Source organism: Dietzia sp. JS16-p6b, assembly GCF_003052165.1.
Taxonomy (GTDB): domain Bacteria; phylum Actinomycetota; class Actinomycetes; order Mycobacteriales; family Mycobacteriaceae; genus Dietzia.
In genome coordinates this window covers 574,811-688,583 of sequence record NZ_CP024869.1, presented here as the reverse complement: position 1 = coordinate 688,583, position 113,773 = coordinate 574,811, and the positions used below count along the sequence as shown (strand labels likewise).

Annotated in this window: 101 protein-coding genes, 1 tRNA gene and 5 pseudogenes (2 of these 107 cut by a window edge); 43 read left to right on the top strand and 64 right to left on the bottom strand. The window is 71.6% G+C overall.

The window, feature by feature from the left end; translation table 11 throughout:
* On the top strand, positions 1 to 1,368 hold the 3' portion of the coding sequence (gene treS / locus CT688_RS03100) for a maltose alpha-D-glucosyltransferase (RefSeq protein ID WP_228549585.1). It extends 474 nt beyond the left edge of the window; 1,368 of the gene's 1,842 nt are visible here — the last part of the coding sequence; its start codon lies off the left edge, out of view; it ends in the stop codon at positions 1,366 to 1,368.
* Between the two features lie 10 nt (positions 1,369 to 1,378).
* A complete protein-coding gene (locus CT688_RS03095; RefSeq protein ID WP_107755721.1) occupies positions 1,379 to 2,794 on the top strand; it encodes a hypothetical protein in 1,416 nt (471 codons plus the stop codon).
* Between the two features lie 9 nt (positions 2,795 to 2,803).
* On the opposite strand, the gene CT688_RS03090 is transcribed toward CT688_RS03095, so the two are convergent.
* A complete protein-coding gene (locus CT688_RS03090; RefSeq protein ID WP_107755720.1) occupies positions 2,804 to 4,453 on the bottom strand; it encodes an AMP-binding protein in 1,650 nt (549 codons plus the stop codon).
* Positions 4,454 to 4,640: 187 nt separating this feature from the next.
* Here CT688_RS03090 and CT688_RS03085 point away from each other — a divergent pair, with 187 nt between their 5' ends.
* Positions 4,641 to 5,720 (top strand): alpha/beta hydrolase, encoded by a 1,080-nt coding sequence (locus CT688_RS03085; protein ID WP_107755719.1) that lies wholly within the window; start codon positions 4,641 to 4,643, stop codon positions 5,718 to 5,720.
* 57 nt (positions 5,721 to 5,777) lie between these two features.
* On the opposite strand, the gene CT688_RS03080 is transcribed toward CT688_RS03085, so the two are convergent.
* From CT688_RS03080 to CT688_RS03060, 6 genes and pseudogenes are all read right to left on the bottom strand, one after another.
* Positions 5,778 to 6,965: a lipid-transfer protein gene (locus CT688_RS03080; RefSeq protein ID WP_107755718.1), complete on the bottom strand. Its 1,188-nt coding sequence runs from the start codon at positions 6,963 to 6,965 to the stop codon at positions 5,778 to 5,780.
* Positions 6,962 to 7,396: a MaoC family dehydratase gene (locus CT688_RS03075; RefSeq protein WP_107755717.1), complete on the bottom strand. Its 435-nt coding sequence runs from the start codon at positions 7,394 to 7,396 to the stop codon at positions 6,962 to 6,964. Before CT688_RS03075 ends, CT688_RS03080 begins: the two co-directional genes overlap by 4 nt.
* Positions 7,393 to 8,487, bottom strand: a complete 1,095-nt coding sequence (locus CT688_RS03070; RefSeq protein WP_107755716.1) for a bifunctional MaoC family dehydratase N-terminal/OB-fold nucleic acid binding domain-containing protein — start codon at positions 8,485 to 8,487, stop codon at positions 7,393 to 7,395. The genes CT688_RS03075 and CT688_RS03070 overlap by 4 nt, the downstream gene beginning before the upstream one ends.
* A 47-nt stretch (positions 8,488 to 8,534) precedes the next feature.
* Complete coding sequence (locus CT688_RS18045) at positions 8,535 to 9,752, bottom strand: acyl-CoA dehydrogenase family protein (protein ID WP_370446348.1); 1,218 nt, start codon at positions 9,750 to 9,752, stop codon at positions 8,535 to 8,537.
* A 39-nt stretch (positions 9,753 to 9,791) separates the two neighbouring features.
* Positions 9,792 to 10,844 (bottom strand): annotated as a pseudogene (locus CT688_RS18040) (acyl-CoA dehydrogenase family protein); the annotation flags it as partial.
* Positions 10,845 to 10,932: 88 nt separating this feature from the next.
* Entirely contained in the window at positions 10,933 to 13,134 is a 2,202-nt protein-coding gene (locus tag CT688_RS03060) for an acyl-CoA dehydrogenase (RefSeq protein ID WP_107755714.1), read from the bottom strand.
* 166 nt (positions 13,135 to 13,300) lie between these two features.
* On the opposite strand from CT688_RS03060, the gene kstR reads away from it, so the two are divergent.
* The gene (kstR, locus tag CT688_RS03055; RefSeq protein WP_107755713.1) at positions 13,301 to 14,083 is read left to right on the top strand and encodes a cholesterol catabolism transcriptional regulator KstR; all 783 of its coding nucleotides are present in this window, start codon (positions 13,301 to 13,303) and stop codon (positions 14,081 to 14,083) included.
* Between the two features lie 98 nt (positions 14,084 to 14,181).
* On the opposite strand, the gene CT688_RS03050 is transcribed toward kstR, so the two are convergent.
* Positions 14,182 to 15,417 (bottom strand): Glu/Leu/Phe/Val dehydrogenase, encoded by a 1,236-nt coding sequence (locus CT688_RS03050; RefSeq protein ID WP_194860619.1) that lies wholly within the window; start codon positions 15,415 to 15,417, stop codon positions 14,182 to 14,184.
* Positions 15,418 to 15,567: 150 nt separating this feature from the next.
* Between CT688_RS03050 and CT688_RS03045 the strand changes: the two genes are divergently transcribed.
* A complete protein-coding gene (locus CT688_RS03045; RefSeq protein WP_107755712.1) occupies positions 15,568 to 16,479 on the top strand; it encodes a LysR family transcriptional regulator in 912 nt (303 codons plus the stop codon).
* Between the two features lie 91 nt (positions 16,480 to 16,570).
* On the opposite strand, the gene CT688_RS03040 is transcribed toward CT688_RS03045, so the two are convergent.
* Both CT688_RS03040 and CT688_RS18035 read right to left on the bottom strand, forming a co-directional pair.
* Complete coding sequence (locus tag CT688_RS03040; protein WP_107755711.1) at positions 16,571 to 17,431, bottom strand: phytanoyl-CoA dioxygenase family protein; 861 nt, start codon at positions 17,429 to 17,431, stop codon at positions 16,571 to 16,573.
* An 83-nt stretch (positions 17,432 to 17,514) separates the two neighbouring features.
* Positions 17,515 to 18,503 (bottom strand): annotated as a pseudogene (locus tag CT688_RS18035) (D-2-hydroxyacid dehydrogenase).
* A gap of 85 nt (positions 18,504 to 18,588) precedes the next feature.
* Between CT688_RS18035 and CT688_RS03030 the strand changes: the two are divergent.
* From CT688_RS03030 to CT688_RS03020, 3 genes are read left to right on the top strand one after another with little or no spacing between them, the layout of a single operon-like run.
* Positions 18,589 to 19,878 carry an aspartate aminotransferase family protein gene (locus CT688_RS03030; protein ID WP_107755710.1) on the top strand — a complete coding sequence of 430 codons (1,290 nt, stop codon included), beginning with the start codon at positions 18,589 to 18,591 and terminating at the stop codon, positions 19,876 to 19,878.
* On the top strand, positions 19,860 to 22,910 hold the full coding sequence (locus CT688_RS03025) for an FAD-binding and (Fe-S)-binding domain-containing protein (RefSeq protein WP_107755709.1): 3,051 nt from the start codon (positions 19,860 to 19,862) through the stop codon (positions 22,908 to 22,910). Before CT688_RS03030 ends, CT688_RS03025 begins: the two co-directional genes overlap by 19 nt.
* The gene (locus tag CT688_RS03020; protein ID WP_107755708.1) at positions 22,907 to 24,370 is read left to right on the top strand and encodes an NAD-dependent succinate-semialdehyde dehydrogenase; all 1,464 of its coding nucleotides are present in this window, start codon (positions 22,907 to 22,909) and stop codon (positions 24,368 to 24,370) included. The genes CT688_RS03025 and CT688_RS03020 overlap by 4 nt, the downstream gene beginning before the upstream one ends.
* A gap of 54 nt (positions 24,371 to 24,424) precedes the next feature.
* Here the strand turns inward: CT688_RS03020 and CT688_RS03015 are convergent, their stop codons facing one another.
* A complete protein-coding gene (locus CT688_RS03015) occupies positions 24,425 to 24,697 on the bottom strand; it encodes a WhiB family transcriptional regulator (RefSeq protein WP_107755707.1) in 273 nt (90 codons plus the stop codon).
* A 96-nt stretch (positions 24,698 to 24,793) separates the two neighbouring features.
* Here CT688_RS03015 and CT688_RS03010 point away from each other — a divergent pair, with 96 nt between their 5' ends.
* On the top strand, positions 24,794 to 25,411 hold the full coding sequence (locus CT688_RS03010; protein ID WP_107755706.1) for a response regulator transcription factor: 618 nt from the start codon (positions 24,794 to 24,796) through the stop codon (positions 25,409 to 25,411).
* Positions 25,412 to 25,420: 9 nt separating this feature from the next.
* On the opposite strand, the gene CT688_RS03005 is transcribed toward CT688_RS03010, so the two are convergent.
* Positions 25,421 to 26,146 (bottom strand): GntR family transcriptional regulator, encoded by a 726-nt coding sequence (locus tag CT688_RS03005; protein ID WP_107755705.1) that lies wholly within the window; start codon positions 26,144 to 26,146, stop codon positions 25,421 to 25,423.
* Positions 26,143 to 27,624, bottom strand: coding sequence for an amidase (locus CT688_RS03000; RefSeq protein ID WP_107755704.1), 1,482 nt, complete (start codon positions 27,622 to 27,624; stop codon positions 26,143 to 26,145). Before CT688_RS03000 ends, CT688_RS03005 begins: the two co-directional genes overlap by 4 nt.
* Before the next feature lie 119 nt (positions 27,625 to 27,743).
* Here CT688_RS03000 and otsB point away from each other — a divergent pair, with 119 nt between their 5' ends.
* The 5 genes from otsB (at position 27,744) to CT688_RS02975 (ending at position 32,482) form a co-directional block, all read left to right on the top strand.
* A complete protein-coding gene (gene otsB, locus CT688_RS02995; RefSeq protein ID WP_107755703.1) occupies positions 27,744 to 28,514 on the top strand; it encodes a trehalose-phosphatase in 771 nt (256 codons plus the stop codon).
* Positions 28,515 to 28,598: 84 nt separating this feature from the next.
* Positions 28,599 to 29,702: a metal ABC transporter solute-binding protein, Zn/Mn family gene (locus CT688_RS02990; RefSeq protein ID WP_107755702.1), complete on the top strand. Its 1,104-nt coding sequence runs from the start codon at positions 28,599 to 28,601 to the stop codon at positions 29,700 to 29,702.
* A 20-nt stretch (positions 29,703 to 29,722) separates the two neighbouring features.
* The gene (locus tag CT688_RS02985; RefSeq protein ID WP_370446325.1) at positions 29,723 to 30,592 is read left to right on the top strand and encodes a metal ABC transporter ATP-binding protein; all 870 of its coding nucleotides are present in this window, start codon (positions 29,723 to 29,725) and stop codon (positions 30,590 to 30,592) included.
* A gap of 2 nt (positions 30,593 to 30,594) precedes the next feature.
* Complete coding sequence (locus CT688_RS02980; RefSeq protein WP_107755701.1) at positions 30,595 to 31,443, top strand: metal ABC transporter permease; 849 nt, start codon at positions 30,595 to 30,597, stop codon at positions 31,441 to 31,443.
* Between the two features lie 34 nt (positions 31,444 to 31,477).
* A complete protein-coding gene (locus CT688_RS02975; protein ID WP_107755700.1) occupies positions 31,478 to 32,482 on the top strand; it encodes an aminoglycoside phosphotransferase family protein in 1,005 nt (334 codons plus the stop codon).
* A 19-nt stretch (positions 32,483 to 32,501) separates the two neighbouring features.
* On the opposite strand, the gene rlmB is transcribed toward CT688_RS02975, so the two are convergent.
* The 5 genes and pseudogenes from rlmB to CT688_RS02955 all read right to left on the bottom strand — a co-directional run bounded on the left by rlmB (position 32,502) and on the right by CT688_RS02955 (position 36,715).
* The gene (gene rlmB, locus CT688_RS02970) at positions 32,502 to 33,470 is read right to left on the bottom strand and encodes a 23S rRNA (guanosine(2251)-2'-O)-methyltransferase RlmB (RefSeq protein WP_107755699.1); all 969 of its coding nucleotides are present in this window, start codon (positions 33,468 to 33,470) and stop codon (positions 32,502 to 32,504) included.
* A gap of 1 nt (position 33,471) precedes the next feature.
* A complete protein-coding gene (gene cysS / locus CT688_RS02965) occupies positions 33,472 to 34,887 on the bottom strand; it encodes a cysteine--tRNA ligase (RefSeq protein WP_107755698.1) in 1,416 nt (471 codons plus the stop codon).
* A gap of 42 nt (positions 34,888 to 34,929) precedes the next feature.
* The gene (gene ispF / locus CT688_RS17620) at positions 34,930 to 35,412 is read right to left on the bottom strand and encodes a 2-C-methyl-D-erythritol 2,4-cyclodiphosphate synthase (protein WP_231750576.1); all 483 of its coding nucleotides are present in this window, start codon (positions 35,410 to 35,412) and stop codon (positions 34,930 to 34,932) included.
* 45 nt (positions 35,413 to 35,457) lie between these two features.
* A pseudogene (ispD, locus tag CT688_RS17615) lies at positions 35,458 to 36,207 on the bottom strand (2-C-methyl-D-erythritol 4-phosphate cytidylyltransferase); the annotation flags it as partial.
* Positions 36,208 to 36,220: 13 nt separating this feature from the next.
* A complete protein-coding gene (locus CT688_RS02955; RefSeq protein ID WP_017835982.1) occupies positions 36,221 to 36,715 on the bottom strand; it encodes a CarD family transcriptional regulator in 495 nt (164 codons plus the stop codon).
* 197 nt (positions 36,716 to 36,912) lie between these two features.
* Between CT688_RS02955 and CT688_RS02950 the strand changes: the two genes are divergently transcribed.
* Positions 36,913 to 37,476 (top strand): hypothetical protein, encoded by a 564-nt coding sequence (locus CT688_RS02950; RefSeq protein WP_107755696.1) that lies wholly within the window; start codon positions 36,913 to 36,915, stop codon positions 37,474 to 37,476.
* A gap of 10 nt (positions 37,477 to 37,486) precedes the next feature.
* Positions 37,487 to 38,581, top strand: a complete 1,095-nt coding sequence (disA, locus tag CT688_RS02945; protein ID WP_107757969.1) for a DNA integrity scanning diadenylate cyclase DisA — start codon at positions 37,487 to 37,489, stop codon at positions 38,579 to 38,581.
* Between the two features lie 42 nt (positions 38,582 to 38,623).
* Here the strand turns inward: disA and CT688_RS02940 are convergent, their stop codons facing one another.
* A complete protein-coding gene (locus tag CT688_RS02940) occupies positions 38,624 to 39,271 on the bottom strand; it encodes a hypothetical protein (protein WP_107755695.1) in 648 nt (215 codons plus the stop codon).
* A gap of 56 nt (positions 39,272 to 39,327) precedes the next feature.
* Positions 39,328 to 39,981: a carbonic anhydrase gene (locus CT688_RS02935; protein WP_107755694.1), complete on the bottom strand. Its 654-nt coding sequence runs from the start codon at positions 39,979 to 39,981 to the stop codon at positions 39,328 to 39,330.
* Between the two features lie 38 nt (positions 39,982 to 40,019).
* On the opposite strand from CT688_RS02935, the gene CT688_RS02930 reads away from it, so the two are divergent.
* Genes CT688_RS02930 through CT688_RS02920 form a run of 3 tightly spaced genes read left to right on the top strand, consistent with a single transcriptional unit; the run spans position 40,020 to position 41,667 of the window.
* Positions 40,020 to 40,889 carry an A/G-specific adenine glycosylase gene (locus CT688_RS02930; protein WP_107755693.1) on the top strand — a complete coding sequence of 290 codons (870 nt, stop codon included), beginning with the start codon at positions 40,020 to 40,022 and terminating at the stop codon, positions 40,887 to 40,889.
* A gap of 39 nt (positions 40,890 to 40,928) precedes the next feature.
* Entirely contained in the window at positions 40,929 to 41,237 is a 309-nt protein-coding gene (locus tag CT688_RS02925; RefSeq protein WP_017835976.1) for an antibiotic biosynthesis monooxygenase, read from the top strand.
* Between the two features lie 37 nt (positions 41,238 to 41,274).
* Positions 41,275 to 41,667: a DedA family protein gene (locus tag CT688_RS02920; protein ID WP_107755692.1), complete on the top strand. Its 393-nt coding sequence runs from the start codon at positions 41,275 to 41,277 to the stop codon at positions 41,665 to 41,667.
* A gap of 51 nt (positions 41,668 to 41,718) precedes the next feature.
* Here CT688_RS02920 and CT688_RS02915 read toward each other — a convergent pair whose 3' ends face one another.
* Genes CT688_RS02915 through CT688_RS02900 form a run of 4 tightly spaced genes read right to left on the bottom strand, consistent with a single transcriptional unit; the run spans position 41,719 to position 45,574 of the window.
* Positions 41,719 to 42,777, bottom strand: coding sequence for an ABC transporter substrate-binding protein (locus CT688_RS02915; RefSeq protein ID WP_107755691.1), 1,059 nt, complete (start codon positions 42,775 to 42,777; stop codon positions 41,719 to 41,721).
* Positions 42,774 to 43,541, bottom strand: coding sequence for an ABC transporter ATP-binding protein (locus tag CT688_RS02910; protein WP_370446324.1), 768 nt, complete (start codon positions 43,539 to 43,541; stop codon positions 42,774 to 42,776). The genes CT688_RS02915 and CT688_RS02910 overlap by 4 nt, the downstream gene beginning before the upstream one ends.
* 16 nt (positions 43,542 to 43,557) lie before the next feature.
* Positions 43,558 to 44,421, bottom strand: coding sequence for an ABC transporter permease (locus CT688_RS02905; protein WP_107757968.1), 864 nt, complete (start codon positions 44,419 to 44,421; stop codon positions 43,558 to 43,560).
* 22 nt (positions 44,422 to 44,443) lie between these two features.
* Positions 44,444 to 45,574 (bottom strand): LLM class flavin-dependent oxidoreductase, encoded by a 1,131-nt coding sequence (locus tag CT688_RS02900; protein WP_231750574.1) that lies wholly within the window; start codon positions 45,572 to 45,574, stop codon positions 44,444 to 44,446.
* A 235-nt stretch (positions 45,575 to 45,809) separates the two neighbouring features.
* Here CT688_RS02900 and CT688_RS02895 point away from each other — a divergent pair, with 235 nt between their 5' ends.
* Complete coding sequence (locus CT688_RS02895) at positions 45,810 to 46,985, top strand: ROK family transcriptional regulator (protein ID WP_182613631.1); 1,176 nt, start codon at positions 45,810 to 45,812, stop codon at positions 46,983 to 46,985.
* Positions 46,986 to 47,068: 83 nt separating this feature from the next.
* Positions 47,069 to 47,590 carry a flavin reductase family protein gene (locus CT688_RS02890; RefSeq protein ID WP_107755687.1) on the top strand — a complete coding sequence of 174 codons (522 nt, stop codon included), beginning with the start codon at positions 47,069 to 47,071 and terminating at the stop codon, positions 47,588 to 47,590.
* Positions 47,591 to 47,688: 98 nt separating this feature from the next.
* On the opposite strand, the gene CT688_RS02885 is transcribed toward CT688_RS02890, so the two are convergent.
* Positions 47,689 to 50,340 (bottom strand): ATP-dependent Clp protease ATP-binding subunit, encoded by a 2,652-nt coding sequence (locus CT688_RS02885; RefSeq protein ID WP_107755686.1) that lies wholly within the window; start codon positions 50,338 to 50,340, stop codon positions 47,689 to 47,691.
* A gap of 218 nt (positions 50,341 to 50,558) precedes the next feature.
* On the opposite strand from CT688_RS02885, the gene hrpB reads away from it, so the two are divergent.
* The 3 genes from hrpB (at position 50,559) to CT688_RS02870 (ending at position 54,480) form a co-directional block, all read left to right on the top strand.
* Positions 50,559 to 53,144, top strand: coding sequence for an ATP-dependent helicase HrpB (gene hrpB, locus CT688_RS02880; protein WP_107755685.1), 2,586 nt, complete (start codon positions 50,559 to 50,561; stop codon positions 53,142 to 53,144).
* Positions 53,145 to 53,290: 146 nt separating this feature from the next.
* Entirely contained in the window at positions 53,291 to 53,800 is a 510-nt protein-coding gene (locus tag CT688_RS02875; RefSeq protein WP_234414839.1) for a hypothetical protein, read from the top strand.
* A 101-nt stretch (positions 53,801 to 53,901) separates the two neighbouring features.
* Positions 53,902 to 54,480, top strand: a complete 579-nt coding sequence (locus CT688_RS02870; RefSeq protein ID WP_107755683.1) for a hypothetical protein — start codon at positions 53,902 to 53,904, stop codon at positions 54,478 to 54,480.
* Positions 54,481 to 54,497: 17 nt separating this feature from the next.
* Here CT688_RS02870 and CT688_RS02865 read toward each other — a convergent pair whose 3' ends face one another.
* Positions 54,498 to 55,109 (bottom strand): L,D-transpeptidase, encoded by a 612-nt coding sequence (locus CT688_RS02865; protein ID WP_107755682.1) that lies wholly within the window; start codon positions 55,107 to 55,109, stop codon positions 54,498 to 54,500.
* 101 nt (positions 55,110 to 55,210) lie between these two features.
* Between CT688_RS02865 and CT688_RS02860 the strand changes: the two genes are divergently transcribed.
* Positions 55,211 to 55,840 (top strand): DUF1801 domain-containing protein, encoded by a 630-nt coding sequence (locus CT688_RS02860; RefSeq protein WP_107755681.1) that lies wholly within the window; start codon positions 55,211 to 55,213, stop codon positions 55,838 to 55,840.
* A gap of 28 nt (positions 55,841 to 55,868) precedes the next feature.
* Here CT688_RS02860 and lysS read toward each other — a convergent pair whose 3' ends face one another.
* From lysS to CT688_RS02845, 3 genes are read right to left on the bottom strand one after another with little or no spacing between them, the layout of a single operon-like run.
* Positions 55,869 to 57,506 (bottom strand): lysine--tRNA ligase, encoded by a 1,638-nt coding sequence (gene lysS / locus CT688_RS02855; protein ID WP_107755680.1) that lies wholly within the window; start codon positions 57,504 to 57,506, stop codon positions 55,869 to 55,871.
* A 21-nt stretch (positions 57,507 to 57,527) separates the two neighbouring features.
* Positions 57,528 to 58,490, bottom strand: coding sequence for a glutaminase A (gene glsA / locus CT688_RS02850; protein WP_107755679.1), 963 nt, complete (start codon positions 58,488 to 58,490; stop codon positions 57,528 to 57,530).
* Between the two features lie 46 nt (positions 58,491 to 58,536).
* Positions 58,537 to 58,953 carry a rhodanese-like domain-containing protein gene (locus CT688_RS02845; RefSeq protein WP_182612845.1) on the bottom strand — a complete coding sequence of 139 codons (417 nt, stop codon included), beginning with the start codon at positions 58,951 to 58,953 and terminating at the stop codon, positions 58,537 to 58,539.
* Positions 58,954 to 59,203: 250 nt separating this feature from the next.
* Between CT688_RS02845 and ygiD the strand changes: the two genes are divergently transcribed.
* The gene (gene ygiD, locus CT688_RS02840) at positions 59,204 to 59,995 is read left to right on the top strand and encodes a 4,5-DOPA dioxygenase extradiol (protein WP_107755677.1); all 792 of its coding nucleotides are present in this window, start codon (positions 59,204 to 59,206) and stop codon (positions 59,993 to 59,995) included.
* Between the two features lie 66 nt (positions 59,996 to 60,061).
* Here ygiD and CT688_RS02835 read toward each other — a convergent pair whose 3' ends face one another.
* The 12 genes from CT688_RS02835 to ftsH form a co-directional block, all read right to left on the bottom strand.
* Complete coding sequence (locus CT688_RS02835) at positions 60,062 to 60,724, bottom strand: TMEM175 family protein (protein ID WP_228549125.1); 663 nt, start codon at positions 60,722 to 60,724, stop codon at positions 60,062 to 60,064.
* A 33-nt stretch (positions 60,725 to 60,757) separates the two neighbouring features.
* Entirely contained in the window at positions 60,758 to 61,528 is a 771-nt protein-coding gene (locus tag CT688_RS02830; RefSeq protein WP_107755675.1) for a type III pantothenate kinase, read from the bottom strand.
* Between the two features lie 16 nt (positions 61,529 to 61,544).
* Positions 61,545 to 61,970 carry an aspartate 1-decarboxylase gene (gene panD / locus CT688_RS02825; protein ID WP_095717939.1) on the bottom strand — a complete coding sequence of 142 codons (426 nt, stop codon included), beginning with the start codon at positions 61,968 to 61,970 and terminating at the stop codon, positions 61,545 to 61,547.
* A complete protein-coding gene (gene panC / locus CT688_RS02820; protein ID WP_107755674.1) occupies positions 61,971 to 62,957 on the bottom strand; it encodes a pantoate--beta-alanine ligase in 987 nt (328 codons plus the stop codon).
* The gene (locus CT688_RS02815) at positions 62,954 to 63,907 is read right to left on the bottom strand and encodes a Rossmann-like and DUF2520 domain-containing protein (RefSeq protein WP_107757967.1); all 954 of its coding nucleotides are present in this window, start codon (positions 63,905 to 63,907) and stop codon (positions 62,954 to 62,956) included. The genes panC and CT688_RS02815 overlap by 4 nt, the downstream gene beginning before the upstream one ends.
* A 152-nt stretch (positions 63,908 to 64,059) precedes the next feature.
* Positions 64,060 to 64,992: a DUF6779 domain-containing protein gene (locus CT688_RS02810; protein ID WP_107755673.1), complete on the bottom strand. Its 933-nt coding sequence runs from the start codon at positions 64,990 to 64,992 to the stop codon at positions 64,060 to 64,062.
* Positions 64,993 to 65,119: 127 nt separating this feature from the next.
* The gene (locus CT688_RS02805) at positions 65,120 to 65,596 is read right to left on the bottom strand and encodes a DUF3180 domain-containing protein (RefSeq protein ID WP_107755672.1); all 477 of its coding nucleotides are present in this window, start codon (positions 65,594 to 65,596) and stop codon (positions 65,120 to 65,122) included.
* Between the two features lies 1 nt (position 65,597).
* The gene (gene folK / locus CT688_RS02800) at positions 65,598 to 66,122 is read right to left on the bottom strand and encodes a 2-amino-4-hydroxy-6-hydroxymethyldihydropteridine diphosphokinase (RefSeq protein ID WP_095717943.1); all 525 of its coding nucleotides are present in this window, start codon (positions 66,120 to 66,122) and stop codon (positions 65,598 to 65,600) included.
* The gene (folB, locus tag CT688_RS02795) at positions 66,119 to 66,511 is read right to left on the bottom strand and encodes a dihydroneopterin aldolase (RefSeq protein ID WP_107757965.1); all 393 of its coding nucleotides are present in this window, start codon (positions 66,509 to 66,511) and stop codon (positions 66,119 to 66,121) included. Before folB ends, folK begins: the two co-directional genes overlap by 4 nt.
* Positions 66,511 to 67,332 carry a dihydropteroate synthase gene (gene folP / locus CT688_RS02790; RefSeq protein ID WP_107757966.1) on the bottom strand — a complete coding sequence of 274 codons (822 nt, stop codon included), beginning with the start codon at positions 67,330 to 67,332 and terminating at the stop codon, positions 66,511 to 66,513. Before folP ends, folB begins: the two co-directional genes overlap by 1 nt.
* A gap of 59 nt (positions 67,333 to 67,391) precedes the next feature.
* The gene (gene folE, locus CT688_RS02785; RefSeq protein WP_107755671.1) at positions 67,392 to 68,015 is read right to left on the bottom strand and encodes a GTP cyclohydrolase I FolE; all 624 of its coding nucleotides are present in this window, start codon (positions 68,013 to 68,015) and stop codon (positions 67,392 to 67,394) included.
* Between the two features lie 32 nt (positions 68,016 to 68,047).
* Entirely contained in the window at positions 68,048 to 70,570 is a 2,523-nt protein-coding gene (gene ftsH / locus CT688_RS02780; protein ID WP_107755670.1) for an ATP-dependent zinc metalloprotease FtsH, read from the bottom strand.
* Between the two features lie 242 nt (positions 70,571 to 70,812).
* On the opposite strand from ftsH, the gene CT688_RS02775 reads away from it, so the two are divergent.
* Positions 70,813 to 72,156 (top strand): amidase, encoded by a 1,344-nt coding sequence (locus tag CT688_RS02775; protein ID WP_231750473.1) that lies wholly within the window; start codon positions 70,813 to 70,815, stop codon positions 72,154 to 72,156.
* Between the two features lie 23 nt (positions 72,157 to 72,179).
* Here the strand turns inward: CT688_RS02775 and CT688_RS02770 are convergent, their stop codons facing one another.
* From CT688_RS02770 to CT688_RS02760, 3 genes are all read right to left on the bottom strand, one after another.
* Positions 72,180 to 72,416, bottom strand: coding sequence for a DUF1059 domain-containing protein (locus CT688_RS02770; RefSeq protein WP_107755669.1), 237 nt, complete (start codon positions 72,414 to 72,416; stop codon positions 72,180 to 72,182).
* 140 nt (positions 72,417 to 72,556) lie between these two features.
* Positions 72,557 to 73,417 (bottom strand): sigma-70 family RNA polymerase sigma factor, encoded by an 861-nt coding sequence (locus CT688_RS02765; RefSeq protein ID WP_107755668.1) that lies wholly within the window; start codon positions 73,415 to 73,417, stop codon positions 72,557 to 72,559.
* A 7-nt stretch (positions 73,418 to 73,424) separates the two neighbouring features.
* Complete coding sequence (locus tag CT688_RS02760) at positions 73,425 to 74,975, bottom strand: acyl-CoA synthetase (protein ID WP_107757963.1); 1,551 nt, start codon at positions 74,973 to 74,975, stop codon at positions 73,425 to 73,427.
* Positions 74,976 to 75,269: 294 nt separating this feature from the next.
* Between CT688_RS02760 and CT688_RS02755 the strand changes: the two genes are divergently transcribed.
* The 4 genes from CT688_RS02755 (at position 75,270) to CT688_RS02740 (ending at position 78,885) form a co-directional block, all read left to right on the top strand.
* The gene (locus CT688_RS02755; RefSeq protein ID WP_107755667.1) at positions 75,270 to 75,596 is read left to right on the top strand and encodes a YrhK family protein; all 327 of its coding nucleotides are present in this window, start codon (positions 75,270 to 75,272) and stop codon (positions 75,594 to 75,596) included.
* A gap of 469 nt (positions 75,597 to 76,065) precedes the next feature.
* Positions 76,066 to 76,947 carry a manganese catalase family protein gene (locus tag CT688_RS02750; RefSeq protein WP_107755666.1) on the top strand — a complete coding sequence of 294 codons (882 nt, stop codon included), beginning with the start codon at positions 76,066 to 76,068 and terminating at the stop codon, positions 76,945 to 76,947.
* Positions 76,948 to 77,137: 190 nt separating this feature from the next.
* Positions 77,138 to 77,851 (top strand): hemerythrin domain-containing protein, encoded by a 714-nt coding sequence (locus tag CT688_RS02745; RefSeq protein WP_107755665.1) that lies wholly within the window; start codon positions 77,138 to 77,140, stop codon positions 77,849 to 77,851.
* Positions 77,848 to 78,885, top strand: a complete 1,038-nt coding sequence (locus CT688_RS02740) for an NAD(P)/FAD-dependent oxidoreductase (protein WP_107755664.1) — start codon at positions 77,848 to 77,850, stop codon at positions 78,883 to 78,885. The genes CT688_RS02745 and CT688_RS02740 overlap by 4 nt, the downstream gene beginning before the upstream one ends.
* Before the next feature lie 75 nt (positions 78,886 to 78,960).
* Here CT688_RS02740 and hpt read toward each other — a convergent pair whose 3' ends face one another.
* The 3 genes from hpt to dacB all read right to left on the bottom strand — a co-directional run bounded on the left by hpt (position 78,961) and on the right by dacB (position 82,027).
* A complete protein-coding gene (hpt, locus tag CT688_RS02735; protein WP_017835929.1) occupies positions 78,961 to 79,518 on the bottom strand; it encodes a hypoxanthine phosphoribosyltransferase in 558 nt (185 codons plus the stop codon).
* Positions 79,519 to 80,514 (bottom strand): tRNA lysidine(34) synthetase TilS, encoded by a 996-nt coding sequence (gene tilS, locus CT688_RS02730; protein WP_231750573.1) that lies wholly within the window; start codon positions 80,512 to 80,514, stop codon positions 79,519 to 79,521.
* A 118-nt stretch (positions 80,515 to 80,632) separates the two neighbouring features.
* Positions 80,633 to 82,027, bottom strand: a complete 1,395-nt coding sequence (gene dacB / locus CT688_RS02725) for a D-alanyl-D-alanine carboxypeptidase/D-alanyl-D-alanine-endopeptidase (RefSeq protein ID WP_231750471.1) — start codon at positions 82,025 to 82,027, stop codon at positions 80,633 to 80,635.
* Between the two features lie 182 nt (positions 82,028 to 82,209).
* Between dacB and CT688_RS02720 the strand changes: the two genes are divergently transcribed.
* Positions 82,210 to 82,722, top strand: a complete 513-nt coding sequence (locus tag CT688_RS02720) for an inorganic diphosphatase (RefSeq protein ID WP_107755662.1) — start codon at positions 82,210 to 82,212, stop codon at positions 82,720 to 82,722.
* A 209-nt stretch (positions 82,723 to 82,931) separates the two neighbouring features.
* Here CT688_RS02720 and CT688_RS02715 read toward each other — a convergent pair whose 3' ends face one another.
* From CT688_RS02715 to CT688_RS02705, 3 genes are all read right to left on the bottom strand, one after another.
* Positions 82,932 to 83,795, bottom strand: a complete 864-nt coding sequence (locus CT688_RS02715) for a crotonase/enoyl-CoA hydratase family protein (protein WP_107755661.1) — start codon at positions 83,793 to 83,795, stop codon at positions 82,932 to 82,934.
* Between the two features lie 23 nt (positions 83,796 to 83,818).
* Positions 83,819 to 84,025, bottom strand: a complete 207-nt coding sequence (locus CT688_RS02710; protein ID WP_107755660.1) for a PspC domain-containing protein — start codon at positions 84,023 to 84,025, stop codon at positions 83,819 to 83,821.
* 189 nt (positions 84,026 to 84,214) lie between these two features.
* Positions 84,215 to 85,078: an SDR family oxidoreductase gene (locus CT688_RS02705; protein ID WP_107755659.1), complete on the bottom strand. Its 864-nt coding sequence runs from the start codon at positions 85,076 to 85,078 to the stop codon at positions 84,215 to 84,217.
* A gap of 67 nt (positions 85,079 to 85,145) precedes the next feature.
* Between CT688_RS02705 and CT688_RS02700 the strand changes: the two genes are divergently transcribed.
* Positions 85,146 to 88,997: a Pls/PosA family non-ribosomal peptide synthetase gene (locus tag CT688_RS02700; RefSeq protein ID WP_107755658.1), complete on the top strand. Its 3,852-nt coding sequence runs from the start codon at positions 85,146 to 85,148 to the stop codon at positions 88,995 to 88,997.
* A gap of 169 nt (positions 88,998 to 89,166) precedes the next feature.
* On the opposite strand, the gene CT688_RS17460 is transcribed toward CT688_RS02700, so the two are convergent.
* Both CT688_RS17460 and CT688_RS02690 read right to left on the bottom strand, forming a co-directional pair.
* The gene (locus CT688_RS17460; RefSeq protein WP_197431465.1) at positions 89,167 to 89,583 is read right to left on the bottom strand and encodes a transcriptional regulator; all 417 of its coding nucleotides are present in this window, start codon (positions 89,581 to 89,583) and stop codon (positions 89,167 to 89,169) included.
* The gene (locus CT688_RS02690) at positions 89,580 to 90,029 is read right to left on the bottom strand and encodes a hypothetical protein (RefSeq protein WP_107755657.1); all 450 of its coding nucleotides are present in this window, start codon (positions 90,027 to 90,029) and stop codon (positions 89,580 to 89,582) included. The genes CT688_RS17460 and CT688_RS02690 overlap by 4 nt, the downstream gene beginning before the upstream one ends.
* A 192-nt stretch (positions 90,030 to 90,221) precedes the next feature.
* Between CT688_RS02690 and CT688_RS02685 the strand changes: the two genes are divergently transcribed.
* Genes CT688_RS02685 through CT688_RS02675 form a run of 3 tightly spaced genes read left to right on the top strand, consistent with a single transcriptional unit; the run spans position 90,222 to position 94,895 of the window.
* A complete protein-coding gene (locus CT688_RS02685) occupies positions 90,222 to 91,610 on the top strand; it encodes a M1 family metallopeptidase (RefSeq protein WP_197431497.1) in 1,389 nt (462 codons plus the stop codon).
* Positions 91,588 to 92,892 carry a polysaccharide biosynthesis protein gene (locus CT688_RS02680; RefSeq protein ID WP_107755655.1) on the top strand — a complete coding sequence of 435 codons (1,305 nt, stop codon included), beginning with the start codon at positions 91,588 to 91,590 and terminating at the stop codon, positions 92,890 to 92,892. The genes CT688_RS02685 and CT688_RS02680 overlap by 23 nt, the downstream gene beginning before the upstream one ends.
* Complete coding sequence (locus CT688_RS02675; RefSeq protein WP_107755654.1) at positions 92,889 to 94,895, top strand: arabinofuranosyltransferase; 2,007 nt, start codon at positions 92,889 to 92,891, stop codon at positions 94,893 to 94,895. Before CT688_RS02680 ends, CT688_RS02675 begins: the two co-directional genes overlap by 4 nt.
* A 102-nt stretch (positions 94,896 to 94,997) precedes the next feature.
* Here CT688_RS02675 and CT688_RS02670 read toward each other — a convergent pair whose 3' ends face one another.
* Both CT688_RS02670 and CT688_RS02665 read right to left on the bottom strand, forming a co-directional pair.
* Positions 94,998 to 95,366 (bottom strand): hypothetical protein, encoded by a 369-nt coding sequence (locus tag CT688_RS02670; RefSeq protein WP_231750470.1) that lies wholly within the window; start codon positions 95,364 to 95,366, stop codon positions 94,998 to 95,000.
* Between the two features lie 113 nt (positions 95,367 to 95,479).
* Complete coding sequence (locus CT688_RS02665) at positions 95,480 to 96,376, bottom strand: glycosyltransferase (RefSeq protein ID WP_107757959.1); 897 nt, start codon at positions 96,374 to 96,376, stop codon at positions 95,480 to 95,482.
* A 62-nt stretch (positions 96,377 to 96,438) separates the two neighbouring features.
* Between CT688_RS02665 and CT688_RS02660 the strand changes: the two genes are divergently transcribed.
* The 5 genes from CT688_RS02660 (at position 96,439) to CT688_RS02640 (ending at position 100,213) form a co-directional block, all read left to right on the top strand.
* Entirely contained in the window at positions 96,439 to 97,203 is a 765-nt protein-coding gene (locus CT688_RS02660; protein WP_231750469.1) for a glycosyltransferase family 2 protein, read from the top strand.
* Positions 97,200 to 97,589, top strand: a complete 390-nt coding sequence (locus CT688_RS02655) for a DUF2304 domain-containing protein (RefSeq protein ID WP_107755653.1) — start codon at positions 97,200 to 97,202, stop codon at positions 97,587 to 97,589. Before CT688_RS02660 ends, CT688_RS02655 begins: the two co-directional genes overlap by 4 nt.
* The gene (locus CT688_RS02650; protein ID WP_107755652.1) at positions 97,586 to 97,894 is read left to right on the top strand and encodes a hypothetical protein; all 309 of its coding nucleotides are present in this window, start codon (positions 97,586 to 97,588) and stop codon (positions 97,892 to 97,894) included. Before CT688_RS02655 ends, CT688_RS02650 begins: the two co-directional genes overlap by 4 nt.
* Positions 97,891 to 99,516, top strand: coding sequence for an alpha/beta hydrolase (locus tag CT688_RS17990; protein WP_107755651.1), 1,626 nt, complete (start codon positions 97,891 to 97,893; stop codon positions 99,514 to 99,516). Before CT688_RS02650 ends, CT688_RS17990 begins: the two co-directional genes overlap by 4 nt.
* Before the next feature lie 61 nt (positions 99,517 to 99,577).
* Entirely contained in the window at positions 99,578 to 100,213 is a 636-nt protein-coding gene (locus CT688_RS02640; protein ID WP_159077980.1) for a hypothetical protein, read from the top strand.
* Here the strand turns inward: CT688_RS02640 and CT688_RS02635 are convergent.
* From CT688_RS02635 to CT688_RS02625, 3 genes and pseudogenes are all read right to left on the bottom strand, one after another.
* Positions 100,203 to 101,140, bottom strand: a pseudogene (locus tag CT688_RS02635) (NAD-dependent epimerase/dehydratase family protein). The gene CT688_RS02640 and the pseudogene CT688_RS02635 sit on opposite strands and share 11 nt — an antisense overlap.
* Before the next feature lie 90 nt (positions 101,141 to 101,230).
* Positions 101,231 to 103,354, bottom strand: coding sequence for a DUF6541 family protein (locus CT688_RS17455; RefSeq protein ID WP_197431464.1), 2,124 nt, complete (start codon positions 103,352 to 103,354; stop codon positions 101,231 to 101,233).
* Positions 103,355 to 103,432: 78 nt separating this feature from the next.
* The gene (locus tag CT688_RS02625) at positions 103,433 to 105,241 is read right to left on the bottom strand and encodes a hypothetical protein (RefSeq protein ID WP_107755649.1); all 1,809 of its coding nucleotides are present in this window, start codon (positions 105,239 to 105,241) and stop codon (positions 103,433 to 103,435) included.
* Positions 105,242 to 105,361: 120 nt separating this feature from the next.
* Here CT688_RS02625 and CT688_RS02620 point away from each other — a divergent pair, with 120 nt between their 5' ends.
* A complete protein-coding gene (locus CT688_RS02620) occupies positions 105,362 to 106,207 on the top strand; it encodes an HNH endonuclease family protein (protein ID WP_231750468.1) in 846 nt (281 codons plus the stop codon).
* 37 nt (positions 106,208 to 106,244) lie between these two features.
* On the opposite strand, the gene CT688_RS02615 is transcribed toward CT688_RS02620, so the two are convergent.
* The 6 genes and pseudogenes from CT688_RS02615 to CT688_RS02590 all read right to left on the bottom strand — a co-directional run bounded on the left by CT688_RS02615 (position 106,245) and on the right by CT688_RS02590 (position 111,891).
* Positions 106,245 to 107,120, bottom strand: coding sequence for a hypothetical protein (locus CT688_RS02615; RefSeq protein ID WP_107755648.1), 876 nt, complete (start codon positions 107,118 to 107,120; stop codon positions 106,245 to 106,247).
* A gap of 19 nt (positions 107,121 to 107,139) precedes the next feature.
* Complete coding sequence (locus tag CT688_RS02610) at positions 107,140 to 108,276, bottom strand: acyl-CoA dehydrogenase family protein (RefSeq protein ID WP_370446347.1); 1,137 nt, start codon at positions 108,274 to 108,276, stop codon at positions 107,140 to 107,142.
* A 107-nt stretch (positions 108,277 to 108,383) separates the two neighbouring features.
* Positions 108,384 to 109,567: pseudogene (locus tag CT688_RS02605) on the bottom strand (acyl-CoA dehydrogenase family protein).
* A 50-nt stretch (positions 109,568 to 109,617) separates the two neighbouring features.
* Positions 109,618 to 110,421 (bottom strand): crotonase/enoyl-CoA hydratase family protein, encoded by an 804-nt coding sequence (locus CT688_RS02600; protein ID WP_107755646.1) that lies wholly within the window; start codon positions 110,419 to 110,421, stop codon positions 109,618 to 109,620.
* Between the two features lie 72 nt (positions 110,422 to 110,493).
* A tRNA-Thr gene (locus CT688_RS02595) sits at positions 110,494 to 110,569 on the bottom strand.
* Between the two features lie 110 nt (positions 110,570 to 110,679).
* The gene (locus CT688_RS02590; RefSeq protein ID WP_107755645.1) at positions 110,680 to 111,891 is read right to left on the bottom strand and encodes a DNA polymerase III subunit delta'; all 1,212 of its coding nucleotides are present in this window, start codon (positions 111,889 to 111,891) and stop codon (positions 110,680 to 110,682) included.
* A gap of 71 nt (positions 111,892 to 111,962) precedes the next feature.
* Here CT688_RS02590 and CT688_RS02585 point away from each other — a divergent pair, with 71 nt between their 5' ends.
* Positions 111,963 to 113,546, top strand: a complete 1,584-nt coding sequence (locus tag CT688_RS02585; protein WP_107755644.1) for an adenylate/guanylate cyclase domain-containing protein — start codon at positions 111,963 to 111,965, stop codon at positions 113,544 to 113,546.
* A gap of 51 nt (positions 113,547 to 113,597) precedes the next feature.
* On the opposite strand, the gene topA is transcribed toward CT688_RS02585, so the two are convergent.
* Positions 113,598 to 113,773 carry the 3' end of a type I DNA topoisomerase gene (topA, locus tag CT688_RS02580; protein ID WP_107755643.1) on the bottom strand. Its footprint extends 2,836 nt past the window's final position, so only the last 176 of its 3,012 coding nucleotides appear in the window; its start codon lies beyond the right edge, outside the window; it ends in the stop codon at positions 113,598 to 113,600.

Below are 113,773 nucleotides of genomic sequence, written 5' to 3'. Positions count from 1 at the left end.
CACACCTCCGACACCCACGCCTGGTTCACCGAGTCGCGCTCCGACCCCACCGGGCCGTACGGGGACTTCTACGTGTGGTCCGACGACGACACCCGGTACCCGGACGCCCGCATCATCTTCGTCGACACCGAGACGTCCAACTGGACCTACGACCCGGTGCGGGGGCAGTTCTACTGGCACCGCTTCTTCTCCCACCAGCCCGACCTCAACTACGACAATCCCGAGGTCCAGGACGCGATGATCGACGTCCTGCGCTTCTGGCTGGACCTGGGGATCGACGGGTTCCGACTGGACGCCGTGCCGTACCTCTTCGAGCGCGACGGCACCAACTGCGAGAACCTGCCGGAGACCCACGAGTTCCTCCGCAGGTGCCGGGCGGTGGTGGACGAGGAGTACCCCGGGCGGGTCCTGCTGGCCGAGGCCAACCAGTGGCCCGAGGACGTGGTCGAGTACTTCGGCGAGCCCGAGGTGGGCGACGAGTGCCACATGGCCTTCCACTTCCCGCTGATGCCGCGGATCTTCATGGCGGTGCGGCGCCAGTCCCGGTTCCCGGTCACCGAGATCCTCGCGCACACCCCCGACATCCCCTCCTCGGCGCAGTGGGGCATCTTCCTGCGCAACCACGACGAGCTGACGCTCGAGATGGTCACGGACGAGGAACGCGACTACATGTACGCCGAGTACGCCAAGGACCCACGGATGAAGGCCAACATCGGCATCCGGCGGCGCCTGGCCCCGCTCCTCGATGGCGACCACAACCAGTTGGAACTGTTCTCGGCGCTGCTGCTCAGCCTGCCCGGGTCGCCGGTGCTCTACTACGGCGACGAGATCGGGATGGGCGACAACATCTGGCTCGGCGACCGTGACGCCGTCCGCACACCCATGCAGTGGAGCCCCGACCGCAACGCCGGCTTCTCCCGCTGCGACCCGGGCCGGCTGTACCTTCCGGTGATCATGGACCCGCAGTACGGGTACCAGGGGGTCAACGTGGAGGCGCAGCTCAACTCCACCGCCAGCCTGCTGCACTGGACGCGTCGCATGATCCACGTGCGCAAGAGCCACCCCGCGTTCGGACGCGGTGAGTTCGTCGACCTGGGTGGGTCCAACCCGAGCATCCTGGCCTACCTCCGGACGATGGGGTCCCCCGAGGAGGACCCGCAGGCGGACGTGATCCTGTGCGTCAACAACCTCTCGCGGTTCCCGCAGGCCGTGCGTCTGGACCTGTCCGAGTTCGCCGGCCGCCGACCCACCGAGCTCACCGGCGGCGTCCCGTTCCCCGAGATCGACGCCGACCCGTATCAGCTCACCCTCCCCGGGTACGGCTTCTACTGGCTGGAACTGCGCAGTCCCACCGAGACACCGGCATGAGAGGCACGCCATGAGCATCCCCCCGGTCGACGACGACACCATGGTCACCCTGCTGACCGACTGGCTTCCCGCGCAGCGGTGGTTCGCGGGCAAGGGCAGGCGCCTGTCCGCGGTGCGGATCGCCCGGCGCGCGGTCCTGCTGGACCACGAGGACGTCCTGGTGGAGCACCTGCTGGTGGACGTGGAGGTGGACGGCCGACCGCAGCGCTACCAGGTCCCGCTGGCCACCGCGGAGTCCCTGCCCGACGACCGCCGGACGCTCCCCCTGACCCCGGAGGGCGCCTCACCGGTCGTCTACGACGGACTGCGCGACCCGCGCGGGACCGAGTCACTCGTGACCCACCTGGCCGCGCAGGACCTCGTGGGGGGTCTGCGATTCCGCCTGGTGGAGGGCGCCCCGGCCCCTGAGCCCGTCCGCGGGAGGCTGCTCGAGGGCGAACAGTCCAACTCGTCCCTGGTGTTCGGCGACGATCTCATGGTCAAGGTGTTCCGACTGGTCCAACCCGGCCTGAACCCCGACGTGGAGCTCCACGCCGCGCTGGCTGACCGGCAGTGCCCGGCCGTCGCGTCGCTGCGGGGCTGGGTGGAACTCGACGACGACGAGGCCGACGGGGGCGGGGCCGACGGGGGCGGGGCCGCCGGGGGCGGGGCCGCCGCCGGTCCCACCACCCTGGCCATGGCCCAGGAGTTCCTCGCGGGCGCCGCCGACGGCTGGGCGATGGCCACGGCGAGCGTGCGCGACCTGTTCGCAGAGGCCGACCTGCTGGCGGACGAGGTGGGGACCGACTTCGCCGACGAGTCCCGGCGGATGGGGGCGGCTGTGGCACAGGTCCACGACGACCTCGCGGCCGCGACCGGCACCAGCAGCCGGGACGGCGCCGAGATCGTGGCGGGCATGCGGGCGCGGCTCGACGGGGCGGTGGCCGAGGTGCCCGAACTCGCCGGGTTCGCCGACGCCGCGCGAGCCGTCTTCGAGGAGCTCGCGGGGTCCGGGCCGGTGCCGGTCCACCGCGTCCACGGTGACCTGCACCTGGGCCAGACCCTCCGGGCCCCGGACCGCTGGATCATCATCGACTTCGAGGGGGAACCGTCCGCCCCGCTGGCCGAGCGCCGGGTGCCGGACTCCCCCGCCCGCGACGTGGCCGGGATCCTGCGCAGCCTCGACTACGCCGCCCAGCACACGCTGGTGGGGGTCGACGACCGGCAGTTGCGGTTCCGGGCACGCGAGTGGCGGGATCGCAACGTCGACGCGTTCTGCGCCGGGTACGCCGAGGTCAGCGACTCCGACCCGCGCGAGACCGGCGCGCTCCTCCGGGCGTACACCTTGGACAAGGCCGTCTACGAGGTGGTGTACGAGTCGCGCAACCGGCCCAGCTGGATGGGGGTCCCGCTGGGCGCGGTCGAGCGGATCCTCGCGACGGACTAGCGCTTCTCGTCAGCTCACGGGCAGCTGGTCCTTGGCCCACTTGTAGTCGGCCTTGCCCGCGGGCGACCGGCGGATCTCGGGCACGTCGACGATCACCTTGGGGACCTTGTAGTTCGCCAGGGACTGCCGCAGGAACTCCGACAGCTCGTCCTGCCCGACCGACTGCCCCTCGCGGAACGAGACCACGGCGGCGACCTTCTGCCCGTAGCGCGGGTCCGGCGCCCCGGCGACCAGCGCGTCGTGTACGGCCGGGTGGGCCTTGATCGCCTGCTCGACCTCCTCCGGGAAGACCTTCTCCCCGCCGGTGTTGATGCATCCCGACCCGCGGCCGAGGAACACGATCGTGCCGTCCTCGCGGATCTGGCCCATGTCCCCCAGTATCGAGACGCGTCGACCGTCGACCACGGGGAAGGTCTTGGCGGTCTTCTCCGGGTCGTTCCAGTAGCCGACGGGCAGGTGACCGCGGCGGACGATGTAGCCGACCTCGTCCGAGCCCGGCGCGATGGGCCGGAAGTCCTCGTCGACCACGCCGAGCTTCGGGCTGGCCGGGATGGTCATCTCACCGGATTCGTTCATCCCCAGCTCGCCGTCGTTACCGGCCTCGGAGGCACCGAAGTTGTCGCGGATGATGATGTTGGGCAGCACCTCGAGCACCCGCTCGCGACTGGACTTGGACCAGATGCCGCCGCCGGAGGCCATCATGAACAGCGTGCTGAAGTCCATGGTCTCGGTGGCCTTGACCAGCTCGTCCGTCAGCGGCACCGCCATGCCGTCGCCCACGAACATGAGGATGTGGGCCTTGTGCTCCGCCGTGGCCCGGACGATCTCCGCGGCGTCGAACTCCCGGAACATGATGAGGTGGCCGCCCAGATTGACGAAGGTCAGCAGTGTGAACAGGCCCGCCCCGTGCATGAGTGGCGCGGAGATGACCACCTTCAACCCCCCGTCGGGCGAGATGTTCTCGGCCACCTCGGCGGGGCTGTGCCGCTTGTCGCCGTAAGGGTTCCCGCCCGACAGGCACGCGTAGAAGTAGTCCGACATGTGCCACTGCACGCCCTTGGGGAAGCCGGTGGTGCCACCGGTGTAGACGATCCAGTGGTCGTCGCCACGGACGGGCTCGAAGTCCCGCTCCGCCGACTGCGCCGGCCATTCGGTGTCCCCGTCGACAACGGTGAGGCCCTTGGCGGCGCACGCCGAGGCCAGGACCTCCGGGACACCGCCGAACACGATGACCGTGCGGACGGTCTCGAGGTCCGGGATCGCGGCGGCCATGGTCTCGGCGAACTCGGCGTCGACCAGCACGGCGATCGACTTGGAGTCGTTGAACAGGTAGACCAGCTCCGGCGGGGTGTACCTGAAGTTGACGTTGATCCCGGCCACCCGGATCTTCATGCACCCGAGGATGGCCGCCATGTGTGCGGTGCTGTTCTTCATGTAGAGGGCGACGTGGCTGCGTGGCTCCGCACCGTGAGCACGCAGCAGGTGGCCCATCCGGTTGGCGAGTTCGTCGATCTGGCGATAGGAGTACTCGACACCGTCCATGGTCAGCAACGGGTTGTCCGGGATCGTGTCGACGACGGCCTCGAACACCGCGGCCTGGTTCATCTCCGGATTGGTGCCGGCGAGCGGATCGGTCGAGTGGTCAGCAGCTTCGGTCATGGCGGAATCCTTCGCGAGGTCAGTCAAAATGTGGCTGTCCTCACATTGTGACCTGAACTTGTTCTCATGTCCAGACGGCACCCTGATCAGGCCAGACCCTCAATTAGTAGAACGGGTTCTAGCTATACTTCGCTCCGCGAACGCGGTTTCTCGTGACCCCGCGCCCGTGAGCGCCTACATTTTGGACATGAGTTCACGGCGGTCCCCGCACAGCGGCGCGCCCTACGACGGGGGCCTGATGCTGCCCCGCGCCACGCGGACGGGGACGGTCCCGGTGGACGGTCGCCGATCCGCCGCCCCGGAGGCGGACCGACCGTCGGGCCGCACGCCGACGCTGACGGGCCCCGGCGAGCAGGGGACCCTCCGCTCCCGCGGACTCGCCGGCGGCCTGAGGATGTTCGTCCGCCCCGCCCTGGACAAGATGCCGGCTACCGACGCGTCCCTCGGTCGACTTCGCGCGCTGACCTCCGGAGCCGGCCGGGCGGCCGCTCTCGAGACCACCAACGACTGGTCCTCGGACGGTCCCGTGCCCGGGTTGTGGGTGGGTCGCAAGCGGTTCTTCCACTCGGACAAGGTGATCTTCCATATCCACGGCGGTGGCTTCACCTTCGGATCCCCTTGGTCGCACAAGGCCCTCGCCTCGCGGATGGCCAGCGAGACCGGCGTGCCGGTCTTCCTGCCCGACTACCGGCTCGCGCCCGAGCACCCGCACCCCGCGGCCACCGAGGACACCCTCGCGGGCTGGGAGTGGCTGCTGAGCATGGGCTTCCGGGCGCAGGACATCGTGGTGGCCGGGGATTCCGCCGGCGGCAACCTCGCCCTGCAACTCGTGGCCGCCCTCGGCGCGGAGAAGGCCGCGATGCCGGCGGGGGTCGTCCTGCTCTCACCGTGGGTGGATCTGGACTTCACGGACATGACCGCCCGCGACCGCACCCGCAAGGACCCGTTCCTCGCCCTCGGCCTGGCCGAGCTGTGCCGACGCCAGTACGCCCCGGGGGTGGACCCGGACGATCCCGCCATCTCGCCGATCAATCACGTCCCGTCCCCGGACTGGCCGCCGTTCCTCATCCAGTGCGGGGGCGAGGAGATCTTCTGCGGGGGGATCGAGAAGCTCGCCGAGCGGTTCGCCGAACACGGGGTCCGGCACGAGTTCCAGCTCTGGCCCCACCAGTTCCACGTGTTCCAGGTGTTCCACCCCCTCGTCCCCGAGGCCAAGCTCGCGGTGCGCGACATCGGGTCGTTCATCCGCGGGTGCCTGCGCGGCTGAGCCCCGAGGTCGGGCCGTCGGTCGGCCCCGCGGTCAGCCGCACCGCCATACCGTCGGTCAGACCGTGAGCACCAGGCCCGACGTCGGCACCCCGGTGCCCGCGGTGACGACCAGCTTCTCCGCACCCGGCACCTGGTTCACCGAGTCGCCCCGCAGCTGACGCACGCCCTCCGCGATGCCGTTCATGCCGTGGATGTAGGCCTCGCCGAGCTGCCCGCCGTGGGTGTTGAGCGGCAGCCGCCCGCCCACCTCGAGCGCGCCCGGTTCACGGACGAAGTCCTTGGCCTCTCCTCGGCCGCAGAAGCCGAGCTCCTCGAGCTGCATGAGGACGTACGGCGTGAAGTGGTCGTACAGCACCGCCATGTCCATGTCCTGCGGACGGAGTCCGGACTGGGACCACAGCTGATCGCCGACGATCCCCATCTCCGGCAGCCCGGCGAGCTCCGGGCGGTAGTACGAGGTCATGATGTATTGATCGGGCCCCGAACCCGAGGCGGCCGCCGCGATCGACACCGGCCGGTGCGGCAGGTCCCGGGCGCGTTCGGGGGTGGTCACGACGATCGCCTGGCCGCCGTCGGACTCCTGGCAGCAGTCCAACAGGTGCAGTGGCTCGGCGATGTAGCGCGAGCTCTGGTGATCCGCGAGCGTGATCGGCTTGTCGTAGAAGAACGCGTTCGGGTTGACGGCCGCGTGCGTGCGGTCCACCACCGCGATCCGGCCGAAGTCCTCGCTCGTGGCCCCGTAGTCGTGCATGTACCGCCGGGCGACCATCGCCACGAACCCGGCCGGGGTCGACAGCCCGTGCGGGTAGGAGAACGCGTTGTCCGTCCCGGACGAGTTGACCTGCTGCACCAGGGCCGAGTTGACCTGGCCGAACCGCATCCCCGACCGTTCGTTGAACGCGCGGTAGCAGACCACCACCTCGGCCACCCCGGTCGCCACGGCCATCGCGGCCTGCTGCACCGTGGCGCACGCCGCGCCGCCGCCGTAGTGGATCCGGGAGAAGAAGTTCAGGCTGCCGATGCCGGCGGCCCGCGCCACCGCGATCTCCGTGTTGGTGTCCATCGTGAAGGACACCAGGCCGTCCACGTCCGACGGCTGCAGTCCCGCGTCCGCCACGGCCGCGCGCACGGCCTCGGCGGCCAGACGCAGCTCGGAGCGGCCCGAGTCCTTGGAGAAGTCGGTGGCACCGATGCCGACGATCGCGGCCCGGTTGGCGAGTGACTCGGCCGCGAGGGTGCTCACTGTGGATCTCCGTTCATGTAGAGGGTCGCCGTCGAGGTGACGTGCGCGCCCAACGAGTCCGTGCCGACGATCTTCAGAGTGACCAGCCCGTCGGCGTCGACCCCGGTGACCTCACCGGCCAGGGTGAGCGTGTCGTACGCGTACCAGGGCACTCCGAGGCGCAGCCTGATCGACGTGATCCGGGCGCGCTGACCCGCCCAGTCGGTGACGAACCGCTGCACCAGACCCGTGTCCGTGAGGATGTTGACGAAGATGTCCTCGGAGCCCTTGGCGTGAGCGAGGTCGCGGTCGTGGTGCACGTCCTGGAAATCCCGGGTCGCCAGAGCGGAGGCCACGATGAACGTCGGGGTGCCCTCGACGGTCAACTCGGGCAGTCGGTCCCCCACCGCCACCGCGGGCGGCTCGGCCGGGCAGATCACTCGATCACTCACTTCGACTCCTCCCGCTCGGTGCTCGCGTGCTCGGTGGCCTGGCGGTCGGCGACCGGCCGCCAGGCGTACAGGGTCCACGGCTCGGTCCCGAAGGCGGCGTCCTCGCCGGGGTCGCCCGGCATGTCGAGGAACTCGACCTCGACCGGCATCCCGATCGTCACCTCGGCCGGGTCCACCTCGCGCAACTCACCGAGCATCCGCACCCCCTCCTCCAGCTCCACGAGGGCGATGACGAACGGGAACCGGGTGCGTCCCGGGACGCGTGGGGCGTGGTGGGTGACGAAGCTGTACACGGTGCCGCGACCGGAGGCCACGACGTAGTCGGTCTGCTCGGACCTGTCCTTCCACAGCGCCGGGACGGGCGGGTGCTGCAGCGAGCCGTCCTCGAGTGTCTGGATGCGCAGTTCGTGGGCGCGGACGCCGTCCCAGAAGAAGCGCGTGTCCTGCGAGACGGACGGGCGCATGACCTTTCCCACCACCAGGTCGTCCGTAGGGGCCCCGGAGCTCGAGACGATGCCGGCGGACTCGGCGGCGGGCTTGGCGGCGGGCTTGGTAGCCGGCTCAGCCTGACGGGCGGCGGGGCGGAACTTGAGGATCCGGAAGTCCATCTCCGCCACGAGCTCGTCGCCGACCCGCCAGTAGTTGCGGGTGGTGAAGAACCAGCCCTCCCCCAGGCCCGTGGTCTTGGGTCCCACGACGTCGGTGAGCACCGAGGAGATGGTGACCTCCTCGCCGGGGCGGATGTACCGGTGGTAGGTCGAGTCGCAGTTGGTGGCCACCACCGAGGTGAAGCCCTCGGCGTCGAGGATGTCGGTCATCCGCCCCAGCGGGTCGTCGGCCTCCCGAGCCTTCCCCAGACCACGCATGGTCCACACCTGCGCCATCGCCGGCGGGGCCACGAGGCCACCGTGGCCGGCCGCCCCCGCCGCGGCCTCGTCGGTGTAGATCGGGTTGACGTCACCGATCGCCTCGGTCCAGTTGCGGATCATCGGCAGATTGACGGGATCGCGGCCCGTCCTGGGGGCGCTGCCCCCGGACCGGCGCACCTCGTCGGCGGCGGCGAGGATGCGGTCCGCCTGCTCGTCACTCATGGATGTCCTTCTCGTTAGGTCGTGGACGTGGCCGGATCGGGCCGCCGTCAGCGGGCGGTGCGGGGCATGCCGAGGCCGCCCATGCAGGTCAGTTCGCGCATGACCTCGTTGACGCCTCCCCCGAAGGTGATCACGACGTTGCGCTTGTTCATCATGTCGAACCACCGCTGGAGCTTCGCGGTGTCGGGATCGGTGGGGTCGCCGAAGCGGCCGAGTAGTTCTTCGATGATCCGACCGGCGTGTTGGATCCTCTCGGTGGAGAACACCTTGGACGCGGCCGAGTCGCCCATCGACGGGTTCTCCCCGGCGGACGAGACCTGCCAGTTGAGCAGTTCATTGAGCCGGACGAACGCGAAGATCTCGGCGAGCCCGCGACGGACCTCCGGCCGGTCCAGGTGCCGGACCCCGTCGGCCCCGGTGCCGCGGGCCCAGCCGACCAGTTCGTCGTAGTACCCGCCCGGTCGGCCGGACGGCGCCAGCATCACGCGCTCGTGGTTGAGCTGGGTGGTGAGCATCTTCCATCCACCGTCGACCTCGCCGACGACCATGTCCGCCGGGACGCGCACGTCCGAGTAGTAGGTGGCGTTGACGTGGTGGGCGCCGTCGCAGGTGATGATCGGGGTGTACGAGAACCCTGGGTCGGTGGTGTCGACGATGAAGATGGTCAGACCGCGGTGCCGGGAGTCCGGGGCCCCGGTGCGGGCGGCCAGCCAGATGTAGTCGGCGTGATGGCCGCCGGTGGTCCACATCTTCTGCCCGTTGATGATCCAGTCGCCGGTCGCCTCGTCGCGCCTGGCGGTGGTCCGCAGCGCGGCGAGGTCGGTACCGGCGTCGGGCTCGGAGTAGCCGATGGCGAAGTGGATCGAGCCGTCGAGGATGCCGGGGAGGAACTTCTCCTTCTGCGCCTCGGTACCGTATTTCTGCAGGGTCGGGCCCACGGTCTGCAGCGTGACCGACGGCAACGGCACGTCGGCGCGGGTGGCCTCGTTGGTGAAGATCAACTGCTCGATGTGGCCGAAACCCTTACCGCCGAACTCGGTGGGCCACCCCACGCCCAGCCACCCGTCCCGGCCCATCCGCTCGATGATCTTCGCGTAGGTGTCGCCGTGGCGGGTGGTGGCGATGTCCGCCGCCTCCTCGGGCGAGATGAGCGTGGAGAAGTACTCACGGAGCTCGGCCTGGAGGGCTCGCTGGTCTGAGGTGAGGTCGATGAATGTGCCGTCCGGCGCCGCTCCGGCGTCGGCGTCGGTCGAGGCGGGTGTCACGTGCTCGACGGGGTCGGACGCCACCGCCGACGCGAGGTCGTCCAAGTGGTACTGCGCGCCGCCGACGAAGCGGGCCAGGTCCTTGACCGCCGACGAGTACCGGAACATGGGGTAGGTGATGTCCACCCCGACCCCGCCGTGCAGGTGGTGCAGCATCTGCACCGCTCGCGGCCCCTCGGTGGCCAGCCAGTAGGCACCGATCGCGGGATCGGTGGCGTAGCGGTCCGCCGGGCCGGTGAGCCCCTCCGAGACCCGCCAGGTCACCGACTGTGAGATCACGTGCAGCGTGCGCGAGATGATGTAGACGTCGGCCAGCTCCTGCTGGACCGCCTGGAACGAGCCGAGCGGCTTGCCGAACTGCACACGCTGCTTGAGGTAGTCGGCGGTCATGTCCAACGCGCCGGAGACCAGGCCGTCACCGTGGGCGATGCACGCCGCCAGGACGAGCCGTCGGAACTCGTCGAGGACCGATCCGTCCCCCGGGCCGCGGAGCACGTCGTCGTCGTCGACCGGTGTCGCCTCGAACCGCATCGCGTACTCCGGCACGCCGAGCGACCCGAGGGTCGGGGTCAGGGTGACCCCGGGGGCGTCGGGGGCGACGACGACGAGGGCGGCGGTTCCCTCAGCCGTGGACACCGGCACCAGGACGGATCGGGCCTGGGCGGCGTAGCGGACCGCGGTGACGGTGCCGGTGATCGTCCCGCCGTCGAGGCGCACGGTGGGTTCGAGCGGGAGCGGGCTCCCGGGCTCGGCGAGGGCGGCGGTGAGGATGCGGCCGTCCTCGACACCCTCGAGCAGCGCCTTCTGCTGGTCCGCGGTGCCGAGGGCGACGATCGGCATGACGCCGAAGCCGAGGGTCTCGAGCGCGGGGATCACCACGCCGGACCGTCCGACCTCCTCGAGGACCACGGCGATGTCGGCCACCGAGAGGTCGTCACCGCCGAGCGCGGCGGGCAGGCCCAGCGAGAGCAACCCCGACCCCGCGAACGCGGACCACAGCCGCTCGTCGTAGCCGGCGTCGGAGACTCCACGGCTGGGCAGCGCGGTGAGCAGCTCGTCTGCCGGGGCGGCCGTGGTCAGTGCGCCGGCCACGGCCTCGGCGACGGCGGCCTGGGTCTCGGTACGGGTGAAATCCACGTCAGATCAGTCCTTAGTCGAGAGGGGTTCAGGCACGGGTCGGTCAGTCCCTGGGCAGGCCGAGGATGCGTTCCCCGACCACGTTGAGCAGCACCTGCTCCGTGCCGCCGGCGATCGACAGGCAGCGGACCATGAGGAACTTGCGCCCCTGCTCGGTGAACTCGACCCCGCCGGTACCGGTGAGCTCGAGCCCGAACTCGGCGATGTCCTGGCGGTGGCGCACGCCCACGATCTTGCGGACGGAGGACTCGGCGCCCGGGCCGGAACCGGAGAGGCTCCGCAGCGCGGTGCGCAGGTCGAGCAGGCTCCCCACCACCCCGTCGGCGACGTGCCTGCCGAGCTCGTCCAGGACCAGGGCGTCGTCCTGGGCCCCCGCCGCGCGGATGAGTCCGATGATCTCCTCGGCGGCCTCGCCGAGCGAGGAGCCGCCGCCCATCGCCACACGCTCGTTGGCCAGGGTCGTCCGCGCGATCTTCCAGCCGTCGTTCACCTGTCCGACCTGGAACTCGTCGGGGACGAACAGGTCCTCGAGGTAGACCTCGTTGAACAGCGCCTCACCGGTGATCTCACGCAGTGGCCTGGTCCGGATGCCCTCGGATCTCATGTCCACGAGGAAGTAGGTGATGCCCTTGTGCTTGGGGGCGTCGGGATCCGTGCGGGCCAGGCACATGGCCCAGTCGGCCTCGCGCGCCAGGGAGGTCCACACCTTCTGGCCGTTGATCCGCCACCCGCCGTCGACCTTCTCGGCGGTCGCGCGCAGCGCCGCGAGATCGGAGCCGGCGCCGGGCTCGGAGAACAGCTGACACCACCTGATCTCGCCGGCCATGGTGCCGCGGACCAGCCGGTCGGCGTGCTCGGGTGCGGCCTGCAGGATGGTCGGCACGGCCCAGCCGCCGATGGTGATGTTGTGGCGGCTCACGCCCGCGGCCTCGAGCTCCTCGTCGATCAGGAGCTGTTCGGCGGGCGAGGCCCCCAGGCCCCACGGCTCGGGCAGGTGCGGCATGAACAGTCCGGTGTCCGCCAGGGCCCGCTTGCGCTCGTCACCGGAGACCGCCGCGACCGTCGCCACCAGGGCCCTGATCTCCTCGCGACGGGATTCCAGACCCTCGACCTCCGACAGGTCGATCTCGAGGTGTCGCCGAGCGCCGGCCAGGGTGAGCTCGGCCAGCGAGCGCCGCCAGCGGGCCGCGCCGCCGATCGCCTGGCGCAGCGCGCCCGCCCGTCGCATGTAGAAGTGTGCGTCGTGCTCGAAGGTGAAGCCGATTCCGCCGAGGATCTGGATGCAGTCCTGCGAGTTGCGTACGGCGTTGTCGAAGGCCAGGGCCCCGGCCACCGCGGCCGCGACGGGCAGCTCCGAGTCCGGGGCGAGCAGGTCCTCGGCGGCCGCGGCGGCGTCCCATGCCGCGGCACGGATCTGCTCGGTGCGGCAGAGCATGTCGGCCGCCAGGTGCTTGATCGACTGGAACGAGCCGATGGTGCGGCCGAACTGCTCGCGGATCTTGGCGTACTCGACCGCGGTGGTGAGCGTGTAGTCGGCGACCCCGGCGACTTCTGCGGCGGCGAGGGTCACGAACAGCTGGTGGACATGGTCCGTGGTGATTCCGTCGAGGATGCGGTCGTCCGGTATCCGCACGTCCTGCAGGGACACGTGACCGATGGAAGCCGACAGGTCGTAAGGGGTCGCGGCGCTCACGGTGAGCCCCTCGGTGTCCCCGTCGAGAAGCGCCCACCGGGTCTGTCCGTCGACCTCAACCGCCAGGAGGATGCCGCCGCCCGTGGTCCCGCCGTAGGCGACACCCGGATCACCCGTCACCGTGGTCGAGCCCGCGGTGGTGGTGTCCCCAGTGGTCGAGCCCGCAAGGGTCGCCGCGCCGTGGCCCAGGCAGACGCCCACCGGCAGCCCGCCGTCGGCGATGGTCTCACCGAGGGCGGAGGCGACCGCGCCCCCGGCGCGCGAGACCAGCACGCCCGCGACGGCGGTCGACAGGATCGGGCCGGGGGCCATCCGGGCCGTGGCCTCCTCGAGCATGCAGGCCAGGTCGATGATCTCGGCCCCGGCCCCGCCGTACTCCTCGGCGACGGCGACGCCGAAGATCCCCAGTTCGGCCAACTGGGCCCAAAGTGCCTTCCACGCGTCCGGGTCGGTCTCCTGTGCGCGTACTGTGTCCACGGGATCGACGGACTTGGCCCAGGACCTGATCGAGTTCTGGATCTCGATCTGATCCGGGGTGGTGGCGATGCTCACGGTGGCTCCTCGTCGCGACGGGGTTCGAACCGGCGCGGGTCCGAGGACCGGCGCTCTCCCCCATAATAGAACGTGTTCTAACAACCGTGTCCTAGAATGCACCAGCAGGACGTGATGACCGCACCCGGCCCCCGATCGGCCGTCGCCAGCCCAGGAGGCTCGCCTCATGACCAAGAGCTCGACCGAGACCGGTTCCGGTCCAGCCGCGTCCGATCCCGCGTCCCGTGGTGACGAGCCCAGCACCTCGTCGCAGCGGGAGCGGCGTCGCCGCATCCTCGACGCCACCTTGGCCCTGGCGGCCAAGGGTGGGTACGAGGCGGTGCAGATGCGGGCCGTGGCCGAGAAGGCCGAGGTCGCCGTGGGCACGCTCTACCGCTACTTCCCCTCCAAGGTGCACCTCCTGGTCTCGGCTCTGGCCCGTGAGTTCCGCAGGCTGGACCAGCGCACGGAACGTTCGGCACCGCCCGGGGACACCGCCCAGGAGCGCATGAAGGTCGTGGTGGACATGATCACCAAGTCCATGCAGCGCGATCCCAACCTCACCGAGGCCATGACCCGGGCGTTCATGTTCGCCGATGCCTCGGTGGCCAACGAGGTCGAGGAGGTGGGCTTCTACATGGACCGGATCATCGCCCGGGCCATGGCCCAGGGTGAGCCGGACGAGGTCCAGCTCTCGATCGCCCGCGTGGTCTCCGACGTGTGGATGTCCAACCTCGTCTCGTGGCTCACCAGGAGGTCCTCGGCCGCAGACGTCAACAGCAGGCTGGGGTTGACCATCGACCTCCTGCTGGGCACCGACGACTCGCCCCGCCGCGCGCGACTGCACACCGCGATCGGAAAGGGGAACGGGGCGGCCGAGGAGAACGGGGCCGAGGAGAACGGGGCTGAGGAGAACTCGCCTGCCGAGGAGCGACTGGCGGTCGACGCCGACTCCGCGGCCGGGGCCTGACCGGGCGCGCCCACCCGACTTTCCGCACACGCGCGCAACAACTGCAGCCGCACACGAGATCTCGTGTGCGGCTGCAGCTGTTGCGCGCGGATTCCCGGTCAGGGCACGACGACCGGCGGGACCTCGCGTACCAGGTGCGAGACGTCGGCCGTCCAGCGCACCGGGCCGTCCGCGGGAGTCCACCGGGTGAGCAGGTCCGACACCTTGGCCGTCATCTCCCGGCTGAGCCGCAGGAACGAGGTCCCGGGCTGATCGTCGACCTCTCCGAGGATCAGCCACCAGGCCCAGGCGACCGCGCCGGCGTTGGCCACGAAGTCCGGTAGCACCGCGATCCCGCGCGCCGTGAGGTCGAGCTCGGCGTCGATGGTGGTGGCGGCGTTGGCGGCCTCCACCACGATCGGCGCGGTGACGGACGCGCAGTTGTCCGCGGTGATCGCGTAGGAGACCGCGGCGGGGACCAGGACGTCGACGTCCATCCCGATGATCTGATCCCGCTCCAGACGCTGGACCCGGGCGGGAACCGCCGCCCGGTCGATCTCACCGAAGCGGTCGCGGGTGGCGAGCAGCGCGGGGATGTCGAGGCCCGCCGGGTCGTAGAGGGTTCCCGCGGCGTCGGCCACCGCGACCACGGTCATACCGGCCTCGTGCAGGTACCAGGCCGCCGCGCCACCCATCGTGCCCACGCCCTGGACCGCGACGGTCGTGCGGCCGACGTCCCAGCCGCGCACGTAGGCCGCCGCCAGGCACGCCTGCGCCACCCCGTACCCGCCGATCACGTCGCCGAGCAGCCCACCGGGCACCTCGGCCGTGAGCCCGCGGAAGATGCGGCCCGCGGTCGCGGCGGGATCCTCGGAACGCTCGATGGCGGCGTGGTAGGACTGCCGCATCCCCAGCCCCGCGAAGACCTCGTCGATCAGGTGCTGCGGAACCCCCAGGTCCTCGGCGGTCACCCAGTGACGATCGAGGAACGGGCGCATCGCCTCGCAGAACCTGGACAACACCTCGACGGCGCGCGGATCCTTGGGGTCGAAGTCGATGCCGCCCTTGGCGCCACCCACGGGGAGGTCGAACGCCGCGGTCTTACGCGTCATGCCCCGGGCCAGGTCCTCCACCTCACCAAGGGTGCAGCCGGCCCGCATCCTGGTGCCCCCGGTGGCCAGGCCACCGACGAGGGTGTCGACGACGAGGAAACCGCGGGCGCCCGTCACGTCGTCTTTCCAGTGCAACCGCAGGTAGGGCTCACGCGTGGTGGCCCGCTCCGCGGGCGGAGTCGGAACAGCCACCGGCACCGACCCGGTCGTCGCGGTGCTACCCGGAATCTCGATGGATGTCATCGTGCTCGCCTCCTGAAACGCCTGTGCCCGACTTTCCGTCGGGGTCATTTCAGGATGGGAGCGAGAACGGGCCCGGGTCCAGCGAGAATCGATGGACCTGACCGTTCAGTTTTTCTGCACTGTCCCCGGTCAGCCCCTATTCTCGGGGCCATGGAGCCGTCACTGCATCGACTCAGGCTGCTCCGCGAACTGGAGCGCCGCGAGACCGTGACCGCTGTCGCCGGGGCCCTGGACTACACGGTCTCCGCGGTCTCCCAGCAGCTCGCGCTGTTGGAACGGGAGGCGGGGACGCCTCTGTTCGAGCGGCGCGGCCGGCGGATAGGACTCACCGACGCCGGGGTGGTCCTCGCGGGGCACGCGGAGACCATCCTCGCCGCGGTGGAGGACGCCGGGCACGCGATGGAGTCGGCGCGGGCCGGGGTCGGGACCACACTCACCGCCGGCGTCTGGGCGTCGGTGGCCACCACCCTGCTGCCCGAGGGGATCCGGGTACTCGCCCGGGATCACCCGGGGATCGAGGTACGGAGCCGGGAGCTCGCCCCGGAGGACACCACGGGAGCCGTCCGGGACGGTTCCCTCGACCTGGCCTTCGTCCTCGACTACTCCAGCTACACGATGGCCCGCGTCCCCGAACTCACCCGGACCCCGATCGCCGTGGAGTCGCTACATCTCGTCGCCCCCCGCGGGTGGATGGACGCCGACGAGGTGGCGTTGGGGGACCTCGCGGCGAAGCCCTGGGTCCTGGCGCATCCCCGCTCGCACTTCGGGAGGGCGGTGCGGCTCGCGTGCCGCGAGGCGGGGTTCGAGCCGGACATCCGCCACGAGGCCGGCGAGCAGTCGACGGCACTCGCCCTGGTCGCGGCCGGCCTGGGCGTGACCCTGGCCTCCGATCTCGGCCTGAGCACCACGACCGCGGACGTGGACGTGGTGCGGCTGAGCGATGTTCTCACCAGGACGGTCTCGATCGCCTACCGGGAACGGGACGCCCGGCGCCGGCCGCTGCAGGCCTTCGTGGACGCCTTCACCGAGGCAGCCGTCGGACTGGGGCTCGACACCCCGTAGGGCGCGACCGCACTCGGTCCGCGGGCACGCCACCGGGCGTCAGCACCAAGTCTCAGCGCCGGGCCACAGCACCGGGCCTCAGTATCGGGCGTCAGCGCCTCGCGAGGAAGTCGGGGCGCCGCGCAGTCCCCGCGAAGGGGGTGGTCAGCTCGTTCTCCACGCTGTTGAAGACGACGAAGACGTTCGCCCTCGGCACCGGGCTGATGTTGCCCCCGGAGGCGTGGAGGGTGTTGCAGTCGAACATGGTCATCGACCCCGCCTCGCCGGTGAGGACGTGGAGCCCGTGGGAGTGGTACAGCTCCGCGATGTGCCCCTCGGACGGCACCCCTATCGTCGGCGCCGTGCTCACGAGGGACTCCTCGTAGTACGCCTCCGGCGTCTCGCCGGCGCACTGGACGAAGTATCTCTGGGTCCCCGGCATGATCATCAGCGGGCCGTTGTACACCTCGTTGCGGGTGAGGGCGAGGGAGGCGCTGCACGCTCGCGGACGGGGCATGCCGTCCTCGGCGTGCCACGTCTCGAAGTCCGAGTGCCAGTAGAACGCGCCGCCCGCGAACCCGGGCTTGTAGTTGAGTCGACTCTGGTGCACGTAGACGTCGGAGCCGAGGATCTCGCGGGCGAGTTCGACGGCACCGGAGTACTCGACCGCCTCCTGCACTGTCTCGCTCAGGATGTGGACGTCGAAGATGGATCGCACGGCGTCGCTGCCGGCCTCGCGGATGACCCGTGGGTCGGTGGCCATCGCGGGGTCGGCACCGATGCGGTGCACCTCCCCGAGGCAGGCGTCCACCCTGCCCGCGTCCAGTGCGCCCTGTCGCTGCACGTACCCGACCTCGGCGAAGCGCCGGATCTCGGGATCGTCGGCCCGGGACCACACGACCGGGTCGGGCCTGTCGATGATGGTCGGGGTGGTGGTCACGCGCGTGACGTAGTCGTCGACGGCCAGTGCCATGCAGCTCCTCTCGGTCGCCGGCGGATCTCGTCTACCCGCCTCTGACCTCGACCGTAAGCAGGGCGTTGACGACCCACAACCGGTCAGCCGCTGACGTATCCCCGGCCCTTGTCGACCGCGGGCCCGGGCTCGGAACCCCCGAGCCACGCGTGGAGGTGGTCCAGGAACTGCCGGGAGAGCGTGTCGCGCCAGCCCACCACGTCGCCCGACATGTGTGGGCTGATGTGCGCGCCGTCGAGCGTCCACAGCGGGTCGCCGTCGGGGAGGGGTTCGACGACGAGGACGTCCAGATGCGCCGAGAGTCTGCCCGCGGCGATCTCCTTGGTGAGGGCCTCCTGGTCGATCAGTTGGCCCCGCCCCACGTTGATCACGTGGGCGCCGTCCGGGAGCGCGGCCAGCTCGACCTCGCCGAGCATCCCGCTGGTGGCCGCGGTCAGCGGGGCCACCATGACCAGGTGGTCGACGTCGCCGAGGTGCTCTGCCAGTCGGGCCGAGTCCAGGACGACGCCGAAGTCCTCGTCGTCGTCGGAGGGTCGACGCCCCGCCCCCCGGACGTCGAGTCCCACGGCCCTGAGCAGCCGCGCGGTGGCCCGGCCGATCCCCCGGTACCCACCACGAGCGCGCGGCGCCCCGCCACCCGGGTGGTCTCGCGGTGCCGCCACTCGCCCGCACGCTGAAGCGCCTCCGTACGGTGCAACTGCTTGTCGTGGGCGAGGACGCACGCCAGGACGTACTCGGCGATCGGCCCGTCGAACACGCCCCGGGCGTTGGTGACCAGGACGTCCGACTCGCGGAGCTCGTCGAAGAGCAGCGCATCCACCCCGGCGGCGGCCACGTGGACCCATCGCAGCGAGTCGGCGGCGTGCCAGGCGGAGGCCAGCGCGTCGGAGAAGATGTCCCACACGAGCAGCACCTCGGCGCCCGGCAACGCCTCGGCCAGGGTGCCGGCGGTGCACTGGCGGACCTCGACGAGGCCGCGGAACTCGTCGAGGTGGGCGGGAGGGGCGACGCCGTCGGCGGTGAGGAGGACGACTGTCGGTCGCGTGGCCAGACCCCGGTGGTGCTGCGTCATGGACACACCGTAGCGCGTGGGACCACACCCCCCGAAGATCGTCGGATTGTTGACAATCTACCGGCAGTCGCCACACACTGGCCCCATGACCGCGCACCTGTCCCCCCTTCTCAAGCAGGCCACTCCCGTCGTGGTGGACCACGCCCTCGGCTCGTGGATCCACGGCACCGACGGCCGCGACTACCTGGACTTCACGACCGGCATCGGCGTGACCAGCACCGGACACTGCCACCCGGAAGTGGTCGCCGCCGCCCGTGAGCAGTGCGGGAAGATCATCCACGCGCAGTACACGACCGTCATGCACCAACCGCTGCTCCAGCTGACGGAGAAGCTCGGCGAGCACCTGCCCGAGGGGATCGACTCGGTCTTCTACGCCAACTCCGGCTCCGAGGCGGTCGAGGCGGCCGTCCGGCTGGCCCGCATGGCCACCGGCCGACCCAATATCGTCACCGTCCAGGGCGGGTTCCACGGCCGCACCGTCGCCGCCGCCAGCCTCACCACCGCCGGCACCCGCTTCTCCGCCGGTTTCTCCCCCCTCATGGGCGGGGTGGTGATGACCCCGTTCCCGCACGCGCTCCGGCACGGGTGGACCCAGGACGACGCGATCGACTTCGCGCTCGCCGAGCTGGACTACCTGATGGCCTCCCGCGTCGACGCCCGCGAGATCGCGGCCTTCCTCATCGAGCCGGTACTCGGCGACGGCGGATACATGGCCACCCCGCCGCGCTATCTGCAGGGCCTGCGCGACCGCGCCGACCGGATCGGCGCGCTGCTCGTGCTCGACGAGGTCCAGGCCGGCATCGGTCGCACGGGCCGGTTCTGGGGCCACCAGCACACCGAGGGCCTGGTCCCGGACGTCATCATCACCGCCAAGGGGATCGCTTCGGGCTTCCCCATCTCCGCGATCGCCGCACCCGAGGCCATCATGGCCAAGGCCTGGCCCGGGTCGCAGGGTGGAACCTACGGCGGCAACGCCGTCGCGGCCGCCGCCGGGGTGGCCACCCTCGGGGTGGTCGAGAGGGAGAGCCTGGTGGACAACTCCGCCGAGCGCGGGGCCCAACTCCTCGACGGCCTGCGGCGTAGCCTCGGCGACGTGGGCGAGATCTGTGACATCCGCGGGACCGGCCTCATGCTGGGCGTCGAGTTCGGCGACCCGACCGCACCCGCCGGGAGCGCCGGCGCGGTGGAGGCCGCACGCCTGGCCGGGGCGGTACAGCAGGCGTGCGTCGACGAGGACCTGCTCACCCTCACGTGCGGCCCCACGGGGTCGGTGGTGCGACTCATCCCCGCACTGGTGGTGACGTCCGACGAGGTGGACTCCGGCGTGGAGCGGTTCACCCGCGCGGTCCACCGGGTGTGCGACGGGGCGGCGTGACCTCCGTCGACCTGCGCGGCGGCCTCCACGAGGCACTCGTGGCGGCGGGCCTCGCGCCCGAGTCGGACCCGCGCCGCATCGCCGAGTACTCCTACGACGCCTCCAACTACCGGGTCGTGCCCGCGTCCGTGCTGATGCCCCGGTCGGAGGCCGAGGTCGCCGCCGCGCTGGCCGTCTGCCACCGACTCGGCGTGCCCGCCACCGTGCGGGGCGGCGGGACCTCCATGGCGGGCAACGCCATCGGGACCGGTCTGGTCCTGGACCTGTCGCGACACATGAACCGCGTGCTGGCCGTCGACGGGGCGGGCCGGACCGTCACCGCCGAGGCCGGGTGCGTGCTGACCGACCTGCGCGCGGCCGTCCACGCCGCCACCGACGAGTTCCTGACCTTCGCCCCCGATCCGTCGAGCCAGTCCCGGGCGTGCCTGGGCGGGGCGATCGGCAACGACGCCTGCGGCAACCACTCGGTGCGCCACGGCCGGACCGCGGACCACGTGGTGTCCATGCGGATCGTCACCTACGACGGCCTGCGTCTGACCGTCACCCGCAGCGGCGTCGAGGCCACCGACCCGTCGGACGCCGCCGCCACGGCCCGCGCCCACCACCTCGACACCGAGCTCCGCGAGCTGGCCGCCGACCACCTGGCCGCCATCCGCACGGAACTCGGTCGCCTGCCCCGCCAGGTCTCGGGCTACCACCTGCGCCACCTGCTGCCCGAGGAGGGCTTCGACGTGGCGCGCTCCCTGGTGGGCTCCGAGGGAACGTGCGCGGTCGTGACCTCCGCGACCATGCGCGCCGTGCCGCGGTCCGCGCGGACCGGACTACTCGTCGTGGGGTACGCCGACGTCGTGGACGCCGCCCGGGACGTCCCCGCGATCCTGCGGCACCAACCCACGGCGGTCGAGGGGATCGACGAGGTGATCGTCGAGACCATGCGCGAGCGGCGCGGTGCCGACGCCGTCGCGGCGCTCCCCGCCGGCAGGGCGTGGCTGTTCGTGGAACTCGACGACGACCCCGACGCCCGTCCCGACGCCGGCGACACCGATGCCGACCAGGCCGGGGCGGGCCCGACGACGACCCTCGACGAGCGGGTCGCCGACCTCGCGCGTGAGCTCACCGGCAGCGGCCATGCCGTCGAGGCGCTCGTCGTGACGGACCCGGTGGCCCGCGCCGACCTGTGGCGGGTACGCGAGGACGGCGCCGGGTTGAGCTCGAGACTGACCGACCCCGCGACCGGGGAGACCATCGAGTCCTGGCCGGGATGGGAGGACTCGGCCGTGGCGCCCGACCGTCTGGCCGACTACCTCGCCGACTTCCGGGAACTTCTCGCGCAGCATCGGCTCACCGGCGTCATGTACGGGCACTTCGGGGCCGGGTGCATGCACATCCGCATCAGCTTCGACCTGCGGTCCGAGGAGGGCCGTCGGGTCATGCGCGCCTTCTGCACCGACGCCGCCCACCTCGTGGTGCGCCACGGCGGCTCGCTGTCCGGGGAACACGGCGACGGCCGGGCACGTTCCGAGCTCCTCCCGGTCATGTACTCGCCCGAGATGCTGGACACCTTCGCCCGCTTCGCCCGCATCTGGGATCCCGCGGGGATACTCGCCCCGGGCGGGCTCACCGCCACACGTCCCCTCGACGGCGACCTCGCACTGGCCGACGTCGGTCTCCGTGGCCGCGACCTCCTCGGCGCCCCCGTCGCCGCCGACGGTGCCCACCCCGTCCAGGCCTGCATCGGAGTGGGCCGCTGCCGCTCGTCGACCGGCGGCGTGATGTGTCCGTCGTTCCGCGCCACGGGCGACGAGAAGGACTCCACCCGCGGCCGGGCCCGGGTCCTCCAGGAGGTGGTCCGCGGCACCCTGCCGATCGACTCCCCGGCCGTGGAGGACTCGCTCGAACTGTGCCTGGCGTGCAAGGCGTGCTCCTCCGACTGCCCGACCGGCGTCGACATGGCCACCTTCAAGTCCGAGGCACTGCACAGGCGCTACCGGCGGCGGATCCGCCCCCTGGCCCACTACTCGCTGGGCCTGCTGCCCCTCTGGCTGCGCGGGACCGTGCGGGCGTCCGGACCACTCAACGCCGTGCTCGCCACCCGGGTCGGCCGCGCCGCCGCGCGACTGGGCGGGCTCGCGACAGACCGCACGCTACCGCGCTTCGCCTCGGCCGCGGACCTGCGGGGCGAACTGGACCGCGTCCCGGACAGCGTGTGGACCGTCCGCGATCAGGGTCCGCCCGGGACACGCACCTCAGCAGAGGTCGTGCTGTTCCTCGACTCCTTCACCCGCGGCCTGCGCCCCGCCGTCGCCGGCGCGGCGGCCCGGGTCCTGGGCGGTGTGCACACGTCCGTCGCGTGCAGCGCCGGCCAGTGCTGCGGGCTCACCCACGTCACCACGGGCCGACTCTCCGCGGCGCGCCGCACCATGCGCGCGACCGCCCGTCACCTCGACGCGATCCGTGGCCCGGACGGGGGCGAGATCCCCGTCGTCGTCGTGGAACCCAGCTGCGCGGCCACACTCCGCGAGGACCTCCCCCGCCTGCTCGCCGACACCCCCGACGCCGACGCCGCCCGCCGCGTCGCCGCCCGCATCCGCTCGGCGGCCGACCATCTGGGACGACTCGCCGGCGAGGGCCGGGCCCCCGCCTGGCCCGGCGGCACGGCCCCGGACCGGGTGACGGTCCAGACCCACTGCCACGAATACGCGACGTTCGGCAACCGCGTGCAGCGGGCGGCACTCACCGCCCTCGGTGTGGGCTCGGTCAGGGAGGCCACCGGTTGTTGCGGCGTGGCCGGGGATTTCGGGTTCACCGCCGGCCACGAGGCCGTCACCGCGGCCGTGGCCGAGCAGGCCCTGGCCCCCGCCCTGCGGGCCGATCCGGACGCCCCCGTGCTCACCGATGGATTCTCCTGCGCCACCCAGGTCGGCCATCTGGGCGCCACCGATCCCACCACCGGATCCGGCCGCGCCGGCCGGCACCTGTTCGAGCTCCTCGACCCCGATCCCAGCCCCGCACCCACCAGGAGGCCCACATGACCCGATCCGCCACCGACATCATCGCCGCGCTCGGCACCGGCATCCACGTGGACGGGGCCTGGCGGGACGCGGACTCCGGGGCCACCTTCGAGGTGGTCAACCCGGCCACGGGCGAGGTGATCGCCACCCTCGCCGACGGCGGGGCAGCCGACGCCACCGCCGCGATCGAGACCGCCGGGCGGGTGCAGCCCGAGTGGGCGGCCGTGCCCGCGCGCGACCGCGCCGAGATCCTGCGCAGGGCGTACGAGCTGATCCTCGACCGCGCCGACGAACTGGCCCTGCTCATGACCACCGAGATGGGCAAGCCGCTCGCCGAGGCGAAGGGCGAGGTCGCCTACGGCGCGGAGTTCTTCCGTTGGTTCTCCGAGGAGGCCTGTCGGGTCCGAGGGGACGCCCGACGCTCGCCCGACGGCAGGACCCGCCTCATGGTGACCCACGAACCGGTGGGGCCGTGCATCCTCATCACCCCGTGGAACTTCCCCCTGGCCATGGCCACCCGCAAGATCGGACCGGCCATCGCCGCCGGCTGCACCATGGTGTTCAAGCCGGCCAACCTCACCCCGCTGACCTCCCTGTACGTGGTGGACCTCCTGCGCGAGGCGGGACTGCCCGACGGGGTGCTCAACACGGTGTGCACCACCGACCCCGGCGGTGTCGTGGAACCGTGGATCGACTCCGGGATCGCCCGAAAGCTGTCGTTCACCGGGTCCACCCCGGTCGGTCGCACCCTGCTCGAGCAGTGTGCACGAGGCGTGCTGCGCACGTCGATGGAACTGGGCGGGAACGCCCCGTTCGTGGTGTGTGAGGACGCGGACATGGACACCGCGGTCGACGCGGCGATGGCCGCCAAGATGCGGAACATGGGCGAGGCCTGTACGTCGGCCAACCGGATCCTCGTCCACCGTTCGGTGCTGGAGGAGTTCGGCCGGCGCCTCACCGAGAGGATGTCCGCCCTCACCGTCGGCGACGGCACGCGCGAGGGCACCGACGTGGGCCCGTTGGTCGAGGAGAAGGCCGTGACGAAGGTGGTCGAGCTGGTCGACGACGCCGTGGGGCGCGGTGCCGAGGTCCTGTGCGGCGGGTCGCGGGTCGAGGGCCCCGGCTACTTCTACCCGCCGACCGTCCTGACCGGCGTGGCGGCGGACTCCGCCCTGATGTCCACCGAGATCTTCGGCCCCGTCGCGGCCCTGATCCCGTTCGACTCCGACGACGAGGCGGTGGCGCTGGCCAACGACACCGAGTTCGGGCTCGTCTCCTACGTGATGACCGAGAACCTGGACCGCGCGATGACCATGTCGGAGCGGCTGCAGGCCGGCATGGTGGGCGTCAACACCGGGATCGTCTCCAACCCGGCGGCGCCGTTCGGGGGAATCAAGCAGTCCGGCCTGGGGCGGGAAGGCGGCCTGACCGGAATCGAGGAGTTCGTGGAGACCAAACTCGTGGCGATCCCGGTGCGCTGACGGCGCACCGGTTGACCGGGGCCGGGTCGCGCGGGGCCGGCTCGTTCAGGGCCGTCAGCCGGTGCGGGCCCGGCCGGCGAGGCGGTGTCGCTCGGCCTCCGTCATGCCGCCCCAGACCCCGTAGAGTTCCCGGTTGCCCACGGCGTGCGCGCGACACTGTCGGATGACAGGGCACTGCCCACACAGCTTCGTGGCCGCCGCCTCCTTACGCCGCCGGAGGCCTTTGGGGTCGTCGTCGGCGTTGTAGAAGAGGTCCGGTACGTCTCTGCACAGCCCGTGCTCGGCCCAGGCCCATCGCTCGATGATCCTCGCAGCTGCGATCGTCATGGTTCTCCCTCCCCGTCCGACCCAGCTTCTTCCACGGTCGAGACTGTTCGGCACATCCCCAGGGGTGGGATGGGGCGCGACTGTTAAAGTTCTGCAATGTCCGTCAGGGTCTCGGTGGAGAACGACTACACAGTGGTCATCGCAGGCGTTCACGCCCTGCTCTCCCCGTTCCGCGACCGCGTACAGGTCGTGGCGGGCCGGCCCGGTTCACCCGGGGACGCGCCGGTGGACGTGGTGCTGTTCGACACCTTCGCCTCGCCCGCCGACTGGCAGGCACGGTGCTCTGCCATGGCGCTCGACCCCATGATCGGCGCCGTCGCCGTCTATTCGGCCGTCACGGACCCGCGCGCGATCGACGACGCCTTCGCGTCCGGCGCCACGGGGTATCTGTCCAAGTCGCTGTCCGGTGAACAACTGGTCGAGTCGGTGGAACGGGTGGCCGCGGGCGAGCGGGTGCGACTGCTGGGGCACGACGGCGAGCACGGGCCCGCGGGGATGTGGCCGATCGGCGACATGGGCCTGACCCCCCGGGAATCGGAGATGTTGGCGCTCATCGCCCAGGGTCTGTCCAACGAGGAGATCGCGACGGTCTGCTATCTGTCGATCAACACGGTGAAGACCTACATTCGTGAGGCCTACCGCAAGATCGGGGTGACGACCAGGCCGCAGGCGGTGGCGTGGGCGATGCGCAGCGGACTCGCGGCCAGTCGCTGAGCAGCGGGGTCACCGCGCCGGGCCGCCCTCCCGGACCCTGGCCAGACCGTCCCTCATGTGGTCGACCAACAACCCCCTGGCCCGGTCAGGGTCCCCCGCGCGAATCGCCCCGGCGATCGCCCTGTGTTCGGCGAGCCTGGACTCCGCGTCCGAATAGGTGCCGGCCATCGCGTGCAGACACATGCTCGTCTCGACCAGCACGGTCTCGTGCACCCGCGACAGGCGGGGGCTCCGGGCCGCCTCCACCAGGACGTGGTGGAAGTCCAGATCCGCCTCGACCATGGCCCCCGACCGTGGTTCGTGGGCGAGGGAGGCCATCGCGTCCACGGCCGCGTCCAGCGCATCCGCGGTGTCGGCGCCCAGTCCCAAGTGGAGAACCCGGTCCAACGCGGCGGTCTCGACCGTGGTCCGGAGAAGGTACATGTCCTCGACCGCCTCGGCGGAGAGGTCCGCGACGAACAGGCCACGGTTGCGGTGCGAGACGAGCAACCCCTCCTGGGTCAGGCGCTGCATGGCCTCCCGCAGGGGCCCTCGGCTCACCCCGAGCGACCGTGCCAGCGCGGCCTCTCCGAGCTGCGCACCCGGGGGGAACGTACCGTCGGAGATCGCCCGGCGGAGGGTCCGGGCGATGAGAGCCGGGGTCGACTCCCGGACGACCGGTTCCAACCCCGCGCCCGCCACGGGCCCCGCGTCCGGCCCCGCGTCCGGCCCGGCGTCCGGCCCGAGCACCGTCATCCCCCGGCGCTCCCGGCCGAGGACGCGTGGATCCGCGGGGCGGGGACCACCTGACCGAGTGCCGCCTCGAGAGCGGCGCCCACCCGGACGACGAGCCTGTCGTCGAACCGCGCCCCCACGATCTGGATCCCCACCGGCAGGCCCGCATCGGTCGTCCCGCAGGGCACGCTCAGCGCCGGCTGCTGGGTCATGTTGAACGGATAGGTGTACGGGGTCCACGAGGTCCAGTCGGGACTGTGCCACGCCGGGGGCACGTCCGACCCGGCCGCGAAAGCGGGGATCGGGGTGGTGGGGGTGATGAGGATGTCGTACCCCTGGTGGAAGTCCGCCATCCGCGCGCCGAGCGCCATCCGGACCGCCACCGCGTCGAGATAGTCGGCCGCGGAGTAGTCGTGGTACCGACCCAACGCCTCACGCATCGACGGGTCGACGTGGTCGATCGCGTCCGGGCCGTGCGGCGCGAGCACCGCGGCGAGCCCCGCGAACCACAGGACGTGGAAGGCGTCGACGGGATCGGTGACCCCGGGATCGACCGAGTCGACCCGTGCTCCCAACGACGCCAGGACGTCCACCGCGTGCGTGACCTCCCGCTCGACCTCGGGGTCGTTGGTGCCGAAACCCAGGTCGCGACTGTAGGCGACCCGCAGACCCTCGAGCGGTCGGTCCCCGCCGGCGCTCTGCGCACCCTCGGTGGCCGCGGCGAGGTATCCGCCCGGGCCGGGGGTCGTCGCCCGGGCCGGGACCGCCGACCAGTCGCGGGGATCCGGTCGGAGGAGCGCGTCCATGAACGCGGCGGTGTCGGCGACGGTGCGGGTCATCGGGCCGGCGTGGGCGAGCGTGCCGAACGGACTCGAGGGGAACATGGGGATCACACCGTAGGTGGGTTTGAGCGCCACGATCCCGCAGAACGCCGCCGGGATCCGGACCGAGCCGCCACCGTCGGTGCCCAGCGCGAGCTGTCCGAGCCCGGCGGCGACGGCGGCCGACGCGCCTCCGCTCGACCCTCCCGGGGTGAGGTCGGTGTCGTGGGGGTTCCGGGTGATCCCGGTGAGTGTGTTGTCGGTGACACCCTTCCAGGCGAACTCGGGGGTGGTGGTCTTACCGATCACCACACATCCCGCCTCGTGCACGGCCGAGGTCACCGGGGCGTCGTCGGGCCACGAGGCGGGGTCGGCGGCGCCGTCCTTCCGGGCCAGCAGGCGCGAACCTCGCAGCGTGGGCACCCCGCGGGTGTAGAAGATGTCCTTGATGGACGTGGGGACCCCGTCGAGAGGGCTGAGGGGCGCACCCTGCCGGTACCGGTCCTCCGACCGACGGGCGGCCGCGAGGGTCTCCGCTCGATCGACGTGGCAGAAGGCGTTGATCATGCCGTCGACCCGCTCGATCGCCTCCAGTGCGTCCACCGCGGCGTCGACCGGGGACAGTTCGCCGGTGCGGAAGCGCTCGGAGAGCTCCAGCGCCGTCAGGGAAGTGGTCATCCGTATACCTTCCATCAGATTGTCGACAATCCTACAGTCGGCGACAGCGGCGTCAACTCACACCGGCGCGGACCCGGACATCACACCCCCCGGCGGGCGACCCTTCTAGGCTGGGCGCCATGACCCCCGCCGACGACCTCTCCCCCGAGCTCACCGACGCCCTGCGCCGGGCCGCCGCGGCCCCCACCCTGGTGATCGCGTGCGACTACGACGGAACCCTGGCGCCGTTCGTCGACGACCCGACGCTCGCCGTCCCGGCGCCCGGGGCCATCGAGGCCCTCGAGCGGCTCGCCGGGCTGCCGCGGACCACCGTCGCCCTGTTGTCCGGCCGCAACCGCGCGGCCTTGGCCCAGGTCAGCGGCGCCACCGCACCGGTGGTCCTGGTCGGCAGCCACGGCTCCGAGTGGGAGGGCGGTTTCGACACCCCCCTCGACGACGACGAGCTCGCGCGGCTCGCCCGAGTGGGTTCCGCGCTCGAGGAGATCGTCTCGCACACCCCCGGCGCACACGTCGAGCCCAAGCCCACGGCCGCGGTCCTCCACGTCCGCCCCGTCGAGGACCCGGACCGGCGCCGCGCGGCGATGGCCGAGGCCATGGCCGGGCCCGCAGCCTTCGACGGGGTCTTCGTCACCGAGGGCAAGAACGTCGTGGAGATCGCGGTCCGCGAGGCGAGCAAGGGCGCCGCGATCGAGCGGCTCGTGGAGCAGACCGGGGCCGAGATCGCGATCTTCATCGGCGACGACGTGACGGACGAACGCGGCTTCGCACGCCTGCGCGAGGGGGACATCGGGGTCAAGGTCGGCGACGGAAAGACCGCCGCCGGTTACCGCGTCGCCGACATCCCCGCGGTGGTGGGGCTGCTCGCGCGCCTCGCCGAACTCCGGGGTTAGACCGGGGCCCTGATCGACCCCGGGGCCGGGGGCGGCATAGAATTAACGACAACGGTTCCCATTGCTACGAGAGCGGTCTTCGCCATGTCGTCACCCAGTCTGTCCCGCACGCCCCTATCGGCCCGGGCCGCGGCGCTCGCCGCCGCCGCGCTCCTCGGCGGGGCCGTCCTGACCGCCTGCGGGTCGGAGGACGGTTCCGGCGACGACGCCACCGCCACCGGACCGACCGTCGTCGCCTCCACGAGCGTGTACGCCGACATCGCCGAACAGGTCGCCGGCGGCAACGCGACCGTGGAGTCGGTGATCTCCGATCCGACCGCCGACCCGCACTCGTACGAGGCGAGCCCGGCCGATGCGGCCGCGGTCACCGGCGCGGACCTCGTGGTCTACAACGGTGCCGGGTACGACTCCTTCGTGGACCGGGCGCTGGAGAACGCCGGGGATGTGCCCGTGGTCCGGGCGGTCGACGAATTCGAGCGGGTGACCGGTGGGACGATCGCCGGCCACTCGCACGACGGTCACGACCACGGCGACGAACACGGTGCCGAGGACGGCCACGATGACGAGCACGGGCACGACGACCACGCGCACGACGACCACGGCACGACCGGCTCCCACGAGGGCCACGAGCACGACTCCGACACCAACGAGCACGTGTGGTTCAGCCTGCCCACCGCTGCCGCCGTCGCCGAGCGCGTGGCCGAGGAGCTGGCGGCGATCGACGAGGCCAATGCCGAGGAGTACCGCGAGAACGCCGACCGGTTCGCCGACTCCCTCGCGCCGCTCGAGGCCCAACTCGACGAGATCCACGACCGCGGGCACTTCCCCTACGCCCAGACCGAGCGGATCGGCGCCCACCTGTTCGACGCCGCCCACATGGTCGACCTGACCCCGCGCGGGTTCCTCGCCTCGATCGAGGACGACACCGACCCCTCCGCCGCCGACCTGTCCGCGATGCTCGACCTGATGTCCGAGCGGGAGGTCGCGTTCCTCGCGTTCAACACCCAGACCGAGACCTCCGTGACCGCCCGGGTGCGGGACGCGGCCGAATCGGCGGATGTCGCCGTCCTGGACCTCACCGAGACCCTCCCCGAGGGCCTGGACTACACCGAGTGGATGACGCAGATCGTCGACTCACTGTCCTCGGCGCTCGACGGCGCGACCCCGGTCGACGACGGCGGGCACTGACGACGGTGGACACGGACCAGGTGTCAGCCCACACCCGGGGCGGACCCGGCCCCGGGTCGGTCGTCTCCCTGGACTCGGTGACGGTCTCGCGAGGGGGGCGCACCCTCATCCGCGACCTCGACCTCGAGGTGGGGGCAGGGGAGTTCGTCGCCGTCCTCGGCCCCAACGGAGCCGGCAAGACGACGCTGCTCAAGGTGCTCCTCGGCGAACTCGCGCCCGATTCCGGCACGGTCCTCGTCGACGGACGCGCCGCGGGCGACCGCGGGACCCACCTCGGCTACGTGCCCCAGCAGAAGGCGTTCGACCCCGGGATCACCCTGCGCGGACGCGACCTGGTGGGACTCGGGATCGACGGCACCCGCTGGGGCCCGGGATGGCCGACGGGCCGCGGCGAGAAGCGCCGGGTGGTCGTCGACGCGCTGGACCGCCTGGGGGCGGGTCGCCTGGCGGACAAGCCCCTCGGACGCATGTCCGGAGGCGAGCAGCAACGTGTCAGGGTGGCTCAGGCCATCGCCTGCGATCCGTGCGTGATGCTCTGCGACGAGCCGCTCCTGAGCCTGGACCTCGCCGGCCAGCGCACCGTCGCCTCGGTCCTCGACCACCGGCGCCGCGAGCACGGCACCGCCGTCATCTTCGTCACCCACGAGATCAACCCGGTCCTGCCGATGGTGGATCGGATCGTCTACCTGGTGGACGGCCGTCACCGGATCGGCACCCCCGATGAGGTGTTCACCAGCGAGGTCATGACCGACCTCTACTCCTCACCCGTCGAGGTGTTGCGGGTTCGCGGGCAGATCATCGTGGTGGGCGACACCCAGCACCTGTGCGCCGAACCCTGGCCGGCCGGTCATCCCCACCACGACGACGCCCACCCCGCGCACGGAGCCTGAGCATGGACCGCCTACTCGAGATCGCCAGGTCGATCGCCGACACCGAGGTCACCGCACACCTGTTGCGTCAGGACTTCGTGATCTACGGTCTGGTGGCGATCGCGCTACTCGGTCTGTTGGCCGGGGCGATCGGGCCGTTCATCGTGATGCGGCAGATGTCGTTCTCCGTGCACGGGGCCAGCGAACTCGCCCTGACCGGGGCCGCCGCCGCCCTGTTGTTCGGCCTGAATCTCGGCCTGGGCGCGATCCTCGGATCGGTGGTGGCCGCGCTGATCTTCGGCCTGATGGGGACGCGCGCCTCCCAACGCGACAGCTCGATCGGTGTGGTGATGGCGTTCGGGCTCGGTATGGCGGTGCTGTTCATCCACCTCTACCCGGGCCGGTCCGGAACCAGTTTCTCGCTGCTCACCGGGCAGATCGTGGGCGTGTCCGAACACGGTGTGATCCAGATGGCGGTGGTCGCGGCGATCATCTGCGTCACGCTGGTCGCTCTCTACCGGCCGCTGGTCTTCTCCTCCGCGGACCCCGAGGTCGCCGAGGCCCGGGGCGTTCCCGTGCGCGCGCTCAACCTCGTCTTCGCGGTCCTGGTCGGGCTCGCGGCCGCCCAGGCGGTTCAGGTGGTGGGAGCGCTGCTCGTGCTCTCCCTGCTCATCACCCCGGCCGCGGCCGCCGCCGCGGTGACGTCGAGCCCCGGGCGGGCGATCGCCCTGACCATCGTGTTCGCCCAGATCGCGGCGATCGGCGGAATGCTGCTCTCGCTCGCCCCCGGCGTCCCGGTCTCGGTGTTCGTCACCACGATCTCCTTCGTCATCTACCTGGCGTGCCGGGCGGTCGCCGCGCTCCGGCGCTGAGCGCCGTCCGGCCCGTGTGACTACCGTCGGACGGGTGCCCGTCGATCCCGACCCTCACCGCGACCCCCGCTCCGCCGCCGCCGCCGACGACACCGTCGCCCCGTACGACCCCGTCTCCCCGGCCGACCGCGGCGCTGCGCTCGACGCGATCCGCGCCGCCTTCCCCGCCCTCGCCTGGGAGTCGTCGCAGTGGATCGACGAGGGCTGGGACCACGTGGTGGTGATGTGCCACGGCTGCCGCGGCGCCGACTCGCTCGGGCACCGGGACCTGGTGTTCCGGTTCCCCACGGACGAGCAGGCGCTCGCGCGTCTCCCCCACGAGGCAGCGGTCCTCGACCACCTCTCGGCCGGTGTCGACGCCGCCATACCCCGGTACACGCACGTCCCCCCGGACGGCGGATTCGCCGGGTACCCCCTGGTGTATGGGGACCGGCTCACCCCTGACCTGCTCCGTTCCCTGCCCACGACGGACAGGACGATGATCGCCGGCCAACTCGGGGCACTGCTCACCGCGCTCCACGGGGCCGACACGTCGGTCCCGCCGCTCGACCGGGTCCCGGACTCCTACCAACCCGAGAACCTGGACTTCGTGCGGGGGATCGTGGCCAACGACCTCCCGGCGGTGTTCACCGAGGACGAGATGCGGACGGCGCGGGAGATCTGCGACGAGGTCGCCGCGCTCCAGTCCACCCTGCTCCCGCGGGTCCTCCTGCACAACGACGTCTACGTGCGCCATCTCTACTGGGATGCGCGCACGTCCCCGGGCCGGTTGGGGCTCATCGACTTCACCGACATGTGCCTCGGCGACCCGGCGGTGGACTTCGCCGAACTGTACGAGTACGGCCCGCGTTTCGTCGACGAGGTGCTCGCGCGCTACGTCGGCAGGATCGACGAGACCTTTCTCGACAGGGCGTGGGCCTACCAGCGGTTCGCCGGGCTCTACATGATCGTCGGCCACCTCTACTACGGGGAGGAGACGTGGGAGTACGCGCGGGCGACGTTCGACCGCTGCCGGTCGCCACGTCGCCCGCTGGCCTGAGTGGGACGTGCGGGCCCCGTCAGCCCTTCACGCGACGCTGGCGGGCGAACTCGGAGAGCACCACTCCGGCCGCGACCGAGGCGTTGAGGCTCTCCACCCCGCCGGAGATCGGGATCGAGAGGATCGAGTCGCAGTTCTCGCGCACGAGCCGCGAGAGCCCCTTGCCCTCGGAGCCCACCACCACGACCGTGGGCCCGGTGCCGTCGTAACTGTCCAGGGTGGTGTCGCCGTCAGCGTCCAGGCCCACGAGCTGCACTCCGGACTTCGCCCAGTCCAGAAGCGTCCGGTTGAGGTTGGTCGCACGCGCGACGGGCAGCCGGGCCGCAGCGCCCGCGGAGGTACGCCACGCGACTGCCGTGATGGACGCACTGCGCCGCTCGGGGATCAGGACGCCGTGGCCGCCGAACGCGGCCGTCGATCTGATGACGGCCCCGAGGTTGCGGGTGTCTGTGATGTTGTCGAGGGCGACCAACAGCGCGGGGCTCGACGACCCCATCGCGATGTCGAGGAGGTCCTTGGGGTCGGTGTACTGGTACGGCGGCACCTGCAGGCCGATGCCCTGGTGCATGCCGTTGCTCGTCATGCGGTCGAGATCGGTGCGCGGCACCTCGAGGATCGAGATGCCCTTGTTGGCGGCCAGGTGCACGGCCTCGGTCAGTCGCTCGTCGGCCTCCGAGCCGACCGCCACGTACAGGGCGGTCGCGGGCACGCCGGCCCGGAGACACTCCACCACCGGATTGCGCCCGACCACGTATTCGGGGCCGTCGGCCTGCTTCTGGGCGTGCCGGCGGCGCTGCTGGGCCGTCTCCGCCTTCCGCGAGGCGGCCTTGGCCTTGCGGTGTGCGGAGTGATACGTGCGGTCCTCCGCCTTGGGCGTGGCCCCCCGGGCCTCGAGACCCCGTCGCCGCTGGCCGCCGGATCCGACGACCTGGCCCTTCTTGGTGCCGGTCTTGCGGATCGCCCCGCGTCGGCTCGAATTGCCCGCCATGTCAGTCCTTCCGATTGGCGAGCGACCATTTCTGGCCGTCCGCGGTGTCTGTCACCTCGACGCCGGCCGCGACCAGTCGGTCCCGGATCGCGTCGGCGGTGGCGAAGTCCTTATTCGAGCGCGCGATGTCGCGCGCCTCGAGTTCTGCGCGCACGAGCGAGTCGAGCGCGGTGGTCGCGGCGTCGTCGCCGCCGCCGGCGGCCACCCAGTGGGGGTCGAGGGGATCCACGCCCAGCACCGCCGTCATGGCCCGGACGGCCGACGCGGCGGACAGCGCCGAGTCGTGATCACCGGCGGCCAGGGCCGTGTTCCCCCTGCGCACCGCGCCGTGGATCTCCGCCAGCGCGGCCGGGACCCCGAGATCGTCGTCCATCGCCGCGGCGAATCCGTCGGTCCACTCGCCGACGGGTATCTCCGGGACGACCTCGGCCACGCGCCGGATAAAGGTCTCTATCCTGCGGTATCCGGCAGCGGCCTCCTGCAACGCCTCCGGTGAGTACTCGAGCATGGACCGGTAGTGGGCACTGCCGAGGTAGTAGCGCAGCTCGACGGGGCGCACCACGGTGAGGATGTTCGGGACGCTGAGGACGTTACCCAGCGACTTGCTCATCTTCTCCCCGGCCATGGTCACCCACCCGTTGTGCAGCCAGTACCGGGCGAAGCCGTCACCGGCCGCGTGGGACTGGGCGGCCTCGTTCTCGTGATGAGGGAACTGCAGGTCCAGGCCGCCGCCGTGGATGTCGAAGGTGTGACCGAGGTACCAGGTGGCCATCGCCGAACACTCGAGGTGCCAGCCGGGCCGGCCCTCTCCCCACGGGGTCGGCCAGCTCGGCTCCCCGGGTTTGGCCGCCTTCCACAGCGCGAAATCGCGGGGGTCTCGTTTACCCCGCAGGTCGGCCCCCTCGCCCTGGTCGACCTCGTCGAGCCGGTGTCCCGAGAGGTGCCCGTAGTCGCCTTCGGGGGCGGCCGACCAGGCCGCGACGTCGAAGTACACGCTGCCCTCGGCCGGGTACGCGTAACCGCGCTCGATGAGCCGCTCCATGTAGTCGATCATCTGGGTGACGTGTCCGGTGGCCCGGGGCTCCGTGGACGGCGGCAGGACGCCCAGCGCGTCATAGGCCCTGGTGAACTCCCGCTCGTGCGTGGCGACCCATTCCCACCACGGCCGCCCGTTCTCCGCGGCCTTGGTGAGGATCTTGTCGTCGATGTCCGTGACGTTGCGGACGAACGCCACGTCGTAACCGCATCCCAGCAGCCATCGGCGCAGGATGTCGAAGGCGACCCCCGACCGGACGTGGCCGATGTGCGGCACGGACTGCGGGGTGGCTCCACAGAGGTAGACCGACGCGTGACCCTCCCGGACAGGGGTGAACTCCCGGAGGGAGCGGGTGGCGGTGTCGTACAGCTGGAGCGTCACGGGGATCGAGTCTACCGGTGACGCCTCCTCGTGCCCGCTTCGTCAGCTCCGGAACAGCAGAGCCGTCGCCACCGCAGAGACCCCCTCGCCGCGGCCGGTGAAGCCCATCCCGTCGGTCGTGGTGGCCGAGACGGACACCGGGGCGCCGATGATCGCCGAGAGGGTGTCCTGGGCCTCGAGCCGCCGCGGGCCCATCTTGGGTCGGTTACCGACCATCTGCACGGCGGCGTTACCGATCGTCCACCCCTGGCCGGTCACCTCCGCCACCGCTTCACGCAGGAGACGCTCACCGGAGACGTCGTCGTACTCGGGGCGTCCGGTGCCGACCAGGGTTCCGAGGTCGCCGAGACCGGCGGCGGACAACAGCGCGTCGACCAGTGAGTGGGCCACCACGTCTCCGTCGGAGTGGCCCTCGCACCCGTCGTCGTCGGGGAAATGCAGGCAGGCCATCATGCACTTCTTGCCGGGTTGAACCTGGTGGGCGTCGGTGCCGATACCGACGCGGGGGGTCACGGGTCCGGTCACGGGACGGTCCTCCGGGTTCTCGCGTGCGTGGAACCCGTGCTGGTCACGGAGTTCCTCCTGGGCGCGCGCGTGGTCCGACGCGGTGGTGATCTTGAAGGCGAGCGGATCACCCGCCACGGTTGCCACCCTCCTGCCCAGCCGCTCCACCAGGCCGGCGTCGTCGGTGGCCACGTCACCGGCCGCATCGTAGGCCGCCAGCAGCACGTAGGGCGCGAAGCCCTGCGGCGTCTGAACGGCTCGGAGAGCTCCGCGATCGGGCGTGCCCACCACGTAACCGGCGGCGTCGACCTCCTTGACGGTGTCGACCACGGGGAGGACGGGGACCACCGCACCCTCGCCCGATCGGACCGCCTCCACCACCCGGAGGATCGGAGCGGCCGGGGTCAGGCAGCGTGCCGCGTCGTGGACCAGCACGACGTCGTGGACCGGCGACCCCGACCCCTCGAGGGTGGCGGTGAGGACCGCCAGACCGTTACGGACCGAGTCGGTGCGTTGCGGCCCGCCCACCGCAACGAGAACGAGGTGTTCGCCGGACCGGAGAGGCGCGAGCAGCAGCTCCGACTCCGCGACCCGGTCCTCGGGGACCACCACCACGACGTCGTCGACCGCCCCGCTCGCCAACAGACCGGAGACGGCCCGCTCGAGCATGGTCCGACCCGACAGCTCGACGAAGGCCTTGGGGACCCCCGCACCCAGGCGCAGTCCGGAGCCCGCCGCGGGAACGACGGCGGCCACCCTGCCCGTGGGGGGCGGGTGGCCACTGCCATCACTGAGCTCCTGCGCGGATCGAGTCACCCCCGCGGTCGCGTCAGGCGGGGGTGGCGGCGGACAGCACCTGCTCGAGGAGCTCGTCGGCGCGGTGCTCATCGGCGCGGTCGGCCAACGCGAGTTCGCCCACCAGCACCTGCCGTGCCTTCGCGAGCATCCGCTTCTCACCGGCGGACAGACCACGGTCCAGGTCACGACGCCACAGATCGCGGACGACCTCGGCGACCTTGTTCACGTCCCCCGAGGCCAGCTTCTCGCCGTTCGCCTTGTACCGGCGGGACCAGTTGGTCGGCTCCTCGGCGTGCTCAGTGCGCAGGACGTCGAAGACCTTGTCGAGCCCCGCCTCGTCGACCACGTCACGCACGCCCACGTACTCGGCGTTCTCGGCCGGAACCCGGACCGTGAGATCGCCCTGTGAAACCTTGAGGACGAGGTATTCCTTCTCGGTGCCCTTGACCGTCCGCATCTCGATCGCCTGGATACTAGCGGCGCCGTGATGCGGGTAGACGACAGTGTCGCCGACCTTGAACTCCATGAGTGGCTTTCCCCTTTCGACTGAGACATCTTAGCACGCCCTCAGCGCTGGGGTTTTCCGTTTGTGCAGGTCAGAAACCCGTACGGCGGGGGCGCCGCATCCGGGGGGTGCCGGGAGCGCACTCTGACGCCGGTCACGACCAGCCGTGGACTACGATGAGACCGGCCTGAGAACGACCATCCCCCGAGGAGCCTGACGTGACTTCACCGAACACCGGCCTGCGCCGCACCGCGCTCGTAGTCCTGGCCGTGGGTACCGCCGTCGGTTTGTCCGCGTGTGGCGCCGGGCAGGTCTCCCAGACGGCCAACCAGGTCGCCGCGGTGGACGGCGGGCAGGGTTCCGCGGGCGAGCTCCACGTCAACGATCTCGTGGTGGTCCTCCCCGAGGAGGGCGAGGCGCGTCTCGGGTTCGCCGCCTCCTTCACCGGGACCGGCATGGGCGAGTCGATCTCCCTCGACCGGATCGAGATCGACGGGATGGAGGCGCAGCTCGGCGAGACACAGCCGCTGGAACGCGGATGCTCCCTGATCGTCTCGCCGGCGGCCGACGTCGAGCCCGTCCCCGCGCGGGACGACCTCTGTGTCGAGCGCAGCACCGCCACGCTGCCCGACTCCGACGACCTCCGGATCGGGACCTCTGTACCCGCCACCGTGTCGTTCTCCAACGGCGATCAGATCGAGATGTCCGCCGCCGTCATCGCCGAGGTCCCGCCCAGCGACGAGTACACCCGCCCGGTCGAGACCCACGCAGAGGGGCACTGAGACGTCCGCCCTGGCCCCCCGCGCCACGGACGGGACCCCCGTCGACGCACCCGTCCGGGCCGTCCTCCGGCGCCTGTCCCCCGGCACCCCGCTGCGTGAGGCACTGGACCGCATCCGTCGCAGCGGCACCGGTGGTCTCATCGTGCTGGGCGATGACCCCGCCGTCAGGGAGATATGCGACGGCGGTGTCACGCTGGACGTCGAGTTCACACCGGCCAGGCTGCGCGAACTGAGCAAGATGGACGGAGCCGTGGTCCTGTCCTCGGACGGCGAGCGGATCACCCACGCCAACGTCCACCTCGTGCCCGATCCCACCCTGCCGGCGGTCGAGACCGGGACCCGGCACCGCGCGGCCGAACGGACCGCCCTGCACACCGGTGTCCCGTCGGTGGCGGTCTCCGCCTCGATGACGACGGTGACCGTCTACGCGGGCGGGCAGGCCCGCGTCCTGGCCGACCCCGTGGTCCTGCTGGCCCGGGCGGACCAGACGGTGGCCACCATGGAGCGACACGGCGCCCGCACCGCCCGGGCCCGCGACCGGCTCGACCGCGCGGAGCTCGGCGGGTACGCGTCCGTCCGCGACGTCGTGACGATGGCCCAACGGCTGGTCCGGCTGGACCGTCTGGGTGCCGAACTCGCCGAGCTCGCGGTGGAGATGGGCGAGTACGGGCGCCAGACCACACTCCAGCTCGAGGAGTTGCTGGCCGACACCCCGAACGAACTGTGGGGCCTCGTCGCCGACCACGTCGCGGTGGATCCCGCGGAAGGGAGCACGGTCCCCACCGCCGAGCAGGTGGCGACCGGGCTCGAGCGACTGGCGGCGCTGAGTGACGCCGATCTCCTCCTGCCCGGCCCCGTCGCGCGCTGCCTCGGCCTGCCCGCCGAGCCAGAGGACCTGGACGAGCACGTCACCGCACGTGGACACCGGATGCTCGCCCACATCCCCAGGCTCCGACCCGTGCAGATCTCGGCCCTGGTGGAGCGATTCGGCTCGGTGCCGGCACTGCTCGCCGCCGAACAGACCGACTTCGCGGACGTGGAGGGCGTCGGAGCCCTCTGGGCCAGGCACCTTCGTCAGTGGCTGACCGGCCTGGGGTCGTCCTAGCGCCGGGGTCGTCCCAGGGGCAGAGGGGCCCGCCGCCCGGGGTCAGCCTCCCTCGACCACGTTGAAGGTGGCCGCCGGGCTGAAGACGTTCCCGACCAGCGCGTACACCTGGTAGGCGCCGACCTCGACAGGGGTCCGGTCCGCTTCCGTGCAGGCGCCCTCCGCGGAACGGCGGCCGGTCCAGTCGATCTGGCGGGGCTCGGGCTCACCGGGGCGGAGCTCCACCTCGTCGTCCTCACGGGGGGTGGTGCAGTCGATGCTCGACCACACCTTGACGTTGGTGTCCAGACGGTAGACCTCGAAGGACAGCGGCGCCTCGGAGAGGTCGCGATCGCACGTGGTGTCGGAGGTGTTGAGGATGTTGACGAAGAACCGGACATCCTGCCCCACCGCGACGTTGGGCTCGGCGGGCCAGACCTCCAGGCTCAGGTCCTCGTCCGCGCACCGGCCCCGCGAGGCGCCGCCGTCGTCCCGGGTGGTCTCCGTGGTCGTGGTCTCGGTGGTGGTGGCCGGCTCGGCCGAGTCGACCTCGCCGCCGGTCGCCGAGTCCTGGGTGTCCGTGCCACTGTCCCTGGAGGCGAGGAAGAGTGCCAGCACCACGGCCAGGACCGCGACGACCGCTATGGCGACCGCGGCGACGCGGCGACGCACATAGACCTCGCGCGGAAGGGAGCCCTGGGGTTCGTGCACGGGTCCAACTCTAGAGCCGGGTCGGCGCCGCACCCGATCCCCCTCGCGGCGTGTCCCTAGACCGCGATCATCTCCTCACCCGGGCCGTGGGGGATGTCGTCGACATCTCCCAACACGCTGCGCAGGTACGCGTGGCCGTCGGAGAGCTTGTAGGTGACGCCGACGATGGCCAACCTCCCCTCGTCGATCCGGTCGCTGATGATCTTGGACCGCTGCTTGAGAAGTTGGCCGGTTTCGAGGACGTGTCGGGCCTCGAAATCGTCGATCGCACTGAGTCCCTCGCGACGCCCGTTGAGGATCGAGGGCGAGACCTTCTCGACGACGTCCCGCAGGAAACCGGGAGGGATCTCCCCGGTGTTGAGCGCGTCGACCGTGGCCTTGACGGCTCCGCAGCTGTCGTGGCCGAGAACCACGATCAACGGGGTCTCGAGCACGTGGACCGCGTACTCGATCGACCCGAGCACCGCCGAATCGCTGATGTGGCCCGCGGTTCGGATCACGAAGAGGTCCCCGAGTCCCTGGTCGAAGATGATCTCCGCGGCGACCCGGGAGTCCGAGCACCCGAAGAGCACGGCCTTGGGGTTCTGCGCGGCGACCAGGGTCTGGCGGTGCTCGGTATTCTGACCGGGATGACGCATCTCGCCCCCGACGAATCGATGGTTACCGTCACGGAGGGAGGCCCAGGCCTTGATGGGATCGGTATGAGGCATGACTCATATTGTGCACACCGCGGTCTGACGGGCGCACGGTGACCTCTGTCGACCCCTCTGCCCTGCTGTCCTGGTTCGAGCGCGCCGGGCGCCCCCTGCCCTGGCGCGGGCCGGAGGTCGGTGCGTGGGAGATCCTGCTCTGCGAGGTCATGAGTCAGCAGACCCCTGTCGCCCGCGTGGAGCCCGTCTGGCGGGCGTGGCTCGAGCGGTGGCCCGGCCCGGCCGAGCTCGCCGCGGCGCCGGCCGCCGAGGTCATCCGGATGTGGGGCAAACTCGGTTACCCGCGCCGTGCCCTCCGACTGCGGGAATGCGCGCTCGCCGTCGTCGAACAGCACGGTGGCGAGGTCCCCACCGACGTCGACGACCTGCTCGGCCTCCCCGGGGTCGGCGACTACACCGCCCGCGCGGTGGCGTGTTTCGCCCACGGCCAACGCGTCCCGGTGGTCGACACCAACGTGCGGCGGGTCGTCGCCCGGGCGGTGGGAGGGGCGGCCGAGGCGGGGCCGCCGTCCGCCCGTCGGGACCTCTCGGCGGTCGACGCCCTGCTGCCGCCGGGCCGCGAACGGGCGGTCGCCTTCTCCGTGGCCCTGATGGAGCTCGGCGCGTTGGTCTGCACGGCCCGGGCGCCGCGATGCGACGACTGCCCCCTGGCCCCGTCGTGCGCGTGGCTGGCCGCCGGTAGGCCCGAATGGGACGGGCCACGGCGCCGCACCCAGACCTTCGTCGGAACCGATCGCCAGGTCCGCGGACTACTCCTCGACGTCCTGCGCGACGGCGACGGCACGGCGGGACGGGACCGGCTCGACGCGGTGTGGCCCGATCCGGCCCAGCGCGAACGGGCTCTCGACTCGCTCGTGGCCGACGGGTTGATGGTGAGGGCCGGCGATATCTATTCCCTGCCGGGCTGACCGACCGGGATCGCCGCGACGAAGCGTAGGCTCACCTACATGGCCGTCGTCAAGATCAATGCCCTGTCCGTACCGAGTCAGGCCGGACCCGAACTGGAGCGTCGCTTCGCCGAGCGCGCCCACACCGTGGAGAACTCCCCCGGCTTCCTCGGTTTCCAACTGCTGCGCCCCACCGCCGGCGAGGACCGCTACTTCGTGGTGACCACCTGGGAGGACGAGGCGTCCTTCGCCGCCTGGCGTGATGGTGACGCCCGGACCGCCCACGCCGGCCAGCACGGCAAGCCCGTCGCCGAGGGGGCCACCCTTCTCGAGTTCGACGTCGTGCTGGACGTCGCACCGTCCGCCTGACGCCCGGCACCTCCGCCGGCGCACCCCGTCATCTCACGTGGACCGGATCGCGGAACAGCCGTATCCGATCGCCTTCGGCCTGCTCTTCGTCATCGTGATGCTGCGCGCCAACGCCACCTACTGGCTGGGCCGCGGCGCGCTGAGCGGCGGCAGGCTGAGCGACAGGGTCGCCCGCCACCTGGAGGGCCGGCACATGCAACGCGCGCAGAAACTGTCCGCACGCTACGGCGTGGTCGCGGTACCGCTGTCGTTCCTCACCGTGGGTGTGCAGACGGCGATCAATTTCTCCGCCGGGTTCACCCGCATGCCGCTGACCCGGTACCTGCCGGCGGTGGTGGTCGGCTGTGCGTTGTGGGCACTGCTCTACTCCACTGTGGGCATGGTCGGGTGGAGTGCGATCACCACCCTCTGGTCCACGGTCTCCTCCTGACCCGACCAGACGGTCCGACCGCACCGACCGACCGGTCACCCGACCGGGTCGCTACCTCCCGGGCACGGGCCCGACCACCGACCCGAGCACATCCGCGTACCTGTCGTCGACCAGGGCCTCGATGTCCACGGGGTCGATCTGTCCGTCCTCGGTGAACACGTCTGCGAGTTGCTGTTCGCGTTCCACCGTGTCCGCGAGCGCCACCGGTCTGCGGGTACTGCGACTCTGCGAGAGTTCGGCGGCCTCCGGGGTCAGTCCCACGGCCTCCCCGTAGAACGCGGCCCACTGCGCTGGGTTCTGTGCCGTCCAGGTCCCCGCCTCGGCGAGTCGGACCAGGAGGTCGGCGATCGCGGTCTGACGTCGCGCGTCGGCGAGGGCGTCGTGGGAGGCGAGCCCGAACCAGAAGCCGTTGGACGCCTCCGCCGCCGTCGCGATGGTCCGGGCATCCGTCGTGGTCTGCGTGATGGCCGTGTACGGATCCCAGATGGCCCACGCGTCGGCGTCACCGCGCGCGAAGGCGGAACCCGCCTCGGCCGGCTGGAGAAAGACCATCTCGACGGACTCCGGCGAGACCCCGGCACCGCGGAGCTGCAGCAGGAGATGCCCGTGCGCCGACGTGCCCTTGGCCACCAGGACCTTCCGGCCCGCGAGGTCCGCCACGGACCGAACGGGAGAGTCACCGGGGACGAGGATCCGGTCCCCCTCACCCCCGTTGGCGTAGGCCGAGACGATCGACGCCCGCGCCCCCGCGGCCGCCCCGAAGACCGGCGGGGTGTTACCCGTCACGGCCAGATCGATCTGCCCCGCGTTGAGCGCCTCCACCTGGGGCGGGCCGGAGGTGAACGTGGAGAACTCGATCTCGTACGGGAGATCATCGAGCTCTCCCGCCGCGGTGAGCAGGGCCTGCGTGCCACCCTTCTGGTCCCCCACGCGCAGGACGAGGCCGGACAGGTCCGCGAGATCGACCCGGTCGGGCACCGGGGCCGCGGCCTCGGAGTCGCGGGTGGCGCACCCGGCGCCGACGAGCAGCACGATCAACGCCAGCGCCAGCGCCAGCAGAACGGCAGGGATCGCGGGGCGTCGGTGGATCGGGGAGAGCGTGGTGGTCATATCGAGTGGTCCTCGTCTGTGTGGTCGACGCCCAACGCGTCGAGGAGAGAGCGGCGGTGGCGGCCCGTCTCGCCCCCACCGCGGGGCAGGTCGATGGTCACGGTGTGGCCGATGCCGCCGTCGTCCAGGACGTGCACCCGGTCGGCCAGAGACACCGCCTCGTCGACGTCGTGCGTCACCAGCAGGACCCCGAAGCCGTGGTGGGTCCACAGCCTCAGCAGGAGTCGGTGCATGGTCCGCCGGGTGAGGGCGTCGAGCGCGCCGAAGGGCTCGTCGAGCAGCAGCAGCGCAGGCTCCGCGACGAGCGCCCGGGCGAGCGAGGTCCGCTGCGCCTGGCCGCCGGAGAGTTCTCCGGGGTAGGCACCCTCTCGGCCCTCCAGGCCCACCTCGGCGAGGATCTCGGTGACCCGGTCCGACTTCTCCCCGCGGCCGACCTCGACCCTGTTGAGACCGTGCCGGACGTTCTCGGCCACGGTCCGCCAGGGCAGCAGACGGGAATCCTGGAACACGACAGCCGGCGGGCCGTCGATGTGGACGTCGCCCGACTCGAGATCCCGGTCGAGTCCGGCCAGTATGCGCAGCGCGGTCGACTTCCCGCTGCCACTCCGGCCGAGCAGGGCGACGATGTCGCCTCGAGGGATGGTCAGGTCGAGGTTCCGGAGAACGGTGGTGTCGCCGAAGCTGCGGGTGACACCGCGGAGCGCGCCCGCGGGGGCGAGGGTGGTGGGCATTCCTGGGGCTCCTGATCGCTGGACGGTGGTCATGTGCGCTGGGCGGTGGTCATCGGTAGTGGCGCAGTGCGCGGGCCTCGGCGACGCGCACGATCGCGTCGGTGAGGATCCCCAGCAGCGCGTACACGACTAGGCCGACGATGATCACGTCGATGCGGAAGTAGTCACGGGCGTTCATGATGAGGTAACCGATGCCGTTGGTCGCGTTGAGCTGCTCGGCCACGATGAGGGTCAGCCAGGCGATCGCGAGCGACTGGCGCACGCCCACCAGGACCTGGGGCGCGATCGACGGCAGGATCACCTCCGTCAGTCGCTGGCGCCGGCTGAATCCGAAGACCGTGGCCATGTCCTGCAGCCTGGGATCCACCTGCCGCAATCCCGACGCGGTGTTGAGGTAGATGGGAAACACCACCCCGAGTGCGATGAGGAGCACCTTGGGGGTCTCGCCGATGCCGAACCACAGGATGAACAGCGGGATCAGCCCGAGGTGGGGAAGCGCGCGCAGCATCTGCAGCGGGGGGTCCACGAGGGCGTCCGCGACCCGCGAGGTCCCGACGATCACCCCGAGGACCAGTCCGGCCACGGCCCCCAGGACGAACCCCTGGGCCACGCGGACGCCCGAGACCGCCAGCGCGTCCGCGAGTTCGCCGGAGGCGATGAGCTCCAGCGCCGAGGAGGCGATCAGCTGCGGGGCGGGAAGGATCCGCTCCGGCAGGAGGCCCGTGGCGCCGGCGATCTGCCAGATCAGGATCAGCACGACGGGGCTGAGCCAGCGCAGCCATGTCATGCCGCGGAGGGCCCTGCGGGGCCTCGCGACGCGGCGCCCCGGGGACCGGGGCGTCCGGTTCTGCGGGGTCGGGCCCGCCGTGGCGACCGGGGCCCCGGGCGTTGACGCGGTGAGAACAGTGGTCATGGTGGTCTTCTCCTCCTGCTCCTCACCCGCGGGCGAACGCGGGTTCGGCCGTGGCGAACGGGACCGAGACCGTCTCCCGGCGGCCCTCACCCGTCGACCGCAGTCCTCGACGGGCGAGGACGGGCAGCACGCCCTCCCCGAAGTGGTACGACTCCTCCAGATGCGGGTACCCGGACAGGACGAAGTGGCTGAGTCCGAGCGCCGCGTACTCGGCGATCCGGTCGGCGACCTCCTCGTGGGAACCGACCAGCGCGGTGCCCGCCCCTCCACGGACCAGTCCGACGCCGGCCCACAGGTTGGGTGAGATCTCCAGGGAGTCGGTCCGGCCGCCGTGGAGGTCGAGCATGCGGCGTTGCCCCTCGGACTCACTGGCGGTCAGCGAGGCCTGGACGCGCGCGACGTCCGCGGGGTCGATCCCCGCCAGTAGTCGGTCCGCCTCGGCCCACGCCTGCTCCGAGGTGTCCCTGGAGATCACGTGCAGCCGGATCCCGAACGACGGGCTCCGACCGTGGGCGGCCGCGGCGACCCGGACCCGGTCGAGCTTCTCGGCGACCGCGGCCGGCGGTTCGCCCCAGGTCAGGTACGTGTCGGCGTGGCGCGCGGCGACACGGATCCCGGCAGCGGAGGAGCCGCCGAAGAAGATCGGCGGGACCGGGTCGGGCCGCCGCGCCAGGACGGAGTCGACGACGGCGAGGTGGTCGCCCCGGTAGGTCAGGGCCTCCCCGGATCGCCACAGTCCGCGCACGATGTCGAGGAACTCGTCGGCCCGGGCGTATCTCGCCTCCTTGTCCAGGAAGTCTCCGTAGGCGCGTTGCTCCCGCGACTCGCCTCCGGTGACCACGTTGAGGAGCAGTCGGCCCCCGGTCTGCCACTGGAAGGTGGCCGCCATCTGCGCGGCGAGGGTGGGGCCCATGAGGCCCGGGCGCAGCGCGACGAGGAATTTGATGCGGTCGCTCGACTCGGCGAGCAGCGCGCTGGTGATCAGGGCGTCCTCGCACCATGCGCCGGTCGGGGTGAGAAGCGACTCGAACCCGTTGTGCTCGGCCGCCGCGACGATCTGCCGCAGGTACGACAGCGTCGCCGGACGGTCCCCCGACATGAACGTGCCGTGTCCCCCGGCGACGAGGTGGCGTGAGTCCCCGTACGTGGGCAGGAACCAGTGGAGATGGGTCTTCGTCTGGTCGGCCTGATCGGCCTGGTCGGCCGGCTCGGCGTGTGGACGTATGGGGTCGGTGGCCACTGACGGCTCCTGGGGGTCTGGGATCGGACTGCGGACCGACTCATCGTGGGACCGGGCGGTGGCGTGGAGCCACAATTGGCGTGACGAGGATCGATACCCTTAACCAGAGTAGACCGATCGGTCTATAGCCTGTGTTACCCTGCTCGTCATGACCACCCGATCTGCCGCCCCTGTCCTGCGCTTGTCCGATGTGAGCGCGGCCCGGGTCATGCGCACGATCCGGTTCCGGGGGCCCGTCACCCGCCCGGAGGTGGCAGCGTCCACGGGCTTGTCGGTGGCGACGGTCGGCCGCGCCACGGCAGCGCTGCTGTCCGCCGGCGTCATCCGCGAGCGGCCGGAACTCATGCACGACGGTTCCGTCGGTCGACCGAGCATCCCTGTCGAGATCGATCCCGGCGGGCCGGTGGTGGTGGCCGTCCACGTCGGCCTCAGCCGCTGCGTCGTGGCGATCAGTGACCTCGCCTGCCGGATCCTGTCCGAGTTCGCGATCCCCACCCCGGGCCGGGATCCGGAGCAGATCGCGGACGAGCTGTCCGCGATCGCGTTCCGTCTTCTCGACGGCCACCGTGGACGTCGGCTCGTCTGGGGTGGTGTGGCCACGGCGGCCAGGATCACCTCCCCGGGCAGGGTCGACCACGACCTGCTGGGGTGGCGGGACGTCCCGGTGACCGAGCTGTTCGCCGATCGGCTCGGGGTGCCGTTCTCGGTGGCCCCGCACGTCGAGGCCATGGCCGCGGCGGAACTCCTCGTGGGGCATGAGACACACACCGGGACGACGCTCGTCGTCTACGCCCGGGAGCATCTCGGCTCCGCCCTGGTGATCGACGGCGCCGTACACCTGCCGCGCGCCGGCTCGGCCGAACTGGCGCACCTGCCCGTGGGGCCCACCACGTACCTCGACGACCGCGGAGGCGGCCTCACGGACGTGGTGGGCGATTCCGGACTGGTCCGCGCCGCGGCCGCCCGCGGCATCCCCGTCGGGTCGGTGGTGGAACTCGCCGCACGCGCACCCGGCGATCCGGTGGCCGAGGCGATCCTCGTCGAGCGGGCCACGGTACTCGGCCGCCTGGTGGGGCTGCTCTCGACCATCACCCGCCCGGATTCGGTGGTGCTCTGCGGCCAGGCCTTCACCGACCACCCGCGATACCTGGGCCCCGTTCTGAGCGCCTCGCGGGAGACCCCCTTGCCGGGAGAAGCGCCCGAACTCAGGGTGTCGACGGCGGGAGGGCGGATCCAACAGGTGGCGGCCATGGCGGTGGCGCTCGACGCCATCTCCGCGGACCCTACGAGCGCGCTGCCCGCACGCTTGTTGTCGGTGTCCTGACGTGGTGACGGTGGCGTCACCCACTTCGCGTCAGCACGAGCAGAACGTTCGACATCCGTAGCACGAGCCTCCAGACTTCTGGCATGACCGAACGAAGCCTGTCCTCCGACCGCCAGAGCGTCTCGGCGGAGACCCACCGTCGGGCGATGCGACTGCATCCCGCCGGAGTCACGATCATCACCCTCGACGGCGCCGACGGCCCGGTGGGGTTCACCGCGTCGTCGCCGTCCAGCCTGTCGTCCGAACCTGCCCTGGTGAGCTTCAACGTGGGGATCTCCTCGTCCAGCCTGGCCGCGGTGCTCGACGCCCGCACCGCCGTGATCCATCTGCTGGGGGAATCCGACCGGCACCTGGCGTCGAGGTTCTCGGGGCCCGCGGCACAGAGGTTCGCTGACCACTCCCTGTGGACCCGGGCCGAGACCGGCGAGCCTCTCCTCCACGGCGGGCGGGCGCGACTACGGGTCGCACTGGACCGTCTCGTGCCGGCGGGCGACCACGTCCTGGTGATCGCGCGGATGCTGGACGCCTGGTTCGACGACGAGCCGAGTGATCCGCTCGTGGTGGTCGGCGGTGGCCTGTGGGCGGTGCCGGCGGCCCGCGACTGACGACCGGATCGCCCCCGGGGCCTACGACCCGGCAGACGACGAGGCGGCCCCCGCTCGGAAGAGCGGGGGCCGCCTCGCGGTGGTGCGGCGACTTCGGGCTAGGTGGTGGCGGGAGCCGCCCCACCACTACCCGAGGATCCGCCGGGGGCGCCGCCGGCGAAGCCACCCGAGCTCGGGGGAAGCGAGTCCCCCGGGCCGGCCTCACCGGTCGGAGCGACACTCGCGGTGATCTCCTCACCCTCGCGGGACTCGGCGGCGTCCGGCCGCGGGACCCCGGTGAAGGTGAACCTGGCGTTCTCCGTCTGGTCGGACTCGCCGTCCCAACCCTCGACGTCGACTGTGATCAACTCGCCGGCCGCGACCTCACCGAAGAGGATCTTCTCCGAGAGCGTGTCCTCGATCTCGCGCTGGATGGTGCGACGCAGCGGCCGCGCACCCAGCACCGGGTCGAAGCCCCGCTTGGCCAGGAGTTCCTTGGCCCGGTCCGTGATCTCGATCGTCATGTCCTTGGCCTTGAGCGCCACGCCCACGCGGCTGACCATCAGGTCGACCATCTCGACGATCTGGTCCTTGGTGAGCTGGTGGAACACCACGATCTCGTCGATACGGTTGAGGAACTCGGGCCTGAAGTGCTTCTTGAGCTCGTCGTTGACCTTCTGCTTCATCCGGTCGTAGGCGTCCTCGGTGTTGTCGGCGGACTGGAAGCCCATCCCGACGGCCTTGGAGATGTCCCTCGTGCCGAGGTTGGAGGTGAAGATCAACACGGTGTTCTTGAAGTCCACCATGCGACCCTGCCCGTCGGTGAGACGGCCGTCCTCCAGCACCTGCAGGAGCGTGTTGTAGATCTCGGAGTGGGCCTTCTCGATCTCGTCGAACAGGACCACCGAGAACGGCTTGAGCCGGACCTTCTCCGTCAGCTGGCCACCCTCCTCGTATCCGACGTACCCGGGAGGTGCGCCGAACAGGCGGGAGGCGGTGAAGCGGTCGTGGAACTCACCCATGTCGATCTGGATGAGCGCGTCGTCCTCGCCGAACAGGAAGTTGGCCAGCGCCTTGGAGAGCTCGGTCTTGCCGACACCGGACGGGCCGGCGAAGATGAACGACCCCGACGGGCGCTTGGGGTCCTTGAGACCGGCCCGCGTGCGACGGATGGCCCGGGAGACCGCCTTGATGGCGTCCTCCTGGCCGATGATCCGCTTGTGCAGCTCGTCCTCCATGCGGAGCAGACGTGTGGTCTCCTCCTCGGTGAGCTTGAACACGGGGATCCCGGTCCAGTTACCCAGCACCTCGGCGATCTGCTCCTCGTCGACCACCGCGGCCACGTCCATGTCGCCCGCACGCCACTGCTTCTCACGTTCCGAGCGCTCGGCGATGAGCTTCTTCTCCGTGTCCCGCAGACCGGCGGCCTTCTCGAAGTCCTGCGCGTCGATCGCGGACTCCTTCTCGCGCCGGGCCTCGGCGATCTTCTCGTCGAACTCCCGGAGGTCCGGCGGAGCGGTCATCCGCTTGATCCGCATGCGGGCGCCGGCCTCGTCGATGAGGTCGATCGCCTTGTCCGGCAGGAAGCGGTCGTTGATGTACCTGTCCGCCAGCTGGGCCGCCGCGGCCAGGGCCGCGTCCGTGATGGTGACACGGTGGTGCGCCTCGTAGCGGTCGCGTAGACCCTTGAGGATCTCGATGGACAACTCGACGCTGGGCTCGGGGACCTGCACCGGCTGGAAACGACGCTCGAGCGCCGCGTCCTTCTCGATGTGCTTGCGGTACTCCTCGAGCGTGGTGGCGCCGATGGTCTGCAGCTCACCGCGGGCCAGCTTGGGCTTGAGGATCGACGCGGCGTCGATCGCGCCCTCGGCGGCACCCGCCCCGACGAGCGTGTGGATCTCGTCGATGAACAGGATGATGTCGCCCCGCTGATTGATCTCCTTGAGCACCTTCTTCAGGCGCTCCTCGAAGTCACCGCGGTAGCGGGAACCGGCCACCAGGGACCCCAGGTCGAGCGAGTAGACCTGCTTGTCCTTGAGGGTCTCGGGGACCTCGTTGTTGACGATGGCCTGGGCGAGGCCCTCGACGACCGCGGTCTTGCCCACGCCGGGCTCTCCGATGAGCACCGGATTGTTCTTGGTGCGCCGGGAGAGCACCTGCATGATGCGCTCGACCTCCTTGGCGCGGCCGACCACCGGGTCGAGCTTGCCCTCCATGGCGGCCTGCGTGAGGTTGCGGCCGAACTGGTCCAGGACCGTCGAGGACGACGGCGTCCCGGACTCGCGCCCGCCGGTCCCCGCCGGCGCGCCCGTGGCCTCCGCCTCCTTGCCCTGGTAGCCGGAGAGCAGCTGGATGACCTGCTGCCGGACCCGGGTGAGGTCCGCTCCGAGCTTGACCAGCACCTGCGCGGCCACCCCCTCACCCTCTCGGATGAGGCCGAGGAGGATGTGCTCGGTCCCGATGTAGTTGTGGCCGAGCTGCAGCGCCTCGCGCAGGCTCAGCTCGAGGACCTTCTTGGCCCGCGGCGTGAACGGGATGTGCCCGCTGGGCGCCTGCTGGCCCTGGCCGATGATCTCCTCGACCTGACTCCGCACCGCTTCAAGCGAGATCCCCAGGGACTCGAGGGCCTTGGCGGCCACTCCCTCGCCCTCGTGGATGAGACCAAGCAGAATGTGCTCGGTGCCGATGTAATTGTGGTTGAGCATCCGGGCCTCTTCCTGGGCCAGGACGACGACGCGACGCGCGCGGTCGGTAAACCGTTCGAACATCGTGCTACCTCACATTCCTCGGGTGTTCACCACTGTAGTGGCCCGGTCTGACGCCCGGAGCCACAGGAGTGGCAGTCGGCCCGTCACCAGGGTTCAACGCGGCAGGTCGGGGAATCATTGCGGATACGTGTACGCCGACAGCGAACGCCGCCGAATCCGTGCGGGACGGCGCGGACATCTAGTCTCGGGAGCATGGTGGCGTCGGGCGGGACCGGGTGATGAGCCCGTTCGATCTGGACCGGATCGGCCGCGGCCTGCCCTTCACCGACGCGCTCCCGGCCCTGCGGCGCGCGCTCGCCACGGCGGGTACGGCGGTGGTCCAGGCTCCGCCCGGGACGGGCAAGACCACCCTCGCCCCGCCGGCGGTCGCCTCGGCGGACGGGATCGCGGGACGGGTCGTCGTCACCCAGCCCCGGCGGGTGGCGGCCCGTTCGGCGGCGCGGCGACTGGCGGCGCTGACCGGAACGGAGGTCGGCAGCCTGGCGGGGTACTCGGTCCGGGGGGACACCCGGGTCGGCCGGGACACCCTCGTGGAGTTCGTGACACCGGGCGTGCTGGTGAGGAGGCTGATCGCCGATCCGGACCTGACGGGGGCGGGAGCGGTGGTGCTCGACGAGATCCACGAGCGGGACGTCGAGTCCGATCTCGCACTGGCCCTGTTGTGCGAGGTGCGCCAGCTCCGGGACGACCTGCCGGTGGTGGCGATGTCCGCGACCCTCGACTCCGGCCGCATCGCCCGCCTGCTGGGGGGCGCCGGAGCGGGCGGCGCCGGAGCGGGCGCCACCGGGGCGGCGCCGGTGATCGAACTCCCCGCCGTCCTGCATCCCCTCGACATCCGCTACCGCCCGTCGCCCGTTCCCCGCCTCGACGCCCGGGGGGTCACCGACGGCTTCCTCGAGCACGTGGCGGACGTCACTGCCGAGGAGGTGGCCACGGGCGGCTCGGACACCCTCGTCTTCCTCCCCGGGGCGCGTGAGATCGAGCGGGTGGTGCGGTCGCTCACCGCGCGACTGGGCGGGCGCGCCGAGATCCTGCCACTGCACGGTGGCCTCGACGCCGCCGAGCAGGACCGGGTGGTCTCGGGCTCCGGCCGCGAGGGTCCGCACCCGGGCCGGGGCGGGGCCGGCCCACCGCCCCGGATCGTGGTCTCGACCGACCTGGCGGAGTCCTCGCTCACCGTTCCCGGGGTGCGGGTGGTGGTGGACGCGTGCCTGAACCGCGAACCCCGCAGGGACACCGCCCGCGACATGACCGGTCTCCTCACCGTCTCGGCCTCCCGCGACTCCTGCGTCCAGCGCTCGGGACGCGCGGCACGTCTCGGACCGGGGATCGCGGTGCGCTGCCTGTCCGAGGACGACTACTCACGGCTCACCCCGCACCGCACCCCGGCGATCGCGACCTCCGACCTGACGTCCTTCGCCCTGGACGTCGCCTGCTGGGGCGCTCCCCGCGGCGAGGGCCTGGCGCTGACCGATCCTCCTCCGTCGGGGGAGATCCGTCGCGCGCAGCGGGTCCTGCAGGGACTGGGCGCGCTCGACGCGCTGGGCCGGGCCACCGGACGCGGGCGGGACCTGTCCCGCGTCCCCGCGGACCCGCGGCACGCCCGCGCGTTGCTCGACGGCGCCCCCGTGGTCGGCCGCGCGAGGGCCGCGGAGGTGGTGGCACTGCTGACGTCGGGCCGCCGCTCACCGACGGGGGACCTGGTGGCGGACCTGCGGGCCCTGGTCGGCGGCCGAGCCTCGGACAACCGGACCTGGGAGCTCGAGGCCCGCCGCCTGGAACGACTCGTCCCTACCGGCGGGGGGAGGAAGGAGGCCCCGCTCGAGGAGGCGGTCGGTCTCATCGTGGCCCTCGCGCACCCCGATCGGGTCGCGCGCCGCCGGGGTGGGCAGTACACGTTCGCGTCGGGCACCGGGGCGGTCCTCCCGCCGGGCTCCGCCCTCGCCGGTCACGAGTGGCTCGCGGTGGCCGAGGTCGCGCGAGCCTCGGGGCGGACCGCCGGGGACGCGGGAGCGGTGATCCGTTCCGCGGCCCCGCTGAGCCGGGCGGGAGCCGAGAGCGCGGCGTCGGAGCTACTCGACGACGAGGAGACGGCCCGCGTCGCGGGCGGCGCGGTGACGGCCAGACGGATCCGACGGCTCGGCGCGATCGAACTGTCCGTCACCCCCGTGCGTCCGAGCCCCGAGGCCGCCGCGTCGGCCGTCGCGGACGCCGTCCGCTCCGGTGGCCTGGCCGCGCTCGGACCCGACGACGACGCCCGACGTCTGTGGCTCCGACTGGCTCTCGCCCGGCGGGAACTCGGGCCCCCCTGGCCCGACGTGTCCGCCGAGGCACTCGCGGACCGTCTCCCGGAGTGGCTCGGGCCGGAGGTCGAGTCCATGACGCGAGGCGGCACGCTCAGGGGGCGCGATGTCGGCGGCGCGCTCCGACGACTGCTCCCGTGGCCGGAGGCCTCCCGGTTCGACGAGCTCGTGCCCGATCGCCTGCAGGTGCCCAGTTCGTCGTGGTACCGCGTCGACTATCCGGAACCCGGATCCGACGCGTCCCCCGTACTTGCGGTGAAGCTGCAGGAGTGCTTCGGGTGGACCTCCTCACCCCGGATCTGCGACAAACGGGTACCCGTGACGGTGCACCTGCTCTCCCCCGCCGGCCGGCCGCTCGGCGTGACCCGCGACCTGGAGTTCTTCTGGCGCGAGGCGTATCCCGGTGTGCGGGCGGAGATGCGGGGCCGCTATCCCCGACATCCCTGGCCGGAGGATCCGATGGCCGCGGAGCCCACTCGCCGGACCACCCGCCACCGCTGACGATCCCGGTCACGTAACGGGGTGAGTTTCGGCACCGTTCCGGTCCGGGCCGGCCCCTACCATGGAACCGGACGCACCTGCGCCATCCGACTCCGCCCCGGAGGGTGACCGCCATGCCCCCGTACACACCACCCTCACCCCACCGCGTGCCCCTCCCGACCAGGACCCCCGCACGCACCAAGAGGATCCCGCACGTCCGGAACCGGATCGGGGTCCTGATGGCGTTCGCCGGCCTGGCGGTGTCGCTGCTCAGCCTCTTCCTGCCGTGGCTTTCCGCCGGCGGTGGCGAGCGGATCTCCGGTCTGGGCATCACCGAGATCATCGACGTCCGCAGTGTCGCCCCGGTGCTGTTCCTCGGGTTGCTCGTCCTGGCCCTGCTCGTGACCGTGACCGCGTTCACCCGACTGGGGGCGTTCGCCGTGGCGGCGGCGGTGATGGCGGCAGGAGTACTCGCGGGTCACCTCGCCTTCGTCTGGACCCTCATCCTCTCCACGGGATCGACGACGCCGGCCCTGTCGGGGCTGCCCGCCAACGCCTCGGTGACCTTCGGGCCGTACGTCGCGGCGTCCGGGTTCGTGGTGGTCTCCGCCGCCTCGGCGTGGGCTGCCCGGTCGGCGAGATACGCCAGGGATCCCCTCTCGCGTCGAGACGGATAGACGACCTCCGGGGGAAGCGCGCTGTTATGGCACGGGCGGACAACGCCACCTATTATGTGACTTATCTCACTTGAGACTCCGGTACGACTAAGGGGCACACCATGGCCGCACAGACAACGCCCACCTCCCACACACCCCCCGCTTCCCAGACACCGCCCCCGGCGGCGACCACGCGGGGCGGCAAGATCGTCCCTCTACTGCGCAGCCGCGTCGGCGGGCTCATCGCGGTCGCGGGTCTGGCACTCGCCCTTCTCAGCCTGTACCTCCCCTGGCTGTCCACCGCGACCGGCGGGGGCATCACCGCCCTCGAGCTCACCGAGGTCCTGGACCTCCGTGCGATGGCGCCCCTGAACTTCCTTGGCCTGCTCGTACTGCTGGTCCTGGTGGCCGTCACCGTGTTCACCCGACTGGGATTCTTCGCGGCCGCCAACGCGGTTCTCGCGTCGCTGGTGTTGATCGCCCATCTGATCTTCGTCTGGGTCCTGTTCAACTCGACCGACACCGCCGATCCGATGCTGGCGGGACTCCCCGACGGGACTTCGGTCACCTACGGGCCGTTCGTCGCCGCCATCGGCTTCATCCTGGTCATCGCCGGGTCGGTACTGGCGGCCAGGTCCGCCGAGTACCTGCTGCCGGACCGGGCCGAGGCCCGCATGTTCACCGACCCCCGGGGCTCCTGAGACGGCTCTCCCGGTCCTCAGAACACCACGACCGTGTCCCCGACCTGCAGCCTGTCGAAGTAGGTCTCGGCCGCGGGCCGGTCCATCCGGATGCACCCGTGCGACAGGTGGGCCGGGTCCCCCTCGTGGAACGCGATCCCGCCCACGAAGTACACCGCGAACGGCATCGGGGCGTCGTCGAACAGACGACTGACCTCGTGGCGGACCTTACGGGTGACCTGGTACGTCCCACGAGGGGTCTCCCACCCGGCCCGTCCGTGGGACATCCGCACCGGCCCGTAGCTCAGCCGTTCCCCCGACTGCAGCCAGGTCCGGTTCCCGTCGAGGTCCACGCACGCGGCGGCCGTGCGCGGGCAGGGGCTCTGCGGGGTGGGGTCCGGCGGCGGAGGAGGAGCAGGCGGAGGGGGCACGAAGCCGGGCGGTGGAGTGATCCCCGCCGACTCGAGCAGGCCGCCGGCGGTGGTTCGCAGGTCCGCGTCAGCCTGCGCTGAGCCGGCCGCGGCCTGATCGACCACCTGCTGGACCTCGGCCGGGAGAGCCGGCTGGGCCGTCGCGCCGGGGCTCGCGGTCCCCACCACGACGAGCCCCGCCGCCACACCGGTCACCAGCCGTGACAGTGTTCTTCTCATGCGGTGATTATGTCCGGGGTCGTCCACCTGGACAGGCGTCTGGAGTCACGTTCGGGTCTCGACCCGGGCGGTCTGAGGACGCGGGGGCTAGCGTTCGCGTCATGAGCGCGTCACCGCTTCCCCTGCCCAGGCTCTCGGCCCCGGCTTCCCGCGCACTCAGGGATGCCGGGATCACCGACCTCCGCCAGTTGGACGGCACGCCCGAGAGAGACGTTCTCGCACTGCACGGGATCGGCCCCTCCCAGCTCGGGGTTCTGCGCGACGCGCTGACCGCCGCCGGACTCTCCTTCACCGAGCCGGTCGCCCGGCCCCGGGCGACCGGCCGGAACGACAACACGGCGATCCGTTCGGAATCGATGTCACCGCGGGGGTGGATCGAGGGGTTACCCACCGCCCGACGCGTGAAGGACGGTCTGCGCCTGCTCGACCTCTTCGGTGAGGTGACCGGCGAGGACCCCACCATGTGGGGCCCCTCGATCGTGGGCTACGGTCGGCGCCACTACGTGTACGACAGCGGACGCGAGGGCGACACCCTCCGGGTCGGTTTCAGCCCCCGGGCCTCGGCCGTCAGTCTCTACGGCCTGCTGGAGGCCCCGGGCGCGGCCGCGTTGCTCGCGACGATGGGTCCGCACAAGACCGGGAAGGGGTGCCTCTACGTCACGTCCCTGGCCCGGATCGAGGAGACCGTCCTCCGCGATCTCGTGGCCGCGGCCTGGGCGAACCCGGACTGACGCTCGCGGAACCGGGTCGAGAGTCTCGTCAGTCCCGCGGCAGCGGCTTGACCATCGGGAACAGGATCGTCTCCCTGATCCCCAGTCCGGTGAGCGCCATGAGCAGGCGGTCGATCCCCATTCCCAACCCGGTGGTAGGCGGCATCCCCTGCTCCATGGCCGCCAGGAAGTCCTCGTCGAGGACCATCGCCTCGTCGTCACCCGCCGCTGCCAACCGCGCCTGATCCTCGAAGCGCCGCCGCTGGATCACCGGGTCGACGAGCTCCGAGTACCCGGTCGCCAGCTCGAATCCACGGACGTAGAGGTCCCACTTCTCGGTGACCCCGCGGTCCGTGCGGTGGTCGCGGGTCAGGGGCGAGGTCTCCACGGGGAAGTCTCGGACGAAGACAGGACCGTCCAGCTGATCGCCGCACAGGTGCTCCCACAGCTCCTCGACGAGTTTGCCGTGCAGCCACCCCCTGCCGCTGGGGACCTCGAGCCCGACCCTGCCGGCCAGTTCGGTGAGTTCGTCGACCGTCGAGTCGACCGTGACGGCGTCCTCGTCGTCGTCACCGTTCACCAGCTCGGGGTGCGTGGCGCGCAGCGCCTCGTTGAGGGACGGGTACATGCGCATCTCGCGCCACTGCCCGCCGAGGTCGTACTCGGTGCCGTCGGCCAGGGTCACCGTGGTGGAACCGAAGACCTCGAGCGCCACCTCCTGGATGACCTCACGGATCATCGTGGCGGAGGTGTCGTAGTCCCCATAGGCCTGGTAGGTCTCGAGCATCGCGAACTCGGGGCTGTGCGAGGAGTCCACGCCCTCGTTCCGGAAGTTCCGGTTGATCTCGAAGACCCGCTCGATCCCGCCCACCACGCACCGCTTGAGGTAGAGCTCGGGGGCGATCCGCAGGTACAGGTCGAGGTCCAGGGCGTTGGAGTGGGTGACGAAGGGCCGGGCGGCGGCGCCGCCGTGCAGCGTCTGCAGCATGGGCGTCTCCACCTCGAGGAACCCCCGCCGGTCGAGGGCGGCGCGCAATGCCCGGACGACCTTGATACGGGTGACCGCGTTGCGCCGGGCCGTGTCTCGCATGATGAGGTCGGTGTAGCGCTGACGGACCCGCGTGTCCTCGCTCAGCTCCTTGTGCGCCACCGGAAGCGGCCGGAGCGACTTGGCCGCCAGCACCCACGAGTCCGCCATGACGGACAGCTCGCCCCGCTTGGAGCGCACCACGCGGCCGGTCACCGAGACGTGATCACCCAGGTCCACGTCCTGCTTCCACGCCTCGAGCCGTTCCTCGCCCACGTTGGCGAGCGAGAGCATCGCCTGCAACTGCGGGGCGAACGGATCGGGCTCGCCCTCGGCCGCCGGGACGGACAGGTCCGCCTCGGGGCTCACACCGTCCTGGAGTCGGACGAAGCAGAGCTTGCCGGTGTTTCGGACGAACAGGACCCGGCCGGCCACCGAGACCACGACGTCGGTCTCCTCCCCCGGCTCGAGTGCGACGAAGCGCGGATCCGAGGCGATCTCGACGAGCCCGTGCGTGCGGGGGACCCCGACCGGATAGGCGTCGACGCCGGAGTCGAGGATCCGCTGCCGCTTGTCGCGACGGATACGCACCTGCTCGGGGGTGTCGTCGGCGGGCTCGGTCGAGGCGGCCCCGGGCGCGGCGGGAGTCGTGTCGGTCACGACTGTCGAGGATAGTCGCCGCTAGGCGTCGGAACCGAACCCGTCGGCACCCACGTGGTCGAGGACGTGGAGGTCCAACCTGTCCGACAGGGATTCGATGGCAGCCGCCGCCCGGATACTGTTGCCGTGCTCGTCCAGGCGCGGCGAGTACGCCGCGATGCCGTACTTGCCGGGCGCCACCGCCAACAGGCATCCCGACACCCCGCTCTTGGCGGGCAGTCCCACCTGGTACACCCAGTCACCCGCCGCGTCGTACATGCCGCAGGTGAACATCACGCTGTTGGCGTAGCGCACCGCCTTGCGCCCGAGGATCCGCTCGTCGCTACCGGGGATCACCCCGCCGTTGGCGAACATGGCCGCCATGTGGGCGAGTTCGCGGACGTCCACGCGGACCGCGCACTGGCGTCCGTATCCCGCCACCACCTCGTGGGGGTCGTCCGCGAGGGAGCCCTCCTCGGCGAGGAGGTGCGCGAGCGCCTGGTTGCGGTGCGCGCTCTTCGCCTCGATGTCGGCGATCTCCTCGTCCACCTCCACCTCTCGCCCGACGAGCCGGGAGAGCAGCGCGCGGATGTGCTCGAAGCGGGAGACCTCGTCGTCGTCGGAATCTCCCACCAGGGCGTGGGCGGCCAACGCCCCGGCGTTGACCAGCCCGTTGGGAGCCCGACCGGTGCCGGCCTCCAGGGAGATCTCGTTGAACGCCTCACCCGAGGGTTCCACCCCGATCCGCTTGGCCACCTCGTCGACGCCCTTCTGGTCCAGGGCCAGGGCGTACACGAACGGCTTCGACGCGGACTGCAGGTCGAAGCGGATGTCGTCGTCCCCCGCCGAGACGACGGTGCCCCCGAGGTCGCACACCGCGATCGCCAGGGCGTCGGGGTTCGGATGCTCGTAGTCGCCCAGGTGCGGGACCAGCTCTCCCGAGGAGTCATCGCGGACCTCGTCGAGAATGCCGTCGAGCAGGTCCGCCGAGATGTGGTCCGTCATGGACGCGACCGTACCGGCGTCGGTGCCGGCGCGCCCCCGGTCGGGCTCAGTGTGCGGAGATCGCAGACCGCTCGCGCAGCAGATGCTCCGCATCCGACAGCAGGCCGAGCTCCCCCGCGGCCCGGATCGCCTCGTGCCCCCCGTCCACCGCTCGCACCCCTCGCACGCCGCGGGAGTGCAGCTCCAGCGCGAACAGTTCGGCGTCGAGCCCGTCGTCACTGACCAGGACCACCTCGCGGCCCTCCTCCACGGCGGCGAGCGGGGACGGCGATCGGGGATCGAGGAGCTCGACGACGGGACGGGCCTCGACGGCGACCGCGCCCGCCAGCACGCCCTGTCGCTCGCGCTGGACCCGCGAGCGGATGTCCACCACGAGCGCCCCCGCCTCCACGGTGGTGCGGTAGTCCGCCACGTCCAGCGTGCGGGCGGCGGGGTCGGTGAGGGTGACGGCGAGAGAGGTCATCTGGCGCTCCTGGTGAGGCGGGTCCCGGTCGGTGCGGTCGAGGGGGTTGCTGCCGGTCGGGGACACCAGTGCTGCGCACGTGCGGACGCCACCGGACCGGCCGAGGGCATTCGACGTGCGTTCATGACCACGATAATAGACAGACCGGTCTATCTACCGCAAGGGCGAGCGCCTCCCGGCCGCCCCACCCCCCATCCGCTGGCGCGCTCCGGTTAGTTGATGCATCATATAGGTGGAGTAAAGGAGCATCATGACCACCACACCCTCGCGCCAGCCCGCCGTCTTCATCGGACACGGCGTCCCCCTCAACGCGCTGGAGGACAACCAGTGGACCCGACAGTGGGCTGCGCTCGGAGCCGCACTCCCCGAACGCCCCCGGGCCGTGCTCGCCGTCTCGGCCCACTGGTACATCGGCGCCACGGCGGTGACCACGATGGCGCACCCCCGGACGATCCACGACTTCTACGGCTTCCCCCGGGAACTCAACGAGTTCGACTACCCGGCCGCCGGCGCACCCGAACTCGCGTCCGAGGTGGCCGAGGTGGTCCGTCCCACCTGGATCGGCGAGGACCGCGACTCGTGGGGACTCGATCACGGCACGTGGTCCGTCCTGGCCCACGTCTTCCCCGACGCCGACGTGCCGGTGGCGCAGTTGTCGGTCGACGCCTCGAAACCCGCCGACTACCACTTCGACCTGGGAACCAGGCTCTCGGCGCTGCGGGACTCGGGAGTCCTGATCCTGGCCAGCGGCAACGTCGTGCACAACCTGGCCGCCGTCGACCCGTCCCTCGGCGACTCGGGCACCGACTGGGCGCACCGGTTCGACGACCACGCCCGGGCGCTGCTCACCGACCGACCCGAGGACGCGGTGTCGCTGCTCGACCACCCCGACGCCGGACTGGCCGTGCCCAGTGCCGACCACTTCCTGCCCCTGCTGTACACGGCGGGAATGGCCGCCGGGTCCGGCGAGAAACTCGACGCCTTCAGCGAGGGGTACGCCTGGGGGTCGGTCTCCATGACGAGTTACCGCTCTGCCGCCTGAACCCACCTGACCGCGTGGCCCCTGACCCGGCCGCAGCGCGGGGTCCGTGGCGGCCGACACCCGCCGTCAGGTCCCTCTCGCCCGATTCGCGAGTCGTCCCGTCAACGGCAGCAGCACGATCAACGACACCCACATGAACTGGGCCGCCGCGGCGCCGACCGTCAGCGCCACGGGGACCGACGCCAGGAACACCGCCGGGGTGGTGGTCGCCGCGAGCAGCACCAGGCTGTTCTCCCTCGCGGACGTGGGGCGGCGTTCCAGTCCGGCCGCGCGACCTCGTTGGTACACCGCGGCCTGGGCGAGGGCGACCCCGGCGATGTTCACGGCGTAGAGCGCGGTCGGCAGCGCCAGATCCGCCGTGGCCGGGTTGCTGATCGCATCGGTGGTGAACGGCACCAGGATCACCAGGCCCGTGGCCAGGAGGTTGCCGAACACCATCGGGCCGTCGAGACCGGTCAGCCCCTTGATCATCCTGACGTTGACCCGCCACAACGCACAGATCACCACGAAACTCAACGCGACCCCGAGCAACTGCTGCCCCACCCCGGATGCCGCCAGGGAACCGAGGTCCTGCCACGCCTGCGGCTCCGGCAGGTCGACGTTCACGATGAGCAGCGTCACGGCGAAGCCGTAGATGGCGTCGAAGAAGGACAGTCCGCGATCGAACTCGGAGGTGTCCCTGCGGATCACCTCGTCGTCATCGATCCTCTCCCGACCGCTCCCGCCCATGTCGGACAGCATGCCATCGGCCCGGGGCGTCGGTCAGGCGTTCTTCTCGAACACCAACCGCAGACCCTCGAGGGCGAGTTCCGGTTCCACGTCGGTGATCGTGCGCGACTCCTCGGACACCACGTCCGCCCGCAACCCGGTCAGCACCACCGCCGCGTCGGACAGGTCGGCGACGTCCGTCCGCAGGCGGTCGACCAGGGCGTCGATCTGACCGGCGAACCCGATCACGATCCCGGCCTGCAGCGCGGCCACCGTGTTCTTGCCCAGCGCACTCCGGGGCCGCACCACCTCGATCTTCCGCAACGCCGCCGCGCGCTCGGCCAGCGCGTCCACGGAGATGTCGATCCCGGGTGCGATCGCCCCGCCCAGCAACTCTCCGCGCGCGGAAACGGCGTCGACCGTGGTCGCCGTGTCCACGTCGACGACGATCACCGCGCCCTCGAACAAGGTGTGGGCGGCCAGGGCGTTGACGACCCTGTCGGATCCCACCTCCCGGGGACTGTCCACGAGGAGCGGTACGCCGGTCTTCACGCCGGGAGCCACCACGACCGCGTGGAGCCCGGGCCAGTAGTCGGCGGCCATCCGACGCAGCTCGCCGGTCACCGAGGGCACGACCGACATCGCCGAGATACCCGACAGGCGCCCGGCGCAGTCCCCGAGCAGGCCCCGGATGGTCAACGCCAGCTCGTCGGAGGTCACCGCCGGCGACGTCCGCATGCTCCAGGTGCGCTCGAGCGGCCCGCCGTCCGGGGGGAAGACGCCCAGGCGGATGTGGGTGTTGCCGACGTCGACGGTGAGTAACACGGCCCTATCCCGGCACCTAGACGGTGACGGGCTCGGGGACGCGCGGGTTCTTCAGCCCCGACCCCGCGGGGACGTCCGCCGGGTCGGTGCCCTCCGTGAGCATCCGGTTGTGGGGGTCGACGAACACGACGCGCGGCGAGTAGGCGCGCGCCTCGGCGTCCTCCATCACCGCGTAGGCGATGATGATCACCAGATCGCCGGGATGGACCAGGTGCGCGGCCGCGCCGTTGATGCTGATGACCCCGGAACCGCGCTCGCCGGTGATGGCGTAGGTGGTCAGGCGTGCGCCGTTGTCGATGTCGACGATGTCGATCTGCTGCCCCTCGAGCAGGTCCGCGGCGTCCATGAGATCCGCGTCGATGGTGCAGGAGCCCACGTAGTGCAGGTCGGCCTGGGTCACGGTCGCCCGGTGGATCTTGGAGTGGAGCATGGTGCGCTGCATCTAGAGGCCTTCCTTGAGGTCTGCGGCCAACTCGGCCTGCTGGGCGGCGACGGTCGCCTCGGCGGCGGCGAGGAATCCCGTGCCGATGGCCACGCCGACGTTGTCGATGAGGCGGGCGGATCCGATCCGGGCCGCCACCAGGAGACGCCCCGGACCCTCCTCCGGTGGCTCGCCGAGGTCGCCCGCCCGGAGTTCGAGGTAGTCGACGGAGATCTGCGGGCGCTCGGCCAGGACCGCGCGGGCGGCGTCGAGCACCGCCTGCCGACCGCCCTTGGCCGCGAACGTCCCCGCCACGAGCGCCGCGTTGAGGGTGGTGGCCAGCTCCCGCTCGTCCTCGGAGAGGTAGCGGTTGCGGGAGCTCATGGCCAGGCCGTCGGACTCCCGGACGGTGGGGACGCCCACCACGCGGACGTCCATGTCCAGATCAGCCACCATCTGACGGATCAGGACGAGCTGCTGATAGTCTTTCTCGCCGAAGAAGGCCTGGTGAGGGGCGACGATGTTGAACAGCTTGGCCACCACGGTGAGCATCCCGGCGAAGTGGCCGGGGCGGGCGGCACCGTCGAGGATGTCACCCGCCGGCCCGGGCAGCACGGTGGTCCTCGGCCCGTTCGGGTACATCGCCGCGGCGCTCGGGGCCAGGACCAGCTCGACGCCGGCCGCGGCCAGCCTGGCCACGTCCTCGTCCAGGGTCCGGGGGTAGGCGTCGAGGTCCTCCCCGGGTCCGAACTGCAGAGGGTTGACGAAGATCGACACCACCACCACGGACCCCGGGGTCCGGCGGGCGGCCTCGACCAGCGCCAGGTGCCCCTCGTGCAACGCGCCCATCGTGGGGACGAAGGTGATCTGCCTGCCGACCTTGCGCAGTGAGCGGGTGACCGCGTGCAGGGACTCGGGCTCGTGGTGGATGGTCAACTCGCCCCGGTTGTACCCGGTCCCCGGCCGACCGGGGACCGCCGTCCGCACGGGAAGGGTCGAGGCGGTCATCGCAGCTGCTCCGTCAGGTCGGGGGCGAGGAGGTCGGTGACGTCGCGGCCGGCCCCACAACGATCCGCGGTCCGCAGCGCGAGCGCGCGGTATCCGGCGGCGATTCCGCCGTCGACGTCCTCGAGAGCGTCGAGGTGGCGCGAGACGGTCACCGCGTCGCCCCGCATGACCGGACCGGTGAGCGCCGAGTCGCCGGCGGCCAGGACGTTGTCGAGGGCTGCCCGCAGCAGTGGCTCGAGGGTGCGACGGGCGAGCGCCCCGGCGTCCGCGCCGAGCATTCCGTCCGGGTCACCCTGGACCCCACCACCTGGGAGGACCGAGAACGACGCCGCGAGCGCCTCGGCGGCGTCGTTGACGAGCGTGACCAGGTGGTTGGCGCCGTGCGCGAGTGCGGCGTGGTAGAGGGCGCGGTGGGATTCGGCGACGGTGACGGGCAGTCCACCCGTCTCCATCACCAACATCTGTCCGACGACGAGACCCACCTCGTCCGGGGAGGTCAGGGCCCACGAGCAGCCCTCCATGCGCTCGATGTCCGCATCGCCCCCCGTGAAGGTCATCGCGGGGTGGGCCGCCACGACCACCGCGCCGGCGTCCGCGGCGGGGCGGAGCACGTCCGCACCGATCGCGCCGGCCACGTGGACCACGATGTGGCCGGGACGGAAGGCGTCGGCCGCGGCGAGGTCCCCGACCACTGCCGGCAGCTCCTTGTCGGGCACGGCGAGGATCAGCAGTTCCCCGGCTCCGGCCACCTCGACCGGATCGGCGAGCCGCGCGTCCGGAAGGCGGCGGGAGGCCAGGTCGCGCGAGCGGTCGGACCGCGCGACGACCGCGGAGACGACGTGTCCCCGCCGTTCGAGCGCCGCGCCGATCGCGGTGCCCACGCGTCCCGCGGACACGAGGCCGATCGACAGGCGGGCAGGGGTGGTCCCGGCGACGCCGAACTCGGACATCATGAGGTGCTCCAGTGCTCGATCCGTTCCAGGCCCGTGCGGATGACGGGTCCCGGACTTCTCGGGGGCGAGACTAGTCGCCCCCCCGGGATCGGGTCACGCCCGAGTGGCGTACCTCACAAAGACTGGCCGGTCCGGATTATCAGCCCGCCTCAGTCCGCCGAGCGGCGATGGCGGTGACCACGCCCGGGGGCGTCGTCGCCGAAGCGGGCCATGAGCTCGGCCACGGAGAGCCCGCCCCCCTCGCCGTGTCTGCTGTGCGGCTCGGACTCTGCGGACGGCGGTTCGGTCCTCGGCGACCGCGGGGTCGGCGTGTCGGATTCCGTCGGCCGGGGCGTCGGCGTGTCGGACCCGGACGACGTCTCCGACGTCGTCGTGGCGTCCGACCTGGGACGCGCGACCGGACGGACGGCCGGGCCGCGGGGCGGCCGGTCCTGGGCGCCCGCGGGGCGCGCCGTCTCCGCCTCGACCGGCGAGAGCTTCTCGGTGCGCTCGGTGCTCGGGGTGACGTCACGACCGACGCCGGTAACGGTCGGTTCCGGGGCCCGACGGCGGGGCTCGACACGCTCGGACGGCACCGACGGCAGGGACACCCCGGCGCCCAGCTCCCCGGCGGCGGTGTCGCCACCCACGGCGGGACGCTCGTCGTTCAGCGTGACACCCATCTGCCCGAGCTGGTCGCGCAACGCGGCGATCTCGTGGCGGAGTGCGCGGATCGAATCGGTGGTCTCCGCACGCACGGAGTCGCGGAGATCCTTCTCCACCACGAGCTCGTGTTCGCGACGCGCCGAGATCTCACGCTCGAGCTGCAGTTCGTACACCGTGTGCAGGTCGCGGACCCGGGCGGCCTCGGCCGCGGCCTGTCGCCTGTAACGGGCCACGAGGAAGGCCCCGATGAACGCCGCCCAGAGTGCCGCGAGGGTGCCGATCCGCATCCACACCGGATCGTCCGAGAAGACCATCACGACGGTCGCGACGAGCGCGAGCACCAGGAGGGCGCCGAGAGCGATGCCCGCCAGGCCGCGGTCGTCACCACGAGCGGGGCGGACGGATCGGGGTTTGTCGATCGCGCCGTCGGAACTCATGCCCGGGATGATACGCGGAGAACCACTAGTCACACGGGTAACTGGCGCGTGTTCGTCGAGATGCCCGCCGCTCGCGGTCCCGCCGGGCCGGTCAGGTCGACTGGGCCGGTCAGGTCGACTGGGCCGGTCAGGTCGACTGGGCCAGTCCCCCGAGGTCGTCGTCGGAGGGAGGGGTCTCGCAGGCCGCCTCGAGGAACAGTCCCGCGCCCACGAGCACCGCCCCCGACACCAACACCGCCACGGACACCGGCAGCTCGTCGCCGGCCGCGGCCAGCTCGCCCAGCCTGGGCAGGAAGTACAGGACCAACCCGGTTCCCAGGCCACCGGCCGCTGCTCCCAGGACCGCCGACGCCTGCCCGAGGGCTGCGCACCGCGCGATCGTCATCGGGTGCATCTGGCTGCGGTCCTGGCCCACGCCGCCGTCGGAGATCGCGGATCGGACGCGGAGCGCCAACAAGAGGTCGATCACCGCCACCACCGGCAGAGTGACCCAGCCCCACCCGAGTGGAGGCAGTGACCCGAGAAACGAACCCGTGAGGAAGTAGGCGGCCACGCCGGCCACGAGCGCGACCAGGGCGAGGGTGGACACCGCGATACGGGACATGTCAGCGGACCCACCCTTCGGGCGCCAGCCGGTCGCGCGTGCGCCGGATCGCGCACACTTCCGCGGGATCGAGGGCATCGAGGTGGGCCGAGAGGGGCGTGCCGTCCAACCGGGCACGCGGTTCGATCTCCGACCAGGGGACCAGGACGAACGCCCGCTCGGCCGCACGGGGGTGGGGCAGGGTCAGACGGTCGTCCCGGGACCTCACCGTCACACCGTCCACCTCGGCGGACACCACGTCCACGTCGAGGGACCGCGGCCCCCACCGGACCCGGCGGGTGCGGCCCGCGGCCCGCTCCTGCGCGAGTCCCCAGTCGAGCACGTCGCGGGGGGAACCCGGGTGTTCGACGACGAGAACCGCGTTGAGGAAGTCGTCCTGCTCCACCCCGCCCCACGGAGGGGTCGCGTAGACCGACGAGACGTCGCGGAGGGTGCCCGCTCCGGCGGCGGCGGCCACCACACCACGGAGGAACTCGAGTGAGTCACCGTGGTTTCCGCCGATCGACAGGACGGCCCGGCAGGTCACCGGTCCGCACCCGGTTCGCCGTCGTGCCCACGCGATCGTCTGGCCACCACCGCGACGTCCGCGAACTCGGCGGGGATGGGCGCCTGGGGCTTGTGCACGGTCACCTCCACCGCGTGCGCGTGGGGGGCCAGGTCCATGACCCCGTCGGCGATCTGCGAGGCCACCGTCTCGATCAGGTCGCGGGGGGCCCCGGACACCACGTCCCGGGCGAACAGCGCCAGCGCACCGTAGTCGACGGTGTCGGCCAGATCGTCGGACGCCGCGGCCGCGGAGAAGTCGGTCCACAGGACGAGGTCGACGAGGAAGTCCTGACCGTCGTGCCGCTCGTGCTCGAAGACCCCGTGGTGGCCGCGCACCCGCAGGCCCCTGAGTTCGATCCGGTCCGCCATCAGCCCTCCCCCGGTGTTCCGGCCGCCCATGCGGCGGCCACCCGGACGGCGTCGACGCTCGGCGGCACATCGTGGACGCGCACGGCCCACGCCCCGGCCGCAGCGGCCAGTGCGGTGACGGCCGCCGTCGCGGGGTCCCGGCCGGCCACGCCGCGGGGCACACCCGCGGTATCCGCGAGGAGCGCACCGAGGAAGCGCTTGCGCGACGCGGCGACCAACACCGGGAACCCCAGTTCGGTGAGGGCGTCGAGCCGGTGGAGCAGCGCCCAGTTGTCGGCGGCGTTCTTGGCGAACCCCAGCCCGGGGTCCAGCACGATCGAGCCCGCGTCGACCCCGGCGGACACCGCCGCATCGGCTCGGCGCGAGAGGTGGTCACGGACCGAGGTCACCACGTCCCCGCCGTAGTCGGCGCGGCCTCCGGCGCCCGCCCGGTACTGGTCGGGCGACACCCAGTGCATGAGCACCACGGGGCACCCCTGTTGGGCGACGACCGGCAGCATCCCGGGATCGGCGAGACCTCCGGAGACGTCGTTGATCAGCGCCGCGCCGGACTCCAGGGCCTCGGCGGCGACCGAGGCGCGCATGGTGTCGACCGAGACCGTGACCCCGTCCGCCACGAGAGAGCGGACGAGCGGGATCACGCGGTCCGCCTCGTCGGTCCGGTCGACCCGGATCGCCCCCGGCCTCGTGGACTCCCCGCCGACGTCGAGGAGGTCGGCCCCCTCCGAGACCAGTCGCCGGGCGTGGGCGAGGGCGGCCTCCGGGGCGAGGTGACGCCCCCCGTCGGAGAAGGAGTCCTCCGTGACGTTGACGATGCCCATCACCGCGCAGCGGCCCGGACGCGGCAGCCCGGCCGGGCGTGTCGGGGCGAACGGGTGGCTCACGTACCCCGCAGGAGGCCGAGTGCCTCCGCCCTGGTGGAGGCGTTGGACCGCATGCTGCCCCGGACCGCGGAGGTGGTGGTGACGGAACCCGGCTTACGGATTCCGCGCATGCTCATGCACAGGTGTTCGCATTCGATCACCACGAGGACCCCGGTGGGCTGGAGCCTGTCCACCAGGGCGTCGGCGACCTGGCTGGTCAGTCGTTCCTGCACCTGCGGCCGCTTGGCGTAGAGGTCGACGAGCCGGGCGAGTTTGCTCAGCCCGGTCACCGCACCCGAGCGCCCCGGGATGTACCCGATGTGCGCGACCCCGTGGAACGGGACGAGGTGGTGCTCGCAGGTCGAGAAGATGGGGATGTCCCGCACCAGGACCAGCTCCCGGTGGTCCTCGTTGAACGTCCTGGACAACACGTCCGCGGGTTCGGTGTACAGCCCCGCGAACACCTCCCGGTACGCCCGTGCGACGCGCGCCGGGGTGTCCTGGAGGCCCTCGCGATCCGGGTCCTCGCCCACGGCGATCAGCAGTTCCCGGACCGCCGACTCGGCGCGCTCGGCATCGAACACCCGGCCGGCGGACACCGACCGGGCGTCTGCCGCGGGGATGTGGTCAGGGGTCGTCATCAGTCCTCTTCTCGCACGAAACCGACCGGTGGTCAGTCGTCACGTTCCCACGGTGCCCGCCACCCGGGTTCCTTGTCCTCGCGACGGCGGGACCCGCTCCGGCGCCCGTCACCGTCCACCGCCGACCACGCACGGGTCGACCGGCCGGACGGCGACTCGTCCCGGTCGCCGGCGCGACCGGGGTCCGCGTCCGGGTTCTCCGGCTCGGCGGGCGCGGCCGGCAGCCGGGTGGTCTCGGCCCCGCTCGGACCATACGTCCCGTTCTGGGGCCGGTCGCCGTCGGGTGCCGCCCCGCCGTCCGGACCCGTGACCGGTGCCCGGCCCGCGCCGGGCGGCGCACTCCGCGACGCACCCGGGGACCTACTCGGCGGGGGCCAACCGGGCGCCGACCACCCGGGCGGCGGTGGCGTGCCGTACGCCGGGATCCCGGGCGACCCGGATGGTCCGGACGACGAGGCGCCTGCGGGGACCGACTCCCGCCCGAGTCCGGTCTCGCCCACCGCGCCCCGGCCCGAGTCCTGGCCGGTGTTCCCGTCCCGTCCGGTGTCCCCGGCGTCCCGACTGGCCGGCAGGACGGGCATCGCGAACGGGTCGCTCACCGGTGGCGGCCACGGCTCGCCGCGCTCCTTGGCCAGCTCACCCGGGGTCTTGACGGGCGGCCGGGTCGACGGGACACGACCGGAGAAGTCGTCGAACTCCGTGATCCTCGGACGCTTGACCACATCCGCGAACAGACGCTCGAGGTCGTCCTGGCGGAGTGTCTCCTTCTCGAGCAGCTCCGCCGCGATCGCGTCGAGGACGTCCCTGTTGGACTCGAGGACCCGCCACGCCTCGGCGTGTGCGGCGTCGATGATCCTGCGGACCTCGTCGTCGATCGCCTTGGCCACCTCCGGGGAGTACTCGGAACCCGCGCCGCCGCCGCGTCCGAGGAAGGGGTCCCCGCCCTCGCCGCCGTACTTGACCGCGCCCAGCTTGGAACTCATCCCGTACTCGGCGACCATCGTGCGGGCGATACGGGTGGCCTGTTCGATGTCGGAGCTCGCGCCGGAGGTCGGTTCGCCGAAGACGTACTCCTCGGCCGCACGGCCCCCCATGGCCATGACGATCCGCGCGATCATGTCCGCACGGGTCATGAGGGACTTGTCGTCCTCCGGGACGACCAGGGCGTGACCACCCGTCCGGCCGCGCGCGAGGATCGTGACCTTGTGGACCGGCTCCAGATCCTCCATCGCCCACGCGGCCAGGGCGTGCCCTGACTCGTGGTAGGCGGTGACCTTCTTCTCGTGTTCGCTGATCACGCGGTGCTTGCGACGAGGACCGCCCACCACCCGGTCGGTGGCCTCCTCCAGGATGTCGGTCGAGATCTCGTCCCGCCCCATCCGTGCCGCCAGCAACGCGCCCTCGTTGAGTACGTTGGCCAGGTCGGCGCCGGACATGCCGATCGTGCGCCGGGCCAGCGACTTCATGTCGACATCGGCGGCCAGGGGCTTGCCCACCGAGTGGACGGCGAGAATCGACTCGCGCCCCCGCAGATCCGGGTTGGTCACCGGCACCTGGCGGTCGAACCGGCCGGGGCGCAGCAGGGCCGGATCGAGCACGTCGGGCCGGTTCGTCGCCGCGATCATGATGACCGTCTCGCGGTCGCTGAACCCGTCCATCTCGACGAGGAGCTGGTTGAGGGTCTGCTCGCGCTCGTCGTGTCCGCCGCCCGTCCCGGAGCCGCGGTGCCGGCCGACCGCGTCGATCTCGTCGACGAACACGATGCAGGGCGCGTTCTGCTTGGCCTTCTCGAAGAGGTCGCGGACTCGCGAGGCGCCCACGCCCACGAACATCTCCACGAAATCCGAGCCGGAGATCGAGAAGAACGGGACGCCGGCCTCACCGGCCACGGCGCGCGCCAGCAGGGTCTTGCCCGTCCCGGGCGGCCCGTAGAGCAGGACGCCGCGGGGGATCTTGGCGCCCAGCCGCTCGTAGCGGGCCGGGTTCTGGAGGAAGTCCTTGATCTCGTTGAGCTCCTCCACCGCCTCGTCCTCACCCGCGACGTCGGCGAAGGTGGTCTGGGGCATGTCCTTGGTGAACTCGACGGCTCGCGACTTGCCGACGCCGAACAGGCCACCCTTGCCCCCCTGCATCCGGGACATGAAGTAGAACAGCAGCCCGAAGAGGATGAGCATGGGCAGCAGGAACGACAGCATCTGGGTGAGGAACCCCTGCTGCGTCACCGTGGTGTCGAAGTTCTCCGGCTCGGCGGCGGCGATCCGGTCGAAGATCTGTTCCGCCGCTCCCTCCGGGTACTTGGCGAGCACCTGGTCGGTCTCGTCCGCACCCTCCTCCGGGGTGATGGGCGACTCGAGGGTGAGACGGAGCTGCTGCTCCCGGTCCTCGATCGTCGCCTCCCGGATGTTGCCCGCGTCGATCTGGGCGAGCGCCACCGAGGTGTCGACCTCGGTGTACCCCCGTTCGTCGTTCGCGAAGAACGAGAACCCGACGATCGCCAGGATGATGACGCCCGCGATCGCCACGTTGCGGAAGACGGTGTTGCTCTTGCGTTCCATTCGGTCCTCGGATGCGAAGGACAGCCCTACCGGTCGGCGGGCCTGGTGGTGCGCGACGTCCTGCGCGATGTCATGAGCTCGGTGCCATGAGCTCGGTGTCATGAACTCGGTGTCATGAGCACAGTCGCGCGCGACGTCGTCTCTGTCGCACCAGGCTACCTGCGAAGCGCGACACCCGACCGGGTTGATCTCCGTGGGCGGACAGGGCGGCGGTGTCGTACCCGCCCCGTACCATCGGGACCGTGACCACCCCCACACCGTCCGCGTCCCGGGCCGCAGAGGACGTGCGTTCCGGTAACGGCACCGCTACCGAGGCGCTCAACTCGGCCCTGGACCGGATCACCCGTCTCGACCCGGCCCTCCGTGCCTTCACCACTCTGCTCGGCGAGGAAGGCAGATCGGCCGCGGCCGCCGTGGACGCCTCGGATGAGACCGGACGGTCCGGGCTGCCCCTGGCGGGGGTCCCCCTGGCCATCAAGAGCACGGTGACCCTCGACAACCCCGTGATCACCCCGCTTCTCGCGGCCGGCGCGATACCGGTGGGCATCACCGCCGCGCCCCAGCTGTGCACGTGGGGGATGACGGACTCGGAGGAGCACGGAATCACCCGCAATCCGCTCGACGAGTCCCTGTCCGCGGGCGGGTCGTCGGGGGGATCGGCCGCGGCGGTCGCCTCCGGCATGGTCCCGCTGGCGGTGGGTGACGACGGGATGGGGTCCCTACGGATCCCCGCCGCCGCCTGCGGCATCGTGACCATCAAGCCCGGTCCGGGGGTCGTCCCCACCCGGCTCGCCGGCGACAACTGGGGCCGGCTGGCGGAGTCGGGCCCCCTGGCCAGGACCGTCGAGGACACGGCGCTGGCCCTGTCGGTGATGGCCGGGCGACCCGAGTTGGCCTCCGTCGGACCCGTACCCGGTGAGACGCGGGTGGGCCTGTCCACGACGAGTCCGATCCGACTCGGGCGGGACCTCGTCCGGATCCGGGAGCCGTGGACCCGAGCGGCCCGGGAGGCCGCGGATGCGCTCCGGGCCCGCGATCTCGTCGTCGTCGAGACCTCCCTGCCGTCCCCCCGTGACCCGGTGCTCTACCTGGCGCGGTGGACCTCTGCGGTCGCGCGCGCGGCGGAGGAGGAGAACCTTCCACTGTCCGCGATGGAGCGCCGCACCCGGCACCACGCCCTGCTCGGTCGGACCGTGTTCCGCCGCGGTGGGGCGGGCGACGGGGACACGAGGTGGAACCGGGCGACCGAGGCTCTGCGGACCGAGGTCGAGCGCGCGATGGACACCGCCGGCGTCGACGTGTGGCTCACCCCGGCACTGGCCGACCTGCCGCCCGAGGCGACCGACTGGCACCAGCGATCCTGGGGGCGCTCACTGTGGGCGTCGATGAGGTTCTCGCCGTTCACCCCACTGGCCAACGTGCTGGGCTGGCCCGCGATGACCGTCCCCTGCGGTCGCACCGCGACCCCGGCCGGCCGGGACCTGCCGACCTCGGTCCAGCTCGTCGGTCGGCCCGGTTCCGAACCGACACTGCTCTCGTTGGCTGCTGCGATCGAGAGTGCTGGCACGATCGACAGTGCTGGCTGAACGGGGACGAGCCCGGGTCCGCGTCAGTCCTCCGGCAGCTCGGCGAAACGCTTCTTGACGTCGTTGTACCACCCGAGGGCCTGACGGGGCCGCATCCACCGCCCCTTCATCTCCTTGCGCGCAGGCCCGTGCGCCTCGTCCCCCGCTTTGACGAGTTCCTTCAGGTGGGCGTCCTGGGCGTTGATCACATCGTCCGCGGTCTCTCCGGAATGGGCGAGGTCGCAGGGGCCTCCGAGGTCTCTGCAGGTCATGGTCTTCATGGTGTGTCCTCCCGTGTCCGGGTGGCGCGGTGTGCGCTCCCCACCATGATGACGAGCGGCGGCCCGGAGATGTGACCGTCCCCTGGCAGGCGAGGTGACCTGCACACCTGCACTGACGGCGAGGTGCTCTACCCCGGAGGTCAGCGCCTGTCGCCGTCCCGCCGGCGGTCGATCGTCTCCAGTGCCTCGGGTCGGGCCCGGAAGTCGATGCGGGTGACCATGCCGCCCGTGACACGGAAGTCAAAGGCCACCCGGGCGACACCGCGGTCGAACCACGCCGCCCCCGGTCGGTCGTGGACGAAGACCGGCAGAGCGGCGGCCGCGGCACCGTTGAAGAACTCCGCCACCGCATCGCGGCCCTCGATCCGCGCGGGGGTCCCCAGGCCCACGGCGACCGGGTCACCCGCCACCACCACGTCCGGCGCGAGGAGTTCGAGGAGTCGGGAGAACTCCCCGTCGCGGGCGGCGGCGAGGAAGGCGTCAACCACCCGCCAGTCCGCTGTGCCCTGATACCCCGGCGAAGCGCCCGAGGACGCACCCGCCGGCCCCCGGACCTTGGACCGCGCCCTGGAGGCGTGCTTGCGGGCGGCGGCCGGGGTGCAGTCCAGGATTCCGGCGATGGCGGCGAAGTCGACACCGAACGAATCGTGCAGGACCAACGCCACCCGCTCGGCCGGGGTGAGCCGGTCGAGCACCAGGTGAAGCGCCGATCCCACCGAGTCGGCCAGGACAGCCTCGTCGGCCGGGTCGGGATCGACTCCCGGACGGTCGAGCGGTTCACCGGGCGCCGGCACCGCCGCCTTGAGACGGTCCAGGCACACCCTGGTGACCACGGTGGTGAGCCATCCCGGCAGGTTGTCGACGGCAGAGACGTCAGCCCTCGCCAGTCGGAGCCACGCCTGTTGGACCGCGTCCTCGGCCTCGGCCGGATCACCGAGGACGCGTGTGGCGATGCGGGTGAGTCTGGGCCGCTCGCGCTCGAACTCCTCGGTCAGGTCCATCGACAGCTCAGGCCGGGGACCCGCTGGTGTAGCGGTCCAGGATCCGACGCTTGACCAGCTTCCCGGTGGGGGTGCGGGGCAGCTCGTCGACGAAGTCCACCGCGCGCGGGATCTTGAAGTCCGACACGTGGCCACGGAGAGATCCGAGGATCTCGTCAGCCAGGCCCGGGTCGCCGGCGCGGTCGGGGGCGGGCACCACCACGGCGTGGACCCGCTCCCCCATCTCCTCGTCGGGGATCCCGATCACGGCGACGTCATCGACCGCGGGGTGCAGTGCGAGGGCGTTCTCGATCTCCTGCGGGTAGATGTTCACCCCGCCGGAGATGATGGTGAACGCCTTGCGGTCGGTGAGGTAGAGGAAGCGGTCGGAATCCAGGTATCCCACGTCGCCGAAGGTGGACCAGTTCGAGTGCTCGGGGTGGAAGACGGACGCGGTCTTGTCCGGATCGCCGTGGTAGGAGAAGGTGCCCTCGTCCTGCTGCCAGTAAATGGTGCCGATCTCACCGATGGGGAGCTCGCGGCCCTCCTCGTCGCAGATGTGCGCGATGCCCTTGAGCCCGTCGCGCCCCACCGATCCGGGCCGCTCGAGTGCCTCCTGCGAGTTGATGAACGTGATCCCCATCCCCTCGGTGGCGGAGTAGTACTCGTGGATCACCGGTCCCCACCACTCGATCATCCGGCGTTTGACCTCGGGCGGACACGGCGCGGCGGCGTGGATGGCGTGGGTCATGCTGGACAGGTCGTAGCGCTGCCGCGTCTCCTCGGGCAGCTTGAGCATGCGCACGAACATCGTCGGTACCCACTGCGAGTGGGTCACGCGGTACTCCTCGATGAGGCGCAGTGACTCCTCGGCGTCGAAGCGGTCCATGAGGATCACGGTCCCGCCGACCGAGTTGACCACACCGCAGAACCTCAGCGGGGCCGCGTGGTAGAGCGGCGCGGGACACAGGTACACGCTGTCGGCGTCGAAGGCGTAGAGGAAGCTGAACACCGGGGTGTAGACGTCGGGCACCTCGTCGATCTGCCCCTCCGGCGGGTCCACGCGGACGCCCTTGGGTCGGCCGGTGGTGCCGGAGGAGTAGAGGAAGTCGTGGCCACGGGGCTGGTCGGCGGGCGGATCGGTGGGCTTGTCGGCCAGCAGCGCACGGTAGTCCGCGAACCCGTCGAGTGTTCCGCCGAACACCACCCGATGTTCGACGCCCGGGTGCGCGTCCGGGGACAGATCCACGTGGTCGGCCACCGGGGCGGAGACGACGAGGGCGCGGGCCCCGCAGTCGCCGATGATGTAGGACGACTCGTCGGCCGTGAGGTGATGGTTGATGGCCGCGATGTAGAGCCCGGTCCGCAACGCGGCCCAGTAGATCTCGACCATCTCGAGGGTGTTGTCCGACACCACGGCGATGGTGTCACCGGGGCGCAACCCCCAGTCGCCGGACAGCACGTGCGCGAACTGGGCCGACCTGGCCTCGAGCTCGGCGTAGGTGACCTGCTCGCCCGTCGCGGGGCGGATCACGGCGGGCTTGTCGGGCGTGGTGGCGGCGAAGGTTCCCGGGAACATGCTCCGGAGCATATATCCCACATGTGATCCGGATCACGCTATCGGGCGATCCGGATCAGCGCGACGAACGCGCGCCTTCGGGGCCGTCACTTCTGCGGGCAGCCCTCACCCCGGCACCGGGAACCCTCTCATCCATTCCGAGTGACGGGATCGGCTTCGGTAGTGACCTCCAGGTGCCCGGCGTAGCGTCGCAGGCACCCACGAGGCGGAATCGACGCGACCGCGCGCGGTCCGCCCGCCGCCGCGATCGCGTGGTCGACGGCCACACCCACTCACTCCGAGGTCGCGCTTTTCATGAATGCCACTCCTCACACGAGCACCCCATCGACGACCGCCTCCGGATCCGACTGGTCACTGCGGCTTCCCCTCGGGGACGACGAGGTGGTCATCAACGATCGTTACGAGACACTGTCGATCGCCAACGACGTGCTCATAGCGCTGTTCTTCCTCGTCGGCAGCGTCCTGTTCCTCTCCGACTCCACCCAGACCATCGGCACCTGGCTGTTCATTCTCGGTTCAGTGGAGTTCTTGGCACGGCCCGCCATTCGTCTCGCACGCCGGATCCACCTCAGGCGGATCGGCGCGACCACGGGCAGCCGCGGCGCTGACCACGACTACTGAGCCGAGACTCTGCTGATGCCGGGACCCAGAACGTCTGCCCGGCCCCGATCGATGTCAGACCGGCGCACTCGGACCCGGTTTGGCGGGCAGGTCAGTCTGAGCGCTTCTCGGCATACTGATCTCTCCTGCACGCCCTCGGAAAGAACGTAATGCGATTGACGGGCAGTGACCCTCATATTCCCGCGGGTGCCTCAATCGCCACCGCGACAAGAGACCGTGGAACCGGGGCACGATAATCGGACGCGTCCTGTCGAGGCCGAGAAGTTCGATCACCGCCGCGGGCGCCATGTGGCCGACCATGCCGCGTTTCCGGCAGAGAAATCGCCGTGAACAGCATGCATGCCACTCCAGTGCAGCCACCCGGGGGGATCGTGCGGTAGCCATGCCCGTGTGCCGCGCCTACCGTGGCGCTCACTGGACTTATTCGTCGAGATTCGATGAATTCAACGTGTCAAGTGCGGGAGTTCCCATGTTTTATCACAAGCAGAAATTGCAATTTCAGTCAAAGCCCGAGAAGCCCGATGCGGTGTATGCACGCAAGCTCCAGGAGGTCATCGGCGGCCAGTACGGCGAGATCACCGTGGCCATGCAGTACAGCTTCCAGGCGTGGAACGCCCACATCCCCGGTAAGTACCGAGACCTGCTCTTCAGCACCGCGACCGAGGAGTTCGGCCACGTCGAGATGCTCGCGACGATGGTCGCCCAACTGCTCGAGAAGGCCCCACTGGGGATCACCGATCACGCCGTTCAGAACGATCCGGCGGTGGCAGCTGTGGTCGGCGGCACCGACGTCCAGCACGGCATCCTCGCCGGCGCCGGGGCCCGGCCCGTCGACTCGATGGGCAACCCCTGGTCCGGGGCGTTCGTCACCGCGAGCGGCAATCTCCTGGCGGACATGTACGCCAACGTCAACGCCGAGTCGCAGGGGCGCGTCGCAGTCGCCCGGCTCTACCACATGACCGACGACCCGGGCATCCGGGAGCTGCTGTCGTTCCTGCTCGCCCGCGACACGATGCACCAGAACCAGTGGCTCGCGGCGATCAGCGACCTCAAGGCCGAGGGCCTCGAGGAGTTGCCCGTGCCGTCGAACTTCCCCAAGTCCAAGGAGGCCGGAGAGCACGCGTACACGCTGTACAACTTCTCCGACGGGGCCACCGCCGCCGACGGTTCCTGGGCGTCCGGCCCCACGCCAGACGGCCACGGCGAGTTCTCGTACTCGGATGAACCGCTCGAAGGCCCGCCGATGCCGCCCCCGACCCATCCGGATGCCCGCTTCTACGGCACGACAGAGCTGCCGAACACCGTGGAAAAGGTGGCGGGCACCGTCCAGGACACGCTCAACAAGGAGTGAGATCCACCCTCGGACCACCCCGGCGCGCCTCATCGCGAAGGAAGCCATCGTGCGAGCGACGCACCTACTGAGTCGATCTGCGCGCGCGACGGGGTCGCGGGGGATCTCCCCCGGCCCCGTCTCCCATTCCACCGCAGCCACGTTGGCCGCGACCCCCTCACCGACCCCCTCTAGAGAAACGAGAGCGAACGTGACATCGATCGCCGACCAGACGACGACCCAGCTCGGCGGCCGCCTGAGTGTCCTGAGCCGCCAGAAGCTCGACCACGTCACACTGGACCGTCTCCTGCACCAACTCGAGCACGCCGATGCCCGGGAAGAACGACAGGTACTTCTCCGCGTGTACCGACTCGTGTTCCCCCACGCGTTCGCCGAGGAGGCCGTGCTGTGGCCCGTGCTTCGCCGGGTCCTCCCGGACGGGCACGACCTGACCCTCGAGGTGGAACAGGAGCATCAGGAGGTCAACGAGCTGGTCGTCCGACTTGAGAACCTGCCCGCGGATGATCCTGCGAGGCCCGACCTCCTGGCGCGGTTCGTCGAGGTGCTCCGCGACGACGTCCGCAACGAGGAGGACGAACTGCTGCCCCGGCTCCAGGAGCGCCTGAGCCACGGGCGACTCACCGCGCTCGGCCTGGCCTGGGAAGTGGTCCGCCGTACCGCCCCCACACGAGCTCACCCGGTCGTCGCGCGCCGCCCGCCGGGCAACGTCGCCGCAGCACTGCCGCTGACCGTCATCGATCGCCTGCGCGATGCCCTCGAGACCGCCGCGCTGCGCCGACCGGCGCTCTCCGCCTCGCCGCTTCACCGGGCCAGCGCCCGCCTCAGCGCACTCGCCCACGCCGTCGAGCACCTGCCGCTCCTACGCCGCGGGGAGGATCCCACCACCCGCACGGAGAACCGATGACCCGGCCACCTCCTCCCGGCGCGTCGGACAACCCGCCACCCGACACGGTCGACGCCCTCATCGTGGGCGGTGGACCGGCGGGGCTCTCCGCTGCGACATGGCTCGGCCGGTATCGACGTTCCACCCTGCTCGTCGACGCCGGAGGCCAACGCAACCTGTCCGCCGAGAGGATCCACGGCATTCTCGGCACAGGCCCGGCCACACCGGACGAGTTCTACGCCGACGCCCACGAAGGCCTGCGCCGCTATCCGACCGTGCGGAGACTCGACGGTCTCGTCTCGGAGCTGACCAGGGAATCCGACGATCGCTTCGTCGCCCGCATCGCACCGGCCACGACATCGGACGACGGGGACGGGGCCCCGATGTCCGTCACCGCCACGCGGGTCATCCTCGCCACCGGAGTGCGAGACCGGCTCCCCGAGCTCGACGGGATCGACCGACACTACGGTGTCGACGTCCACCACTGCCCCGCCTGCGACGGCCTCACCGCCGCAGATCAGCGGGTCATCGTGCTCGGCGCCGGTGCGCATGTACCCGCGTACGCCTCGGAACTACTGGACTGGGCGTCCGAGGTCGTGATCATCACCGAGAGCGACTCCGACCCGGCCTTCGACGACGATCAGCGCGCCGCCTGCGCCGTACACGACATCCAGGTGGTCGACGGCGTCGCCCGGGAACTGGTGGGCGAACCCGGTGCACTGCAGGGCGTGCGCCTGGCCGACGGCACCATGATCACCGGATCGAAGGTGTTCTTCTCCTACGCGCACCATCCGACGAACGACCTCGCGAAGGCCCTGGGCTGCCGGATCGACGACGAGGGCGGCCTCTCGGTCAACGCGTTGCAACTGACCAGCGTGGCCGGTGTGTACGCCGCCGGTGACATCGTGACCGGTCTGCAACTCGTCCCGATCGCCGTGGGCACCGGGGCCGCGGCTGGCGTGGCCTGCGCGACCTCGTTGCGGGGACACTCCACCGCGGCAGACGTCCCCGACGCGGCGCCCCCGACGCGGACCTTCACGCGGCCGGACAGCTAGCGATATCGCGACGGCGACCGACCGAGCAGCCCGGCGACAGGCCCCGGCGGCGACTCAGACGAGAAACAGCACCCCTCAGGAGTACATGCGCGGGTGCAGCCGGCCGATGTACGGCAGGTCGCGGTAGCGCTCGGCGAAGTCCAGGCCGTAGCCCACCACGAACTCGTTGGGGATGTCGAACCCGATCTCGAGGATGTCCAGATCGGCCTTGACCGCGTCGGGCTTGCGCAGCAGGGTGACGATCTCCAGCGAGCGCGGGTTGCGGGTCCGCAGGTTGCGCATCAGCCACGACAGGGTCAGGCCCGAGTCGATGATGTCCTCGACGATGATCACGTCGCGGTCCGCGATGTCACGGTCGAGGTCCTTGAGGATCCGCACCACTCCCGAGGAGCTGGTGGAGGAGCCGTAGGAGCTGACCGCCATGAACTCCAACTCGGAGGGGATGGTCAGCGCGCGGGCGAAGTCGGAGACGAAGATCGCCGCGCCCTTGAGCACGGCGACCAGCACGACCTCCTGCTCGGAGTCCCGGTAGCGCTCCCCGATCTTCGCGCCCATCTCGGCGATCCGGTCGCGGATCGCATCGGTGTCGATGAGCACCGACTCGATCTCGTCGGCGTACTTGTCCGTGCTCATCTACGTCCCCGCTCCGCTAGCCCGGTCTATCTCCAGGACCACCTTTCCATGCCGCCGCCGAGCGACCAACCTGCCCCGGCCCGCCGTCACACCCGACGCGTCCGAGCCCGCGCCCGCACTCGTCTCCGTGCCTGTGCCCGGTCCAGTGCCCCCCACCGCCACTCCCCCCTGCCCGTGCCAGTCGGTGACCAGCGCCGCCACCGCCGACAGGTGCGCGTACGTGGGCGACGGGCAGCCGTGGGCCAGCAGCCATCGCCGCAGGACCCGGGTCAGCACGGCGGTCGGCAACCGGTGGAGCACGGAGACGTCGAGGTCGCCGTCACCGGAGATCGGCACGGCGGCGGCAAGACGCTCCAGCTCGTCGTCGTCGGTCCGGAGCAGCTCCGCGGTTCGCGCCAACCCCTCCGCCACCCCGCCCCCGAGCACGTCCTCCAGGAGTGGGAGCACCTCGCGCCGCACTCGCACCCGGGTGAACGTCGGGTCGGTGTTGTGTGGGTCGTCCCACCAGTCCAGGCCCAGCACACGGCAGGCCGCGCGGGTGTCGGTCCCTCGCACGCCGAGCAGCGGGCGGCCCCACGGCGCGTCCCAGGCGGCCATCCCGCGCAGGGACCGCGCGCCGGAACCCCGGCCGAGCCCCAGCAGGACCGTCTCGGCCTGGTCGTCGAGAGTATGGGCGAGCAGCACCGGGCGGCCCTCGCGCGCGGCGTCGAGCGCGGCGTACCGCGCGGTGCGCGCCGCGGCCTCGGGGCCGGAACCATCGGGATCGACGACGACGGCGAGGTCCCGCGACCACGCCCCCAGGCGGCCCGCCGCCCGGCACGCCTGACGGGCGACCTCGTCGGAGCCGGGCTGCAGGCCGTGGTCCACCACCAGCGCGGTCACCGTGGCGAACTCGGTCACCGCGGCGGCCGTGAGCGCGAGCGAATCCGCACCTCCGGACAGCGCCACGCACACGTCGTCGCCCACCTCCGGGTGGGAGCGGCGGAACGCCCGCACGGCCGAGCGAACGGCCCACGCCGCGCCGGTCCACGCCGAGTCAGTGGACTGGTCCCGAGCCTGGGCGGGCTGGGCGGGGTCGGCGTCGGAAGGTCGGGCGTCGGCCCGGCCCGGTCCGCTAGCGGCAGCCACAGCTACGCAACTCGGCGGCGATCCGGTCGAGGACCGGTCGGGCGACAGTGGGGTCGGTGCCGGAGGCCAGGAGCGCGAAGCTCATCGTCCGGCCGTCGGCGCTGGTGACGGTGCCCGCGAGCGCGCTGGTCTCCCTCAGTGTCCCGGTCTTGGCCCGCACCCACCCCGCACCCGCCGCCGACGGCCCGTTGAAGCGGTCCACAAGGGTTCCCGACCCCGCCGCGATGGGCAGGGCGTCCAGCAGGTCCCGCATCTCCCGGGTCGCATCGGGAGCCGCGGCGGTGCGCAGAACGTCCGTGAGGGCGGCCGCCGAGATCCGGTTACCGGCGCTCATGCCCGAACAGTCGTCGAGGCGGACCCCCGACATGTCGAGCCCCCGCTCGGCGAGGGTGTCCACGACGGCTGCGGTCCCGGCCGAGAACCCGGCCGCCTGGTCGGGGTTCCGGTCGAGCGCGACCTCCCGGCAGATCGTCTCCGCCAGCACGTTGTCCGAGTGGACGAGCATCGAACGCACCCGTTCGGTGAGCGGCGCGGACGACACGCGGCCGAACTCCTCCGTCGTCTCCACCGGCTCCTCCGAGACGCTGACCTGCTCGGGATCGACGCCCAGTTCGCGGGCCAGAGCCCTCCCGGCCGCCAGCGTGGGCTCCGGGGTGCGAGGCGAGTACTCGTCCACCGGATCCAGGCGACCCGCGTCGAGCATCCACGCCTGTACGGGGGCGATGTTGCCCCCAGCGATGTCGACCGGGGACCAGCCGGGCCCGAGGCGCGGGCCGGTGTACGGGCCCGGGGCCACCACGATGCGCGCGGGGGTCTGGCCGGCCGTGCGGACGACTCCCGCGGCCTGCGCGATGGTGGCGGCACCCGGGAACAACGGGCCGGGTTCGGCGGAACCGGACATGGTGGGGTCTCCGCCCGGGATCACCACGAGGGTGTCGGGGCGGGTGCCGCGCGCCAGAACGGTGTCGACGCGGGCGTCGGCGGGCAGACGGGTGAGGGCGGCGACGGCCGTGAGCAGCTTGACCGTCGAGGCCGGGACCCGGGCGTCACGGGGGCGGCGCTCCCACAGGACCTGCCCGGTGGCATCGTCGACCACGCTCGCGGTCAGGTCCCCGACCGCCGGGTCCGACGCCAGCGGCCCCAGGATCTGCTCGAGGGCCCCCGGGTCTGGGGTCGGCGAGTCATCCCCGGCGGCCAGAAGACCCGGAGACGGCGGGGGCCCGGCGGACGCGGACCCGTCGCGCCCGACGCCCAACTCCCCCTCGACGTCGGTGAGGAGCGCCGCCGCCACGAGGCCCGCCACCAGCAGCGCCACGGTGACCAGGACCACTCCGATCCGCCACACCGGGCCCCGCCCGCGCCACACGCCCCGCTCGGTCACCGACCCCTGCCCTCCCGCACTCTCCAGCCCTCGCCCCCGACCGGGCAGCGGCCATCGATCACCCACGCTAGCGGGCGACCTGACGGCGACCGCCCCCGGTGCCGGACCTGCCTACTAGAATCGGTGCGAATTCCCGGGCGCGCGTCCGGGGTCCCGAGAACGCCGATCAGCGAGGTACGCCAGTGTCCGTCGAAGTGACCATCGAGATCCCCAAGGGCTCGCGCAACAAGTACGAGATCCACCACGAGACCGGGAAGATCTACCTCGACCGGTTCCTGTTCACCTCGATGGGCTACCCGGCCGACTACGGGTTCATCGACAACACGCTCGCCGACGACGGCGACCCGTGCGATGCGCTGGTCCTGCTGGACGAGTCGGTGCACCCCGGCGTGATCGTCAACGCCCGCGTCGTGGGTGTCTACACGATGTCCGACGAGGCCGGCGGCGACGACAAGCTGCTGTGCGTCCCGGCCACGGACCCGCGGTGGGAGCACATCCAGGACATCGAGGACGTCCCGGACTTCGAGCTCAAGGCGATCGAGCACTTCTTCCTCCACTACAAGGATCTCGAGCCCGGCAAGCACGTCACGCCCGGTGAGTGGAAGGGCAAGGACCTCGGGGAGAAGCTCATCGCCGAGGGCGTCGAGAACTTCGCCGAGCACCCCGAGGAGAAGGCCGAGCCCAACCGCGGCTGACCCCGGGCGGCCGAGGGTCCGCCCGCGTGGCCGGGGGTCCCCGCCGCGTCGGCCCACACGCGGCGGGGGCGCACACGCCCGCACGTACACGAGCCGTCACTCCGGGCAGCGTTTCCCCTGGTGTGGATCCGCCATTGCGTACCGGAGCGACGGCTCACCTTTTCTGGCGACCGTTCGTCGGGTCGGCCAGCGCGGCCTGGTTCGTGGCCTCAGCGGCCGGTGAACTTCGCCTCGCGCTTCTCGAGCGTCGCCGAGATGGCCTCCATCATGTCGGAGGGGGCGAGGAACCCGGCGTTCCACGTGGCCACGTAGCGGTTGTTCTCGCGGATCTGCCCCTCGATGCCGCGGTTGAGCACCTCGCGGGTCCCGCGGACCACCAGCGGGGGGTTGGCGGCGATCTCGGCGGCGGTGGCGTGGGCCGAGGCCAACACACCGGCGGCGTCCTCGGCCAGCTGGGTGACCAGCCCGTAGCGCAGGGCGGTCTGGGCGTCGATGTCCCGGCCGGTGAGGGCGAGTTCCCGGGTCAGCCCGGAGCCGATGATGTGGGGAAGCCGCGCGAGCGAGCCCATGTCGGCCACGATCCCCACCTTGACCTCGCGGATCGAGTAGGTCGAGTCGGCGGCGCCGTGGCGGACGTCGCAGGCGGAGATCAGGTCCACCGCGCCCCCGATGCAGCGGCCCTGGACCGCCGCGACGGTGGGGGTCTTGGCCGACGCCACCGAGTCGATGGCGCGACGCATGTTCTCCACGAAGTCCAGGATCCGCTCGTTACGAGAGGCGTCCGGGGTCGTGTCCTGGGGAAGGAACTCCATGAACTGCGGCATCATCGCCATCAGGTCGAGCCCGTAGGAGAAGTTGCGGCCCTCCCCGGCGATGACGGCCGCACGGACCTCCGGATCGGCGTCGAGCTCCGCCATCACGCGGGGCATCTCCGCCCAGAAATCCGGCCCCATGCCGTTGTGGAGGCCGGGCCCGATCAGCGTCACCTGCGCGACGTGCGGATGCCGGACCGCCTTCTCGATGCGGACGGAGGAGTACTGACCGGGCGCGGCCGAGGTGTCTTGAGTGCTCATGCGCTCAGCCTGCCATGACGACCTCAGGCGCGGACGTCAGGCATGACGAACCAGAGGATCAGGTACAGGAGCACCTGCGGCCCGGGCAGCAGCAGGGAGGCCACGAACAGGACGCGGACCAACACCGGGTCGATCCCGAAGTAGTCGGCGAGCCCGCCGCACACGCCCCCGATCCAGCGGTCCTCGGAGCGGGTCAGTCGTTTGGGCTGGGAGTCTGAAGGGTAGGTCATGACATGTCACCTCGTCGTCGTCAATGGCGGTCGGGGACCTCTCCCCGACGACCTCCAGTCTCCTCCCCCACGGCGCCCGCCACATCCGGGTTCGACCCCGATCCCCACCCTGATCCGTGCCTCGGGGTGGGTGCGGGGACGGAGTCCCGGGGTGGGCGCGCAGGCGAGCTCTCCCGAGGTGTCAGCGGCTCAGGTGTGGAACTCGCCGCAGTCCACGGTCAGGGTCTGGCCGGTGACCGCCGACGCCGCGTCCGACAGGAGGAACAGCACCGGGTCGACGATCTCGCGCTCGCTGGGCAGGCGCCTCAGGTCCATCTTCTCGGCGGTGTGGGCGTAGACGTCCTCCACGGTCCCGCCGTACTTGCCCGCCAGGTGCTCGAAGTACCCCTTGAGCGTCTCGCCGTAGATGTAGCCGGGCGCCACGGTGTTGACGCGGATGCCGCGCGGCCCGAGCTCCGTGGCCAGGGAGTGGCCCAGCGCGACGAGGGCGGTCTTGGCGATCTTGTAGCCGGCGTAGCGCTCGCGGGAGTGGTGGATGACCGCGGAGGCCATCATGACCACGGAGCTGCTCGCGGGCGCGGCGCTGCTCTCGGCCCCGGAGTCGGCCCCGGAGTCGGCCCCGGAGTCGGCCTCGCCTGCCCCCGCCGCCGCGCCGGCCTCGAGCAGCGGGGTGAACTCCTGGGTGGTGCGAAGCGCGCCGAGGACCGACAGGTCGATCCCCCGCGAGATCTGGTCGTGGTCGGTCTGGGCCAGTGGCTTCATGCTGGGCACCGCGAACGCGCTGTAGACCAGGCCGTGGACGGCATCGGTGTGCTGCGCGACGGTCTCCCGCAGCGCGCGTACGGAGTCGGGTTCGGTGGCGTCCACCGCGGCGGCGATCGCGGTGCCACCGGCGGTGCGTACCTCGTCGACGATCCCGTCGAGACGGGAGGCGGTCCGGGCGGCCACGACGACGGTCGCACCCTGCTGTGCTGCGCGCAGGGCGAGGGTCCGGCCGAAGCCGGGTCCCGCTCCCACGATCACGACGGTCTTGTTCTCCAGAGATCCTGACATGAGCTAATAGAACCAGTTCTACCCGCGCTGTGGGAGAGAGTTCACCCGACCGGGATACCATCCGCACGTGCACACCATCCCCGAGCAGTATCTTCGCAGCTCACAGGCCCCGAGCCCTCGGACACTGCTGGACGTTCTCGATGCCGCGACGCGGAGCCACCCGGACGCGCCGTGCCTCGACGACGGCGCGCGGGTGCTGAGCTATCGCGAGGTGTGGGAGGAGATCCACACCTCGGCGCGCTGGATGCAGGAGCAGGGCGTGGGGGCGGGCGACCGGGTGGGCATCCACATGCCGTCGGGCGGCGTGGAGTTGTACCTGGCGATCCTGTCGACGCTCGCCGCGGGCGCGGCGTACGTACCCGTGGACGTGGACGATCCCGCCGACCGCGCCGAGTTGGTCTTCGGCCAGGCGGGCGTCGCGGCCGTGTACACCGCAGAGGGGATGCGGGTCGCCGACCCGCACCGCCCGGCCGACCCGTCGAGGCACCGGGGGCCGGGAGTCGACGACGACTGTTGGATCATCTTCACCTCCGGCACCACCGGACTGCCGAAGGGCGTGGCCGTCACCCACCGCAGTGCCGCCGCGTTCGTGGACGCGGAGTCGCGGATCTTCCTCACCGGCGCCCCGCTCGGCCCCGGCGACCGGGTGCTCGCCGGGCTGTCGGTGGCGTTCGACGCCTCCTGCGAGGAGATGTGGCTGGCCTGGGCGCACGGGGCGTGTCTGGTGCCCGCGCCCCGGTCAATCGTCAAATCCGGGCTCGACCTGGGTCCGTGGTTGCGCGACCGGGGGATCACGGTGATATCGACCGTGCCGACACTGGCCTCGATGTGGCCCGAGGAGATGCTCGCCGACATCCGGCTGGTGATCCTCGGCGGCGAGGCCTGCCCGCCTGAACTCGCCGCCCGACTCGCCGGCGCTGACCGCGAGGTCTGGAACACCTACGGGCCGACCGAGGCCACCGTGGTGGCGTGCGCGGCGCGGCTGGACGGCACGGGTGAGGTCTCGATCGGCCTGCCGTTGGACGGGTGGGACCTGGCCGTCGTCGACCCGACGGGCATGCCGGTCGGTTACGGCGAATCCGGTGAGCTGGTGATCGGCGGGGTGGGGCTGGCCCGATACCTCGACCCGGACAAGGACGCCGAGAAGTACGCGCCCATGGAGTCCCTCGGCTGGGAGCGCGCGTACCGGTCCGGCGACGTCGTGCGCCTCGAGGCCGATGGTCTGTATTTCGCCGGCCGCGTCGACGACCAGGTCAAGATCGGTGGACGCCGACTCGAGCTGGGCGAGGTCGACACCGCGGTCTCCGCGCTGCCGGGCGTGAGCGCCGGGGCCGCCGCGGTGAAGAAGTCCGACGCCGGTCAGTCCGTCCTCGTGGCCTACCTCGTGGCGGACGATCCGGCGGGCTTCGACCTCGCCGACGCCGCCGCGACCCTGCGCGACCGGCTACCCGCGGGGGTGGTCCCCCGGCTGACGCTGGTCGACGAGCTGCCCACCCGGACCTCGGGGAAGGTCGACCGCGCGGCCCTGCCGTGGCCCCTGGCCCAGACCTCGGCCGCGGAGACGGAGCTGGAGGGCACCGACGCGTGGGTGGCCGAACTGTGGTCCTCGGCCCTGGGCGCCGACGTCTCCGGGGTCGACGAGGACTTCTTCGCCCTCGGCGGCGGTTCCCTCGCCGCGGCACACGTGGTGGTGGCGGTCCGCGAGCGCTTCCCCGCCGTGACCGTGGGGGACATCTACGACCGTCCACGCCTCGGTGACTTCGCAGGGTTCCTCGACGAGCTCGAACCGGTGGCCGCCGTGGAGCCGCGACACGTGCGGCCCGTCGGCCGCGGTGCGCAACTGGTCCAGGTTTTGGCCACGCTCCCGCTGCTCACGGTCACCGGACTGCAGTGGCTCACCTGGCTGGGGATCGCCAACAACGTCGCGGCGTCCGTGGGGGTCCCCTGGGCGCGACCGGTCTCGTGGTGGGCGCTCGGGATCCTCACCGTGCTCCTCCTGCTCCCCGCGGGCCGCACGCTCGTGACGGGCCTGCTGTGCCGCGCCCTCACGGCCGGGATCACTCCGGGCACCTACCCGAGGGGCGGACCGGTCCATCTGCGCCTCTGGGCGGCCGAGCGGCTGGTCGAGGCCTCCGGGGTCGCGAACCTCGAGGGTGCCGGGTGGCTCACCCCGTTCGCGCGGCTGCTCGGCGCGAAGATCGGTCACGGGGTGGACATGCACACGCTGCCGCCCGTCACCGGCCTGCTCACGGTGGGCGACGGCGCCTCCATCGAGCCGGAGGTCGACCTGGCCGGGCACTGGGTCGACGGCGACGTGGTGCACGTCGGGACCGTGGAGATCGGCGAGAACGCGGTGGTGGGAGCGCGGTCCACGCTGCTGCCGGGCGCCGTGGTGGGCCGGGGCGCGCACGTGGAGATCGGATCCGCCGTGGTGGGCACCGTCAAGGCCGGCAAGCGCTACGCGGGTTCGCCGGCCCGCAAGCGGGGGAAGCGGGGCTCGAGCTGGCCGGCCGAGCCCGCACCCCACAACCGCGTCTGGAGCCTGGTGTACCAGCTCTCCGCGGTGGCGCTCGGCGCGATGCCGTTGATCGCGCTCGGCGCCGGACTCGCGGTGGTGGCCGCGGGGGCACGGGACGCCGCCACCCCCGGGCAGCTGTTCCTGCGCGCGACCCTGTGGTCGGTGCCCGGGACGCTGGTCGCGCTCGTGCTGTTCGCCGCGCTCACCCTGGTCTCGGTGCGGGTGCTGTCGGTGGGACTGCGGGAAGGCTTCCATCCGGTGCACTCCCGCATCGCGTGGCAGGCCTGGTGCAGCGAGCGCATCATGGACGCCGCCCGGAACTGGCTGTACCCGCTCTACGCCTCGATGCTCACGCCGATGTGGCTGCGGGCGCTGGGGGCGACGATCGGCAAGGACGTGGAGGCCTCGACCGTCCTGCTCATCCCCTCTCTCACCACCGTCCGTGACGGGGCGTTCCTCGCCGATGACACGATGGTCGCGCCGTACGAACTGGGGTCGGGGTGGATGAGGCTCGAGCAGGCGCAGGTCGGCAAACGCGCGTTCCTCGGCAACTCGGGCATCGCGTCCGCCGGCCGCAAGGTCCCCGCGCGTGGACTGGTCGCCGTTCTGTCCTCCGCGCCGCAGAAGGCCAAGAAGGGCACGTCGTGGCTCGGATCGCCCCCGCAGAAGCTGCCCAGGGCGGTGGCCGACGGCGAGAGCGACGCGCGCACCTACCAACCGCCGGGGCGCCTGAAGGTCGCCCGTGCCGCGTGGGAGACCCTGCGCCTGGTCCCGGTGTGGCTCTCGTTCCTCCTGCTTGTCGGCGTCCTGGTGGTGATGCAGCTGATCCACCGGGAGTGGGGTTTCACCGTGGCCGCGCTGACCTCCGGTGTCACGCTCGCGTATGCCGGACTGGTGGCACTGCTGCTCGCGGTCCTGGCCAAGTGGATCCTGGTGGGCCGGATCCGCGCGGGCGACCAGCCACTGTGGTCCTCCTTCGTGTGGCGCAACGAGGTGGCCGACTCCTTTGTCGAGCTCCTCGCCGCGCCCTGGATGGCCCGGCCCGCCACCGGGACCCCGATCCTCACCGCGATGCTGCGCCTGCTCGGGTCACGCATCGGCCGGGGCGTGTGGTGCGAGTCCTACTGGCTCCCCGAGGCCGACCTGATCTCGGTGGGTGACGGCGCCACCGTCAACCGCGGCTGCGTGGTCCAGACCCATCTCTTCCACGACCGCATCATGCAGATCGACCGGGTGACGATGGCCGATGGCGCGACGCTGGGGTGCCACTGTGTGGCGCTCCCGGCGTCCTCGATCGGCGACGGCTCCACCGTGGGCCCGGCCTCGCTGGTCATGCGCGGCGACCGCATCCCCCCGGGCACCCGCTGGCAGGGCAATCCGATCGCACCCTGGCGGGGCTGAGCGGGGCGCGGGCTGCGCGGCGGGTCCGTCTGCCACCGCAGGGGCTGCGCGGCGGGTCCGTCTGCCACCGCAGGGGCTGCGCGGCGGGTCTGGACCAGACTCGCCGCGCACCCCCGTGGGTTCCGTGCAAAGACGCCGCGCATCCGGGGGAGGGAGGGGGATTCGCCGGTCAGCCGCCGGCGATGGCCCGGAGCGCCTCCAGGTGCGACCCGTAGGCCCTGCGACCCTCGCGGCTCAGGGCCAACCAGGTCCGGGGTCGCTTTCCCACGTACCCCTTGCGCACCTTGACGTACCCGGCCTTCTCGAGCACCGCGACCTGCTTGGACAGCGTCGAGTCGGAGACCTCCACCGCATCGCGGATCGTCGCGAACTCCGCGTCGTCGACCCCGGCCAACGCGGCGACGATCGAGAATCTCACCGGCGCGTGGATGACCTCGTCGAGCCGGTGGCGCGCGTGTCCTTGCGCGCGGTCGTCGGGGACGTCGAGGTCAGCGGCGTGACCGGCGTGACCGGCGGCGTTGTCGGTGTCACCTGCGTCACCGTCGGCGGTGCCGGTTCCGGCGGCCTCGCCTGTCGAACCGCTCACCGCGAGGCCCCCCGCCGTGCGATCCGCGCGGCGGCGATCAGTCCGGGCACCGCCACCAGCACCGCGCCGAGGAGATACCACCAGGCGGTGAGGCCGATCGTGGTGCGGATGACGTGCAGGCCGGTGACGACGACGAGCACCATCACCCCGGAACCCACGACCCCCCAGAAGGACGTGCGGGCCGAGCCACGGGGGCTGGCGCCGATCGACCGCCGCTGCCAGGCCATCACGGCGAACAGAAGCACCGCGTACGGCAGCATCGCCCAGTCGGAGAACATGATCGCGATGGTCCCGGCCCCCATCACCACCGCGATGACCGCGGTGAACCAGGCGAAGACCCGGGCGTCGCGCGTGGAGCTGACCGGCGGGCGCCCCTCGGCCTCCGCGAGGAGCCTGGCGGCCTCGGCGCGATCGACCGCGCCGGTGGTGTAGTTCTCCGTGGTCATGACTTCACCTTTCTCGACACTTCCCCGGGCCCTCGCCCGGCCGATGACCCCACACTAGGAAACTACTTTCCTGGTTGGCAAGTAGTTTCCGCAGAGCGCGGATCCGACGGCGGTGGCGGGCGTCAGCGGCACCGGCGGCGACGGCGACCGTGGCGATCCCCCGGGTCCACTACACTCGCGCAGGTCATGGAATTGAAGGCAGTCAAGAAGGACCTCATCGCCAAGATCGCCGCCCCCCGCGATTCGTCGCGCGCCGATCCGGTGGATCCCTACCTGCCCAGCGCCGGGAACCACGGCTACCGGGTGACCCGGTACGAACTGGACCTCACCTACAAGATGAGCTCCAACAACCTGCGCGGTCAGGCCGTGATCACCGCCACGGCCACCGAACCGCTCGAGTCCGTTCAGCTCGACCTGTCCCCCCACCTCGACGTCTCCAAGGTCTCGCTCGACCGCGGCCGGGTCGCCCGGTACGGCCGGCCGCGGGGCAAGCTCAGCGTCACCCCGACCGACCCGATCCCCGTGGGCGCGGCGTTCACCCTCACCATCCGGTACTCGGGCAACCCGCGCCCCATCCGCGGCGCCTGGGGGGAGGTCGGTTGGGAGGAACTGACCGACGGCGTCCTGGTGGCGAACCAACCCAACGGGGCCGCCAGCTGGTTCCCGTGCGACGACCACCCCTCGTCCAAGGCCCCGTTCCGGATCCGTCTCACCACGGACTCGCCGTACCGCGCCGTCGTGACGGGGTCGCTGGTGGGCAAGAAGCGCAGTGGCAGCACCACCACGTGGGAGTTCGACCTCCCGCAGCCCACCTCCACCTACCTCGTGACCATCAACCTGGGACGGTACGAGCACCTGGAGGTGACGGGTGGCTCGGTGCCGGTCCACGCCTATCTTCCCGCGGACCTCAAGCGGGACTTCCGGGTGGCGTTCGCCCGCCAGCTCGAGATGATCGACGTCTTCACCGACCTGTTCGGCCCGTACCCCTTCGGCGAGTACAAGGTGGTGGTGACCGACGACGAACTGGAGATCCCTCTCGAGGCGATGGGAATGTCCACGTTCGGCCGCAACACCGCCGAGGCGGGGACGGACGACGAACGGCTGATCGCCCACGAACTCGCCCACCAGTGGTTCGGCAACGCCGTCACCGCCGCCGAGTGGAAGCACATCTGGCTCCACGAGGGCTTCGCCTGCTACGCCGAGTGGCTGTGGACGGAGTTCTCCGGCGGCGCGGACGCGGGCAGCCACGCGCTGCGCTACTACTCCAAGCTGCAGAACTCCCCCCAGGATCTGCTGCTGTCCGATCCCGGCCCCAAGGACATGTTCGACGACCGCGTCTACAAGCGCGGTGCGCTCGCCCTGCACGCGCTGCGCCTGACCATCGGCGACGAGCAGTTCTTCCGGTTGCTCCGCGGCTGGGTGGTCAAGTACTCGGGAAAGACCGCGACCACCGACGACTTCCTCCACATGGCCGCGGACCACTCCCCCGTGGATCTGCGGCCCTTGTGGTCCGCCTGGCTGTTCTCCGAACCGTTGCCGCCCACCCTCGGCATGCCCGATGACCACTCCGGCCGCCGCTGACCCGACCCCCACGACCGGCCGCCGCGCCGTGGGTGGGATGCGGGCACTGACGCTGGCGACGGCGTTCGCGGCCGCCTCCGGCTACCTCGTGATGCTGGTCGCCGGCCGGACGCTCGGACCGTCGGACTACCCGCTCTTCGCCACCTACTGGGGCGCGTTCTTCGCTCTCGGCGGAGTGGCCAACGGACTCATGCAGGAGACCACCCGGGCCGTGAGGTCGGCCCGGGTGGGTCCCGCGGCGGTTCTCCCGGCACCGGGGACGGGAGGCCGGGTCCGGCTCCTGCCCGCCGGACTGATGCTGGGCCTCGTGCTGGCCTGCGTCGTCGCGGTGAGCGCTCCCGCCTGGCCACGCCTGGGACTGCCCGCGTTCTCCGGGGTGGGCGTGGCGGTGATGGCGGTGGGGATCCTCGGCTTCAGCCTCCAGGCCGCCACGGCGGGGGCGCTCTCGGGAACCGAGCGCTGGGGCCTGTACGCGGTGCTCCTCACCGTGGACGCCGCGCTGCGACTGGGCGTGGCCGGCGTGGCGTGGTGGGCCGGTGACGCCGGGCTCGGATTCGCCTTCGCCACCGTCGCCGGCACCGTCACCTGGGCTGTGATGATCGCCCTGTCCCCGGCCACCCGAGAGGCGCTGACCCGCGCGGTCGACGTGGGCCGTCGACGGTTCTGGCGCAACACCGCCTCGGCGATGCTGGCCTCGGCGGGGACCGCCGCCCTGGTGGTGGGGTTTCCCGTGTTCGTCACCGCCACCGTCCGCGAGTCGGACCCCGCGCCACTGGTCGGCGCGGTCATCCTGGCCATCACCCTCACCCGCGCGCCGCTGCTGGTACCGCTGACCAGTTTCCAGAGCGCGATCATCGTCTACTTCGTCCAGCGCCGCGAGCTCGGCCCGCGCGCACTGGCCGGCCCGCTCGGGCTGGTCACCGCGGTCGGCCTGGTGGGTGCGGGCGCAGCCTGGCTCGTGGGCCCGTGGCTCATCCGGGTGCTGTTCGGGGCCGAGTTCGAGCTCCCCGGAGCGGTCCTGGCCGCGCTCACCGCGGCCTCCGTCGGTACCGCCGCCCTCATGGTCACGGGCAACGCCGCGCTGGCCTTCGACCGACACACGCTCTACAACGCCGGTTGGTGGGTGGCAGTGGGGGCGGCGCTGGTCCTCCTGGTCTCGGTGCCCGGCCCGCTCGACGTGCGATCGGCGATCGCCCTCCTCGCGGGGCCCGGCATCGGGGTGGCGGTGCACGTCGCCGGCCTCGCGGTATCCGCCCGCCTCGACCGGGGCCGCGACGGATGAGCGAGGCCCGGTTGCTCGCGCGGCGCGCGGGTGAACTCCTGGCGGGGCTCGTCGTCGCCACACTGGTGGCCGCACTGACCCTCACGACCGTCGATGCGCTGTCCCTGCCGGAGCCCAGCTGGCTGCCCGAGGCCCTGGGAGCGACCCTCGCCGCGGGGCTGGTGGTGCTGGCCGGCTGGCTCCTGCTGCGCGGGGGGCGCCGGGGCCGAGGGACCGGCCGCGGTACCGGCGATCGCGGCCTGTGGCTCCTCGGGACCGCCGGCCCGGCGTTTCTCGCCTCCTCCCACCTCGGCCTGCTGCTGACCGGGACGCCGCACTACCTCTTCGGCCTCGGCGGCGACCAGCTCAACCGCGTCGCGTACGTGACCCGCTTCGCCGACTCCCCCGCGCTCGCCGACCCCTTCTTCGCCGACGCCGCGCCCTTCTACCCGCCGCAGTGGTTCTGGGTGGGCGGGCGACTGGCCGCCCTGACCGGGATCGAGGGCTGGGAGTTCTACAAGCCCTATGCGATCGCCACCATGGCGATCGCGGGCGCGATCGCCTTCGTCGCCTGGCGCTGGCTGGTGCCGACCCGGCTCGCCGTGCTGTTCGGTCTGGTCACCGCGGTCGTGGGGGGACACACCAACGCCTACGAGCCCTACTCGTGGATCCTCATCTGCCTCCTCCCGCAGGTCGTGGTGGCGACCTTCCTGCTCTGCGCACGCGCCGCCGCGGTGACGCGGGGCACCGACGGCGGCCGACCCACGTGGCCGCTGGTCGTGACGATCGGCGGCTACCTCGGATGGGCCGCCCTGGACTACACGCTCATCGCGGGTGTCGCGGCGTTGCTGGTCGCCCTCGTCGTCGTCATCACCACCTGGCGCCACCGCTCCGACCGCGCCGTGGTCGGCACACTGATCGCCCACCTGGCCGCGATGGCCGGCATCTCCGCTCTCCTGGCACTGCTGTTCTGGCACCGCTTCCTCCTGGCCGTGCTGGGCGGCGCCGAGACCGAGCCGTCCGTGGCCAACGACTTCGCCCCGGAGATCGCATCGCGCTGGCCACTGCCGATGTTCGAGGTGTCCGCCGCGGGCCTGCTGTGCCTGATCGGGGTGGTGTGGGTGGTGGTGACCGTGTGGCCGGACGGCGCCGGCCGGCTCTCGGACCGCGGTGCGGCGGCCCTGGGCGCCCGGATCGGCGCACCCCCCGAGGACGACGACGAGGTCACGTCCTCCCGGCCGGGCTGGCCCCTGCCCACACCGACGCGCTCGCTCGTGCTGGCGCAGGCGCTGGGGCTGATGGTCCTCACGGTGTTCGGCTGGTACGCCCTGTCGGGCCTGAGGGCGGCCACCGGATCCACGCTGCTGCCGTTCCGGTTGATCCCGGCGATCACGCTGGCTCTCGCGCTCGCCGGTGTGGTGGGCTCGCTCGCCCTGGCCCGGTGGGCGGTGGCGACGTCGCCCGCGCACTCCCGCGGGCGGGTCGCCGCGGTGGCCGTGGTCGTGGCCGGCCTGGCCGCGGTCCAGATGGTGCAGCACGTCTCCGAGGAGGACTCGGCCTTCGCCGCCGCCGCCCGTGACACCGTCGCCGCGCCCACGCCGGTGATGGAGGCGATCGACGAGATGACCCCCGGGCGGGAGCCCTCCGATCTGGTGGTGCTCACCGCGGTCCCGACCGTCTATTCCTACCGCCCCTATTTCACCTTCCAGGCGCCCGCGCAGGCCTATGCCACCCCGGCCGGTCGGTACACCGAGAGGACGGACGAGATCCGCCGGTGGGCCACCGCCACCTCCCCGCGCGAACTGGCCGACGCGCTGGAGTCCGGACCCTTCCGCGGCCCGGATGTCCTGGTGCTCGCGCGGGAGGGCATCCGGACCTGGGGGTTGCCGGTGGCGATCAACGAGATGCCGCTGGCCCGGAACAACAGCCGGGAGACGATCCGGTTCTCCCCGGCTCAGTTCGCGGACCCGGAGCTGTTCGACGTCCGCGAGGTGGGATCGCGAGTGGTGATCGTGCGACGCTGACCGGCCGGGCCGTGGTTCAGGCGGGCGGCGGCTCAGGCGGGGCGCAGCGTGCTCGGCGGGCGGCGGCTCAGGCGGGGCGCAGCGTGCTCGGCGGGCGGCGGCTCAGGCGGGGCGCAGCGTGCTCGGCGCGGGGAAGGGCACCACGATCTCGCGGCCGACCTCCTCGATCGCATCGGTGAGCGCGGTCGACAGGACGATCCGGTCCTCGTACAGGTGGGCGATCCGAACCACGGTCTGGGCTCCGTCCTCGCCGAACAGGAAACGCTCCATGAGGAACCGCAGGCCGATCCCCTCGAGGACCTCCTCCGCCCGGTGCCAGTGCTCGACCGGGTCGAGCGGGCGGCCGAGGCGGTCGATCGGCACGAGCAGCGGCGCCGCGGCTGTCATGTCGATCCAGCCGATCAGCTCGCCGTCCTCACGGCGGTGCGGGATCCACTGCTCGGGAATCACATAGACCTCCACTCCGGCCATTCCGGCGGCTCACCTGCCTCCGATTCTGGTCGTGCCCATTGCGGCGCGGGGGCCTTTCCGGCGCAGCAGGGACGACCAAATCTAAGCCGCCCCGGGGTCGTGCCCGGCCCGGGTCAGAACCTCCTGAAGCTGTGGCCGAGGAGCCGCTTGCCACCCTCGGCGAGCTTGCCGGCCCGGGCCGCGGTGGGCAGCAGCGACAGGGAGTTGAGCCGCGACGTCACGTGCAGTCGCGCGGCCCGCTCGGCCTTCTTCCAGCCCCGGGCGGCGAACGCGTCCGCCTCGGCGGCGAAGAAGCGGGCCTCCTCGTCGAAGCGGCGGCCGTCGAGCGCACGCACCGAGGAGTCGGACGCCGAGTGCCGGCGGTAAAGGAATGCCAGCGTCGGGTCGTAGACCATGTGGCCGCCAGCGGTGATCACGTCGACCAACAGCGCCAGGTCCTGCACCACGTCGAGCCCCTCGCGGAACCCGATGCGGCGAATCCACTCGGAACTCCACGCCAGTGACGGGAAGTAGGTCCAGTTGCCGTGCATCAGCGAGGTCATCAGCTTCTCGCCGTGCAGGACCGTGCGCCCGTCTGTCCTGGGCTGGGTGAACGACTTGACGGTGTCCGACAGTGGCCGGACCGGCGCACCGTGTTCGTCGATCACGCTGACGCCCACCTCCATCACCGCGGCGTCGGGAACGGCCGCGAACCCGTCGGCCACCACCTGCAGATAGTTGGGCAGCATGATGTCGTCGGCGCCCATCACCACGACGACCGGCGCGGTGACCATCTCCAGGCACTTGCGGTAGTTGCCGTTGGCACCGAGGTTGGTCTCGTTCTTCTCGTACGTCACCCGCTCGTCGCGTGCGGTGATCTCCCCCATGTAGCGGGCGGGCTCCGGGTCCGGGTAGCCGTCGTCCACCACGACCAGTCGGAAGTCCGAATAGCTCTGGGAGAGAACGCTGTCCACAGCCTTCTTGAAGTGGCCGACGTCCCCGTAGTAGGGGAGCATCACATCGATGGCCATCGGGGAACCGCCGTCCTTCTCGTCACCGGGTTGTCCGTCCGATCGCATAGTATCGACCGGCGATGAGCAGTGACAGTGAGCGACTCCCAGAGCACGGTGACACGGCCGGCGGCGACCCCGCAGACGACCCCGCGGGCAACCGCGACGTCTGGCTGATCGTGCCATGCTTCAACGAGGGCACCGTCATCGAGGACGTGCTCAGCAGTGCGCGAGAGACGTTCCCGAACATCGTGGCGGTCGACGACGGGTCGTCCGACGAGTCCGCCGCCGCGATCCACCGGGCGGGGGCGCACCTCGTCCGCCACCCGGTCAATCTCGGGCAGGGCGCTGCCATCCAGACAGGTGTCGAGTACGCCCGCACCCAACCCGGCGCCCGCTACTTCGTCACCTTCGACGCCGACGGCCAGCACCAGGTCAAGGACGTCCTCGCGATGGTCGAGAGGGTCCGAGCCGAACCGGTCGACATCGTGGTGGGTACCCGCTTCGGCCGCCCGCGACGCGAGGGCGATCAGGTCCCGCTGATCAAGCGGATCGTCCTGAGGACCGTCGTCATGTTGAGCCCACGCACCCGCCGGCTCGGCCTGACGGACGCCCACAACGGGCTCCGGGTGTTCAACGAGCGGGTCGCGAACGACCTCAACCTGCGGATGAACGGCATGAGCCACGCCAGCGAGTTCGTGGAACTGATGGACAACCGTGGGTGGCGCGTCGCGGAGCAGCCCGTCGACATCCTCTACACCGAGTACTCCATGTCGAAGGGGCAGTCGCTGCTCAACGGGATCAACATCCTCTCCGACGGGTTCGTGGGAAAGAGGTTGCCGCGATGATCAAGGCACTACTGCTGCTCGCCGGCGCCGCGCTGGTGGCGTTCTTCCTCGCCAACCGGCGCAAAGCCCGGGCGAAGGCCGGGGTCAAGATCGGCTTCGTGCTGTTCGTGGTGTTCATGGTCTATGCGGTGCTGCGCCCGGACGACCTCACCGTGGTGGCCAATGCCCTGGGCGTCCAGCGGGGCACGGACCTGGTGCTGTACGCGCTGGTCATGGGCTTCGCATTCGTCACCGTCTCCACCTACGTGCGATTCCGCGAACAGGAACTGCGGTACGCCCGACTGGCCCGGTCGATCGCGCTGCAGAACGCGGTGCGGCCGGAGGACCGGCCAGACGCGACCGCGGTGATGCCCGTCGCGGACGACGACGACCGCCTACGACGGTGACCGGCCGGTCCGCTGGTGGCGCGGGTACCGGCGGCGCGGGGTCCGGTGACGTGGGTACCGGCGGCGCGGGGTCCGGTGACGTGGAGGTCCGTGCGGAAGCGGGCCGGCTCGCGTTGCGGCTCGAGGCGGCGAGGGAGCGGTTCGACGACGACGCGGTGCGCGACCTCCTGGCCCCCGCCCTCGCCCGGGTCACCCGACTGCACGACATCGCACGGTCGCTGGCCGACGGCGCGGCCTCCGACGCCGAGACAGAGCAGGCCGCCCGGGACCTGGCCGACACCCACCCGACGCGGCGACTCCGGTGACCGGAGCCCTGGCCGAGGACCCGCCACCGGAGCAGGTGCGGTCGCTCCTCGACGTGGCGGCCCGCATGGTGGCGGCCCGGGACGCGCTGACGATCGCGCGGGACGCCCTGGCGTCCTCCCCCACCCGTTCACCCGCGCTGACCGCCCTGGCAGTGGCGATCGACGCCGAGGCCCGCGGGATCGACGAGCTCCTGGCGGGTGTCTACCGGCTCGTCGAGCTCGCCGAGGACGTCTGGGCCGACCTCGACGGCCCGGACCCGGTGCCGGTCTCCGGCCGGGACCGCCTGCGGGCGTCGCTGGACCGGGCGGTCGACAACGCGCTGACCGATCTGGCGAGGTTGGCCGGGGCGGGCGGCCCGGCCGGCTCGGACCCCGCCGGGCGAGCACCCGCCGGGACGCTCGACACCCGGGCCGTCGTCGCGGCCTGGCCAGAGGCCACGCCCGACGAGGTGTACTCGAGCATCGAGCACCTGAGCCCCGCCGACCGGCGCCTGCTCGCGCTGGCCGAGCCCGACGCCGTCGGCGGCACCTACGGCGTTCCGTGGCCGGTGCGGGCGCGGGCGAACTCAGTCCTGGTACGCCGCGCACTGCACCGCGAGCAGTTGGCCGGGACACCGTGGAGTCCGCGGATCGGGCGACTGGAGACCATGACGCGACGGGGGCCGGGTCGTCGTCGTCGGTCCTTCGTGGGGTTCTCCCCCCTGCGAGGTGGGCGGATGATCGAGGTGGTGGGGGAGGTCGGTCCGCGCACCGAGGCGGTCGCGGTCTACGTCCCCGGCACGGGCACCAACCTCGACATGTCCCACGTCAACACCGACGTCGCGGTGGACCTGGTGGAGGCCGGCGGTGGCCGGCTGGTCGTGGTGGCGTTTCTCGACGGCGAGTTCCCGCAGGACATCATGGCCGACGCCGGCGATCCGCGGTACGCCGAGGCGATGGCGCCCCGCCTGGTCCGGTTCTGTCGGGAGGTGGACCGGGTGATCGAGATCGAGTGCCCGGGCGCGGCGCTGACCGTCGTGGGCCACTCCTACGGCGGGCGGATCGTCGGGACCGCGGAGCGGCTGGGGCTGCGCGCCGACCGGGTGATCTACGCCGAGTCCCCGGACCTCGGGGTGGGGGTGTCGGGGCCGGCCGACTGGAGGTCCCCCGGCCCCGTCCGCAGATTCTCGTTCACCGCTCCCGGGGACCCGGTCGAGCTACTGCAGGTCAGATGGGGGTTGAGGCGGGCCTGGTCCACCTCCGACCTCTCCGACGGCGCCACCCGCCTCGACACCGGGTGCTTCGCCGACGGCACCCCCGTCTACGGCACGCGCGGCCACGGCGGGGTGTTCGACCGCGGGTGCGGTGCGTTCGAGGCGATGCTCGCCGTGATGCTCGGCGGCCGGGTGCCGCTCTGGCGTGACCGTCGGATCCGGGCCCGCCACACGCGCGCCGGCCCGGGAGATGACGGACGGATCCTGCCCACGGTGTGGCGTCATGCCACGGGGCTGTGGCTCCGCCGGGCCGACGACCCGTACGGTGACGCCCAGGTCCTGTGGGAGGGTCCGGAACGCCTTGTCGCCGTTCCGGTGTCGACACGCGCGGCGGGGCTCGGGGTTGTCCCGGGCACCGCGGGTGACTGATACTGGGGCCCATGGCTCCGCTGGACTCCCGCTTCCCACGCCCCTCGGCCACCGCTCTGGGGTGGGCGCCCTCGGCGTGGTCTCCGCCGGGCTGATCTCCACCGGACTCTGGTACGACTCCCACCGCAACGCCCTGGCGGTCGAGCGGGCGCGCGAGCAGGTGTCCGCCGCCCAGACCGCCGACGCCTCGCCGGAGCCCGTCGCCGTGACCACCTCCGAGCCGGCCGATGAGGGCGCACCCGGCGACTCGACCGAGACCTCGGTCGAGAGCCCGGACACCCCGGTCGGCGATGGTCCCGCGACAGACGCCGGGACGGCGGAGACCGGGTCCTCGACGGCGGGGACCGCCCAGGTCTCGGTACCCACGACCGCGGCGGCCGCGGCGGCCGTCGCCCCACGGCGTTCCGCTCAGTCGTCCCCACCGGCCCCGGTAGCCGAGCGGGCGACCCCGTCCACCGGCGGCGGCGCCACCGAGACCGCCACCGGGGACGCCACCACGGAGCCCACGGAACAGCAGATCACCCAACCGGTCGACCCCGCCCCCGCGCCGGGTGGTGTCCTGCCCGGTCTCATCGACCTGGTCCGCCCGTTCCTGCCGCAGCCGGATGCGGTACCCCAGGCCCCCGCGGTACAACAGGCGCCCGCGGCCGAGGTGGGGGCCGGAGCGGCCGACGAGGACCCCGGGCTCACGCCCTGAAGTAGTCCACGGTGCGCTCGACGCCGTCGGCGATCGGTACCCGCGGGACCCAGCCGAGGACGTCGGCGGCCCGGCCGGCGTCCAGCGCTGACCGGGCGACGTCCCCCAGACGGGCGGGCGCGTACTCGGGGTCGTCCCCGACCCCGCCGCCGCGGCCACCAGGGTGTGCAGGTCGCGGTCGCTGGTCTCGACCCCGGTGCCCACGTTGAACCGCAGCCCGGCGGCCGCCGGAACCGTCGCCGCGCGCACGAAGGCGTCGACCACGTCGTCGACGAACACATAATCGCGGGTGTTGCCCCCGTTCCCGAACACGCGGGTCGGCTGCCCCGCGAGCAGTCGCTGCGCGAAGATCGCCACCACCCCGGCCTCACCGTGCGGGTCCTGCCGCGGGCCGTACACGTTGGCCGGTGCCACGCCCGCCCACTCGATGCCGTACAGCTTGGCGAACATCTCGAGGTACACCTCGCCGGCGACCTTGCCCGCCGCGTACGGGCTCATCGGATCCACCGGCCGCGACTCGGCCACCGGCAGCTCGGCCACGGGACCGTAGATCGACCCTCCCGAGGAGGTGAAGACGATCCGCCGCACCCCGGCTCGTCGGGCGGCCTCGGCGAGCCGGACCGTTCCCACCACGTTGACCTCGGCGTCGTACACCGGGTCCTCCACGGACAGGCGCACGTCGATCTGCGCGGCCAGGTGGAACACGACCTCGGGCGCGACCTCGGCGACCAGGTCCACGATCCCGGGGTCGACCAGGTTCATCCTGTGGAAGCCGAACCGCGCCCCGGCCTCCCGCGCGCTCGCGAGGTTCTCGAGGCGACCCCGCGAGAGGTCGTCCACGACGGTCACCTCGTGACCCTCGGACAGCAAGCGATCCACCAGGGTCGACCCGATGAACCCGGCTCCACCCGTCACGAGTGCCTTCATTGACGAACCCCTCCCGAAGCGCGGCGACGCCGCCGCGGCGTCCCGTCGGACGACAGCTCCGAGGATACGACCCGGACCCGGTCGGGCCGCTCACTCCCCGCCGTACAGCTCGGTGGCGCGGGTGAGGGGGGTGCGCCTGTCCGGCGGGAACGGGGAGTCGGCCAGGATCCGATCGATCTCCTCCTGCGTGAAGGCTGCACGGACGGCGAAGATCCGCACCTGGGAGTCCGAGTAGACCTTGACCAGGCCCGGGGTCTGATCGAGCCGGAGGAGGTGCTCGTTGGGCTTCTGGAACCCCCAGTAGTTGGGCGGGCTGACGTAGACGTAGGTCACGCCGAGCTCGTCGAGCGCGGAGTCGACGCGTGGGTCGGTACCGGCCCGATCCATGCTGAAGAACAGGGCGGTCGTGAGCGGGGCGGTGGACCCGGGCTGGAGATAATGCCGTGCGGTCGAGGGCAGACCGTGGGTGGCGTACATCCACCCCGACCCCTCGTCGGGGTTGGTGTAGACGAGTCCCGAGTAGGCCTGCGGTTGCCGGGAGAGCCACTCGAAGGCGCGCAGATCGTGACCGTCGACCATCCGACCCGCGCGTTGGTTCGCGCCCGCCGCCGAGGCGTACTCGGGCGAGGCCTGCACGACCCACGACCCGGTGGCCACCAACGCGGCCAGCGCCACGGCGACCCGCAGACCCGCCGCACCGGTTCCGCGCGAGTCGGTGATCGGGTCGATCAGGCGGGCCGCCCACCCCGCCAGCGCCTGGACGACCACTCCCACCCCCACACCGACGGCGGCCGCCACGAGGACCGCCAGGAGCACCCCGATCCGCCGCGGGTCGTTGTAGTAGATGCTGCCGATCCCGCGCAGGACGCCGCCGGTCCAGTTGCCGAACATGCTCATGGAATTGACGCACACCACCAGCACCCCGGCCCAGAGCAGGATCGGCCACAGCACGAGGCGCCGGACCAGGACGAGCACGCCGAGCACCGCGAGGGCCAGCAGCACCCAGCGCACTCCCCAGTCCTGCACGTGCCGTACCTGCAGCGCCACGGCCCGACCCCAGACGGCCGCCCGGTCGGCGTCGATCTCGAACTGGAAGGCCGAGATCTCGTCCGCGTCCTCGGAGACGGTGAGGACCTGCGGCAGCAGTGTGAGGACGCCCGCAAGTCCGACCCCCGCCAGGACGAGGAAGTCCCGCAGCCGGCCCCGTACCGGGCGCCACAGGCCCTCGAACAACCACCAGAACAGCACGATCACCGCGGCGGTGACCATCGCCGACGGGTGGATACCCCCGACGCCGACCAGGCCCAGCGCGGCGGCGGGGACGAGGCGACGGTCGGACAGGGAGGCCACCACGACAGCGGCCACCAGTCCCGCCAGCCCGTTGGCCACCCCGGACGGCGTCGCGGCCACCATGACCTCCACGAACGGCAGCCCCGGGAACAGGGGGGTCGCCATCGCGGCGACGGCCGCGGAGGTCGCGACGGCCGGACGGGAGAACCGCCGGTGGGTGATGAGCCACGCGAGCGCGGCCACGCCGAGTGGGAACACCAGCGCCATGGAGCCGATCTGGACGAGGTTGTACGTCTCGACCGCCCCGATTCCGCGCAGTCCCATCACCAGGGCGGCGATCGCGTGCCAGGTGCTCGGGTAGTAGAGGGTCGCCCCGTTCTCCGGATAACGCAGCTCGCCCGCCTGGTCGGGGGACGCCAGGCCCGTGTCGTGGATGAAGCGGAGGTAGTTGGCGTGCCAGTGGGCGTCCCAGCCCTGGAAGATGTTCGCGGTGCCGCCCGGGGTGGCGGAGAGTTCGGTGATGATCATCTGGCCGATCAGCCATGCGCTCACCAGGATCGACGCGGCCGGCAGCAGCCACCACCACGCGCGACGGGGGCTCGGGGCCGGGATCGGGCTGCTGGTGCCCCCGGGGTCGCCGGACCGGCCCCCGGCCCGGGTACGGCGTCGACGCCGGAGCCACAGCGATCCGGAGATGAGCAGTCCCACCAGGCCCACGATCGCCGCGGTGACGGCCGTGGCGACCGCGTACCCGGCGAGGGACCACGGCACGCCGGACCGGCCGTAGACATAGGTGGCGATCGTCACGATCCCCGCGGACACGGGGATCGACGTGCCCACGGCCAGCCGGAGCGGGAGTCGGGCTGCCAGTCCCACGATCAGCCCGGGAACCACGAGGAGTGACGTCAGGGTCAGCATGACCATCGCGATGTCGATGACCTGCCTCCGTCTCTGTCGTCCTCATCCGGTCCGACCCATTATGGGCCACCCGCCCCGCGGGCCTCAGCGCGGCACGAGGAGTCCGACCGGTCCACTTCCGATGCACAGCTCCGAGACACCGCCGCGCGGGGAGACGGTCAACCCCGTCCCCCCTCCCTCGACGCGGACGAAGACCGTTCCCAGGCCCGCCGACACCGGAGCCGTCACCTCGGAGCCCTCGTCGAGCCGGACGCCCACCTCACCGTCCGCGTCGGCGAAGAGGTTGAGCTGGACGATCCAGTCCCGGTCGATCAGGGGCCCGTCGACGGGGATCCGGGCCCCGTCGCTCCCGATCCTGTACCCGCACCCGGGCTCGGGGCCCTGCGGGATCGTCCGCAAGGCCGCCACCTCGGCCGGATGCAGGGTGCCGAGGGCGTCGACGAGAACCGGGTCAATCGTCCAACCGGCGACCGGGGGGATGCCGGGGACACCCGCGAGGACGGACGACAGCCGGTGGGCCGGTGCGGTGACGGGGAGAAGGACCTCGAGCGGGAGGTCCTGGTCGAACACGGGGGCGCCGCGCTCCCGGAGTGCCTCGAGCAGCGGGAGGGCGTAGTCGCGCGACGGTTGGTCGGCCCAGGTCTGCCGGTAGGTGTGGGTCGAGACCGCCGAGGAGGCGAGCAGCGCGACCAGGGCGACCGCTCCGGCGGGCATGACCAGGCGGACGGTCGCCGCGCTCCCCCGCCGGGGAGCCGACAACGCCAGCGCGGCGGCCGCCGCCAAAACCAGCGGCATCTCGGCGTGATACCGGAGGGTCTGGACGATCTCCGCCGCCGTGTCCGGCCCCGCCCTCCCCACCGCCACCAGGACCACCGACAGGAGCGGGTAGAGCGCGACCGCCAGCCAGACGGGTCCGGTGTGACGCCGGGTGGCCAGGGACCACGCCAGCACGCCGGCGCACGCCAGGGCCCCGAGGAGGACGGCGGCCAGCGGAGGGTCCGCCATGGGCGGCCCCGGGTGCCACCGGTCCCACCGCCACGGCCCGCCGCCCAGGGTCGGGATGACCGCCAGGCGGTAGGTGTGGTCCACCAGGGCTGGGAACCCCGGTCGCGTCCCCTCGACCTCCCCGAACGTCCCCCGGCCACCGAGACGGCCGACGACGACGACGAAGATCGCCGCCCACACCACGAGCACGACTCCCTGGGCGGCCCAGGCCCCTCGCGTCCGTCGCCAGATCGCACGGGGTGACGCCGACCCGCTCCGCCCGACCCACCACCAGCCCACCAGGACGGCGGCCGACACCACGGGGATGAGCAGTGCCTTCTCCACGAACAGCAGGCCCAGCGCGGTGGCCAGGACCGCGCTCACCGCGTGCCTGCGGTGTCCCGTCTCGGCCAGCCTCACCGTCGAGGCCACGCACCACGCCATCGCCCCGGTGAGCGGCAACGCGTTGAGGGCCGCCGCCCACCACGTCGCGGCGGGGAGGCCGAGGGGGATCGCGAGGGCCGCGACGAGCGGCAGCAGCAGCACCGGCCGCCCCCGCAGCAGCACCCACAGCATCCGGGCGAGCGCCGCGCCGGCGAGGAGCTGCAACACGGCGATCTGCACCAGCGGGAGGCGGAAATCGAGCGGGGCCAGGTGGGCCGCGACCCACGCCAACGCCATCCCCCCGGGCATCAGATGGCCGTCGTGGTCGGCGAGCAGCAGCCCCGCGTCCGGGAACCGGTGGGCGGCGGCCTTGCCGTGCAGGATCAGGTCGTCCCAGTAGAACCAGCCCGCGGCCGCCACCCAGGTCCGCAGCGCGGTGACGGCCACGACGACGACCGCGCACGCCGCGACCAGGCTCCGCGCCGGGGCGTGGGCGGTCGGCTGGGTGTCGGTCTCGGGCGGCATCGGCGTCAGCGTAACCGGGCGGGCGGGCGCGGTGCCGGACGGTGCGGGGCGGTGCCGGACGGTGCGGGGCGGTGCCGGACGGTGCGGGGCGGTGTCGGACGGTGTCGCTACAGTGCGTTCATGGCATCACGGACCTCAAGAGCCACTCGAACCACTCGCGTCACAGTGGTGTCGGTGATGGCCGTGCTCGTTCTGGCGGGGCTGGGTCGGTGTGCGGATATCGAGCAGGTCACGGGTGGCGGTGTCGGAATGCCCGTCTCGTCGTCGTCCCTGGCCCCACCGCCTCCGCCGGCGTCGGACCCGGCGACCCCGCCCGACCCCGGACCGGGGGTGCCGGGGTCCGTCCCGATCGAACCGCCGCCACCCGAGCCCGCCCCGTCGGGGGATCCACTGGTCGCATCCGCCCGGTTGGCCCTGCCCCAACTGGAGATCAAGGGCCGCGCCCCCAAGACCGGGTACGACCGCGCCCTGTTCGGCCAGGCGTGGTCGGACGACGTCTCCGTGGAGTTCGGCCGCAACGGGTGCGACACGCGCAACGACATCCTGCGGCGCGATCTGCAGGACATCACGGTGCGACCGGGGACCCGGGACTGCGTGGTGCTCACCGGGGTCCTGTACGGGCCCTACACCGGGGAGCGGATCGAGTTCGTGCGGGGGCAGGACACCTCGTCGGCAGTGCAGATCGATCACGTGGTGGCCCTGTCGGACGCGTGGCAGAAGGGCGCCCAGCAACTCACCCTGGAGCAGCGTCGGGACTTCGCCAACGATCCGCTCAATCTGCTGGCGGTGGCGGGTCACGCCAACCAGAGCAAGGGCGATGGTGACGCGGCCACCTGGTTGCCCCCGCGTCGGGAGTTCCGTTGCCCCATGATCGCGCGGCAGATCCTGGTCAAGGAGCGCTACGGGCTGTGGGTGACCCACGCCGAACACGAGGCCATGGAGCGGGTCCTGGCCGGCTGCGCCTGACCCGGCCCCCGGCCCGGCCCCCGACCCGGCCACCTGGTCAGAAGTCGAAGAACCCGCCGCCGTCGCCGCCGAACAGGCCGCCGTCGAAGAACCCGCCACCTCCACCGTCTCCACCGCCGTCGCCGCCGAACAGGCCGCCGTCGAAGAACCCTCCCCCGTCGCCGCCCGCGTCGCCGCCGTTGCCACCCATGAGCCCGCCGTCGAAGAAGCCGTCGCCGCCGTCGCCGCCCCCCATGTCACTGACGTCCGCGCCGCCCTCGCCGACCCCGGCGGCGAAGTCCTCTCCGGAGTAACCGACACCCGCCATCCCGGCGAACATCATGTTGAACATCATCATCGAGCCCATCATCCACACGCCCGTCGCCAGCGCGGAGGCCCACCACGGCTCGGAATACCAGCCGGCCGGCACCGGCCGTCCGGCGACCACACCGCCGGGGTAGTAGTGCGGGGTCTTGTCGCTCGGCCCGGTCGCGGCGGTCATCGTGCGACCCTCGACCTCGACGGTCCGGTCCTCGGTCACCCGGCCGGCGCGTTCCTGACCGTCGGTCGTGGGCAGCTCCGGGCCGGGGTCCAGGCCCATCGCCGACCGGGCGGCACGCACGTAGTACAGCCCCTCGATCGCGGTGTCCTTGGCCAACCGCGCCTGGACCGGCGTGCGGGCGTTCTCGAGTTCGGTCACGGCCGCGGTGTAGCGCTCGGACGCATCGGCCATGGCCTGCTTCGAGGCCTCGTCGGTGCCGTCGAGGTTGAACACCTGACCACCGAGGCGCTCGACCCAGCGCGAGGCCTCGGCACGATGGTCCTCGAGATGGCGGTTGTCGTGCGCCTGGAGCTGCGTCTGACCGTTGTTCTGGCTACGGGAGACCACCGCGACGGCCACCGCGATCACTGCGGCGATGAGGAGGAATTCCACGGGTCGACCTTTCTCGGTACTACTGACCGAGCGTACCGAGATTGCGTCCCGCCGGTCGGTGCCCGCCTGGCTCCGTGGGCCGGGCGGTCGGGGTCCGTCCGACTCCCGATTCGCCGAGGGTGGCCCGGTCGAGCCACGCCGCGGCGGCGCCCTCGACGGAGGTGCCCTCGATGACCATCGGCCATGCGCCGTCCATTCCGCCCGTCACCGCGACCTCGGTGAGAACGGCGTCCCAGAAGGCCGTCGAACCGAACTCACCGCGCCACTGCAGTGCAGGCAGGGTCAGGCGGTGCAGGGTGTGCTCGTGCGTGGTGCCGATCGCCCCGTGGACCTGGTGCGCGTTGCGCACCGCGACCGCGACGGCCTGCGAGGCCACACTGCGGGCCACCGCCACCCGGAACTCCGAGAGCGGCCCGGTGAGGTCCGTGACCATGGCGTCGGCGACGGCCTGGTCGACCGCGGCCCGGGCCAGGACGGTCTCCGCGGCGATGTCGACCACCAGGTTCTGCACGGACTGGAACTTCGCCAACGCCCTGCCGAACTGATTCCGCTCGGTCGAGTGGGCGATCGCCGACTCGAGCATCCCCTCCGCGGCCCCCACACACTGCACGGCCCGGGCGAGCGCGCCGCGCAGCACCGCCGACTCCACCGCGGCGGAGTCGACCGCGGTCCAGCCCGCGTCGTCGGGCGGGCTGACGTCTCCCGTCGGCACGGCGGAGATGCCGTCGCCGGCCGTGATCCGTGCGCTGTCGGTCTCGACGTCGGCGACCTCGAACCCCGGTACGTCGCCGCCGGTGTCCGGTGTCCTGCGGACGACCAGGATGGTGTCGGTCGCCCCCGCCCAGGCCACCCGACGGGCGCGGCCGTCGGGACCGAGAACGGCGAGGGTCGCCGTACCGGTGGAGGAGTCATCGAGTCCCGCGGCGCGGCGCAGGGGTCCGACGACGAGGTCGGTCTCCGCGTAGGGGACCGCGACCCCGGCGGCGGCCGACAGCCGCAGCAGGGTGGAGGCCTCCGCCCACCCCGCCCCGCTGCCCCCGCCGTCCTCGGGCGCGGTGAGTCGACCGATCCCCACCTCGGACAGGGACCGCCACACGGTCTCCGCATCGGGCTCCACCGCGGGGCCGGAGAACTGGGCCAGCACGTCGGCCATCATCGACTCGAGGTCCTCGTCGATCTGGAGGCCCGCGCTCTCGACGGCCTCGCCGGTCGCCGCGGTCGCGCCGTTCTGCCCGTTCGCAGCGTTCGCGGCGTTCGCGGCGTTCATCGCATCCCCAGTCCCCGCGCGATCACGCCGCGCAGAATCTCGTTGGTGCCACCCCGCAGGGTGAAGCCGGGCCGCTGGTGCAGTCCGGCACGGAGCAGATCGGCGAGTTCGGACGCGGCCGCCGCCCCGTCACCGTCACTGTCACCGACACCGGGTGTGAACTCGTCCCCGAGCCGGGCGGAGACCGCCTCGACGATGTCCCCTCGGTGGTGGTGCCGAGCAACTTGACCAGCGCCGCCGCGGTGTCCGCCGGCTCCCCGCGCTGGAGGGCTCCGGCGATGTTCTGGCTCAGCGCGTGCAGGCCCGCCATCCTCGCGACCGAACGTCCCAGATCAGTCCGGACGGGCAGGTGCCCCTCGGCGATGGCCCCGATCTCCGCGGCCAAGAGCCGGAAAGAGGACAGGAAACGTTCGGGACCGCTGCGTTCGAACGCCAACTCGGAGTTGACCTGCTCCCACCCGTTGCCGAGGGCGCCGAAGACGCGGGAGTCGGGGACGAACACCTCGTCCAGCACCACCTCGTTGAAGTGGTGGTCACCCGACAGGGACACGATCGGGCGGATCGTGACGCCCTCGCCGCGCAGGTCGACGATGAACTGACTCAGCCCGGCGTGGCGGTCGGAGGTGTCCAGGGGCTCGGTGCGGGCCAGCGCGATGAACGCCTCGGCGTGCTGCGCACCGGAGGTCCACACCTTCGTCCCGGTGATCGACCAGCCGCCGTCGACACGGACGCCCTTCGTCCGCACACTGGCCAGATCCGATCCGGAGTCCGGCTCACTCATGCCGATGGCGAAGCAGCACTCACCCGCCGCGATCCGGGGCAGGAACTCACGCTTCTGCTCCTCCGTGCCGTATCGCAGCAGGGACGGCGCGATCTGCCGATCCGCGACCCACTGCGCGGCGACCGGCGCCCCCACGGCCAGGAGCTCCTCGGTGACGACGAATCGCTCCAGATGCGTGCGACCCCGTCCGCCGTATTCCGTCGGGACCGTCATCCCCACCCAGCCCCTCTCGGCGAGCCGACGGGAGAAGTCCTCATCCCACCGGGTCAACCAGGTGTCGATCCACGGCGTGAGCCGCCCGGCGGCGATCTCCCCGGACAGGAACGACCGCACCTCGGCGCGCAGGGCGTCCATCTCCACCGATGCCAGGGTGGTCGGGGGAACCAGGGCAGAGCTCATCGATGCTCCTTCGGGAGGGCGTGCGGTGGTGGTGATGGTAGGCCAGCGGCTCAGCGACCCTCGTACTCCCCGGCACGCTTCTCGCCGAACGCGGTGAGGGCCTCGCGGTGGTCGGCGGTGTGGTGTGCGAGCGCCTGCATCGCCGCCGAGAGCTCGAGGAGGGACTCGAGCGACTGGTGCTGCGATTCGCGCAGCAGTCGCTTGGCCATCCGGACCGCGTGCGGCGGGTTCTTGGCCACCCGGCCGGCCAGTGCCCGGGCCGCCGGGAGCAGATCCTCGGGCTCCACGACCTCGTTGACCAGGCCCCAGGCGGCGGCCTGCTCTGCCGTGACCCGGTCGCCGGTGAGCGCCATCTCCGCGGCCCGCGCGGGACCGATCGCCTTGGTGAGCAGCCAGGCTCCGCCGTCGCCCGGGATGATCCCGAGCTGCACGAAACTCTCCGCGAACCACGCCGAGGTGGACGCCACCCGCAGATCGCACATCACCGCCAGGTCGCACCCCGCCCCGACGGCGGGCCCGTTCACCGCCGCGATCACGGGCACCTCGCAGTGGTACAGCGCGCGCGGGATCCGCTGGATGCCCGTGCGGTACCCGTCGCGCAGTTCATAGGGACTGCCGCCGAACATCCCGGCCCTGTCCACCATGTCCTTGACGTTGCCGCCGGCGGAGAACGCCGAGCCCGCGCCGGTGAGCACGACGGCGCGCACGTCGTGATCAGCATTGACCTCCGCCACCCGGGCGCAGAGCGCGTCGACGATCGCGGGATCGGAGATGGCGTTGCGGGTCTCCGGCAGGTTGAGCGTCCACGTCTCGATGTGGTCGGTTCGCTCGACCACCAGTGGCTGAGAGGTCATGGGAATCCTTCTCATCGAGGGGCTGATACGTGAGAACCCCCGGCCGGAAGGGACGGGGGTCAGGGGTTCTGATGGAGCCGCGTGTCGGAATCGAACCGACGACCTTTTCATTACGAGTGAAATGCTCTACCGACTGAGCTAACGCGGCGAGCCCTTGTGGGGCGAGGCAACTATATATGACCGGCCCGCGCGGTCGGAAAACGCCTGGCCCCCCGTGGTGGCCGCCCCGTCCGCAGCCGCGCGTCTCCCCCTGCCGCCTCAGCCCAACGCCTCCCGGATGGCCCCCACCATCGCCGAGACCGCGAACTTCGGCTTGACGTTGACCTCGATGGCCGCGCGACACTCCTGGATGGCCTCGATGGCCCCCAGCACGGACGCCGGCGGATAGTGACCCCCGAGGCGCGCCGACTCCTCGGCCTTGTCCGGGTGCACCGGGGCGACGTCCGCGACGCCGAGTCCGGCCATGAGCGCGTCCCGGTAGAAGCCCGCGAGGTCGACCAAGGCGAGGTCGAGAGAGTCGCGGGTGGAGCGTGTCCGCCGCGACTTCTGCGCCTTCTCCAACTCCTTGACGGCCCCCGCGGCGCCCCGCCCCGCCGCGACGGCGCCCTTCCCGGTCCCGCCCACACCCATCGCGGTGCGCAGTTCCTCCACTTCACGCTCGTCGTTCGGGGTGTTCCGGGCCAGCGCCTCCTGCTCGGCCGCGCTGACCAACCGGTCCGCCAGCGGAAAGGCCCGGCCGGGGTTGTGCATGACCATGGGCAGTTCCAACACCACGTCGCGGCGTTCACGCGTGGCCTCGTCGGTGGCCAACCACCTCGCGCGGCCGATGTGACCGGAGGAGACGGCCGCCGCCCACCTCGCCCGTTCCGGATCGATCCCCCCATCGGCGAGGAGCGCGGCCTCGACGGCGGCCGCGTCGGGTTGACGCAGGGCGACGTTCCTCGAGCGGGACCGCAGTGTGACCATGATGTCCATCGGATCCGTCGTGGGCGAGCACAACAGGAAGACCGTGCGGCTCGGCGGCTCCTCCACCACCTTGAGCAGGGCGTTACCGGACTGCTCGGTGAGCCGGTCCGCCTCCTCCACCACGACGATCTGCCAGCGCCCGGTGCTGGGCCGGCTGGCGGCGCGGTGGATGGTCTCCTTGACGTCCTTGAGGAGGATGTTGACCCCCTGCGGCGCCAGGAGGTGGACATCCGCGTGGGTCCCCGCCAGGACGGTGTGACAGGACCGGCACTCCCCACAGCCCACGACCTCCGGGTGCTCGCACTGCAACGCGGCGGCGAAACACGTGGCGGCGACGCTCCGTCCACTGCCCGGCGGGCCGGTGAACAGCCACGCGTGGACCATTCGCGCGTCCGCCTCATCCCACCCCTGGCCGGGGACCCGCGCACGCGCGGCCGACGCCGCAGCGGTCAACTCCCCCACGACGTCGGCCTGACCGGCCAACCGATCGAACACCCCTGGCATGGCCCCACCATATCGCCGCAGTCCGTCACACCTCCGGGCCCGTGACGGGGGCTGGGACTACCCTTGGCCCAATGGAGCGATGGGTCAGGCTGTTCCGGTGGCTGTGGGCCACCCCCTGGCCCGTCTACGCCCTCACGATGGTGCAGGCCAACATCATCGGCGCGGTGTTCGTCTTCGCGTTCCTGCGCTTCGTCCTGCCGATGGACCGCTTCCTCGACCTGGAGCAGTTCCGGTTCCTCAACCAGTACCTGTTCATCGGTTACCTGGTGCTCGCCTTCATCGGCGGAGTCATCGCCTCGACGTTGCTCCTGCTCCCGGTCCTCCGGGTCGACCGCTCGGGTGAGGAGTTCGGCGGGGCGATCCGCAACCGGGCCCTGAAGCTCCCGTTCCACCAGGCGCTCATCTCCGGCACCATGTGGCTGCTCGGCACGGTCGTCTTCGTCGTCGCCAACGTGGGCCACTCCCCCCGACTCGCCCTGGTCGTGGGCGTGACGAGCATCCTCGGCGGGACCACCACCTGCCTCATCTCCTACCTCCAGGCCGAGCGGATCATGCGGCCGATCACCGTCCGCGCCCTCGCTCGGGGCGTCCCCGCCAACAGGCACGTCCCGGGGGTCCGTCGTCGCATCTTCCTGGGCTGGGCTCTCACCACCGTCATCCCCGTCGCCGGGATCCTGCTGATCCTCACCGGGCAGTGGGTCGGGTTGTTCGGCGACGACCCGGGACACATCCTCGTAGCCCTCGCGGTGATGGCCAGCGTCGCCGTGATCGCGGGCGCGATAGGCATGGGCCTGGTCTCGGACTCCATCGCGGATCCCGTCCGCGAGATGCAGGCGGGCGTCGGGCGGGTCAAGAAGGGCGATCTGGAGGCCCGCGTCACGATCTACGACAGTTCCGAGATCGGCCGACTGGGCCAGGGCTTCAACGAGATGGTGACCGGACTCCAGGAGCGCGAGGCGATCCAGGACCTCTTCGGTCGCTACGTCGGCGAGGAGGTCGCCCGCCACGCACTCGAACGCGGGACGGAGCTCGGGGGCCAGGAGAAGCAGGTCGCGGTGCTCTTCGTCGACCTCACCGGTTCGACGGAGTTCGCCGCCGCACACGAGCCGGCCGAGGTCGTCGCCGTGCTCAACGAGTTCTTCCGCATCGCGGTGGAGGCCGTCGACTCCAACGGCGGCTACATCAACAAGTTCCAGGGTGATGCACTCCTCGCCGTCTTCGGCGCGCCTCTGGAGGTCGAGAACGAGGCGGGGCGGGCGCTGCGGGCCGCCCGCGCCCTACAGAGCCAGCTCGCGGGTCTCTCCCCGCTGTCGGCGGGCATCGGGGTCTCCTACGGCACCGTGATCGCCGGCCACATCGGGCACGCCAAGCGCTTCGAGTACACCGTGATCGGCGACCCGGTCAACGAGGCCGCACGGTTGACCACCCTGGCCAAGTCGGAGCAGGGGCACGTGCTGGCGTCGGCGGCGGCGATCCGCAACGCGGACGCGCCCGAAGCCGCGAGGTGGGTGTTGGGCCGAAGCGTCGAGCTGCGGGGCCGCGGAATCATGACACAGCTGGCCAGACCACTGCGGCCGACCCTCGCGGACCGGTGGCAGTCGGGCAACGTCGCGCTGCGCCCCTCCGTCGAGGGAGTCGAGGCCGCCGGCGCCTGAGCGCCCCCCGCCGAGCCCCGGCGCCGGGTATGGGCGGGGTGCCCGCGGGGGTCAGCGTCCCGCGGTGGCCTTCTTCGCCGGTGACGTCCGGGCCGGGGCCTTCTTCGTCGCCTTTCCCCCGGCCTTCTTCGCCGCGGCCTTCTTGGGCGGCGGCGACTTGGCCCGCCTCTCGGACAACAGTTCCGAGGCGCGCGCGTCGGTGAGGGTCTCCACGGTGTCGCCCTTAC

What these genes read in the sequence shown, in the direction of transcription:
- CT688_RS03095 (WP_107755721.1), top strand. Translation starts at nt 1,379, where the DNA reads ATGAGCATCCCCCCGGTCGACGACGACACCATGGTCACCCTGCTGACC.
- CT688_RS03090 (WP_107755720.1), bottom strand. Translation starts at nt 4,453, where the DNA reads ATGACCGAAGCTGCTGACCACTCGACCGATCCGCTCGCCGGCACCAAT.
- CT688_RS03085 (WP_107755719.1), top strand. Translation starts at nt 4,641, where the DNA reads ATGAGTTCACGGCGGTCCCCGCACAGCGGCGCGCCCTACGACGGGGGC.
- CT688_RS03070 (WP_107755716.1), bottom strand. Translation starts at nt 8,487, where the DNA reads ATGAGTGACGAGCAGGCGGACCGCATCCTCGCCGCCGCCGACGAGGTG.
- kstR (WP_107755713.1), top strand. Translation starts at nt 13,301, where the DNA reads ATGACCAAGAGCTCGACCGAGACCGGTTCCGGTCCAGCCGCGTCCGAT.
- CT688_RS03050 (WP_194860619.1), bottom strand. Translation starts at nt 15,417, where the DNA reads ATGACATCCATCGAGATTCCGGGTAGCACCGCGACGACCGGGTCGGTG.
- CT688_RS03045 (WP_107755712.1), top strand. Translation starts at nt 15,568, where the DNA reads ATGGAGCCGTCACTGCATCGACTCAGGCTGCTCCGCGAACTGGAGCGC.
- CT688_RS03040 (WP_107755711.1), bottom strand. Translation starts at nt 17,431, where the DNA reads ATGGCACTGGCCGTCGACGACTACGTCACGCGCGTGACCACCACCCCG.
- CT688_RS03030 (WP_107755710.1), top strand. Translation starts at nt 18,589, where the DNA reads ATGACCGCGCACCTGTCCCCCCTTCTCAAGCAGGCCACTCCCGTCGTG.
- CT688_RS03020 (WP_107755708.1), top strand. Translation starts at nt 22,907, where the DNA reads ATGACCCGATCCGCCACCGACATCATCGCCGCGCTCGGCACCGGCATC.
- CT688_RS03015 (WP_107755707.1), bottom strand. Translation starts at nt 24,697, where the DNA reads ATGACGATCGCAGCTGCGAGGATCATCGAGCGATGGGCCTGGGCCGAG.
- CT688_RS03010 (WP_107755706.1), top strand. Translation starts at nt 24,794, where the DNA reads ATGTCCGTCAGGGTCTCGGTGGAGAACGACTACACAGTGGTCATCGCA.
- CT688_RS03005 (WP_107755705.1), bottom strand. Translation starts at nt 26,146, where the DNA reads ATGACGGTGCTCGGGCCGGACGCCGGGCCGGACGCGGGGCCGGACGCG.
- CT688_RS03000 (WP_107755704.1), bottom strand. Translation starts at nt 27,624, where the DNA reads ATGACCACTTCCCTGACGGCGCTGGAGCTCTCCGAGCGCTTCCGCACC.
- otsB (WP_107755703.1), top strand. Translation starts at nt 27,744, where the DNA reads ATGACCCCCGCCGACGACCTCTCCCCCGAGCTCACCGACGCCCTGCGC.
- CT688_RS02990 (WP_107755702.1), top strand. Translation starts at nt 28,599, where the DNA reads ATGTCGTCACCCAGTCTGTCCCGCACGCCCCTATCGGCCCGGGCCGCG.
- CT688_RS02980 (WP_107755701.1), top strand. Translation starts at nt 30,595, where the DNA reads ATGGACCGCCTACTCGAGATCGCCAGGTCGATCGCCGACACCGAGGTC.
- rlmB (WP_107755699.1), bottom strand. Translation starts at nt 33,470, where the DNA reads ATGGCGGGCAATTCGAGCCGACGCGGGGCGATCCGCAAGACCGGCACC.
- CT688_RS02955 (WP_017835982.1), bottom strand. Translation starts at nt 36,715, where the DNA reads ATGGAGTTCAAGGTCGGCGACACTGTCGTCTACCCGCATCACGGCGCC.
- CT688_RS02935 (WP_107755694.1), bottom strand. Translation starts at nt 39,981, where the DNA reads ATGCCTCATACCGATCCCATCAAGGCCTGGGCCTCCCTCCGTGACGGT.
- CT688_RS02925 (WP_017835976.1), top strand. Translation starts at nt 40,929, where the DNA reads ATGGCCGTCGTCAAGATCAATGCCCTGTCCGTACCGAGTCAGGCCGGA.
- CT688_RS02915 (WP_107755691.1), bottom strand. Translation starts at nt 42,777, where the DNA reads ATGACCACCACGCTCTCCCCGATCCACCGACGCCCCGCGATCCCTGCC.
- CT688_RS02910 (WP_370446324.1), bottom strand. Translation starts at nt 43,541, where the DNA reads ATGACCACCGTCCAGCGATCAGGAGCCCCAGGAATGCCCACCACCCTC.
- CT688_RS02905 (WP_107757968.1), bottom strand. Translation starts at nt 44,421, where the DNA reads ATGACCACTGTTCTCACCGCGTCAACGCCCGGGGCCCCGGTCGCCACG.
- CT688_RS02895 (WP_182613631.1), top strand. Translation starts at nt 45,810, where the DNA reads ATGACCACCCGATCTGCCGCCCCTGTCCTGCGCTTGTCCGATGTGAGC.
- CT688_RS02890 (WP_107755687.1), top strand. Translation starts at nt 47,069, where the DNA reads ATGACCGAACGAAGCCTGTCCTCCGACCGCCAGAGCGTCTCGGCGGAG.
- CT688_RS02885 (WP_107755686.1), bottom strand. Translation starts at nt 50,340, where the DNA reads ATGTTCGAACGGTTTACCGACCGCGCGCGTCGCGTCGTCGTCCTGGCC.
- hrpB (WP_107755685.1), top strand. Translation starts at nt 50,559, where the DNA reads ATGAGCCCGTTCGATCTGGACCGGATCGGCCGCGGCCTGCCCTTCACC.
- CT688_RS02870 (WP_107755683.1), top strand. Translation starts at nt 53,902, where the DNA reads ATGGCCGCACAGACAACGCCCACCTCCCACACACCCCCCGCTTCCCAG.
- CT688_RS02865 (WP_107755682.1), bottom strand. Translation starts at nt 55,109, where the DNA reads ATGAGAAGAACACTGTCACGGCTGGTGACCGGTGTGGCGGCGGGGCTC.
- CT688_RS02860 (WP_107755681.1), top strand. Translation starts at nt 55,211, where the DNA reads ATGAGCGCGTCACCGCTTCCCCTGCCCAGGCTCTCGGCCCCGGCTTCC.
- glsA (WP_107755679.1), bottom strand. Translation starts at nt 58,490, where the DNA reads ATGACGGACCACATCTCGGCGGACCTGCTCGACGGCATTCTCGACGAG.
- CT688_RS02845 (WP_182612845.1), bottom strand. Translation starts at nt 58,953, where the DNA reads ATGACCTCTCTCGCCGTCACCCTCACCGACCCCGCCGCCCGCACGCTG.
- ygiD (WP_107755677.1), top strand. Translation starts at nt 59,204, where the DNA reads ATGACCACCACACCCTCGCGCCAGCCCGCCGTCTTCATCGGACACGGC.
- CT688_RS02835 (WP_228549125.1), bottom strand. Translation starts at nt 60,724, where the DNA reads ATGGGCGGGAGCGGTCGGGAGAGGATCGATGACGACGAGGTGATCCGC.
- panD (WP_095717939.1), bottom strand. Translation starts at nt 61,970, where the DNA reads ATGCAGCGCACCATGCTCCACTCCAAGATCCACCGGGCGACCGTGACC.
- panC (WP_107755674.1), bottom strand. Translation starts at nt 62,957, where the DNA reads ATGACCGCCTCGACCCTTCCCGTGCGGACGGCGGTCCCCGGTCGGCCG.
- CT688_RS02815 (WP_107757967.1), bottom strand. Translation starts at nt 63,907, where the DNA reads ATGTCCGAGTTCGGCGTCGCCGGGACCACCCCTGCCCGCCTGTCGATC.
- CT688_RS02810 (WP_107755673.1), bottom strand. Translation starts at nt 64,992, where the DNA reads ATGAGTTCCGACGGCGCGATCGACAAACCCCGATCCGTCCGCCCCGCT.
- CT688_RS02805 (WP_107755672.1), bottom strand. Translation starts at nt 65,596, where the DNA reads ATGTCCCGTATCGCGGTGTCCACCCTCGCCCTGGTCGCGCTCGTGGCC.
- folB (WP_107757965.1), bottom strand. Translation starts at nt 66,511, where the DNA reads ATGGCGGACCGGATCGAACTCAGGGGCCTGCGGGTGCGCGGCCACCAC.
- folP (WP_107757966.1), bottom strand. Translation starts at nt 67,332, where the DNA reads ATGGGCATCGTCAACGTCACGGAGGACTCCTTCTCCGACGGGGGGCGT.
- folE (WP_107755671.1), bottom strand. Translation starts at nt 68,015, where the DNA reads ATGACGACCCCTGACCACATCCCCGCGGCAGACGCCCGGTCGGTGTCC.
- ftsH (WP_107755670.1), bottom strand. Translation starts at nt 70,570, where the DNA reads ATGGAACGCAAGAGCAACACCGTCTTCCGCAACGTGGCGATCGCGGGC.
- CT688_RS02770 (WP_107755669.1), bottom strand. Translation starts at nt 72,416, where the DNA reads ATGAAGACCATGACCTGCAGAGACCTCGGAGGCCCCTGCGACCTCGCC.
- CT688_RS02765 (WP_107755668.1), bottom strand. Translation starts at nt 73,417, where the DNA reads ATGGACCTGACCGAGGAGTTCGAGCGCGAGCGGCCCAGACTCACCCGC.
- CT688_RS02760 (WP_107757963.1), bottom strand. Translation starts at nt 74,975, where the DNA reads ATGTTCCCGGGAACCTTCGCCGCCACCACGCCCGACAAGCCCGCCGTG.
- CT688_RS02755 (WP_107755667.1), top strand. Translation starts at nt 75,270, where the DNA reads ATGAATGCCACTCCTCACACGAGCACCCCATCGACGACCGCCTCCGGA.
- CT688_RS02750 (WP_107755666.1), top strand. Translation starts at nt 76,066, where the DNA reads ATGTTTTATCACAAGCAGAAATTGCAATTTCAGTCAAAGCCCGAGAAG.
- CT688_RS02740 (WP_107755664.1), top strand. Translation starts at nt 77,848, where the DNA reads ATGACCCGGCCACCTCCTCCCGGCGCGTCGGACAACCCGCCACCCGAC.
- hpt (WP_017835929.1), bottom strand. Translation starts at nt 79,518, where the DNA reads ATGAGCACGGACAAGTACGCCGACGAGATCGAGTCGGTGCTCATCGAC.
- CT688_RS02715 (WP_107755661.1), bottom strand. Translation starts at nt 83,795, where the DNA reads ATGAGCACTCAAGACACCTCGGCCGCGCCCGGTCAGTACTCCTCCGTC.
- CT688_RS02710 (WP_107755660.1), bottom strand. Translation starts at nt 84,025, where the DNA reads ATGACCTACCCTTCAGACTCCCAGCCCAAACGACTGACCCGCTCCGAG.
- CT688_RS02705 (WP_107755659.1), bottom strand. Translation starts at nt 85,078, where the DNA reads ATGTCAGGATCTCTGGAGAACAAGACCGTCGTGATCGTGGGAGCGGGA.
- CT688_RS02690 (WP_107755657.1), bottom strand. Translation starts at nt 90,029, where the DNA reads ATGACCACGGAGAACTACACCACCGGCGCGGTCGATCGCGCCGAGGCC.
- CT688_RS02680 (WP_107755655.1), top strand. Translation starts at nt 91,588, where the DNA reads ATGACCACTCCGGCCGCCGCTGACCCGACCCCCACGACCGGCCGCCGC.
- CT688_RS02675 (WP_107755654.1), top strand. Translation starts at nt 92,889, where the DNA reads ATGAGCGAGGCCCGGTTGCTCGCGCGGCGCGCGGGTGAACTCCTGGCG.
- CT688_RS02670 (WP_231750470.1), bottom strand. Translation starts at nt 95,366, where the DNA reads ATGGCCGGAGTGGAGGTCTATGTGATTCCCGAGCAGTGGATCCCGCAC.
- CT688_RS02665 (WP_107757959.1), bottom strand. Translation starts at nt 96,376, where the DNA reads ATGGCCATCGATGTGATGCTCCCCTACTACGGGGACGTCGGCCACTTC.
- CT688_RS02660 (WP_231750469.1), top strand. Translation starts at nt 96,439, where the DNA reads ATGAGCAGTGACAGTGAGCGACTCCCAGAGCACGGTGACACGGCCGGC.
- CT688_RS02655 (WP_107755653.1), top strand. Translation starts at nt 97,200, where the DNA reads ATGATCAAGGCACTACTGCTGCTCGCCGGCGCCGCGCTGGTGGCGTTC.
- CT688_RS17455 (WP_197431464.1), bottom strand. Translation starts at nt 103,354, where the DNA reads ATGGTCATGCTGACCCTGACGTCACTCCTCGTGGTTCCCGGGCTGATC.
- CT688_RS02625 (WP_107755649.1), bottom strand. Translation starts at nt 105,241, where the DNA reads ATGCCGCCCGAGACCGACACCCAGCCGACCGCCCACGCCCCGGCGCGG.
- CT688_RS02620 (WP_231750468.1), top strand. Translation starts at nt 105,362, where the DNA reads ATGGCATCACGGACCTCAAGAGCCACTCGAACCACTCGCGTCACAGTG.
- CT688_RS02610 (WP_370446347.1), bottom strand. Translation starts at nt 108,276, where the DNA reads ATGATGGCCGACGTGCTGGCCCAGTTCTCCGGCCCCGCGGTGGAGCCC.
- CT688_RS02600 (WP_107755646.1), bottom strand. Translation starts at nt 110,421, where the DNA reads ATGACCTCTCAGCCACTGGTGGTCGAGCGAACCGACCACATCGAGACG.
- CT688_RS02590 (WP_107755645.1), bottom strand. Translation starts at nt 111,891, where the DNA reads ATGCCAGGGGTGTTCGATCGGTTGGCCGGTCAGGCCGACGTCGTGGGG.
- CT688_RS02585 (WP_107755644.1), top strand. Translation starts at nt 111,963, where the DNA reads ATGGAGCGATGGGTCAGGCTGTTCCGGTGGCTGTGGGCCACCCCCTGG.